This window comes from Micromonospora sp. WMMD558 (assembly GCF_049315255.1).
Classification (GTDB): domain Bacteria; phylum Actinomycetota; class Actinomycetes; order Mycobacteriales; family Micromonosporaceae; genus Micromonospora.
In genome coordinates this window covers 1920818-2032965 of the sequence record NZ_CP186061.1, presented here as the reverse complement: position 1 = coordinate 2032965, position 112148 = coordinate 1920818, and the positions used below count along the sequence as shown (strand labels likewise).

Annotated in this window: 111 protein-coding genes, 1 tRNA gene and 5 pseudogenes (2 of these 117 running past the window's edge); 43 read left to right on the top strand and 74 right to left on the bottom strand. The window is 73.6% G+C overall.

Annotated features, from left to right (window positions below):
- The 7 genes and pseudogenes from ACN26Y_RS09950 to ACN26Y_RS09920 all read left to right on the top strand — a co-directional run.
- Positions 1–1045, top strand: partial view of a nitrate- and nitrite sensing domain-containing protein gene (locus ACN26Y_RS09950; RefSeq protein ID WP_422734637.1) — the 3' end only. The gene continues 1685 nt to the left of window position 1, outside the view; the window shows 1045 of its 2730 coding nt (coding positions 1686–2730); its start codon lies beyond the left edge, outside the window; it ends in the stop codon at positions 1043–1045.
- A complete protein-coding gene (locus tag ACN26Y_RS09945) occupies positions 1042–1512 on the top strand; it encodes a roadblock/LC7 domain-containing protein (RefSeq protein WP_155330019.1) in 471 nt (156 codons plus the stop codon). Before ACN26Y_RS09950 ends, ACN26Y_RS09945 begins: the two co-directional genes overlap by 4 nt.
- Positions 1509–1985: a DUF742 domain-containing protein gene (locus tag ACN26Y_RS09940; protein WP_155330018.1), complete on the top strand. Its 477-nt coding sequence runs from the start codon at positions 1509–1511 to the stop codon at positions 1983–1985. Before ACN26Y_RS09945 ends, ACN26Y_RS09940 begins: the two co-directional genes overlap by 4 nt.
- Positions 1963–2721, top strand: a complete 759-nt coding sequence (locus ACN26Y_RS09935; protein WP_196255829.1) for a GTP-binding protein — start codon at positions 1963–1965, stop codon at positions 2719–2721. Before ACN26Y_RS09940 ends, ACN26Y_RS09935 begins: the two co-directional genes overlap by 23 nt.
- Positions 2722–2766: 45 nt before the next feature.
- Entirely contained in the window at positions 2767–3414 is a 648-nt protein-coding gene (locus tag ACN26Y_RS09930) for a hypothetical protein (protein ID WP_196255828.1), read from the top strand.
- Positions 3415–3490: 76 nt separating this feature from the next.
- Positions 3491–4084 (top strand): annotated as a pseudogene (locus ACN26Y_RS09925) (ATPase); the annotation flags it as partial.
- Positions 4085–4243: 159 nt separating this feature from the next.
- A pseudogene (locus tag ACN26Y_RS09920) lies at positions 4244–5809 on the top strand (AAA family ATPase); the annotation flags it as partial.
- 48 nt (positions 5810–5857) lie between these two features.
- On the opposite strand, the gene ACN26Y_RS09915 reads toward ACN26Y_RS09920, so the two are convergent.
- The 12 genes and pseudogenes from ACN26Y_RS09915 to ACN26Y_RS09860 all read right to left on the bottom strand — a co-directional run bounded on the left by ACN26Y_RS09915 (position 5858) and on the right by ACN26Y_RS09860 (position 13263).
- A complete protein-coding gene (locus ACN26Y_RS09915; protein ID WP_155330016.1) occupies positions 5858–6232 on the bottom strand; it encodes a gas vesicle protein K in 375 nt (124 codons plus the stop codon).
- Positions 6229–6567, bottom strand: coding sequence for a gas vesicle protein (locus tag ACN26Y_RS09910; protein WP_422734636.1), 339 nt, complete (start codon positions 6565–6567; stop codon positions 6229–6231). Before ACN26Y_RS09910 ends, ACN26Y_RS09915 begins: the two co-directional genes overlap by 4 nt.
- On the bottom strand, positions 6564–7391 hold the full coding sequence (locus ACN26Y_RS09905; protein ID WP_155330014.1) for a GvpL/GvpF family gas vesicle protein: 828 nt from the start codon (positions 7389–7391) through the stop codon (positions 6564–6566). The genes ACN26Y_RS09910 and ACN26Y_RS09905 overlap by 4 nt, the downstream gene beginning before the upstream one ends.
- A gap of 155 nt (positions 7392–7546) precedes the next feature.
- Positions 7547–7738: pseudogene (gvpJ, locus tag ACN26Y_RS09900) on the bottom strand (gas vesicle protein GvpJ); the annotation flags it as partial.
- Between the two features lie 10 nt (positions 7739–7748).
- Positions 7749–8093: a gas vesicle protein gene (locus ACN26Y_RS09895; protein WP_155330012.1), complete on the bottom strand. Its 345-nt coding sequence runs from the start codon at positions 8091–8093 to the stop codon at positions 7749–7751.
- 1 nt (position 8094) lies between these two features.
- Positions 8095–8439 carry a gas vesicle protein GvpG gene (locus tag ACN26Y_RS09890; RefSeq protein ID WP_155330011.1) on the bottom strand — a complete coding sequence of 115 codons (345 nt, stop codon included), beginning with the start codon at positions 8437–8439 and terminating at the stop codon, positions 8095–8097.
- 3 nt (positions 8440–8442) lie between these two features.
- On the bottom strand, positions 8443–9219 hold the full coding sequence (locus ACN26Y_RS09885; RefSeq protein ID WP_155330010.1) for a GvpL/GvpF family gas vesicle protein: 777 nt from the start codon (positions 9217–9219) through the stop codon (positions 8443–8445).
- Between the two features lie 205 nt (positions 9220–9424).
- Positions 9425–9646, bottom strand: a pseudogene (gvpJ, locus tag ACN26Y_RS09880) (gas vesicle protein GvpJ); the annotation flags it as partial.
- The gene (locus ACN26Y_RS09875; protein WP_422734635.1) at positions 9643–10905 is read right to left on the bottom strand and encodes an SRPBCC family protein; all 1263 of its coding nucleotides are present in this window, start codon (positions 10903–10905) and stop codon (positions 9643–9645) included. The pseudogene gvpJ (ACN26Y_RS09880) and the gene ACN26Y_RS09875, both read right to left, overlap by 4 nt.
- 2 nt (positions 10906–10907) lie before the next feature.
- Entirely contained in the window at positions 10908–11324 is a 417-nt protein-coding gene (locus tag ACN26Y_RS09870) for a hypothetical protein (protein ID WP_155330007.1), read from the bottom strand.
- 261 nt (positions 11325–11585) lie between these two features.
- On the bottom strand, positions 11586–12095 hold the full coding sequence (locus ACN26Y_RS09865) for a GNAT family N-acetyltransferase (protein WP_155330006.1): 510 nt from the start codon (positions 12093–12095) through the stop codon (positions 11586–11588).
- 103 nt (positions 12096–12198) lie between these two features.
- Entirely contained in the window at positions 12199–13263 is a 1065-nt protein-coding gene (locus ACN26Y_RS09860) for a hypothetical protein (protein WP_230688944.1), read from the bottom strand.
- A 227-nt stretch (positions 13264–13490) separates the two neighbouring features.
- Between ACN26Y_RS09860 and ACN26Y_RS09855 the strand changes: the two genes are divergently transcribed.
- Positions 13491–13706 (top strand): hypothetical protein, encoded by a 216-nt coding sequence (locus ACN26Y_RS09855; protein ID WP_155330005.1) that lies wholly within the window; start codon positions 13491–13493, stop codon positions 13704–13706.
- Between the two features lie 32 nt (positions 13707–13738).
- Here the strand turns inward: ACN26Y_RS09855 and ACN26Y_RS09850 are convergent, their stop codons facing one another.
- The 4 genes from ACN26Y_RS09850 to ACN26Y_RS09835 form a co-directional block, all read right to left on the bottom strand.
- Positions 13739–14173 (bottom strand): DUF3263 domain-containing protein, encoded by a 435-nt coding sequence (locus ACN26Y_RS09850; RefSeq protein ID WP_155330004.1) that lies wholly within the window; start codon positions 14171–14173, stop codon positions 13739–13741.
- A gap of 191 nt (positions 14174–14364) precedes the next feature.
- Positions 14365–15384, bottom strand: coding sequence for an ABC transporter permease subunit (locus ACN26Y_RS09845; protein WP_155330002.1), 1020 nt, complete (start codon positions 15382–15384; stop codon positions 14365–14367).
- Entirely contained in the window at positions 15381–16388 is a 1008-nt protein-coding gene (locus ACN26Y_RS09840) for an ATP-binding cassette domain-containing protein (protein ID WP_422734633.1), read from the bottom strand. Before ACN26Y_RS09840 ends, ACN26Y_RS09845 begins: the two co-directional genes overlap by 4 nt.
- A gap of 120 nt (positions 16389–16508) precedes the next feature.
- Positions 16509–17294 carry a DeoR/GlpR family DNA-binding transcription regulator gene (locus ACN26Y_RS09835; protein WP_155330000.1) on the bottom strand — a complete coding sequence of 262 codons (786 nt, stop codon included), beginning with the start codon at positions 17292–17294 and terminating at the stop codon, positions 16509–16511.
- Between the two features lie 191 nt (positions 17295–17485).
- Here ACN26Y_RS09835 and ACN26Y_RS09830 point away from each other — a divergent pair, with 191 nt between their 5' ends.
- The 3 genes from ACN26Y_RS09830 to nagA are packed head-to-tail and all read left to right on the top strand — an operon-like array spanning position 17486 to position 20453.
- Positions 17486–18415: an SIS domain-containing protein gene (locus tag ACN26Y_RS09830; RefSeq protein ID WP_422734632.1), complete on the top strand. Its 930-nt coding sequence runs from the start codon at positions 17486–17488 to the stop codon at positions 18413–18415.
- 41 nt (positions 18416–18456) lie between these two features.
- Positions 18457–19347 (top strand): ROK family protein, encoded by an 891-nt coding sequence (locus ACN26Y_RS09825; protein WP_230689044.1) that lies wholly within the window; start codon positions 18457–18459, stop codon positions 19345–19347.
- Positions 19344–20453, top strand: coding sequence for an N-acetylglucosamine-6-phosphate deacetylase (nagA, locus tag ACN26Y_RS09820; protein ID WP_155329997.1), 1110 nt, complete (start codon positions 19344–19346; stop codon positions 20451–20453). The genes ACN26Y_RS09825 and nagA overlap by 4 nt, the downstream gene beginning before the upstream one ends.
- A gap of 13 nt (positions 20454–20466) precedes the next feature.
- Here the strand turns inward: nagA and ACN26Y_RS09815 are convergent, their stop codons facing one another.
- Positions 20467–21678 carry a DUF4032 domain-containing protein gene (locus ACN26Y_RS09815; RefSeq protein WP_155329996.1) on the bottom strand — a complete coding sequence of 404 codons (1212 nt, stop codon included), beginning with the start codon at positions 21676–21678 and terminating at the stop codon, positions 20467–20469.
- Between the two features lie 113 nt (positions 21679–21791).
- Between ACN26Y_RS09815 and ACN26Y_RS09810 the strand changes: the two genes are divergently transcribed.
- Together ACN26Y_RS09810 and ACN26Y_RS09805 are read left to right on the top strand one after the other, a co-directional pair.
- Entirely contained in the window at positions 21792–22559 is a 768-nt protein-coding gene (locus ACN26Y_RS09810; RefSeq protein ID WP_422734631.1) for a phosphatase PAP2 family protein, read from the top strand.
- 11 nt (positions 22560–22570) lie between these two features.
- Entirely contained in the window at positions 22571–23794 is a 1224-nt protein-coding gene (locus tag ACN26Y_RS09805) for an APC family permease (protein ID WP_155329994.1), read from the top strand.
- A 3-nt stretch (positions 23795–23797) separates the two neighbouring features.
- Here the strand turns inward: ACN26Y_RS09805 and ACN26Y_RS09800 are convergent, their stop codons facing one another.
- Positions 23798–25594, bottom strand: a complete 1797-nt coding sequence (locus tag ACN26Y_RS09800; protein WP_155329993.1) for a potassium channel protein — start codon at positions 25592–25594, stop codon at positions 23798–23800.
- A gap of 77 nt (positions 25595–25671) precedes the next feature.
- On the opposite strand from ACN26Y_RS09800, the gene ACN26Y_RS09795 reads away from it, so the two are divergent.
- The 3 genes from ACN26Y_RS09795 to ACN26Y_RS09785 all read left to right on the top strand — a co-directional run bounded on the left by ACN26Y_RS09795 (position 25672) and on the right by ACN26Y_RS09785 (position 28509).
- Positions 25672–26154, top strand: coding sequence for an MSMEG_6728 family protein (locus ACN26Y_RS09795; RefSeq protein WP_155329992.1), 483 nt, complete (start codon positions 25672–25674; stop codon positions 26152–26154).
- 38 nt (positions 26155–26192) lie between these two features.
- The gene (locus ACN26Y_RS09790) at positions 26193–27740 is read left to right on the top strand and encodes an FAD-dependent oxidoreductase (protein ID WP_155329991.1); all 1548 of its coding nucleotides are present in this window, start codon (positions 26193–26195) and stop codon (positions 27738–27740) included.
- Between the two features lie 325 nt (positions 27741–28065).
- Complete coding sequence (locus tag ACN26Y_RS09785) at positions 28066–28509, top strand: HNH endonuclease (protein WP_155329990.1); 444 nt, start codon at positions 28066–28068, stop codon at positions 28507–28509.
- Positions 28510–28950: 441 nt separating this feature from the next.
- On the opposite strand, the gene ACN26Y_RS09780 is transcribed toward ACN26Y_RS09785, so the two are convergent.
- Positions 28951–29721 carry an enoyl-CoA hydratase/isomerase family protein gene (locus ACN26Y_RS09780; protein ID WP_155329989.1) on the bottom strand — a complete coding sequence of 257 codons (771 nt, stop codon included), beginning with the start codon at positions 29719–29721 and terminating at the stop codon, positions 28951–28953.
- Positions 29722–29937: 216 nt separating this feature from the next.
- Positions 29938–30822 carry a LysR family transcriptional regulator gene (locus ACN26Y_RS09775; protein WP_155329988.1) on the bottom strand — a complete coding sequence of 295 codons (885 nt, stop codon included), beginning with the start codon at positions 30820–30822 and terminating at the stop codon, positions 29938–29940.
- Between the two features lie 72 nt (positions 30823–30894).
- Between ACN26Y_RS09775 and ACN26Y_RS09770 the strand changes: the two genes are divergently transcribed.
- Entirely contained in the window at positions 30895–31557 is a 663-nt protein-coding gene (locus ACN26Y_RS09770; protein WP_422734629.1) for a type 1 glutamine amidotransferase domain-containing protein, read from the top strand.
- A gap of 107 nt (positions 31558–31664) precedes the next feature.
- Here ACN26Y_RS09770 and ACN26Y_RS09765 read toward each other — a convergent pair whose 3' ends face one another.
- Positions 31665–32078, bottom strand: a complete 414-nt coding sequence (locus tag ACN26Y_RS09765; protein ID WP_155329986.1) for an ASCH domain-containing protein — start codon at positions 32076–32078, stop codon at positions 31665–31667.
- Positions 32079–32108: 30 nt separating this feature from the next.
- Positions 32109–32726: a histidine phosphatase family protein gene (locus ACN26Y_RS09760; protein WP_155329985.1), complete on the bottom strand. Its 618-nt coding sequence runs from the start codon at positions 32724–32726 to the stop codon at positions 32109–32111.
- Positions 32727–32848: 122 nt separating this feature from the next.
- On the opposite strand from ACN26Y_RS09760, the gene ACN26Y_RS09755 reads away from it, so the two are divergent.
- Positions 32849–34144 carry an SdrD B-like domain-containing protein gene (locus tag ACN26Y_RS09755; RefSeq protein WP_422734628.1) on the top strand — a complete coding sequence of 432 codons (1296 nt, stop codon included), beginning with the start codon at positions 32849–32851 and terminating at the stop codon, positions 34142–34144.
- Positions 34145–34214: 70 nt separating this feature from the next.
- Here ACN26Y_RS09755 and ACN26Y_RS09750 read toward each other — a convergent pair whose 3' ends face one another.
- The 4 genes from ACN26Y_RS09750 to ACN26Y_RS09735 are packed head-to-tail and all read right to left on the bottom strand — an operon-like array spanning position 34215 to position 36021.
- Positions 34215–34634 carry a VOC family protein gene (locus ACN26Y_RS09750; protein ID WP_155329983.1) on the bottom strand — a complete coding sequence of 140 codons (420 nt, stop codon included), beginning with the start codon at positions 34632–34634 and terminating at the stop codon, positions 34215–34217.
- 35 nt (positions 34635–34669) lie between these two features.
- The gene (locus ACN26Y_RS09745; protein WP_155329982.1) at positions 34670–35074 is read right to left on the bottom strand and encodes a helix-turn-helix domain-containing protein; all 405 of its coding nucleotides are present in this window, start codon (positions 35072–35074) and stop codon (positions 34670–34672) included.
- A gap of 18 nt (positions 35075–35092) precedes the next feature.
- Positions 35093–35287 (bottom strand): DUF397 domain-containing protein, encoded by a 195-nt coding sequence (locus ACN26Y_RS09740; RefSeq protein WP_155329981.1) that lies wholly within the window; start codon positions 35285–35287, stop codon positions 35093–35095.
- Positions 35275–36021, bottom strand: a complete 747-nt coding sequence (locus ACN26Y_RS09735) for a DUF5753 domain-containing protein (RefSeq protein ID WP_155334016.1) — start codon at positions 36019–36021, stop codon at positions 35275–35277. Before ACN26Y_RS09735 ends, ACN26Y_RS09740 begins: the two co-directional genes overlap by 13 nt.
- Positions 36022–36224: 203 nt before the next feature.
- Between ACN26Y_RS09735 and ACN26Y_RS09730 the strand changes: the two genes are divergently transcribed.
- The 4 genes from ACN26Y_RS09730 (at position 36225) to ACN26Y_RS09715 (ending at position 38151) form a co-directional block, all read left to right on the top strand.
- Positions 36225–36437 (top strand): hypothetical protein, encoded by a 213-nt coding sequence (locus tag ACN26Y_RS09730; protein ID WP_155329980.1) that lies wholly within the window; start codon positions 36225–36227, stop codon positions 36435–36437.
- Positions 36437–36685 carry a flavin reductase gene (locus ACN26Y_RS09725; RefSeq protein ID WP_155329979.1) on the top strand — a complete coding sequence of 83 codons (249 nt, stop codon included), beginning with the start codon at positions 36437–36439 and terminating at the stop codon, positions 36683–36685. Before ACN26Y_RS09730 ends, ACN26Y_RS09725 begins: the two co-directional genes overlap by 1 nt.
- Positions 36686–36841: 156 nt before the next feature.
- Positions 36842–37294 (top strand): DUF1801 domain-containing protein, encoded by a 453-nt coding sequence (locus tag ACN26Y_RS09720; RefSeq protein WP_230688942.1) that lies wholly within the window; start codon positions 36842–36844, stop codon positions 37292–37294.
- Entirely contained in the window at positions 37294–38151 is an 858-nt protein-coding gene (locus tag ACN26Y_RS09715; RefSeq protein WP_155329977.1) for an alpha/beta fold hydrolase, read from the top strand. Before ACN26Y_RS09720 ends, ACN26Y_RS09715 begins: the two co-directional genes overlap by 1 nt.
- A 109-nt stretch (positions 38152–38260) precedes the next feature.
- Here ACN26Y_RS09715 and ACN26Y_RS09710 read toward each other — a convergent pair whose 3' ends face one another.
- Positions 38261–39406 carry an ice-binding family protein gene (locus ACN26Y_RS09710; protein WP_422734627.1) on the bottom strand — a complete coding sequence of 382 codons (1146 nt, stop codon included), beginning with the start codon at positions 39404–39406 and terminating at the stop codon, positions 38261–38263.
- Between the two features lie 642 nt (positions 39407–40048).
- On the opposite strand from ACN26Y_RS09710, the gene ACN26Y_RS09705 reads away from it, so the two are divergent.
- On the top strand, positions 40049–40351 hold the full coding sequence (locus tag ACN26Y_RS09705; RefSeq protein ID WP_155329975.1) for a hypothetical protein: 303 nt from the start codon (positions 40049–40051) through the stop codon (positions 40349–40351).
- Between the two features lie 127 nt (positions 40352–40478).
- On the opposite strand, the gene ACN26Y_RS09700 is transcribed toward ACN26Y_RS09705, so the two are convergent.
- Positions 40479–40555, bottom strand: a tRNA-Thr gene (locus tag ACN26Y_RS09700).
- A gap of 334 nt (positions 40556–40889) precedes the next feature.
- Between ACN26Y_RS09700 and ACN26Y_RS09695 the strand changes: the two genes are divergently transcribed.
- A complete protein-coding gene (locus ACN26Y_RS09695) occupies positions 40890–41981 on the top strand; it encodes an ABC transporter ATP-binding protein (protein ID WP_155329974.1) in 1092 nt (363 codons plus the stop codon).
- A gap of 61 nt (positions 41982–42042) precedes the next feature.
- Here ACN26Y_RS09695 and rlmB read toward each other — a convergent pair whose 3' ends face one another.
- Positions 42043–43164 carry a 23S rRNA (guanosine(2251)-2'-O)-methyltransferase RlmB gene (rlmB, locus tag ACN26Y_RS09690; protein WP_155329973.1) on the bottom strand — a complete coding sequence of 374 codons (1122 nt, stop codon included), beginning with the start codon at positions 43162–43164 and terminating at the stop codon, positions 42043–42045.
- Positions 43164–44579, bottom strand: coding sequence for a cysteine--tRNA ligase (cysS, locus tag ACN26Y_RS09685; protein WP_155329972.1), 1416 nt, complete (start codon positions 44577–44579; stop codon positions 43164–43166). The genes rlmB and cysS overlap by 1 nt, the downstream gene beginning before the upstream one ends.
- A 63-nt stretch (positions 44580–44642) precedes the next feature.
- On the opposite strand from cysS, the gene ACN26Y_RS09680 reads away from it, so the two are divergent.
- Both ACN26Y_RS09680 and ACN26Y_RS09675 read left to right on the top strand, forming a co-directional pair.
- Positions 44643–45410: an IclR family transcriptional regulator gene (locus tag ACN26Y_RS09680; protein WP_422734626.1), complete on the top strand. Its 768-nt coding sequence runs from the start codon at positions 44643–44645 to the stop codon at positions 45408–45410.
- Between the two features lie 199 nt (positions 45411–45609).
- Entirely contained in the window at positions 45610–46545 is a 936-nt protein-coding gene (locus ACN26Y_RS09675) for an endonuclease domain-containing protein (protein ID WP_155329971.1), read from the top strand.
- Between the two features lie 133 nt (positions 46546–46678).
- On the opposite strand, the gene ACN26Y_RS09670 is transcribed toward ACN26Y_RS09675, so the two are convergent.
- Both ACN26Y_RS09670 and ACN26Y_RS09665 read right to left on the bottom strand, forming a co-directional pair.
- Positions 46679–48367, bottom strand: coding sequence for a S8 family serine peptidase (locus ACN26Y_RS09670; RefSeq protein WP_155329970.1), 1689 nt, complete (start codon positions 48365–48367; stop codon positions 46679–46681).
- A 178-nt stretch (positions 48368–48545) separates the two neighbouring features.
- The gene (locus tag ACN26Y_RS09665) at positions 48546–49505 is read right to left on the bottom strand and encodes an EamA family transporter (protein ID WP_155329969.1); all 960 of its coding nucleotides are present in this window, start codon (positions 49503–49505) and stop codon (positions 48546–48548) included.
- Positions 49506–49592: 87 nt separating this feature from the next.
- Between ACN26Y_RS09665 and ACN26Y_RS09660 the strand changes: the two genes are divergently transcribed.
- Complete coding sequence (locus ACN26Y_RS09660; protein WP_155329968.1) at positions 49593–50138, top strand: CGNR zinc finger domain-containing protein; 546 nt, start codon at positions 49593–49595, stop codon at positions 50136–50138.
- A 36-nt stretch (positions 50139–50174) separates the two neighbouring features.
- Here the strand turns inward: ACN26Y_RS09660 and ACN26Y_RS09655 are convergent, their stop codons facing one another.
- The 8 genes and pseudogenes from ACN26Y_RS09655 to ACN26Y_RS09620 form a co-directional block, all read right to left on the bottom strand.
- Complete coding sequence (locus ACN26Y_RS09655; RefSeq protein ID WP_155329967.1) at positions 50175–50570, bottom strand: TIGR03618 family F420-dependent PPOX class oxidoreductase; 396 nt, start codon at positions 50568–50570, stop codon at positions 50175–50177.
- Positions 50567–50755 (bottom strand): DUF397 domain-containing protein, encoded by a 189-nt coding sequence (locus tag ACN26Y_RS09650; RefSeq protein ID WP_155329966.1) that lies wholly within the window; start codon positions 50753–50755, stop codon positions 50567–50569. The genes ACN26Y_RS09655 and ACN26Y_RS09650 overlap by 4 nt, the downstream gene beginning before the upstream one ends.
- A pseudogene (locus tag ACN26Y_RS09645) lies at positions 50746–51411 on the bottom strand (DUF5753 domain-containing protein); the annotation flags it as partial. The gene ACN26Y_RS09650 and the pseudogene ACN26Y_RS09645, both read right to left, overlap by 10 nt.
- Positions 51412–51762: 351 nt before the next feature.
- The gene (locus ACN26Y_RS09640) at positions 51763–53172 is read right to left on the bottom strand and encodes a class II fumarate hydratase (protein WP_196255893.1); all 1410 of its coding nucleotides are present in this window, start codon (positions 53170–53172) and stop codon (positions 51763–51765) included.
- A 45-nt stretch (positions 53173–53217) separates the two neighbouring features.
- Positions 53218–56184, bottom strand: coding sequence for a BTAD domain-containing putative transcriptional regulator (locus ACN26Y_RS09635; protein WP_422734625.1), 2967 nt, complete (start codon positions 56182–56184; stop codon positions 53218–53220).
- Positions 56185–56436: 252 nt separating this feature from the next.
- Positions 56437–58104 carry a fumarate hydratase gene (locus ACN26Y_RS09630; RefSeq protein WP_422734624.1) on the bottom strand — a complete coding sequence of 556 codons (1668 nt, stop codon included), beginning with the start codon at positions 58102–58104 and terminating at the stop codon, positions 56437–56439.
- Positions 58105–58231: 127 nt separating this feature from the next.
- Positions 58232–59665, bottom strand: coding sequence for a PQQ-binding-like beta-propeller repeat protein (locus ACN26Y_RS09625; RefSeq protein ID WP_155329961.1), 1434 nt, complete (start codon positions 59663–59665; stop codon positions 58232–58234).
- A 116-nt stretch (positions 59666–59781) separates the two neighbouring features.
- Positions 59782–60987: an MFS transporter gene (locus ACN26Y_RS09620; RefSeq protein WP_155329960.1), complete on the bottom strand. Its 1206-nt coding sequence runs from the start codon at positions 60985–60987 to the stop codon at positions 59782–59784.
- Between the two features lie 69 nt (positions 60988–61056).
- Here ACN26Y_RS09620 and ACN26Y_RS09615 point away from each other — a divergent pair, with 69 nt between their 5' ends.
- Positions 61057–62046 (top strand): ArsR/SmtB family transcription factor, encoded by a 990-nt coding sequence (locus ACN26Y_RS09615; protein WP_155329959.1) that lies wholly within the window; start codon positions 61057–61059, stop codon positions 62044–62046.
- A 35-nt stretch (positions 62047–62081) separates the two neighbouring features.
- Here ACN26Y_RS09615 and ACN26Y_RS09610 read toward each other — a convergent pair whose 3' ends face one another.
- Positions 62082–62582, bottom strand: coding sequence for an Lrp/AsnC family transcriptional regulator (locus tag ACN26Y_RS09610; RefSeq protein WP_155329958.1), 501 nt, complete (start codon positions 62580–62582; stop codon positions 62082–62084).
- A gap of 137 nt (positions 62583–62719) precedes the next feature.
- On the opposite strand from ACN26Y_RS09610, the gene hppD reads away from it, so the two are divergent.
- The 4 genes from hppD to hisC are packed head-to-tail and all read left to right on the top strand — an operon-like array spanning position 62720 to position 66701.
- The gene (gene hppD / locus ACN26Y_RS09605) at positions 62720–63925 is read left to right on the top strand and encodes a 4-hydroxyphenylpyruvate dioxygenase (RefSeq protein WP_155329957.1); all 1206 of its coding nucleotides are present in this window, start codon (positions 62720–62722) and stop codon (positions 63923–63925) included.
- A 10-nt stretch (positions 63926–63935) separates the two neighbouring features.
- A complete protein-coding gene (locus tag ACN26Y_RS09600; protein ID WP_230688941.1) occupies positions 63936–64655 on the top strand; it encodes an RDD family protein in 720 nt (239 codons plus the stop codon).
- Between the two features lie 22 nt (positions 64656–64677).
- Positions 64678–65601 carry an RDD family protein gene (locus ACN26Y_RS09595; protein WP_155329956.1) on the top strand — a complete coding sequence of 308 codons (924 nt, stop codon included), beginning with the start codon at positions 64678–64680 and terminating at the stop codon, positions 65599–65601.
- Entirely contained in the window at positions 65598–66701 is a 1104-nt protein-coding gene (gene hisC, locus ACN26Y_RS09590) for a histidinol-phosphate transaminase (protein WP_155329955.1), read from the top strand. The genes ACN26Y_RS09595 and hisC overlap by 4 nt, the downstream gene beginning before the upstream one ends.
- Before the next feature lie 63 nt (positions 66702–66764).
- On the opposite strand, the gene ACN26Y_RS09585 is transcribed toward hisC, so the two are convergent.
- The 8 genes from ACN26Y_RS09585 to ACN26Y_RS09550 form a co-directional block, all read right to left on the bottom strand.
- Positions 66765–67733 (bottom strand): hypothetical protein, encoded by a 969-nt coding sequence (locus tag ACN26Y_RS09585; RefSeq protein ID WP_230688940.1) that lies wholly within the window; start codon positions 67731–67733, stop codon positions 66765–66767.
- A gap of 130 nt (positions 67734–67863) precedes the next feature.
- Positions 67864–68406 carry a hypothetical protein gene (locus ACN26Y_RS09580; protein ID WP_155329953.1) on the bottom strand — a complete coding sequence of 181 codons (543 nt, stop codon included), beginning with the start codon at positions 68404–68406 and terminating at the stop codon, positions 67864–67866.
- Positions 68407–68464: 58 nt separating this feature from the next.
- Positions 68465–68998 (bottom strand): hypothetical protein, encoded by a 534-nt coding sequence (locus tag ACN26Y_RS09575; RefSeq protein WP_155329952.1) that lies wholly within the window; start codon positions 68996–68998, stop codon positions 68465–68467.
- 53 nt (positions 68999–69051) lie between these two features.
- Positions 69052–70305 carry a PQQ-binding-like beta-propeller repeat protein gene (locus ACN26Y_RS09570; RefSeq protein ID WP_155329951.1) on the bottom strand — a complete coding sequence of 418 codons (1254 nt, stop codon included), beginning with the start codon at positions 70303–70305 and terminating at the stop codon, positions 69052–69054.
- Positions 70306–70414: 109 nt separating this feature from the next.
- A complete protein-coding gene (locus tag ACN26Y_RS09565) occupies positions 70415–70882 on the bottom strand; it encodes an SRPBCC family protein (protein ID WP_155329950.1) in 468 nt (155 codons plus the stop codon).
- Positions 70883–70987: 105 nt separating this feature from the next.
- Positions 70988–71197 (bottom strand): DUF397 domain-containing protein, encoded by a 210-nt coding sequence (locus ACN26Y_RS09560; protein WP_155329949.1) that lies wholly within the window; start codon positions 71195–71197, stop codon positions 70988–70990.
- Between the two features lie 287 nt (positions 71198–71484).
- Positions 71485–72684, bottom strand: a complete 1200-nt coding sequence (gene fahA, locus ACN26Y_RS09555) for a fumarylacetoacetase (protein ID WP_155329948.1) — start codon at positions 72682–72684, stop codon at positions 71485–71487.
- A 76-nt stretch (positions 72685–72760) separates the two neighbouring features.
- On the bottom strand, positions 72761–73624 hold the full coding sequence (locus tag ACN26Y_RS09550) for a hypothetical protein (RefSeq protein WP_422734623.1): 864 nt from the start codon (positions 73622–73624) through the stop codon (positions 72761–72763).
- Positions 73625–73704: 80 nt separating this feature from the next.
- Here ACN26Y_RS09550 and ACN26Y_RS09545 point away from each other — a divergent pair, with 80 nt between their 5' ends.
- Complete coding sequence (locus ACN26Y_RS09545) at positions 73705–74871, top strand: homogentisate 1,2-dioxygenase (protein WP_155329946.1); 1167 nt, start codon at positions 73705–73707, stop codon at positions 74869–74871.
- A 62-nt stretch (positions 74872–74933) separates the two neighbouring features.
- On the opposite strand, the gene ACN26Y_RS09540 is transcribed toward ACN26Y_RS09545, so the two are convergent.
- Genes ACN26Y_RS09540 through ACN26Y_RS09525 form a run of 4 tightly spaced genes read right to left on the bottom strand, consistent with a single transcriptional unit; the run spans position 74934 to position 77727 of the window.
- Positions 74934–75959, bottom strand: coding sequence for a tetratricopeptide repeat protein (locus tag ACN26Y_RS09540; RefSeq protein WP_155329945.1), 1026 nt, complete (start codon positions 75957–75959; stop codon positions 74934–74936).
- 10 nt (positions 75960–75969) lie between these two features.
- On the bottom strand, positions 75970–76452 hold the full coding sequence (ispF, locus tag ACN26Y_RS09535) for a 2-C-methyl-D-erythritol 2,4-cyclodiphosphate synthase (protein ID WP_155329944.1): 483 nt from the start codon (positions 76450–76452) through the stop codon (positions 75970–75972).
- 37 nt (positions 76453–76489) lie between these two features.
- Positions 76490–77185, bottom strand: a complete 696-nt coding sequence (gene ispD / locus ACN26Y_RS09530; protein WP_155329943.1) for a 2-C-methyl-D-erythritol 4-phosphate cytidylyltransferase — start codon at positions 77183–77185, stop codon at positions 76490–76492.
- A gap of 56 nt (positions 77186–77241) precedes the next feature.
- A complete protein-coding gene (locus ACN26Y_RS09525) occupies positions 77242–77727 on the bottom strand; it encodes a CarD family transcriptional regulator (protein ID WP_012015454.1) in 486 nt (161 codons plus the stop codon).
- 328 nt (positions 77728–78055) lie between these two features.
- On the opposite strand from ACN26Y_RS09525, the gene ACN26Y_RS09520 reads away from it, so the two are divergent.
- On the top strand, positions 78056–78745 hold the full coding sequence (locus tag ACN26Y_RS09520) for a hypothetical protein (protein WP_422734622.1): 690 nt from the start codon (positions 78056–78058) through the stop codon (positions 78743–78745).
- Between the two features lie 45 nt (positions 78746–78790).
- On the opposite strand, the gene ACN26Y_RS09515 is transcribed toward ACN26Y_RS09520, so the two are convergent.
- The 4 genes from ACN26Y_RS09515 to ACN26Y_RS09500 are packed head-to-tail and all read right to left on the bottom strand — an operon-like array spanning position 78791 to position 82471.
- Positions 78791–79414, bottom strand: coding sequence for a hypothetical protein (locus tag ACN26Y_RS09515; protein WP_155329941.1), 624 nt, complete (start codon positions 79412–79414; stop codon positions 78791–78793).
- 25 nt (positions 79415–79439) lie between these two features.
- Positions 79440–80498 carry a type III polyketide synthase gene (locus ACN26Y_RS09510; protein ID WP_196255825.1) on the bottom strand — a complete coding sequence of 353 codons (1059 nt, stop codon included), beginning with the start codon at positions 80496–80498 and terminating at the stop codon, positions 79440–79442.
- 25 nt (positions 80499–80523) lie between these two features.
- A complete protein-coding gene (locus ACN26Y_RS09505) occupies positions 80524–81690 on the bottom strand; it encodes an acyl-CoA dehydrogenase family protein (RefSeq protein WP_422734621.1) in 1167 nt (388 codons plus the stop codon).
- 43 nt (positions 81691–81733) lie between these two features.
- On the bottom strand, positions 81734–82471 hold the full coding sequence (locus ACN26Y_RS09500) for a methyltransferase domain-containing protein (RefSeq protein WP_155329938.1): 738 nt from the start codon (positions 82469–82471) through the stop codon (positions 81734–81736).
- Between the two features lie 46 nt (positions 82472–82517).
- On the opposite strand from ACN26Y_RS09500, the gene ACN26Y_RS09495 reads away from it, so the two are divergent.
- From ACN26Y_RS09495 to disA, 4 genes are all read left to right on the top strand, one after another.
- Positions 82518–83378 (top strand): UbiA family prenyltransferase, encoded by an 861-nt coding sequence (locus tag ACN26Y_RS09495; RefSeq protein WP_155329937.1) that lies wholly within the window; start codon positions 82518–82520, stop codon positions 83376–83378.
- A 138-nt stretch (positions 83379–83516) separates the two neighbouring features.
- Entirely contained in the window at positions 83517–84248 is a 732-nt protein-coding gene (locus tag ACN26Y_RS09490) for a hypothetical protein (RefSeq protein WP_366603243.1), read from the top strand.
- A gap of 118 nt (positions 84249–84366) precedes the next feature.
- Complete coding sequence (gene radA, locus ACN26Y_RS09485) at positions 84367–85821, top strand: DNA repair protein RadA (RefSeq protein WP_155329935.1); 1455 nt, start codon at positions 84367–84369, stop codon at positions 85819–85821.
- A gap of 131 nt (positions 85822–85952) precedes the next feature.
- Entirely contained in the window at positions 85953–87131 is a 1179-nt protein-coding gene (gene disA / locus ACN26Y_RS09480; RefSeq protein WP_155329934.1) for a DNA integrity scanning diadenylate cyclase DisA, read from the top strand.
- 70 nt (positions 87132–87201) lie between these two features.
- On the opposite strand, the gene ACN26Y_RS09475 is transcribed toward disA, so the two are convergent.
- From ACN26Y_RS09475 to ACN26Y_RS09465, 3 genes are all read right to left on the bottom strand, one after another.
- On the bottom strand, positions 87202–87942 hold the full coding sequence (locus tag ACN26Y_RS09475; RefSeq protein ID WP_155329933.1) for a hypothetical protein: 741 nt from the start codon (positions 87940–87942) through the stop codon (positions 87202–87204).
- A gap of 137 nt (positions 87943–88079) precedes the next feature.
- Positions 88080–88643: a peptide deformylase gene (locus tag ACN26Y_RS09470; RefSeq protein WP_155329932.1), complete on the bottom strand. Its 564-nt coding sequence runs from the start codon at positions 88641–88643 to the stop codon at positions 88080–88082.
- Positions 88640–89152, bottom strand: a complete 513-nt coding sequence (locus ACN26Y_RS09465) for a glycine cleavage system protein R (RefSeq protein WP_155329931.1) — start codon at positions 89150–89152, stop codon at positions 88640–88642. The genes ACN26Y_RS09470 and ACN26Y_RS09465 overlap by 4 nt, the downstream gene beginning before the upstream one ends.
- 100 nt (positions 89153–89252) lie before the next feature.
- Here ACN26Y_RS09465 and ACN26Y_RS09460 point away from each other — a divergent pair, with 100 nt between their 5' ends.
- Positions 89253–90152: an A/G-specific adenine glycosylase gene (locus tag ACN26Y_RS09460; protein WP_155329930.1), complete on the top strand. Its 900-nt coding sequence runs from the start codon at positions 89253–89255 to the stop codon at positions 90150–90152.
- 160 nt (positions 90153–90312) lie between these two features.
- Here the strand turns inward: ACN26Y_RS09460 and ACN26Y_RS09455 are convergent, their stop codons facing one another.
- The 4 genes from ACN26Y_RS09455 to lysS all read right to left on the bottom strand — a co-directional run bounded on the left by ACN26Y_RS09455 (position 90313) and on the right by lysS (position 96611).
- Positions 90313–90966 carry a C39 family peptidase gene (locus ACN26Y_RS09455; RefSeq protein WP_422734619.1) on the bottom strand — a complete coding sequence of 218 codons (654 nt, stop codon included), beginning with the start codon at positions 90964–90966 and terminating at the stop codon, positions 90313–90315.
- A 640-nt stretch (positions 90967–91606) separates the two neighbouring features.
- Complete coding sequence (locus ACN26Y_RS09450; RefSeq protein ID WP_155329929.1) at positions 91607–94138, bottom strand: ATP-dependent Clp protease ATP-binding subunit; 2532 nt, start codon at positions 94136–94138, stop codon at positions 91607–91609.
- A 502-nt stretch (positions 94139–94640) separates the two neighbouring features.
- Positions 94641–94991 carry a histone-like nucleoid-structuring protein Lsr2 gene (locus ACN26Y_RS09445; protein ID WP_305070152.1) on the bottom strand — a complete coding sequence of 117 codons (351 nt, stop codon included), beginning with the start codon at positions 94989–94991 and terminating at the stop codon, positions 94641–94643.
- Positions 94992–95102: 111 nt separating this feature from the next.
- Complete coding sequence (lysS, locus tag ACN26Y_RS09440) at positions 95103–96611, bottom strand: lysine--tRNA ligase (RefSeq protein ID WP_155329927.1); 1509 nt, start codon at positions 96609–96611, stop codon at positions 95103–95105.
- 91 nt (positions 96612–96702) lie between these two features.
- Between lysS and ACN26Y_RS09435 the strand changes: the two genes are divergently transcribed.
- Positions 96703–97443: a class I SAM-dependent methyltransferase gene (locus ACN26Y_RS09435; protein WP_422734618.1), complete on the top strand. Its 741-nt coding sequence runs from the start codon at positions 96703–96705 to the stop codon at positions 97441–97443.
- Between the two features lie 66 nt (positions 97444–97509).
- On the opposite strand, the gene ACN26Y_RS09430 is transcribed toward ACN26Y_RS09435, so the two are convergent.
- Positions 97510–98268 (bottom strand): type III pantothenate kinase, encoded by a 759-nt coding sequence (locus ACN26Y_RS09430; protein WP_422734617.1) that lies wholly within the window; start codon positions 98266–98268, stop codon positions 97510–97512.
- Between the two features lie 119 nt (positions 98269–98387).
- Between ACN26Y_RS09430 and ACN26Y_RS09425 the strand changes: the two genes are divergently transcribed.
- Entirely contained in the window at positions 98388–99470 is a 1083-nt protein-coding gene (locus ACN26Y_RS09425; RefSeq protein WP_155329924.1) for a DUF5919 domain-containing protein, read from the top strand.
- Between the two features lie 3 nt (positions 99471–99473).
- Here the strand turns inward: ACN26Y_RS09425 and nadC are convergent, their stop codons facing one another.
- The 7 genes from nadC to ACN26Y_RS09390 all read right to left on the bottom strand — a co-directional run bounded on the left by nadC (position 99474) and on the right by ACN26Y_RS09390 (position 107036).
- On the bottom strand, positions 99474–100370 hold the full coding sequence (gene nadC / locus ACN26Y_RS09420; RefSeq protein WP_155329923.1) for a carboxylating nicotinate-nucleotide diphosphorylase: 897 nt from the start codon (positions 100368–100370) through the stop codon (positions 99474–99476).
- Between the two features lie 114 nt (positions 100371–100484).
- Positions 100485–102179, bottom strand: a complete 1695-nt coding sequence (locus ACN26Y_RS09415) for an L-aspartate oxidase (protein WP_422734616.1) — start codon at positions 102177–102179, stop codon at positions 100485–100487.
- 105 nt (positions 102180–102284) lie between these two features.
- Positions 102285–103175, bottom strand: a complete 891-nt coding sequence (locus tag ACN26Y_RS09410) for a septum formation family protein (RefSeq protein ID WP_422734615.1) — start codon at positions 103173–103175, stop codon at positions 102285–102287.
- Positions 103176–103356: 181 nt separating this feature from the next.
- Positions 103357–103788, bottom strand: coding sequence for an aspartate 1-decarboxylase (gene panD / locus ACN26Y_RS09405; protein ID WP_155329920.1), 432 nt, complete (start codon positions 103786–103788; stop codon positions 103357–103359).
- Between the two features lie 28 nt (positions 103789–103816).
- Positions 103817–104665 carry a pantoate--beta-alanine ligase gene (gene panC, locus ACN26Y_RS09400; RefSeq protein WP_155329919.1) on the bottom strand — a complete coding sequence of 283 codons (849 nt, stop codon included), beginning with the start codon at positions 104663–104665 and terminating at the stop codon, positions 103817–103819.
- On the bottom strand, positions 104662–105603 hold the full coding sequence (locus tag ACN26Y_RS09395; RefSeq protein ID WP_155329918.1) for a Rossmann-like and DUF2520 domain-containing protein: 942 nt from the start codon (positions 105601–105603) through the stop codon (positions 104662–104664). Before ACN26Y_RS09395 ends, panC begins: the two co-directional genes overlap by 4 nt.
- Positions 105604–105770: 167 nt before the next feature.
- Positions 105771–107036, bottom strand: coding sequence for a phytase (locus ACN26Y_RS09390; RefSeq protein WP_155329917.1), 1266 nt, complete (start codon positions 107034–107036; stop codon positions 105771–105773).
- A gap of 54 nt (positions 107037–107090) precedes the next feature.
- Here ACN26Y_RS09390 and ACN26Y_RS09385 point away from each other — a divergent pair, with 54 nt between their 5' ends.
- Together ACN26Y_RS09385 and ACN26Y_RS09380 are read left to right on the top strand one after the other, a co-directional pair.
- Entirely contained in the window at positions 107091–108176 is a 1086-nt protein-coding gene (locus tag ACN26Y_RS09385) for an SAM-dependent methyltransferase (protein ID WP_155329916.1), read from the top strand.
- The gene (locus ACN26Y_RS09380; RefSeq protein ID WP_196255824.1) at positions 108173–109339 is read left to right on the top strand and encodes an NADH-quinone oxidoreductase subunit D; all 1167 of its coding nucleotides are present in this window, start codon (positions 108173–108175) and stop codon (positions 109337–109339) included. Before ACN26Y_RS09385 ends, ACN26Y_RS09380 begins: the two co-directional genes overlap by 4 nt.
- Before the next feature lie 27 nt (positions 109340–109366).
- On the opposite strand, the gene ACN26Y_RS09375 is transcribed toward ACN26Y_RS09380, so the two are convergent.
- Together ACN26Y_RS09375 and ACN26Y_RS09370 are read right to left on the bottom strand one after the other, a co-directional pair.
- A complete protein-coding gene (locus tag ACN26Y_RS09375) occupies positions 109367–111091 on the bottom strand; it encodes a hypothetical protein (RefSeq protein ID WP_422734614.1) in 1725 nt (574 codons plus the stop codon).
- A gap of 154 nt (positions 111092–111245) precedes the next feature.
- On the bottom strand, positions 111246–112148 hold the 3' portion of the coding sequence (locus ACN26Y_RS09370; protein ID WP_155329914.1) for a glycine betaine ABC transporter substrate-binding protein. Its footprint extends 102 nt past the window's final position; 903 of the gene's 1005 nt are visible here — the last part of the coding sequence; the start codon falls outside the window, past its right edge; it ends in the stop codon at positions 111246–111248.

Here is a 112148-nt window from a genome sequence, read left to right as displayed (position 1 = left end):
GCTGGCCCGGCGCGAACGGCTGGACCTCGCCCCCACCGAGGTGCTCGGGCTCTTCGTCGTGGGCCGGCTGGCCCGGCGGCACGGCTGGGCGGTCCGCCTCGCGGCGACCGCCGGCGGCGGCGTCACCGCCCAGTTGGAGATCCCGCCGGCCTCCCTGGTGCTCCGGCGGGACCGGGCCGGTGCCACGGTGGCGCGGGCGACCGTGCCGGACCGGGACCGGCGCTCCCCCGCCGCTCCCGCCCTGCCGTCCCGGGGCGCGGTGGCCGCCCTCGCCGGCCCGCCGCCGCCGTCCGGCTTCGACCCGGCACTGCTCAGCCGGGCCACCCGGACGATGACGGCGGGCCCTTCCTGGGACGCGTTCACCGTCCCGGAGACGCACCCGCCCACCGCAGCCGGGCCGTCCACCGCGGGCACGACGCCCGCCGCCGACCCGACGGCGGTGGCCGGCCCGACCGCGGCAGCACCTCCGACGGCGGCGGGCACCCCGACGACGGCGAACGGCCCGACGGCGTACCTGGAGATCACCGCGCCCGGGAGCACCGTCGACGGGCTGCCCCGCCGACCGGTCCCCGCGGGGCCGGGCGCTCCCCCGCCCGGCCCCGCGGTCACACCCACAGTTCCGACCGGTACGACCGGATTCCCGGCACCTCTCGTGCCGGGAATCCGGCAGCGGGTGCCGGGGGCGAGCCTGCCGCCGGCCGGGCCCCGGGTCGGGCCGGTCGACGCCACCGGCGCGGACCCGGCCGCCGCCCGGGACCTCGTCGAAGCCGTCGAGGCCGGCGTACGCCGGGCTGAGCTGGCCGGAACCGTTTCACCGCCCGCCTACGACGGGTCCGCAGCCGACCCGGCACCCGGACGGCCCCGGCTCACGCGGCGGGTGCCCGGCGCGAACCTGCCCGCCGCCGCGTCCCGCCCGTCGACCGACCAGGGCCCCGGTGACCCGGCCGAGGTCCGCGACCGCATCACCGAGTTCGAGGCGGGCGTCGCCCGCGCTCTGCGTGAAGTCAGTCCAGACCGCTTCGACGAAGAGGGATCATCACGGTGACCAGCCCCTTCCTGCACGACAACGTCGACCAGCCGACCCACCCGGGGACGGACCTCAGCCCGGAGGCCCGCACCTTCAACTGGCTGCTGGACTCCTTCACCTCCAGCACAGCGGGGGTCCTGGAGGCGATCGCGGTCTCCTCGGACGGACTGTTGATGGCCATGTCCGCGATCAAGGACCGGTCCAACGCCGAACGGCTCGCCGCCGTGGTCTCCGGCATGACCAGCCTCGCCGGCGGAGCCGCGAGCTGGTACGCCCTCGGCGGGCTGAACCGGGTGGTCGTCGACATGGCCGAGGGCTACCTGTTGATCAGCGCCATCAGCAGCGGTTCGGTGCTCGGCGTCGTCGCCGACCGGTCGGCGAACCTGGGCACCGTCGCGTACGAGATGACGCTCTTCGCCGGTCGCGCCGGTGGCGCGCTCACCCCCCGCCTGATCGCCGAACTGAAGAACTCCGTCCAGCAGTGATCCCCGACGTCGCCGGCGAGGAACCGGACCCCGTGGTCCGGATCCGCCCCTACCTGCGGGCAGCCGCCCCGGCCGGTGAGCCGGCGGCGGTGCCCGTACCGGCGGCGACCGCCGAGCCGGAACCGGACGATCCGTCGGGTCCCCGCCCGTTCGTGCTCACGGCGGGGCGGGTGACCGGCGGGGATCCGGCGATCGGGCTGGAGACCCAGGTGACCGCCCGGCCGGTCACGGACCGGACGTCTCCGGTCGCCCGGCTGGCACCGGAGCACCAGGCGATCGTCGCGCTCTGCGGCTCGCCGATCTCGGTGGCGGAGATCTCCGCCCGGACCCGGATGCACTTCGGTGTGGCCCGGGTCCTGGTCGGTGACCTGCGTGCCGCCGGCCACCTCGACGTGCACGTCAACGCCGACGACGACGCCCTCGACCCCGACATCATCCTGCGAGTGATTGATGGACTCCGTGCGATCTCCTGACTGGCCGGTCACCCCGCTGGACGGGCTCGCCGCGAACAGCGCCGCCGCCCGGTACGGCGGCCCGTCGGCGACACACCCGCCCGCCGCCCGGGGGGTGGCCGCGCCGGTTCCACCGCCGTACCGGCCGCCGGTGGAACCCGGTGCGGCCGCCCCGCCCGACGCGGCGCCCCGGGTCGCACCGCCGGTCCCGGTGAAGATCCTCATCGCCGGCGGGTTCGGTGTCGGCAAGACCACCACGGTGGGCTCGATCTCCGAGATCGCCCCGCTGACGACCGAGGCGGAGATGACCAGCGCCGCGATCGGTGTCGACGACCCCGGCGGGCGCTCCGGGAAGACGACGACCACCGTGGCCATGGACTTCGGCTGCGTCACGATCGACCGCAGTCTCAAGCTGTACCTGTTCGGCACGCCGGGCCAGGCGCGGTTCGGGTTCATGTGGGACGACCTGGCCCACGGCGCGCTCGGCGCGCTCGTCGTCGTGGACAGCAGCCGCCTGGACGACTGCCATCCGGCGATCGACTTCTTCGAACGGGCCGGGCTGCCCTTCGTGGTCGGCGTCAACGCGTTCGACGGGCGGGTGGCGCACGACCTCGCCGCGATCCGGTGGGCGCTGGCCGTCGGGGACCACGTGCCGCTGGTGCGGTTCGACGCCCGGGACCGGCTTTCGGTGCGGGACGCCCTGCTCGTCGTCCTGGACCGGGCGCTGGACCGGGCCAACCGGGCGAGGGGGAGCTGAACCGACGGGCGGTCAGGCCCGTTTCCACGATGAGGGGTGGTCGTGATGAGGGGTGGACTGGACGAGACACTGGCCCGGCTGGCCCGGCGCGAGGAAGCGCTGCGGCGGCGGGGCGCCGACCCGGGGGCGGAGGGGGACACCGGCCGGCTGCCCGACGCGGAGGCGGGCCGCCGGGAGGTTGCGCGCGGCGACACCGGGAGCGGCGCCGGCGAGCGGAGGGACGCCGGGCGCGGTGATCCCGGCCGGAACGCCGGACCGGGGTGGTCGAGCCACCGGGACGCGGGGGTACGGCGGGGCGAGGCGCCCGCCCCCGACCAGCCGGCGGCGTGGTGGGCGGACCCGACCGGCTGGTCGGCCGGCCAGCACCGGGCCGAGACACCCGATCCGGACCCGGTCGAGGAGGTCGCCGAGGCGGTTCGCCGGATCGTCGCCCGGCACCCGGATCTGGCGGTCACGCTGCGGGTGGAGCACGGCGGTGCGGCGTACCCGCTGCGGGTGGCCTGGTCGGACGGGAACGTGACGGTCGGCGCGGAGCCCGCGGTCGAGCCCCCTCCGGCGTGGCCGCTGTCGGCGCGGACCGAGCCGGACCGGTCGTCCGGGGCGGCCGGCGTGCGACCCGACCCGGCGGCCCGGCTCGCCGAACTGATCCGCCGCGACCCGTCGCTGCTGACCGACCTCGACCCGGGGCGCTAGCGGGAGGCCCGTGGGCGCTTCCACCGCGGTACGCGCCGGCAGGGCACATTTCCCCGCACCGGCTAGGGTTCGGCTGGTGGGGGAATCGGAGCTCACCCTGACCGCCAGCCTGCGGCCGGCCGCGCTGGACGCCCGACGCGGCATCGTGCGGCTGCACCCGGAGGCGCTCACCGCGCTCGGGTTGCGCCCCGGTGACCCGGTCCGGCTCACCGGCCGGCGGGTGACCGCCGGCATCGTCGCGGCGGCCGAGCGGGGTGCCGGCCCGGGGCTCCTCCACGCCGACGACCTGATGCTGGGCAACCTCGGCGTACGCGACGGGAGCCAGGTGAGCGTCCGCCCGACGCCGGTCACCGCCGCGCACCGGGTGGTGCTGGCCGGTCCGGCACCGGTGGTCGCGGCGGTCTCCCCGGAGATGCTCCGGCTCGCGCTGCTCGGCAAGGTGGTCACCGCCGGGGACGACGTGTCGCTCCTCCCGCAGGACGTGCTGCCCGACGCCTCGGTGCGCAGCCTCGTCGAGGCGGCCCGCGACAGCCTGTCCAACCGGGTGGGGTACGCCTGGACCAGCACGCTGCTCACGGTCGTCACCGCCGAGCCGGAGACGGCCGCACTGGTCACCATGGACACGCTGGTCGCTTGGGAGCACGGCGCGGCCACCCACGGCTCCGCGACCATCCCGACCACCGTTGCCCGCGACCACGATCCGCGCACTTCCCGGGAGGGAGTGGCCTCCCCCGCTCCGGACGCCACTCTGTCCGGGACAGCGCGCGGCGCGACCACGGCGGGCGGCGCGGACGCGACCCGGGCGGCCGCAGGGGCGGAGGTTGCCGCGGAGGCGCCGTCGGTGGACGAGTTGCCCGGGTTACGGGCGCAGGCCGAGGAGTTGGGCGAGCTGCTCGACCTCGGCTTCCACCACCGCGAGGTGCTCCGGCGGCTCGGCACCACGGTGTCCCTCGGAGTGCTGGTCGACGGCCCGGCCGGCTCCGGGAAGTCGGCGCTGGTACGTGCGGTCGCCGCCCGGGTGCGGGCGCGGGTGCGGCCGCTCTGGGGGCCCGAGCTGGCCGCGCTGACCAACGCGGCGGCGGCCGAGCGGCTGCGCGCCGCCGCCGCCGACGTACGGGCGGACGGCCCGGCGGTGCTGCTGGTCACCGACGTCGAGGCGCTCGCGCCGGCCGACGCGCCCGGCCCGGTGGCCACCGTGTTCCGGCAGGTCGTCGCCGAGACCGTCGCGGCCGGCGCGGCGGTGGTGTGCACGACCGGCCGCCCCGAGGCCGTCGACCCGGCCCTGCGCGCTCCGGACCTGCTCTCCCTGCGGATCGGCGTGCCGCTGCCGGACGCCGCTCTCCGCCGGGAGCAGTTGAGCGTGCTGACCCGTCAGGTGCCGCTCGCCGAGGACGTCCGGCTCGACGAGGTCGCCGCGCGCACTCCCGGATTCGTCGCCGCGGACCTGGCCGCGCTGGTGCGCGAGGCCGGCGTGCGGGCGGCGCTGCGGCAGAAGGCGGTGGACCGCCCGACGGTGGCGATGGGCGACTTCGTCGCCGCGCTGGAGGTGGTCCGCCCGACCACGATGGCGGCGTCCACGCTGGAACTGGCGTCGGTCACCCTCGACGACGTGGGCGACCTGGTCGAGGTCAAGCAGACGTTGACCGAGTCGGTGCTGTGGCCGCTGACGTATCCGGACACGTTCGCACGGCTCGGCGTGCAGCCGCCGCGCGGGGTGCTGCTCTACGGGCCGCCGGGGTGCGGCAAGACCTACCTGGTGACCGCGCTGGCCGGTACGGGCCGGGCGAACGTGCTGTCGGTCAAGGGCGCGGAGCTGCTGTCGAAGTGGGTGGGCGAGAGCGAGCGCGCCGTCCGCGAACTGTTCCGCCGCGCCCGGGAGGCCGCGCCGACGCTGGTCTTCCTCGACGAGGTGGATGCGCTCGCGCCGGTACGCGGTCAGGCCACCGACGGCGGCACGACCGACCGCGTGGTGGCCGCCCTGCTCACCGAGTTGGACGGCGTGGAGGCGCTGCGCAACGTGGTGGTGGTCGGTGCGACCAACCGGCCCGACCTGGTGGACCCGGCCCTGCTGCGCCCCGGCCGGCTGGAGCGGCTGGTCTACGTTCCGCCACCGGACGGGCCGGCCCGGGCGGCGATCCTGCGTGCCGCGTCCCGGACCGTGCCGCTCGCACCCGACGTGGACCTCGCCGCGCTCGCCGAGGAACTGGACGGCTTCTCCGCGGCGGACTGCGCGGCGCTGGTCCGGGAGGCGGCGCTGGCCGCGATGCGGGAGTCGCTGGCCGCGGCCACGGTCACGGCGGCCCACGTGGCGACCGCCCGGTCCCGCGTCCGCCCCTCGCTGGACCCGGCCCAGGTCGCCTGGCTGGCCGGGTACGCCGAGAAGCACGCTGGTTGATCCGGCGAGGGACCGATCCGGGCTGCCGCCGTACCGAGCGGCCGGCCCTCAATCGGTGGGCAGGAGCGGGCCCAGGGGGCCGAGGTCCAGGTTGAGGTCCTCCGGGGCGAGCCCGAAGTACGTCCGCAGCTCCGCCATCTGCTCCTCCAGGGCCATCAGCGTCGTGCCGATGCGTTCGACCTGTTCCTCGGTCAGGTCACCGAGGTCGACGCGGCGCAGCGCCTGCCGCTCCATGAGCTGACGCAGCAACTCGATCACGGTGAGCACGAGGCTGGCCAGCCCTCGCTCGACGGAGTCCTGGTCCACGGCCAGCCGTCGGTCCAGCGGTCTCGCCCGCGGTGCCCGCCACGACGGCCCGTCCTGGGCCGCGGCCGGCCCGTGCACCGCCGCCGCCAGCTCGGCCGCCTCGTTCCGCTCGGTCATGTCACCTCCCCGGAGAGCACCGCCGATCCACCGGCCGGCCCGGCCGGTCCGTCACCCGCCACGCCGAACTCTCCGGGCGGCAACGCCGATCCGCCCGGCGGCACGGCGGTCTCCCGGACGGCCAGCGCGTCGTCGGGCGGCGCCGCGAGGGCGCCGACTGACGCGACCAGGGCGCGCAGTGAGATGCGGACGAGTTCGACGTCGGCGATCGCGATCGTGATGTCGCCGCTGATCACCACCCCGGTGGCGAGCACCCGGTCGAGCAGGTCGACCAGGGCCACCGGCCGGTACCCGAGCGGCCCGTCCGCGCTGTTCGGTGCGAGCTGCGTGGTCACGCCGGCACCCCGTCCGCCGCCGGGCCGTCGGCGGCCGACACGTCCGCGGGACCGGTGCCGTCCACGAAGGAGTACGCGGGCCACGGACCGGTCAGTTCCAGCCGCAGCTCCGGATGCCGGTCGCCCAGCTCACCGACCAGCGCGGTGAAGCCGGGCAGGCCGGCCGTGTCGACCAGGTACGCCCCGTTGAGCACCATCGGGGTGGGCGCGCCGGACAGCCGGCGGTCCTGCGGCGGATGCCGCCGGGCGGCGATCGCCTGGCCGGCCAGGGCGTCGTGGACGGCGGCCGCTGCGGCAGCCGCCACCCGCTGCCCCTCCTCCCGCGCGGTGAGCTGGGCGCGACGCCGGCGCAGGTACGCCGCCCCGGCACCCCCCGACTCGGGCGCGGCGGTCGGGGCCGGCGCCGCACCGGGCACGACGTACCCCTTGACGCCCCACTCCTCGCGGCCGGCGAGCCGGTCCAGGACCGCGGCCAACTCGGCCCGGCGGGCGGTGAGCAGCCCGGCGACCCGCTCGTCGTCGTGGTAGACGGTGGCGAGCCGGGCCGGCACGACGGGGCCGGTGCGGGCCAGTGCCGCCACCACCCCGTGGTGGGTCCGCGCCGCCCGTTCCAGCCACGCCAGGTCCTCCAGGTTGCGGCGCAGCGGCTCCTCGCCGTACTCGGTCAGGGGTGCGGCACTCACGACGGCGGCCAGACCGGCGGCCCGCACCGCGCGCACCGGCGTGCCGGCCATGCCGGCCATCGCGGCGAGCGTCTCCGGCGGGACGTCCCGGACCACGCCGTGCAGCCAGTCGGCGGTGGTCACCTCGGCCGTCGCGCTCATTGCCACTCCTCCCTCGCCGCGGCGCGCCGGGCCACGCGCGGCCGGCGCTCGGCCTCCACCTCCTCGGGGTCCCGGGGCCCGGGTTCGACCGGCGGTCTGGCCCGCGAGCTGAGCCACGGGTCGTGCTCCCACCAGTCGATGCCGATCTGGCGAGCGGTGTCGACGGAGGCGATGACCAGGCGCAGCTTGAGCGTCAGCAGCTCGATGTCGAGCAGGCTCACCCGGATGTCACCGGCGATGACGATGCCCCGGTCGAGGACGCGCTCCAGGATGTCGCCGAGGTTCGCCGGCTCGTGCCCGGCGGGCAGGACCTGCCCGGAGTTCTGCACCACCGAGGGTTGCCGCATCGTGCTCATCTCAGCTCCCGTCCCCCTTGCCGCGCTGGTAGCGGCGCGTTCGCCGGTAGCCCAGCAGGCTGCCCGTCATGTCCAGCTCCACCTCGTAGAGGCCGAGCAGGTCGGTCGAGGCCGGGATGCGGTGGTCCTCGACCACCTCCACGCCGACCAGCCAGCCGTCGTCGGTGGGCTCGATCGCGGTGATCCCGAGGGGGTCCTTGCCGGTCAGCGACACGATCTGCCGCAGCCCCTCCCGGGCCGCCTCGGCGGCGGACACCTCCTCGTACTCCTCCTCGGTGTGGCGGTCGTCGCCCCGGTCGGGTCGGCGCTCCGGGGCGCGGTCGGCGCGGGTCCGTCCTGGTGCCATCTCATCTCCCTCGCCCGCGGTCCTGGCCGGCCCGGCGTGCGGGTGGCCGTCCGGCTGCCCGCCGTCGACCCGCCGGTGGCGGCCGCCGGCCGGCGGCCGGGGGTGCGCCCCCGCCGCCGGCCGCCGTTCCGGTCAGCCGGTCCAGAACCTGCTGCTGTTCCCGGTCCCGCTCCTCCGGCGTGATCTCGCCGGCCTCCGCCGCGCGGTCCAGTTCCTCCAGCTCACGCCGGATGTTGACCGGGTTGTACTGCTGCGACTCCGCCTCCCGGGCGATCACCTTGACGACCGCCGTCAGCCCCCGCACGGGGGCGTACGGCAGGGTCAGCAGCGCCCAGAGGATGTCCACCGGTCACCCCACCAACTGGTGTGCGCTGACGAAGTCGTACGGGGCGAGCGGGCCGAGCAGCCGCATCCGGATCAGACCCCGCCGCTGCTCGGCGACGTCCTCCAGCTCCCGGACGAAGTTCTCCTCGTCCTCGGCCTCGATCAGGAAGGCGACGTTCACCGCGTCCAGTTCGTGGCTCGGAGCCCGGGGTGCGGTCAGCACCGCGTACGGGGTGAGGGCCTCGACCAGCTCGCGGTTGGCCGCCTCCCGGCGCAGCTCCACCGCCTGGCTGATCATCTCGCCGAGCCGGATCCGCTGCTCTCGGGTCTCGGCCTCCGGCCGACCGCGCACCTGCGTGGCGAGGTCGGCGGCCCGCCGGTCGGCGGCCAGGATCTCGCTGAGCACCTCCTGCTCGTCGAAGCGGCCGTGCACCGTGTACTGGAGCCGGTCCTCGAACTCGTCGAGCGCGGCGGCGAACCGGTCGTGGTGCGCCTCCAGCAGGTCCTGCACCGCGTCCGGCCCGGTCACCACGGTGCCGAACCGCACCGGCAGCACGGGGGCCACCGCCGCCGTCCCGTCCAGCAGCCTCTCGTACGCGGTCAGGTCGGCCGGCCGGCCGATCGGTTCTTCCAGCGCCACCTCGCTGACCAGTGCCGCCAGGTCGCCGTGCCGCACCACGTCGACGTCGCCCGGCGGGTCGCCGACCCCCTGCGCGTCGGGGGTCGGCTCCACGTCGGACGGCACGATGCCGTAGATGAACAGCCCGGTCTCGCCGGTCGGCTGCACGTTCTGCTCGCTCATCTCACCGCTCCTCGTCCCGCCGCCGGGGTCGCTCCCGCTCCCGCTCCGACCCGCGGTCGGTGAGGGAGTCCACGACCGCGCCGCTGATCTCCTTGGCGGCCTTGCCGAGCCCACCGACGGCCTTGCCCTTGGTGACCGCACCGGAGGCGCCCTCCACCAGGTCGGGCAGCCCCTTCTGTCCTTCGGGGACGATGCTCAGCCGGTCGACCGCCTCGGCGAACCGCAGGTACGTCTCGATGCTGGCGATCACGATCCGGGCGTTGATCTCCAGGAGTTGAATGCCGACCACGGCGACCGACACCTGGGCGTCGATCACGACGCCCTTGTCCAGCACCGTCTCCACGACGTCGGCGAGACTCCCGCCACCGCCGCCGCGCTCCAGTGCCGCGCCCGGCTGACCGCCGGTAGCGGTGGTCGCCACGGTCATTCGTCACGCTCCTCTCGCCGGCGGCGTACCACCGGCCGTCGGGGGGTTTCGGGGGTACGGCGGACCGGGCGGGGCCGCTCCGGGGCCTGCTCGCGCGGCTGGGATCGGCGGGCCCGTTCCGGCTGTCGGCGGCGCGGTGGGGGCGCCTCCTCCTCGGGTTCGGCTTCTTCCTCGTACCCTTCGTCGTAGTCCTGGCCCTCGTCGTAGGACTCGTACTCGTCCTCCTCAGGAGGGCGGCGACGGACGGGCGGGCGACGCCGGCCGCGTGCGGCGGGCCGCCGCTCCTCGCGGGGCTCCTCCTCGACCTCCTCCTCGGCTTCCTCCTCCGGCTCCGGCTCGGGCCGGCGGCGTGCCGCTCGCCCGCCGCCGCGCTGCTCCTGCTGCTCGCGGTCGACCTGCTCCTGTTCCTCGCGCTGTTCCTGTTCCTCGCGCAGGGCCGTCTCGTGGTCCTTGACCACCTGCGAGTCCTCGATCTCGCCGCGCCAGCCTTCGACCGCATCCGGGTCCAGCACGGTCTGCGTCATGACGTGCCGGACGAAGTGCTTGAGCTCCAGGCGGACGCGCCGTCCCTGGGCCCGCCACAGGTTGCCGGTGTGTTCGAAGAGGCCCTGCGGGTGGTACTCGAGCACCACCAGGATCCGGGTCAGCTCGGGTGCGACCTCGTGGAAGCTGACCGTGCCGTCCACCGAGCCCTTCTCACCCTTGGAGCGCCAGTGGATCAGGCGGTCCGGGAGCTGCCGGACGATGGTCGACTCCCAGGTGCGGTGCGACCAGAAGACCTGGGCCTTCCAGGTCATCTTCTCGTCGGAGTCGTTCTCGGCCTGCTCCACCTTCTTCATGAAGCTGGGGAAGTCGGCGAACTGGGTCCACTGGTTGTACGCGACCCGGACCGGCACCCCGACCTCGACCGTCTCGACGATGTTGGTGACCTTCAGCTTCTTGCCGCCACCCCTGCCGCCCTTACCGCCGCCGAAGGCCGACATGAGCTTCTCCTTACCGCCGGCAATCCCGGCCTGAACCATCGCCTTCATCGGTGAGTTGCCCTCGGCGAGCTTCTGCGCGCCGGTCGCGGCGGCGATCAGCCCCGGGCCGCCGCCCTGCCTGGCGTACTCGCTCAGCCGTCCGGTGGCACCGGTGATCCGCTCGGTCACCACCTGCACGGCGCGTTCACCGATCGCGCTCGCCAGGTTCCGTACCTCGCCACCGAGCTGGGTCCGGACCTTGTCCGCCAGCCCGCCGGGGTTCGTGGTCGCGGCCATGCTCACCGCCCCCGCTCGCCGTCGTCGGCGCCGGTGTCGTCAGCCGACCGGCCGGTACCGCCCGACTGCTCCTCGTCCGACGGCTGGTCCGCGCTCGACTCGGCGGCCCCGCCCTTGCGGCGCAGCGCGTCGGCCGAGCCGCGCAGCTTGCCGCTGAGCGCGTCGATGCCACTGCCCGCGGCGGCGGTCGCCGCCGCCTTGCCGGCGGTGGCGAGCGGCCCACCGAGCTTGCCGAGGTTGGCCAGCTGAGGTGACGACTGCAGCAGGTTCTGGCCGACCTTCAGCAGCCCGCCGGAGTTGTGGCTGGCCCGCCCGGCGGCGACCGCGGCCGCCAGGACGAGGGCCTTCCGCATCTTGCGGCGGCGCCCGAGCAGGTAGCCGACGCCCACCGCCAGACCGATTCGTGCTCCGCTGTTCATCAGTTCTCCTTCGCTCCCCGGAGCGGAGACACCTGATCGACGGCGGACCGAGAGGAGCCACCGGGGAGAAGCACGTGGGGCCCGCGATCAGGTGCCCGTTGAGCGGACCCGGCGGGCAGTACCCCGAGGCAGATTCGCAAAACCTATTTGCGGGCGGACCGAGCGACGCCTTCCCAAGCAATCAGAATCGCGGGCGAAATCCTCACAAAAAGGACTTCCGCACCGCGATGAGCAGGGAATACGCGATCGGGAGGAGAATTCTCAGAGAGCCGGAGGTGTCGAGTCGAGGCAGATTTCGGCGCGCATTCGAGCACCGTCGGAGCGCAATTTCGCGCCGCATTTGGAAAGCACGGACAACGCCCCGGAATTGTCCCGGGTGGTGGTGGCGACGACCTGCCGCATACCGGCGGCGGCCGCCTCGTTGAGCAGTTCCCGCAACGCGGCCGGCCCGATGCCCTGGCCGCGCGCCGAGCGCCCGAGCCACAGGCCGGTCTCGACCGTGCCCGGCTCGTCACAGCCCGTCATACGGATCATCCCGACGACCTCGCCGCCCGCCAGGATCGCGTACATCTGGGTGCGGGTGGGGCCGTCCAGCCCGCCGAAGCTCGCCCGGTGGAACTCGCGGAACGCCTCCCGGCGCGCGTGCGACCAGCCCGCCGGCGCCTCGACCGGCGGCATGACGTCGGCCGGCTCCGCCTCCGCAGCCGCTACGGAGAGCAACGACTCCAGGTTGCGTTCGCTCACCGGCTCCAATCGCACCGCACTCGCCACGTGCCGCAGTCTGCCGGGCTTACCGGCCCGAGTCCACCCCGTTGGAGCCCGACTGGCGGTCCGGTCGCAGGTATCGGCCGGTCGGCCCCCATCGTGTTCCTCCTCACGCTCCGTCGCCGAACTCGCAGAGCACGGCTGAGGCGTCGTCGGCGGCCTTGTGCCGGCGGAGGCGGTCCGGCAGGTCCCGCTCGGCCGCCCGTACCCGGTCGATCAGCGCCGCCGGCCCCTCGGCGGTGACCAGGTCCAGCAGACCGGTCCAGTCGAACAGGCCGAAGTGCTCCACCGCCGCGGAAGCCCCGTCGCTGAGCAGCGCCGCGCGGCGCAGCCCGTCCGGCCCGCCGAGCGGCAGAGTTCCGGCCAGCGCGTGGTACGCGGCGTCCGGGTCCGACGCCGCCACCCAGTAGCCGTGCGTCCGGTTCATCCGTTCCCGCTGCACCCCGACGGCGTGCCGGAACCGGGTGGTCCGGTCGGCGTCGTCCGGGAGTCCCGCCGCGGTGGCCCGCAGGTCCGCCAGCGCGGTGTGCAGGCGGTCGTCGGTCACCACGCGCACCTGGCCGCCGACGTCCAGCACCAGCGGGCTGTCGCAGAGCACCAGCCAGTCGACCTGGTCGCCGCCGTCCCGCAGCAGGCACACCGTGCTCGAAGGGGTCCCCGGATGATCGAGGTCGCACTGGTCGCCGTGGTCGGCCCGCACCGCCAGGATCGCCGCGGCGAGGTTGCTCATCAGCGTCGCCGCCGGGCGGGCCGCCTCGGCCAGCCCGATCCGGGCCGCGAGGTGCCGGACGTACCAGGAGGGGCCGTGCACGCAGCCGGTGTCGAAGCCCTCCGGGACGGTGGCGCCGTCGAGGACGCCGACGAGCGGCCCGAACCGGAACACGACGTCCTCGTTGACCGGCCGGTCGGGGGACGGTGCCGACGCCGACCGCACCCGCATCGTCCGGGGGACGGCGGACCGGCGCGGGTCGTCGACCGCCTCCGGGGCCCGGCTCCCCACCCGGGGGTCGGCCGGGTCGCGGACCCGGCTCTCGCCGGTGCCGAGGTCCCGGACCGTGTACGGGGCGTTCACCACCCACTCGTGCGGCTGCGGCCCGGTCGCCGTCGCTGGTGCCGGCGCGGTCGGCCGGCCCGCCGGACCCGACCGTCGCCTGCCTGGGTCCGTCCCACCCATGCCCCGCTCCCTCCTCGGCCACCCCGGCCCGTCCCGGCCCGGCCCGTGCCGGTACGACGACCTCGCCTACCCGCACCGAGGGCCGGCATGCCGCCGCCGGGCGGGCCCGGACCGCCTTCCGTCAACCCGGCGCTCCGCCGGCAGGACGGACGGTAACGTCGGCATCGGTCGGCCTCGAGGGCCGGCGGCGGCGCCAGCCGCCCGTCCGCGACGTGGGGGGATCGCAGATGTTGCAGCAACTGCACGAGGCCGGCCTTCGGGCGGAGCACGCGTACCTGGCCGGCTTCGCGAGCATCGGCCTGTCGTTCACGAGCTGGTTCCTCTCCAAGCACCTGGAGAAGGCGGGTGTGGCCCGGGCCGACCGCTGGGGAATTTTCATCGGCGAGTGGGCACCGACGTTCTTCGCCATCGGCAACGGCCTACGCACGTACGAGAAGGGCTGACGACCACACCGGGCCCGGCAGGGCGCCGAGGCTCAGCGGCGGCGGTTGCGGGCACGGGAGGAGCGCAGCCGGCGCAGCCGGCCGATCAGCACCGGGTCGGCGGCCAGCGCGGCCGGCTTGTCGAGCAGCGCGTTCAACAGCTGGTAGTAGCGGGTCGCGGAGAGGCCGAACCGGTCGCGGATGGCCTGTTCCTTGGCCCCCGCGTGGCGCCACCACTGCTGCTCGAAGTCGAGGATGCCCCGCTCGCGTTCGGTCAGACCGTCCGCCGTCCCGGTGGCCGGAACCGCGTCGCCGTCGCCGCCGGCATCCGGCGGGACCGGCTCGGGGTCGGACGGGACCGCCTCCACGTCCGGCGCGGGCCGGGGCGGCGGTACGGCGGCCCGCGCGCGGGTGTCGCCGGCCGCCCGCCCGCCGGTCGGGCCGTCTCCGGACGGCTCGGCGGCGGTCGGGACGGCGTCCGGCGGCATGGCACTCCTCGCGAGGGCGGTCGGCGCGGCGACGCCGACCCGGGGAGCCCCAAGCCTAGTGGGACTCCCTACCGGCCGCACGGGTCGACCCGCGACGTCCGGGCCGGTCGTCGCGGGTCGTGGCCGAACGCCGCGGGAACGTCGACGCCGGCCGTGGAAGGCCCCGGTGTGGGGCCTTCCACGGCCGGCCGTCAGGAGATGTCCCGCCGGCGCATCGTCCAGAGCGCAGCGCCGAGGATCAGCACGAGGGAGACACCGAGCAGCAGGGACGAGTGCTGCCACGTGATGTCGAGCGTCTCCGGCTTGCACTCCCCGAAGTAGGTGGCCTGGCAGGCCTCCCAGTTCTTCAGGGTGACCTTCTTCTGCATCCACGCCGCCACGTAGGTGGGCAGCAACCACGCCTCGGCGAAGCGGATCCCGGCCAGCGCGAGCAGGATGGCGACGCCGAACTGCCCGACGACGATCACCCCGATCGCCCCGCCCAGGGCCATCGCCGTGTGCCGGCCGAGCGAGGCCACGGCGAAGCCGACCGTGGCGCCGACCAACGCGAGCACCACGCCGCGCAGCCCGGTCAGGGCGAACGACTGCCACACGCCAGAGGTCATCTTCTCGGTGGTGCCGCGTAGCGTCGCGACGATCCAGAAGCTGCCGAACCAGAGCGCCGTGGTGGTCACGGCCAACGCGAGCAGGCCGGTGAGCAGCGCCGCCAGCTTGGTCAGGAGTACGGTGAGCCGCTTCGGCCGCCACAGCAGCAGGTTCATCATGCCGCCGGTGCTCCACTCGGCCCCGACGAAGGACGCGCCGACCACGAACCCGACCAGTGCCAGGATCGCCGCGAGCGGCAGCAGGGTGAAGCCGAAGTTCTCCCGGAAGTCGAAGGTGGACGGGAGGAACCACTCCGCCTCGATCGACTCGCGCGGCGGCGCGGTGATCACCGAGCAGTCGTCCGGGAACCGGCCGTCGTTGGTCGCCGTCCCACTCGACTTCGCCGCCTCGCAGGCGGCCCGCTCCTGCTCCGCCCAGCGCGTCCGCTCCTGGTACTGCGCTTCGGCGGTGGCCTCGGCATTGGCCCGCGCCGTGGCGTCGATCTTCTCGTTGGTGAGGAACACCCCGACGACCACGGCGGCGAGCACCAGCAGGCCGAGCACGGTCATCCAGCGGGTGAAGCGCCGCTTCAGCAGCCGGCGCAGCTCCGTACGGTAGAGACTCACGCGCTCCACCCTCCCGTGGTGGGCTGGTCCGCCGCACCGACCTTCGTGGACTGGTCGACCTGCCGGTGCTGGCCGGGGACCGGCGCGGTGGCGGTCAGGTCGAGGAAGACGCTCTCCAGGTCGGCGGCGACCTGGGTCAGTTCGCTGACGTAGAGGCCCTGCTCAGCGAGGAGCCGGGTCACCGTGGCGGGCTTGTCCAGCCCGGTGAGCATCAGGTGGTCCGGCTCGGTGGCGGTGACCCGGATTCCCGCCCGGGTCAGCGTCTCGGCGGCGGCCGGCAGGTCGGTGACGGCCTCGACGCGGACGCGGACGGCGCCGGACGAGTGGCGGGCGAGCACCTCGTCGACGGGGCCGAAGGCGACCCGGCGGCCGAGCGAGATGATCGTGACCGAGTCGCAGATCAGCTGGATCTCGCCGAGGATGTGGCTGGAGAGCACGACGGTCATGCCGGACTCGGCCAGGTTGCGCATGAGCGTACGCATCTCGCGGATGCCGCCCGGGTCGAGGCCGTTGGCCGGCTCGTCGAGGATCAGCAGCTTCGGGTTCTTCAGCAGGGCGGAGGCGACCGCGAGCCGCTGCTTCATGCCGAGCGAGTAGGTCTTCACCCGCTCGCCGGCCCGGTCGCGCAGCCCCACCAGCTCCAGCACCTCGTCGATGCGGTGGGCCGGCACGTCACCGGCGCTGGCGAGCAGGGACAGCGTGTCGCGGGCGGTGAAGTGCGGGAAGAACTGGGGGCTCTCCACGATCGCGCCGACGTGGCCGGCGACCGCCGGCAGGGCCGCGGGCACCTCCTGGCCGAGGATCGCCATCCGGCCGCCGTCGGGCCGGATCAGGCCGAGCAGGGTACGAAGGGTGGTCGTCTTCCCCGATCCGTTCGGCCCGAGGAAGCCGTGCACCTGGCCCGCCTCGACCCGCATGTCGAAGCCGTCCAGCGCGTTGCGGGTACCGCGCCGGCGACTCTTGTAGGTCTTCCGTAGACCTTCGATTTCCAGGACAGCTGGCAAGCTGCACCTCCCCCGTTGGGTGTGGGCGACGAGCGACACCATACTCGGTATACACATCGGCGCAATACCCGGTATGCATCGGTGCACCGGATCGCTACCGACAGTGATTCAACGACCGGGTCAGGCGCAGATGACGTGCACCCCGGCGGCCCGGAAGGCGTCGACCACCTCGGGGGACGCCCCGGAGTCGGTGACGAGCGTCTCCACCCGGTCGACCGCGCAGATCCGGGCGAAGGCGTGACCGCCCAGCTTGGACGAGTCCGCGATGATGACGACCCGCTTGGCCCGCGCCACCATCAGGTTGTTCATCGCCGCCTCGCCCTCGTGGTGGGCGGCGGCGCCGAGCTGCGGGTCGATCGCGTCGACGCCGAGCAGGGCGACGTCCAGCGTGACCTCGCGCAGCAGCGCCCCGCCCAGCGGGCCGACCAGCTCGAAGGACTTCGGCCGCACCACGCCGCCGGCCACCACCACCTTCATCCGCGAGCGGACCAGCAGCTCGTTGGCGATGTTCAGGGCGTTGGTCACGACGGTGAGCTGGGCGCCCTCCGCGCTGGTGTTCAGGTCCGGCCGGACGGCCAGGGCACGGGCCACCTCGGTGCTGGTGGTCCCGCCGTTGAGGCCGACCACGGTGCCCGGCGACACCAGGGCCGCGGCGGCCGCGCCGATCCGCTGCTTCTCCGCCGAGTGCTTGGCGGTCTTGTAGCGCAGCGGGAGGTCGTACGAGACCCCGTTGGCGACCGCGCCGCCCCGCGTACGCGTGATCATCTGCTGCTGGGCGAGCTGGTCGAAGTCGCGCCGGATGGTGGCCTGGGAGACGTCCAGCCGCTCGGCGGCCTCCTCGACGCTGACCCGGCCGCTGTCGGTCAGCATTTCGAGCAGGGCGTTCCATCTGGCGTACCGGTCCACCCCAGGCCCTCCAGTTACTGCGCGGTCGGTGATTGATTGCGTGCACACTAGTGCGCGAAACTACGCGGAGGCAAAAGTTCCCTCTGCTCGATCCCGCGCACGGTTGCCACGGCCACCCGGGTTCGCGCAGAATAACGCGCGAAAGACGGCCCTAACGAGCCGTATTGCGCACCGCTCCCTGGAGAGTTCTCATGTCGTACGTCGACGCGGAGATCGCGAGCCAGCCCGACTGCTGGCGGGAGGCGGCGCGACTGGCCGCCACCGCCACCGAGCACCTGCCGCGCCCCGGTGAGCGGGTCGCCGTCGTCGGCTGCGGCACGTCGTGGTTCATGGCGATGGCGTACGCGGCCCGCCGCGAGCACGCCGGCCAGGGCGAGACCGACGCCTTCCAGGCCAGCGAGTTCCCCGTCGCCCGGCGGTACGACCGTGTCGTCGCGATCACCCGCTCCGGCACCACCACCGAGGTCACCGACCTGCTCGCCGGGCTGCGCGGGGTGCTGCCCACCACCGTCCTGGTCGGCGACCCCACCTCGCCCGCCGTCGAGGTGGCCGACGCCACGGTGCCGCTGCCCTTCGCCGACGAGCGCTCCGTGGTGCAGACACGGTTCGCCACGACCGCGCTGGCCCTGCTCCGGGCCCACCTCGGCGACAACATCGGCGCGCTCTCCGCCGACGCCGAGGTCGCCGTCCGCGCACCGCTGCCGATCGACCCGGCCCGGATCGAGCAGGTCACCTTCCTGGGGCGGGGGTGGACCGTCGGCCTGGCCCACGAGGCCGCGCTGAAGTGCCGCGAGGCGGCCACCTTCTGGGCCGAGGCGTACCCGGCCATGGACTACCGGCACGGCCCGATCTCGATCGCCGCCCCGGGCCGGCTGGTCTGGGCGTTCGGCGACCTGCCGGACGGGCTCGCGGAGGACGTGGCGGCCACCGGAGCCGCGTTCGTGCACAGCCGCACCCACGGCTGCCGCAGCGTGATCGGCAACTGGGCCGCCGGCCGGACGCCGCTGGACCCGATGGCCGACCTGATCCTGGCGCAGCGCTTCGCGGTCACCGTCGCCGCCACCCGGGGTCTCGACCCGGACGCCCCCCGGCACCTCAGCCGCTCCGTGGTTCTCGCGTGACCGACCAGGTCGTCGTCGCGCTCGACGTCGGCGGCACCGGGATGAAGTGCGCCCTGGTCCGCCCGGACGGCACGGTCGAACACAGCGAGCGGCACCCGACGGACGCCGCGCGGGGGCCGGCCGCGGTCGTCGAGACGATCCTCGACGTCGCCGACGCCCTCGCCGGCAAGGCCCGCCTGGACGGGCTCACCCCGATCGCGCTCGGCGTCGCCGTCCCGGGCGTCGTCGACGAGGGGCGGGGTGTCGCCGTGTGGTCGGCGAACGTCGGCTTCCGGGACGTACCCCTGCGGGAGCTGGCCGAGGCCCGGCTCGGACTGCCGGCGGCGCTCGGCCACGACGTCCGCGCCGGCGGCCTCGCCGAGGCCCGGCTCGGTGCCGGCCGGGGCGCCCGGCACAACCTCTTCGTCGCGATCGGCACCGGCATCGCCGCCGCCCACGTCGTCGACGGGTCGGCCGCCACCGGCGCGCACGGCGCCGCCGGGGAGATCGGCCACATCCTGGTACGCCCCCGCGGCCCGCTCTGCGGCTGCGGCCGGGCCGGCTGCCTGGAGGCGGTCTCGTCGGCGTCGGCGGTGGCCCGCCGGTACGCGGAGCTGACCGACCCGGTGGCCACCGCTCCGACCGTGACCGCGGCGGAGGTCGCGGCGCTGGCCGCCGCCGGTGACCCGCCGGCCCGTCAGGCCTGGTCGGAGGCGGTCGAGGCGCTCGCCGACGGCCTCGCCACCGGTCAGGCACTCTTCGACGTCGAGACGATCGTGCTGGGCGGTGGCCTCGCGCAGGCCGGCGCGCAACTGCTCGAGCCGCTGCGGGCCGCGCTGCACGACCGGATGACGTTCCACCGCGAGCCACGGCTGGTCGCGGCGGCCCTCGGTGACGAGGCCGGCTGTCTCGGCGCCGCCCTGCTCGCCCTCGACACTCTGGAGAAGCGATGACCGTACGGGTGACCGGCAAGGTGGTGACCCCGAACGGGGTCGTCCGGCAGGGCTGCGTGGAGATCAACGGCGAGCGGATCACGGCCGTCGCCGAGTACCCGTCGGTGCGCGACGGGCACTGGATCCTGCCCGGCTTCGTGGACATGCACACCCACGGCGGGGGCGGGCACACCTTCACCACCGGCGAGGCCGACGAGGCACGCGAGGCCGCCGCGTTCCACCTGCGGCACGGCACCACCACGCTGCTCGCCAGCCTGGTGAGTTCACCCTTCGAGCTGATGCGCTCCGCCACCACCGCGTACCGGCCGCTGGTCGCCGCGGGGGTGCTCGCGGGAGTCCACTTCGAGGGCCCCTACTTGTCGGCGGCCCGCTGCGGCGCGCAGAACCCGGAGTACCTGCGCGACCCGTCGACGGAGGAGCTCGGCGAGCTGATCGAGCTGGGCGGCGGCGCGGTCCGGATGGTCACGCTCGCCCCCGAACGGGACGGCGCGCTGGAGGCGGTCAAGCTGCTCACCGCGCACGGCGTGGTCGCCGCCGTCGGGCACACCGACGCCACGTACGACCAGACCCGCGCCGCCGTCGCGGCCGGCGCGAGCGTCGCCACCCACCTGTTCAACGGGATGCGTCCGGTGCACCACCGCGAGCCCGGGCCGGTGGTGGCGCTGCTGGACGCCTCGAACGTCGTGTGCGAGCTGGTCGCGGACGGGGTGCACCTGCACGACGGCATGCTGGCGTTCGCGACCGCCACGGCCGGTCCCGAGCGGGCCGCGCTGATCACCGACGCGATGGCCGCCGCCGGCATGCCCGACGGCGAGTACGAGCTGGGCGGCCAGTCGGTCACGGTCGCCGACGGGGTGGCCCGGCTGGCGCGGGACGGCGCGATCGCCGGCAGCACCCTGACCATGGACGCCGCCCTGCGGCACGCGGTCGCCGCCGGCATCCAGATCGCGGACGCGGCCCGGATGGTGGCCACCACCCCCGCCCGGGCGATCGGTCTCGGCGACCGGCTGGGGGCGCTCCAGACGGGGCTGCGCGCCGACCTGGTGGTGCTCGACGACGACCTGAACGTGGTCCGGGTGATGCGCGCCGGCGCCTGGCTGGACTGAGCCCGCCCCGGCGTCAGCGGGGGGCGGGGATCTCCAGGCCGAGGACGGCCTGCTCGTCGGGGCGGTGCACCAGGACGTCAGACAGGTACGACTGCACCGCCGGGGCCATCCCCACGTCCCGGCCGGCCTGCTCGGAGAGCAGCCACTTGTGCTCGATGATCTGGGCGAAGATCTCCTGCGGCTCCAGCTTCCGGCGCAGGTGCGCGGGCACCGCCCGGACCACCGGCTCGAAGACCTCGGTCAGCCAGCGGTGCGCCGCCTGCTGCTCGTCGGTCAGGTCGCTCTCCGCCCGGTACGCGTCCAGGTCGTTGAGCAGCCGGCGGGCCTGGTTCTCCTCGGCGTCCAGCCCGGTCAGGCGGAGCAGCCGCCGGGTGTGGTAGCCGGCGTCGACCACCTTCGGCCGCACCAGGTAGCGCCCGCCGTCGATGGTCGACACCGTGATCTCGGCGACGTCGAAGCCCATCTCGTTGAGCCGGCGGATGCGGCCCTCGATGTCGTGCCGGGCCTCACGCTCGACCTGCTGCTCGTAGGTGATCTCGTGCCAGAGGCGCTCGTAGCGCTGCACGACCTCCTCGCAGACCACCTCGGGGTCGATCGACTCGTGCAGCAGCCCGGCGGCCTGGAGGTCCAGTGCCTCGCCGAAGATGTTCACCCGGGCGATCTCCAGGTCCTCCCCGCGCTGCCCCTTCGAGAGCGAGCTGCGCAGGGCCCCGGTCTCCGCGTCCACCAGGTACGCGGCGAAGGCACCCGCGTCCCGGCGGAACAGCGTGTTGGACAGCGAACAGTCGCCCCAGAAGAAACCGGTCAGGTGCATTCGCACCAGCAGGGCGGCCAGCGCGTCCAGCAGGCGCTGCATCGTCTCCGGACGCAGCGTGTGCGAGAACAGCGCCCGGTACGGCAGGGAGAACTGGAGGTGCCGGGTGATCAGCACCGGGTCGAGGGGTGCCCCGTCGTCGGTCTGCCGGTCGGCGACGATCGCCACCGCCTCCACCGACGGGAAGTCGATCCGCTCCAGGGCCCGCAGCAGGTCGTACTCCCGCTCGGCGACCCGCTCGCCGGTCTCCTTGACCGCGTACACGTACCCGCCGAGCCGGACGAAGCGGACGACGTGCCGGGAGATGCCCTGCGGCAGCGCCACCAGGTGTTGCGCAGGCCACTCCGCCAGCGGCGTCGACCACGGAAGGTCGAGCAGCGCCGGGTCGACGAGGGCCGAGGTGATCCGCACGGCGTCAAGTCTGACGCGTACCCCCGCCGGAGCGCTTCCCCACGTGGCCGGGCGCACAGCCGCCCCCGGGACCGCGCGGGTCGGCCGCCGCCCGGGGCCGGTAGCGTGACGGCGTGCGGGAGACCACGACGGTACGGCGCGAGCCGCGGCTCCGGCCGGTCCGCCCGGCCGGGTGGTGGTTCGACGCGGTGCTGCTCGCCGGTCTCGTGACGCTGACCGCCGCGCTCGCCGCGGGCCACCTCTTCGGCCTGGACCGGGCGGTCGCCGACTGGTCCGACGCGCACCGCCCGACGGTCGCCTACTGGGTCGCGCGGATCCTCAACTACCTCGGGCAGGGCACCCCGCTGACGCTGATCGCCGCCGGGCTGGGCGCCCTGCTGGCCGTCCGCCTGCGGTCGGTCCGCCCGCTGCTGCCGCCGGTGGCCGGGTTCGCCGCCACCTACCTGACCATCGGGCCGCTCAAGGTGTGGACGGCCCGGCCCGCGCCCAGCGCCAGCACGCAGGAGCCGTTCCTGCCGCCGGAGCGGACGCTGCCTCTCTTCCAGGACGACCTGCCGCTGCGCTTCGCCCAGTCGTACCCGTCCGGGCACGCCGCCAACGCGATCGTCTGGTACTCGGTGATCGCCCTGCTGCTCGCACCGCTGCTGCGCAGCTACGGCCGGGCCATGCCGACCCGACTGGTGACCGTGGTCCGGTTCGTCCCGCCCCTCGTGGTGCTCTGCACGACGACGTACCTGGGCTGGCACTGGCTGACCGACTCGGTGGCCGGGCTCCTGCTCGGCCTGCTCCTGGACCGGCTGCTGCACCGGGTGCCCTGGGACGACGTTCCGCTGCCCGGAGCGGTCGACCGCTGGAACCGGCCGTTCACCTCGTACCCGTAGGGTCGCCGCTCGTGGAGCGACTGGCACGCCGGCTCGGCGTACGCGACGCGGTGGTCATCGGCCTCGGCTCGATGCTCGGCGCGGGTGTCTTCGTGGTGTTCGCCCCCGCCGCCGCGGCGGCCGGCGGTGTCGGCCTGCTGGTGGCGCTGGCGCTCGCCGGCTTCGTCGCGTTCTGCAACGCGACCAGCTCGGCGCGGCTCGCCGCCCGGTACCCCGAGTCCGGCGGCACCTACGTGTACGGCCGGGAACGCCTCGGCCCGTTCGCCGGCTTCCTGGCCGGCTGGGGGTTCGTGGTTGGCAAGACGGCGAGCTGCGCGGCGATGGCGCTGACCGTCGGGGCGTACCTCTGGCCGGGCCAGGCCCGGCTCGTCGCCGTCGCCGCCGTCGTGGCCGTGACCGCCGTGAACCTGCGCGGCGTCGCGAAGACCGCGACGGCCACCCGGATCCTCGTGGTGGTCGTGCTGGCGGTGCTGACCCTCGTCGCGGTGGCCGGCGCGACCGGCGTGTCCCTCGACCGGATCGCCGACCCCGGCGGCTCCGCCCGGGGTGTGCTCACCGCGGCGGGCCTGCTGTTCTTCGCCTTCGCCGGGTACGCGCGCGTCGCCACCCTCGGCGAGGAGGTCCGCGATCCGGAGCGGACGATCCCCCGGGCGGTGCCGCTGGCGCTCGGTCTGGTGCTGGTCGGCTACCTGGTGCTGGCCGTGATCGCCCTCGGCGTCCTCGGGCCGGACCGGCTGGCGGGCTCCGCCGCGCCCCTGGCGGACGTGGTGACCGCTGCCGGGCTGCCCGGCCTCGCCTGGGTGGTCCGCGCCGGGGCGACCGTCGCGGTCACCGGGGTGCTGCTCTCCCTGCTCGCCGGGGTCGGCCGCACCACCCTCGCGATGGCCCGCCGCCGTGACCTGCCCGGCGCGTTGGACGCGGTCCACCCGGTCCACCGGGTGCCGCACCGGGCCGAACTGGCCGTCGCCGCCGTCGTCGTCGTGATCGTCGTCCTCGGTGACGTCCGCGACGCGATCGGCTTCTCCAGCGTCACCGTGCTGGTCTACTACGCGATCACCAACGCGGCGGCGCTGACGCTGGGCCGGGAGCCGGAACGGAAGCTGCCGGTGCGGGCGCTGGCCGTGGCGGGGCTGGCCGGGTGCCTGCTGCTCGCGGTCAACCTGCCGCTGTCGAGCGTGCTCGCCGGCTTCGGCGTCCTCGCCCTCGGCGCCCTCTGGTACGCCGTCCGCCGCTGACCCTCACTCCTCCGCCTCCCGCGGGGTCGGGGTGCCGGCCGGGGCCGGCGGCGGGGGCTCCGGTGGACCGGCTGCGCGGAGCAGAGCGTTCAGCCCGGCCCGCCGGGCCACCACGGTCAGCCGGTCACCGGCGACGATCACCAGACGCCGGTCGGGCGACCAGTCGTACCGCTGGCCGGCGCGGGCGTGCGCGAGCAGCCGTACGCTCTCCACCCGCCCCACCGCGCCGAGGGGACGCCCGTCCAGGGCCGACCCGGCGGCCACCGAGACGTCGGTGACCAGGAGGGCGTGCCGGCCCACGGAGATCGTGGCGATCACGGCGCGGTCGAGCAGCGCGGCGACGAACGAGGGCGCCGCGAGGTAGGACACGCTGCGGGAGACGCCGATGCCGAAGGCCCGCTGGATGCGCTCGGCGAAGTGCCCGTCGAACAGGCGCAGCACGACCTGCACCTCGTCGTTGAGGGCGCGGGCGTTCAGCGCGGCCCGGAGGTTGGCTCCGTCGTCGGTGGAGACCACGACCAGGGCCTGGCAGGTGCCGACCGAGGCGGCGCGCAGCGTCTCCTCCGTCGCGGCGTCCCCCACCACCAGCGGCACACCGAGCCGCCGGGCCAGGCCGGCGCCGCGGGCGTCGGGGTTCTTGTCGATGGCGACCACCTCGACCCCGAAGTCGTTGAGCTGGGCCATCACCCGCATGCCGATGTTGCCCAGGCCGACCACGACGACGTGGCCGGAGCGCTCGGGCAGGATCCGCCCGGAGTGCAGCGCCAGCCGGGCGTTGACGATGCCGTCGACCACCACCGCCGTGATCAGCGGGATCAGCGCCAGCCCGGCGAGGTTGAGCACCACCTGGAGGACCTGTTCGCCGACCGGCTTGCCCGCGTCGGGGTCCTGCCCGCTGAGGGTGGTGACCAGGGTCAGGTAGAGCGCCTGCCCCAAGCCGACGTGGGCGGTGCCCGCGTAGAGGCCGCCGAGTACGACGATCACCGCCAGCAGCACCAGCACCGCGATGCCGATCTTGCGGGTGGCGAAGCTGCGGACCGCCCGCAGCAGCATGGCGATCGGCCGGCGCCGGCGCCGCGCCCGCCGCAGCCGGCGCGCCGCCACCTCGGTGCCCGGTGGGGCGCCGGTCGCCTCGGCGAGCACCACGTCGGCCGTGCGCTCGTCGGCGGGGAGTACCCGAACCTCCTGCGGGTCGTTCGTGTCGGCCACCCCGCACACGACGTCCTGGGGGCGTACGTCGTCGCGGCGGGCCACGTAGAGGGTGCGCCCGCCGTGCCGGAAGTGGGTGGGCGCGACCTCGCCGAGGGCGGCGGCCACGAAGGCCGGGGCGGCCATCGACGCGTCGGAGAGCACCGCCGAGTCGGGGAAGATCTGCCGTACGCCGTTGGCCAGGCCCGTGTTGAACATGCGCACCACCAGCCGTAGCCGGGGCTCCACCTCCTGCGCGCACAGGGCGGCGTGCATGTTGCCGACGTCGTCCTGGTGCAGCAGCGCCAGCCCGTCGGCCCCGACCAGGCCGGCCCGGCGGAACGTCACCTCGTCCAGCCGGTCGGCCCGGATGACCTCGACGCCCTCGATGTCCCGCCCGTCGGGGCTGTCGGTGCGCCGCCGCTCGGGGACGACCAGGGTGACCCGGATCCGGGCGGTCTGCAGCTCGGTGGCGAGCAGGGCCTTCACCACCCAGTACGCCAGGGCGTCGTGCCCGCAGATGACGTAGTGCGCGCGGGGGTCGCCGTTGCCCCGGAACCGACGGCCGGCCCGCCGCGCACGATCGAGCAGGGGCTCCGCCATGTGCCGCATCGTAGTCAGCCGACAGCAGCGTGCGCAGCCCCGCGATCATGACGAATGTCCGACTTCACGGCGGGTAGAGCACCGGCATGCAGACATTCCTCCCGTATCCGGACTTCGTGGCGAGCGCCCGGGTGCTGGACCAGAAGCGACTCGGCAAGCAGCGCGTCGAGACCATCCAGGTGCTGCGGGGCCTCACCCGGCCGACGTACGGCTGGCGCAACCACCCGGCGGTGAAAATGTGGGCCGGGTACGAGGAGGCGCTGACCCGGTACGGGCTGGACATGTGCGCGGTCTGGTCCGAGCCCGGCCGGGCGGACACCTGCGCCGCCACGATGACGACCGACCTCGCCGACGCGTGCGGCATCACCCGCATCCGCAGCCAGGACGAGCTGGCGGAGGCCGGCGAACTGCCGCCCTGGCTGGGCCGCGAGGACTTGCACCTCAGCCACCGCTCGTCCCTGCTGCGCAAGGACCCCGGGCACTACCGCCCGATCTTCGGCGACGACGTCCCCCCCGACCTCGAGTACGTCTGGCCCCCCTCCGACCGCGAGCGCCGCTGCCTGAGGTGAAAGGGCCCCTTCCTTTCACTTCGGGCAGAATTGGGCGCATGGCGGTGTCGCAAGTGGTCGGCCGGCTCATCGGCGTACGCCGGCACCTGGTCGACCCCGGCGGCGGTGGCGCGCCCCGCGTGCCGCACCCGGTCCCGGCCGTCGTGGTCGGCGGCGGGATCGCCGGCATGTCGGCGGCCGTGGTGCTCGCCGAGCGCGGCGTGCCGGTCACCGTGCTGGAGGCGGCCCCCACCCTCGGCGGCCGGCTCGGCGCCTGGCCGGAGTCCCTGCCCGACGGCAGCCAGATGAACGAGCACGGGTTCCACGCGTTCTTCCGGCAGTACTACAACTGGCGGTCGATCCTCCGCCGGATCGACCCGGCGCTGGGCTTCCTCAAACCGATCCCCGGCTACCCGGTCCTCTCCGCCGACTGGCCCACGGAGGAGTTCGGCCGGCTCCCGCCCGCTCCCCCGGCGAACCTGCTCACCCTCCTGGTGCGCAGCCCCAGCCTGCGCCTCGCCGACCTGCGCCGGATGGATCGGGACGCCGCGCTGCCGCTGCTCACCTACGATCCGGTGCGCACGTACGCCGACTTCGACGACACCACCGCCGACGAGTTGCTCACCTCGCTCAAGCTGCCGGACCGGGCGCGGGCGATGCTCTTCGAGGTCTTCTCCCATTCGTTCTTCAACCACGAGGCGGAGATGTCGGCCGCCGAGATGATCGCGCAGTTCCACTTCTACCTGCTCGGCAACCCTGAGGGGCTCGCGTTCGACTGCCCCGACGAGGACTACGCCACCGCCATCTGGCAGCCGCTGGCCCGCCACGTCGAGAAGCACGGTGGCCGGATCGTCACCGGCACCGCGGCCACCGGGCTGCACCGCGACGCCGCCGGCTGGCGGGTGGAGACCACCGGCGGGGCGTACGACGCCCGCCACGTCGTGCTCGCTCTCGACCCGCCGGCACTCGCCGCGCTGGTCGCGGCCTCCCCGGCGCTCGTCGAGGCCGCTCCCGAGCTGGTGGCGCGGATGCCCGTCTTCGGCCGGCCCGGTCCGCCGTACGCGGTGGCGCGCTACTGGTGCGACGGGGACGTGGATCCGGGGCGGGCGGTGTTCAGCGGCGTGTCCCGGCGGGCCACCCTGGACTCGGTGACGCTCTACCACCGGTTGGAGAACGAGTCCCGCCGCTGGGCCGTACGCACCGGCGGGTCAGTGGTGGAGCTGCACGCGTACGCCTGCGATCCGGGCGTGCCCGCCGGGGAGTTGGCGGAGCGGATGTGGGCCGAGCTGGGCACGTTGTGGCCGGAGGCTTCCCGGCTGCGGATCCGCGAGTTGCGGGCCCGCGTCGAGGCGCAGGCACCGGCCTTCGTTCCGGGGAGCAACGGGTGGCGGCCGGGCGTCCGCACCGACGCCGACGGTCTCTTTCTGGCCGGTGACGGGATCCGCACGGAGTTCCCGAGCGCCCTGATGGAGCGGTCCGCGGCGACCGGGGTCGTCGCGGCGAACCACATCCTGCGGGCCGTGGGCGGGGCGGCGGAGCCGGTCCACTCGATCCGCCCGCGCGGCCTCCTGGCCCGCCACACCCCGCAACCACCCCGTCGATCATGAGGTTGGCGGGTGAGTTGATCTCCAAATCACCCGCCAACTTCATGATCGACACGCATGGGGGGCGGGGATGAGATCGAAATGCGTTGCCGGGGTCACCGGCCACCCCTACCGTGATCGCGCAAGGTCAACCACCGCCGCGGGAGCTGTTCATGTCGATGCCGCACGTCAGCCGTGTGCCGTCGGTGCCGCCCGGCGACGGTTGCCGTGCCGGTGGAGGTGGCCGGCCCGACTGACGCGTACCCACGTCGAGCCGCCCCGTCCGCCGCAGCAGGACCGGGCGGCTCCCGTCGTCCGGGGGGACCGCCAGTCAGGGAGGGAGACGCCGGTGAACGCCGTCCTCGTCGTCAACGCCGACCTCGGCCCGCTGCACCGGGTCACCGTCCAGCACGCGATCCGGATGCTCTGCCGCCGGGTCGCCGAGATCCACGAGGCCGAGCCGGATCGGGTGATCGGGGTGTTCCCGGTTCCCCGGGTGGTACGGCTCGTCCGGTACGTGGTGACCCGCTGGCGGTTCAGCGCCGGCCCCGCCTGGTCCCGGGCCGGGGTGCTGCGGCGGGACGGCCGGTGCTGCGCGTACTGCGGCGGCCCGGCCGGCACCATCGACCACATCCTGCCCCGCTCGCGTGGCGGCCGGAACACGTGGCGGAACACGACCGCCGCCTGCTACGAGTGCAACCAGCGCAAGGGTGACCGGACGCCCGCCGAGGCGCGCATGCCGCTGCGGCGCGAGCCGGTGACCCCGACGTGGGCGTCGCTCGCGGGGCGGTGACGAACCGGCCGGCGGGGTACGGGGGGCCGCGTCGGGAGGCTACGACCTCGGCGCGGCGCCCGCCGGCCCCCTCCGGTGGCCGACCGGGTCGTCTGGTCCGGGCCGGCCATCGGAGGGTCCTCCCGCACCCGGGTCACCGGCCGACCGTTGGCGCACCGGGCGGTGACGACGCTGCGGCTGCCGGTGGACACCAGCTCGACCCGCACCTCCCGCGCCGGACCGGGCTCGTACTCCCCGAGCTGGTGGCCGGCTGCCGGTGCGACGTCCACGACCACTGCCGTCTTCTTGTCGCAGCTCACCGAGACGGTGCCGCCGCGCGCCGCGACCCCGGCCGGGGACGGGCCCTGCGTCGGGGACGGGCCCCCGATCGACGGGGTGCCCGTCGCACCGGTGGGTGTCGGGCCGGTGTCCGGCACGGTGGTGGCGGACGCCGTGACGCGGTCAGGCGACCGGCGGTGTCCAGGTGAAACGGGCCGGGCGGCGTTCGTTGGCGGCGGCCACGCCCTCGCGGGCCTCGCCGCTGGCCCGGACCTGCCCGTGCCACCAGGCGATCCGGTCGGCGTCCGCGCGGCCGTCGACGATCTCCTTGGCGGCGGCGACGGTGAGCTGCGACCGCGCCGCCACCGCGGCGGTGATCTCGTCCACCCGGGCGGTCAGCCGGTCGGCGGGCAGCACCTCGTCGACCAGGCCGATCCGCAGCGCCCGGTCGGTGTCGATCAGCTCCGACGTGAAGAGCAGGTGCTTCGCGGCGGACGGCCCGACCAGCCGGGCCAGCCGCCGGGTGGTGGGCGCCGGGTAGACCAGGCCCAGCCGCGCCGGCGGTACGCCGAACCGCGCGTCGTCGGCGGTGATCCGCAGGTCGCAGGCGACGGCGAGCTGGCACCCGCCACCCACGCAGGCGCCCCGGATCGCGGCGACGGTCGGCTTGGCGAAGGCGGCCAGCCGCTCTTCGGCCTCGACGGCGATGCTCGCGTCACCGGCGTCGAGCAGTTCGTCGAGGTCGCCGAGGTCCGCCCCGGCGCAGAAGGTGCCGTCCGCGCCGGTGAGCACCAGGGTCCGCACGGCCGGGTCGGCCTCCAGGCTGTCCAGCAGCACCGGAAGCTGCCGCCACATCGCCGCGGTCATCGCGTTGCGCCGGGCCGGGTTGTGGATCACCACCGTCGCCACCGCGCCGGTCACCTCGACGAGGAGTTCCGCGTCCGCCACCGCCACTCTCCCTCCGCCCGCCCGGGTCACCACCGGCCCGGTGCGGCGACCATATCGGCGCGGACTCCGCCCCGGGCGCGGCGGGTGGCGGCCGTCACGCAGACCTCGCCCGGCCCGGCCATCCGGTGTGATCCACCCCGTGTCCCCGGCATGGCGGTAACCCGGCCGAGTTGATCGCGCAATGCCGCCGGCATGGAGTGGATCACGCTGGACGCGCCCACCTCACCAGCCGGCGGCCGCCGCCAGCAGCGTCCGGCGTACCGCCTGGACCTCGCGCCGGCCGGCCGCCTGGGGGCGGGTGGCGAGGAAGAGCGTGTTGAGCGGGGGCACGGCCGGTCGCAGCAGCGCCACCAGCTCGCCGGAGGCCAGGTGCCGGTCGCACAGGTACGTCGGCAGCACGCTCGCCCCGGCACCCGCCACCACCGCGCCGAGCACCGCCCGCAGGTCGGCCACCACCAGGTCGGGCGTCCGGGTCAGCCGGGTGTCGAAGACCGTACGCCACCAGCGGCGCAGGATCGGCGCCTCCTCGGCGTACGCGGCCAGCGGCACCTCCCGCAGCGCGGACGGGGTGACCGGGGTCGGCAGCCGGTCCCGCCAGGCCGGGGCGGCGACCAGCGCGAACTCCTCGTCGTACAGCGGCTCGGTGGTCAGCCCGCGCCGGCGCGGGCGGACGCTGGTCACCGCGAGGTCGAGCCGGGCGGCGGCGAGGTCGTCGGCCAGCCGCTCGGGCAGGCCGGCGGTGACCCGCAGTTCCAGCCCGTCGGCGACCAGCCCCGCGAGCGCCGGCAGGACCCGCTCGGCGAGGAACTCGGCCGGCCCGCCGAGGAAGACCGTCCGGGGGTACGGCTCGGCCGGGTCCTCGGCCAGCACCTCGTCGAGCCGGTCCAGGGGCTCGGCGACCCGTCTCGCCAGCTCGTCCCCGGCGGCCGTCGGGGCCACTCCCCGGGGCCGGCGGTCGAAGAGCGGCCGGCCCACGGCCTCCTCCAGCGCCCGGAGCTGCGCGGTGACGGTCGGCTGGGCGAGCCCGAGCAGGTGCGCCGCGCCGGTGACCGACCCGGTGCGGTGGACGGCGAGGAAGCTGCGGAGCAGGTCGAGCGAGACCTTCACATCAGGAAACCTATCGCAGTGGCACCCTTCGGCTATTGGTCAGCTATGGATCGGCGCGCCAGCATGGTCGGCATGACTCGTGCACTCATCGCCCTGACCAGTCACCGCCAGCTCGGGAACACCGGCCGGGACACCGGCTTCTACGTCGGTGAGGCCGCCGAACCGTGGGAGGTGTTCCGGGCCGCCGGATGGGACGTCGACCTCGTCTCCGTGGCCGGCGGTCAGCCGCCGGTGGACGGCCACGACCCGGACGACGCCACCCAGAACGCCTTCCTCGCCACCGCCGGCGTCGAGAACACGCCGAAGGCGGCCGAAGTCGACCCGACCGGGTACGACGTCATCATGTTCGCGGGCGGCCACGGCACCATGTGGGACTTCCCGAACGACCCGGACCTGGCCCGGATCGCCGCCTCGATCTACGAGCGCGGCGGTGTCGTCGCGGCGGTCTGCCACGGGCCCAGCGCCCTGGTGAACCTGCGCCTCTCGGACGGCTCCCACCTGGTGGCGGGCAAGCGGGTGGCCGGCTTCACCAACGAGGAGGAGGCCGCCGTCGGGCTGACCGACGAGGTGCCGTTCCTGCTCGCCGACAAGCTCACCGAGGCCGGCGCCACGCACGTACCCGCCCCGAACTGGAACGAGCAGGTCATCGTCGACGGCCGCCTGGTGACCGGCCAGAACCCGCAGTCCGCCCGCGCGCTGGCCGAAGCGGTGGTGACGGCCGTCCAGGCGGGCTGACGCGCGTCCCGTGGGTCCTCCATGGGCGCACTTTCCCGGAAAGAGCGGCCATTCCGTCCGCGAAGGCCGCACTTTCCGGGAAGGTGCGGCGTCGACTCCGTCAGGTGTCAGAGCCGTTCGACCACCCGGAACCGCTCGGCCACCGCGAGGGTGTCATCGTCGACGGTGAAGTCCGGGTCGCCGAGGAAGTCACGGAACTCCGCGCCGTGCCAGAACTCCTCGTGCCCGGTCCGCCAGTCGGCGACCGTCTCGAACCCCTCGCCCTCGTCCCGCGCGTGCGCGAGGTCGACGTCGCCGAGGCGCAGCACCCGCACGTCGGTCAGTTCGATCACCGCCACCGGACGGTCGGCCGAGTCAACGACGACGGAGCGACCACCGGCCACGGGCAGCGGCTCGCCGTCGTGCTCGTACCCGATCAGCAGCCCCGTCGTGGTGGTCTTCGCGCCGGACAGGATCGCGGCGACCAGCCGGTCCCGCAGCGGGCCGGGGAAGGCGAACTCGGCCTTGGGCAGTTCGGACATGGGCGGGACGTTAGCGGTGCCGACGCCCCGTCACACCCGGTATTCCGGCGGCAGCCCGGTGCCCCGCAGCTCGGGCGGCAGGTGCGCCACGTCGTTGAAGGCGACCAGCCGGGGCGGCAATCCGTCGACGTAGCGGATGGCGGTCAGCCCGCAGTGCTGCGGGTTCAGCCCGAGCCAGCGCGGGGCGGGGGCGTCCAGGGCCTCCCGGACCAGCCAGGCGATCAGGAACGCGTGGGTGACCACCAGTTCGCGGACGTCCCCCTCGACCGGCGGCCGGGCGAACCGCCGCACGGCCGCCGCCGTCACCCGCGGCCCGTCGGCCCGCTCGGCGGGCGGGAAGCCGTCCAGGAAACGGGCGTACGACGGCGGCAGCCCGGCCGGGTCGGTGTCGTGCGGCAGGTGGTCCCCGGCGAGGTCGGTGACGTGCACCGGCACCCCGGGCAGGGCCGCGGCGACCAGCCCGCCCGTCTCGGCGGCCCGGGGCAGCGGGCCGTGGTGAACGGCGTCGAGGGACGCCTCCCGCAGCCGCTCGCCGAGCAGCGACGCCTGCCGCCGGCCCCGCACGGACAGCCCCGAGGCCGCCGACTCTCCGCTCGGTGGGTGGTCCGGCTCCCCGTGCCGGGTCAGGAACAACAGTCGACTCGGCACCTGATCACTCCTCAACCCGCGAGCCGCCGCTTCGCCCTCACCGTCCTATGTAACCGATCGAACGAGTGCGACGCCGTACGAGCGGACGCAGTGTGCGATCCGTTCGGATACGGAAGGATGACATGCACCGGAGAACGATCAACAACCGCTGGGCCCGAGCGGCCGCAGCAACGCTGGCCGCCCTCGTCGCGGTCGGCGTCACGCCGGCCACCCCGGCGACCGCTGCGCCGAAGCGGGCCGACCTCAGGGCCACCGTGACCGCCGAGCCGACCGAGGTCCCCGTCGAGGGCGGCTGGACGACCATGACCGTCGAGGTCCGCAACGTCGGCACCGGCACGGCCAACGACGTGTCGCTCACCATCTCCCGTCCCGCCGGCGTCCTCCCCGGCAGCGGCGGGGAGAACCCGTCCCCGCCCGGCTGGAACTGCACCTATGGCGAACCGGTCTGGACCTGCTCGTACGGCTCACTGGCGGCCGGCGAGGTGACCGCGCCGTCGTTGCGGCTGGGCGTCTACGTCCCTCCGGGTGGCACCGACGAGTCGGTGGTGGTCGGTGCGGTGGCGACCACCACCAGCAAGGAGGAGGTGCTCACCAACAACAGCGGCTCCGTCACCTACCGGCACGTCGCGCCGGACCTGACCGTCAGCATGGTCGCCAAGCCGACTTCGGTGATCGTCGGCGGCCAGGTCACGTACTGGATCGAGGCCCACAACAGCGGGGCCGCCACCGACGGCGTCCATGTCGAGCTGCCCGTCCCGGCCGGCATGCGCGGCGTCACGGGCAACGGCCCGTACGGCTGGGACTGCTCCCTCGGCACGGACACCGTCACGGGCGTCACGTCGTACGGCTGCGCCTACTCGCTCGGCCTGGCCACGGGTGCCACCTCGGAGCCGCTGACCATCACGATGGCGGTCGAGCAGCTCGCCCCGGGCGACGCTCCGGTGGCGACGGCGACGGTCAAGTCCTCCTCGACGACCGAGGAGAACACGGCGAACAACGAGGCCAGCGCCACCGTCACGGTCGTCGAGCCCGGCATCCTGCGCGGCCTGGTCTGGACGGACCACGACCGGGACGGCATCCGCGAGGCCGGCGAGACCGGTGCCGACTGGGCGGTCGAGGGGATGACGGTCCTCCGGCAGGACCCAGCCGACGGCGATCCGCTCGAGCACCCGGTCACGGTGAGCCCGGACGGCACCTGGCAGCTCCCGGTGAAGCCCGGGCGGTACGTTGTCCAGGCCGCCGTCGATCCGTACTACACGCGCTCCTTCAGCCCGCCGAACGTGGGTGACGACGCGACGGACTCCGACGTCGTGCCCCTGACGGATCCGGGGAGCTACTACCTCTTCGCCGGGAGCGTCGTGATCGATGTGGCGGCAGGCACGGAGACCGTGGTCGACGTGGGCGTCGTGACGTCCTGACCGGTTCGGGTGCCGGGGCCGCGACGGGTGTCTCCGCCGTGGCCCCGGTCCGGGGCCGGCGTCCGGCTCCTCAGCCCCGGGGAAACATCTGACCGATCCGGATCTTGTTGCCGAACGGGTCGCGGATGCCGAAGTCGATGCCGTACGGCCGCTCCATCGGCTCGTCGGTGATGTCGACGCCCTTGGCGACCAGGTCCTCGTACGTCTTGTGGGCGTCGTCGGTGGTCATGAAGAGGAAGCCACCCGCCGCGCCCTTGGTGAGCAGCTCGCGGACCTGCTCGGCGGTGGCCGGGTCGAGGTTCGGTGGGCCGGGCCGCTCCAGCAGGATCTCGCGCTGCGGGTCGCCGGGCACGTTGACCGTCAGCCAGCGCATGAAGCCGAGGTCCTGGTCCGTGTTGACCTCCAGGCCGAGCTTGCCGACGTAGAAGTCGAGCGCCTCGTCCTGGTCGAGGACGTAGATCTGGGAGCGGGAAATCGCGTTCATCGTCATGCCGGGAACGCTAGTGGTCGCCCCTGACCTGCTGCTTATCCAAAACTGCTGGGCCGGGTCCAGGCCTTGGTGAAGCAGCTCGGCACCGGCGCGGCCGGCGCCGTCCGCCGCTTGCGGAAGTCGGTGGGCGACTCGCCGACGATCTGCCGGAACGTCCGGCTGAACGTGCCGAGGCTGCTGAAGCCGACGGCGTAGCAGATGTCCGTCACGCCCTGCGCGGTGTTCAGGAGCAGGTCCATGGCCCGCTCCACCCGCCGGCGCTGCAGGTAGCGGTGCGGGGTCTCGCCGAACGTCGCCCGGAAGGTCCGGATGAAGTGCGCCTCGGAGACGTACGCGATCTTCGCGAGGGCGGGGATGTCGAGTGGGTCCGCGTACGCCCGGTCCATGGCGTCGCGGGCGCGCAGCATCGCCCGGTTGGTCTCCTCGGTGGCCCTGCTCACGTGCTCGTCGGGGCCGGCTCAGGCACGTTCGGCGACCTGGACGACGAAGGCCCGCCAGGCGGCTGGCGTGAACGCCAGGGTGCCGCCGTCGCGGTCCTTCGTGTCGCGCACGAGAACGACGCCGGGCAGGTTGTCGGCGACCTCGACGCACGCGCCGCCGTTCGAACTGCTACGGGTGCTGGTACGCCATCGCGCGCGGGTCAGGTCAGCCATGTTCGTGCTCGCAGAAAGTCGATGGACTGGTCTCGCGGAAGTGCAACGGACCTCACGGTATCCCAGACAGCCCAGAGGGCGGCAACGTCGTTTGTGATGCGCCCGGCCGCTTGGTCATCGAGGTAGCCGACCTCTTCACCGTCCGCCGTCGTGGCGATGATGAACGGGCCGGCCTGACCCGGGTGCAGCCCTGCCGTGAACGGCACCACGTGCACCATGACGTTCGGCCGCTCGGCCATCGCCACGAGATGATCGAGCTGCGGGTGCATGATCTCGGCGGGGCCCCGGCGCAACGCCGCTTCATCGATCACGCACACCGTCAACGGCGGCCGGGGACGGTCGAGCACCGCAGCCTGCCTCCGGAGCCGGGACTCGACATACACCTCCGCATCGGCGTTGAGTGGACCGCTGGCGAGAACGGCTCGGGCATATGCCTCGGTCTGGAGAAGTCCTGGTAGAACGGCGTGCTCGTACCAGCGCAGCCCGGTGGCCTCGCGCTCGATGTCTGTCCAGGGCCGGAACCAGGCCGGCTCGCGGCGCTTCAACGCGTCCGGCCACAGCTCCAGGACGTCCTTCCCGAGGATCGATGCCACCTGGGCGCGGTGCCGGGTCTGCGGGATCCGTCCGTGGGTCACCCAACGTTGTGCGGTCTTCGGGTCCACTCCAACCTGTGCGGCCAGACTCTCGGCCGTCTCCCCTGCCTCCGTCATGGCGACCATCACCAACCGGTTCATCCCCTGGCGGCCCTCCTTCATCCCGAACGTCCCGAGCACATCCTGCAACGCTGTGTATCCGGTCGGCAACAGCGTGCAGGGTTCTTTGTGGACGGCGCGGCCGGTGGAGGTACCCGAAGCCCGGCGGTCGCGTCCAGTCGCGGGGCCGTCCCGGCAGGACGGGTGGGGCGGCCCCTCCAACGGTCGAGGGAGGCGGCAGGCTCGTGAGTCTTGCGGATTACGACGCGGCCCGCGTACTCGGAAAGATCTGCGGTGCGGTCGACGGCGCGGGACGCTGGCGCGCGACCTGCAATCTCGTCCCCGGGCACGACGGCCCGCACGAGTGCTGGAAGGGCGCCGGGACGGTCGTGTTCCGGGCCTGGCCCTTCCCCGTGCCGGCGGCCCTGCCGTGGGCCCGCGACGAGGCCCGGCCCTGATGCCGCGCCGCCCCGAGCACGTGCCGTCCCGGCCGACCTGGCGGTGCGTCGCCTGCGGGATCGCCTGGCCGTGCTCGCCGGCGAAGCTACGGCTCCTCGGTGAGTACCGCCATGACCGGGCCGCCCTGCTGATCTACCTCGCCACCCTTCAGGTCGAGGCGGCCGAACAGCTCGCCGCGCTCGACCACGACGTCCCGCCGGCCCGCCTCACGGAACGCTTCACCGGCTGGGCCCGAGCCCGGGACTGACCGCTTGGAGATCTTGGAGGAATCGGGCCCCTCCAGGGGTCGGATTCTTCCAAGATCGGTGGGCCGCGCACCGCCGCCGGTGCTCCCTGACCGGCTGCCGTCGCTGCTGCGGACGAATCCGGGCGGATGTCGTACCGGCGTGGCAGCATCGCCGTCGTGGCCACATCGAAGCAGCCGGTGACCGTGCCGACCGACGCCAGTGTCGACGAGTTCCTCGCGGCGGTTCCCGACGAGCGCCGGCGGGCCGACGCGCTCCGCCTGTGCGGGATCCTGCGCGACATCACCGGTGAGCCGCCGGTGATGTGGGGGCCGAGCATCGTCGGCTTCGGGAGCTACCGCTACACCTACGGAAGCGGGCGCACGGGTGACTGGCCGCTGGTCGGCTTCTCGCCGCGCAGGCAGCAGCTCGTCGTCTACCTGGTCGGCGGCTACGAGGAGCGTTACCCGGCGCTGCTCACCCGGCTCGGTCCGCACAAGACCGGCAAGGGTTGCCTCTACCTCAAGCGGCTCGACAACGTCGACGAGGGCGCGCTACGTGAGCTCGTCGAGCGCACCGTACGCGTCCACAAGGGCGTCGACCGGGCGTCCCACGACAGGAAGGGCGACTGATGCCGCACACCCTCGACGTGCCCGGCGCCGTCCTGCACTACGACGTCCGCGAGGCCGAGGCGACCAGCGAGCCGATCCTGTTGATGATCGGGTCACCGATGGCGGCCAGCGGCTTCGCCAGCCTGGCGGAGCACTTCGGCGACCGCACGGTGGTGACGTACGACCCGCGCGGGATCGGCCGGAGCGAGCGGACGGACGACGGCGCCGAGTCGACGCCCGAACAGCACGCCGACGACCTGCACCGGCTGATCGACGCGCTCGGCCGTGGACCGGTCGACATCTTCGCCAGCAGCGGCGGCGCGGTGAACGCGCTCGCGCTGGTGGCCCGGCACCCGGAGCAGGTGCGCACCCTGGTGGCACACGAGCCGCCCGCCGCCCAGGTGCTGCCCGACCGGGAGGAGGCGCTGGCGGCGGTCGTGCACATCCGCCGGACGTACGACCGGGAGGGCTTCGGCCCGGCGATGGCGAAGTTCATCGCGGTCGTCAGCCATCGGGGCCCGCTCCCGGCGGGGTTCGCCGAGCGGCCCGCGCCGTCCCCGGCCGACCTCGGACTGCCGAGTGAGGACGACGGCACCCGCGGCGACCCCATGTTCGGCCAGAACATCATGACCTGCACGCACTACGAGCCCGACTTCGACGCCCTGCGGGCGGCACCGACCCGCATCGTGGTGGGTGTCGGCGCCGCGTCCGCGGGCGAGCTGGCCCACCGGGCGGGGCTGGCCGTCGCCGAGCGGCTCGGCACCACGGCGGTCACCTTCCCCAGCCACCACGCCGGCTTCATGAGCGGCGAGTTCGGCATGCAGGGCGACCCGGACGCGTTCGCCGTCACCCTGCGCCAGGTCCTCACCGCCACCTGACGCCTGCCGCCCACGGCAGCCGCGACGCCCGTACCCCTCGGGGGTACGCGCAGAAACGTCCGCCGTGGCCGGAGCGGCGCCCGCTGGGACGCCGCTCCGGTCGGGCGGATCACCCGTTGTCAGTGCCCGCCGCCTCCGGCGGGACCTCTGTCCCCGGTGCCCCCGGGACCGTCAGGTCCGGCCCGGGCGCGGCGGTCTCCGGCTCCGTCTCGTCCGGCTCCGGGGTCGTCGGGCTCGGCGTGGTCGGGCTCGGCGTCGTGCCGGTCGGGCTCGGCGTCGTCGGGCTCGGCGTGGTCGGGCTCGGCGTCGTGCCGGTCGGGCTCGGCGTCGTCGGGCTCGGCGTCGTCGGGCTCGGCGTCGTGCCGGTCGGGCTCGGCGTCGGCGACGTCGGGCTCGGCGTGGTCCGGGTCGGGCGCGGCGTCGTCGGGCTCGGGCTCGGCGACGTCGGGCTCACGGTCGGCGCCGGCGTCGGGCTGGTCGGGCTCGGCGCCCGGGTCGGCGCCGCCGGCGCCGCACAGTCGGACCGGTCGACCGCGTTGGTGTCCAGCGTGACCGCACCGTCACGGCTCAGGGCCCCGCCCTGCTCGATCTTCGCGGCGGATTCGAGCGTGACCGCGTTGACGGCCATGATCCGGCCGACGAAGGACGTGTTGGTGCCCAGGTTGGCGGAGTCGCCGACCGTCCAGAAGATGTTGCAGGCCGGTCCGGGAGAGTTGACCACCCGCACGTCGCTGTTCTGCGCGGTGGTCAGGCCGGAGTCCACCTGGATGATGAAGACCGCGCCGGCGTTGCCCTGCGCGTCCAGCGTGAGCGTGCCGTCCAGATTCGCGTCCGCCGACGCCCGGTACACCCCCGGAGTGAGCGTCTGGCCGTCGAGCTGCGGCCCGACCGTCCGGCTCGACGGTCGTCCCGCCGCATCCTCGTACGCGGTGGTCAGGTCGGACTGCGCCCGTTCCGCCGCGGCGTTGCCCGCGTTCACCTGCCCGTTCACCACGCCCGGCGGGAATCCGGTCACCTCCGTGCCCGGGTGCACCCCGAGGTCCCCGTTGACGACGGTGTCCCCGCTGTTCGTCACCGAACCGTCGGCGAGGACCGCGTAGGTGCCCGCCGTCCTCAGGTCGACCGGCGCGTCGGCCGCGGTGGCGGTCGCCGCAGGCGTTGGGGCCAGTCCGGCGAAGACCAGACTCGACCCCAGGAAGGCCGACCGGGCAAAGCGAAGTCCCGTGCCGGCGTTGCGTGCGAAGTCGCTTGTCATGGCTGGCATCCGTTCGCTGTGACGGTGATGGCATCCGAACCGTCCGCGTCGCGGCGGCCGGTCCGCGCTACCGCCTCCCCGCCGACCTCGCCGGCAAACCTGCGGCACCGGGCCCGGGAGCCGCTGGACGCCCCTCGCCGCCCGGCAAACGGGACGACCGGGAACAGCCGGGCACACCGCCGGAAGCCCCGCTGCCCGGGCCCCCGACGACGCCACGGTCGCCCACTGCACCCACCTGCGGCACCGAGAGATCGGCGACCTCTGACAACCCGAGGTATCCGTTTGGACGACTGCTGTACTGGATCTTGATAGGTACTCTGCCCGTGCGGCGCCTAAGGCTCTCCTTCCGGGTTCTCTTGCTGACACTTGAGGAAAGTCGCGGAGGCCCTCGGCGCGTCGGGGGCCTCTTCCACCTTTGACGTGGCGGTGGGCTTCCAGTCCAGTTGCGACAAGGCCAGCGATCGCCCGTGCCTACGAGGGAGCCCCATGACGACCTATCGGCGTCGTAGGCATTGGAGGCGTGGCCACTGGGTCAATGAACACCGCGTCACTCGCTCCCGCTCCACCGCACGCTCACGGCCGAACCCCGCGCCGAACCTTTCGGGCGCAGCGGGTTGTCTGTGGCTTGTCGGGGTCATCCTGGTGATCCCGTTCGTCGGCATGTACTGGATCGTCAAGGCGTACATCAAGTGGCCAGCCGCGCGGGTCGTCCTCCTCACCATCATGTGTATCGGCACCGTGACAGCGGTCGTGGCCGCAGCGTCGCATGATGCTGAAATGTGGCGGGCCGCAGCAGTCTACGCGCTGATCAGTGCGCTCATGGGCTGGCACGTGTGGCACACGTTTGGTCGTCGCCGAGGGAATGCGGAGGGCGTGGCGACCATCGAAGCGCCCCAGGTTCGCGGCCTGGACGGTGGGCCGCCGACTCCGGGACCCACGGCTTAGGCCGGTCCGCCGGCCCCACGCCTCGGTACGTCGTGGCGGCCACGGCGGGTCTTCGGCGCGGTCATGAGGGCGGTTGCTGCCAACCGGCCCTCGCCCACGAAAGCCCGCTGCGAGTTGCTGGTGGAATTGGAGCCCCCGGCCGGGATCGAACCGGCGACATCTCGCTTACAAGGCGAGTGCTCTGGCCAGCTGAGCTACAGGGGCGCGTGGTGCCGTGGTCAGCATAGCGACTGACGTCCGGATTTCCCGTGCGCCAGGCGTCCCGAGCACGGGAAACGTCAACATGCCGACCCGACCCGGCCGCAGTCTGCGTCGATTGGTGCCGCACCGTGCCCGAGTGACCGGTATGCGTATGCCGTCGGTCTCCCCCGCGGCTTCCTCACCTTGGCACCGCAGAAAAAGGCGATTACCGTGCAGTGACACGGTCGACACCTCGACAGACGGGGTGTTGGCCGTTGGCCGGTACCCGCAGGGTGCCGGTCGCTCCTTCACTCGGATCGTCCGGCACGTTCCTGCCGGTGAAAGGAAGCATCCCCCCATGGCTACGGTCACCTACAGCAAGGCGTCCCGGATCTACCCGGGCACCGAGCGGCCCGCCGTCAACCAGCTCGACCTGGAGATCGGCGACGGCGAGTTCCTGGTCCTGGTCGGCCCCTCCGGTTGCGGCAAGTCCACCAGCCTGCGCATGCTCGCCGGCCTCGAGGACGTCGACCAGGGCTCGATCTACATCGACGACCGGGACGTCACGCACCTGCCGCCGAAGGCCCGCGACATCGCGATGGTCTTCCAGAACTACGCCCTCTACCCGCACATGACGGTGTACGAGAACATGGCGTTCGCGCTCAAGCTGCGCAAGACCTCGAAGTCGGAGATCGACCGGCGGGTCAAGGAGGCGGCGGCGCTGCTCCAGCTGGAGGACTTCCTCAGCCGCAAGCCGAAGGCGCTCTCCGGCGGCCAGCGCCAGCGGGTGGCCATGGGCCGGGCGATCGTCCGCGAGCCGCAGGTCTTCCTCATGGACGAGCCCCTGTCGAACCTCGACGCCAAGCTGCGGGTCCAGACCCGTACGCAGATCGCGTCGCTCCAGGCCAAGCTCGGCGTCACCACCGTCTACGTCACCCACGACCAGGTCGAGGCCATGACCATGGGTCACCGGGTGGCCGTCCTGCTCGACGGTGAGCTGCAGCAGGTCGACACCCCGCGGGCGCTCTACGACACCCCGGCGAACGTCTTCGTCGCCGGCTTCATGGGCTCCCCGGCCATGAACATCAAGACGGTGCCGCTGAACGACAAGGGCGCCGAGTTCGCCGAGATGTACGTCCCGCTCACCCGCGAGCAGGTCGAGGCGGCCCGCGCCGAGGGTGGCGACGGCAAGGTGACCGTGGGCTTCCGCCCGGAGGACTGCGACCTGGTCAGCCCCACCGAGGGCGGCATGCCGGTGGTCGTCGAGCTGGTCGAGGACCTGGGCTCGGACGCCAACGTCTACGGCCACGCCGCGCTGGGTGGCGCCAACGAGCGCTTCGTCGTCCGCACCGACCGGCGCAGCATGCCGAACATGGGTGACACCGTGTTCGTCAAGCCGCGTACCGGCCGCAGCCACGTCTTCCACGCGAAGACCGGCGTCCGGATCTGACGTACGAGAAAAGGGGCGGCCCGCTTCGGCGGACCGCCCCTTTCGTGTGTCTACGGAACCGTCAGCCTTCGACGGCCCGGCGGCGCGCCACCTCGGCGAGGGTCACGGCCGCGGCGACGCTGGCGTTGAGCGACTCCACGTCGGAGATCATCGGGATGCTGACGGTCAGGTCGCAGGTCTCGCCGACCAGCCGGGACAGCCCGCGCCCCTCGGAACCGACCACCACCACGAGCGGGCCGACGGCGGCTTCCAGGTCGTACAGGTCGGTCTCGCCGTCGGCGTCCAGGCCGACCACGATGAAGCCGGCCTCCTTGCAGGCCTTCAGCGACCGGGTCAGGTTGGTCACCTGGGCGACGGGGACGCGCGCGGCCGCGCCGGCGCTGGTCCGCCAGGCGGTCGCGGTGATCCCGGCGGCCCGCCGCTCGGGTACGAACACACCCTGCGCGCCGAACGCGGCGGCGGACCGGATCACGGCGCCCAGATTGCGTGGGTCGGTGACCCCGTCCAGCGCGACCAGCAGCGGCGCGGCCTGCTCCAGGGCGGCGGCCATCAGGTCCTCGAAGGGCTCGTACGCGAACGGCGGCACCTGCAGCCCGACGCCCTGGTGCAGCACGCCGCCGGTCATCCGGTCCAGCTCGGCGCGGCTGACCTCGAGGAGCGCGATGCCCCGGTCGGCGGCGGTGCGGACGATCTCGTTGACCCGGTCGTCGATGTCGATACCCTGCGCCACGTACAGGGCGGTCGCCGGCACGTTCGCCCGCAGCGACTCCAGCACCGGGTTGCGGCCGACCAGCAGCTCCGGCGCGTCCTTCGCCGGGTTGGCCTTGCGGCCCGGGGCGACCCGGGGGCCGCCGCGGCCGGCCGGCCGGCCCTTCCCGCCGCCCTTGCCGGCGGGTACCCCCCGGCCACCGCCCCTGCCCCAGGTGGTGTCCTTCGTGCCGGGCTGGCCGATCTTGGGGGCGCGCCCCTCCTCGGTGGCGGCCCGGCGTTCCTTCTCCTGCTTCCAGGCGGTGCGCTGGGGCAGCTTCTCGGTGCCCGAGTACGCCTTGTGCCACGGCCGCTCGTCGGCGGGCAGGGTGCGACCCCGCCCGGCGAGGGCGTCCCGACCCTTGCCGCCGGAGCCCTTCGTGGCGCCCTTCTTCGGCGTCAGTCGCCGGCCACGGCGCTGCGAGTTGCCGGCCATCAGTCCTGCTCTCCAATAGTCCAACGGGGGCCCTGGGGGGTGTCCTCGACCACCACGCCGGCCTGCTTGAGCTGGTCGCGTACCGCGTCGGCGGCGGCCCAGTCCTTCCGGCTGCGCGCCTGCGCGCGCTGCTCGAGGGCCAGGGCCACCAGGGAGTCCACCACGGCGCGCAGGTCCTCCGCGCCGCCGCCACCGGTCCACGCCGGGTCCAGGGGGTCGACACCGAGGATATCCAGCATGGCGCGCACCTGGCCGAGTGCGGTGCGCACGGTCACATCGTCGCCACCGGTCAGGGCGGTGTTGCCGTCCCGGACCACCTCGTGCACCACGGCGAGCGCGGCCGACGTGTTGAGGTCGTCGTCCATGGCGGCGGCGAAGGCGGCCGGCACCTCGCCGAGCGACCCCGCGCCCACCCGCTCGGCGGCCCGCTGGACGAAGCCCTCGACACGCCGGTACGCGACGGCCGCCTCGCGCAGCGCGTCCTCCGAGTAGTCGATGGCCGACCGGTAGTGCGCGGCGGCGTAGTAGTAGCGCAGCTCCACCGGGCGGACCCCGAGCGAGTCCACGTACGTCAGGTCGAGCGTGTTGCCCAGCGACTTGCCCATCTTCGCGCCGCCGATGTTGAGCAGGCCGTGGTGCACCCAGAACCGCGCGAACGACAGCCCGGCCGCCTGCGACTGGGCGAGCTCGTTCTCGTGGTGCGGGAACGTCAGGTCCAACCCGCCGCCGTGGATGTCGAACTCGGCGCCCAGGTAGCGCCAGCACATCGCCGAGCACTCGATGTGCCAGCCGGGCCGGCCCCGTCCCCACGGCGACGGCCAGTACGCGTCCGCCGGCTCCTCCGGCTTGGCGCCCTTCCACAGGGCGAAATCGCGCGGGTCGCGCTTGCCCCGGTCGGGCGCGTCGCCGGCGGACTGCATGTCGTCCGGGGACTGGTTGGACAGCGCCCCGTACGCCGGCCAGGAGCACACGTCGAAGTAGACGTCGCCGGAGCCGTCGGTGGCCGGGTAGGCGTGCCCGGTGTCGATGAGCTTCGCGATCAGCTCGTGCATCTCCGGGATGTGCCCGGTCGCCCGCGGCTCGTACGTCGGGGGCAGCACGTTCAGCGCCCGGTACGCGGCGGCGAGCTTCAACTCGTTGGCGTACGCGATCGACCAGAACGGCCGGCCCTGCTCCTGCGCCTTCACGAGGATCTTGTCGTCGATGTCGGTGAGGTTCCGGACGAACCGGACCTCCAGACCGTGCGCGAGCAGCCACCGGCGCAGCACGTCGTAGTTCACGCCGGAGCGAAGGTGCCCGATGTGCGGCGGCGCCTGGAGGGTGAGACCACACAGGTAGACCCCCACCTTGCCGGCTTCCCGCGGGACGAAGTCCCGCACCGATCGGGTGGCGGTGTCATACAGGCGTAGCGTCACCGTACAAGGGTATCCGTCCCCGCTTTTCCGGGTCGCCCGGAGCCGGGTCGTACGCTGCTGGTCGTGGACACCACCGCCCGACCCGGCAGCGACCCGACGGCCCGGGACCCCGAGCTGCCGCCCGGCACCGGCCAGGCGACCGGCGCGCCGCCGGCCCGGGTGGCTCCGGCGGCCGGTGGACGCGGTGGGACCGAGGTGCGCGGGGGTGAGAGCGCACAGACCCTGGACCGCGGGCTGCGGCTGCTGCACCTGGTCGCCGACGCGCCCGGTGGGCTGACCGTCACGGAGGCGGCGAACCGGCTGGCCATCGGCCGCGCGGCCGTCTACCGGCTGGTCGCGCCGCTGACCGCGCACGGGATGCTGCGCCGCGACGCCGACGGCCGGCTGCGGCTCGGGGCCGGTGTGCTGCACCTCGCCCGGCGGGCCCAGCCGCTGCTGGCCGAGGGGGCGCTGCCCGCGCTGCGCCGGCTCGCCGAGCAGGCCGGCGCGACCGCCCACCTGACCGTGGTCGAGGGCGGCGAGGGCGTCGCGCTGGCCGTGGTGGAGCCGAGCTGGACGGCGTTCCACGTGGCGTACCGGACCGGGGCACGGCATCCGCTGGAACGCGGGGCCGCGGGCCGGGCCATCCTCGCCGGCCGGTCGGGCGCCGCCGGCCCGGTGAGCACCGCAGGGGAGTTGCAGTCCGGGGCGTACGGGGTGGCGGCGCCGGTGCTGGGCGTACCCGGCCTGGAGGCGAGCGTCGGCGTGGTGTCGTTGGCAGCCCTGGACACCGAGACGGTCGGCGCGCAGGTGCTCGCGGCGGCCACCGCCGTCGCCGCCGCCCTCCGCTGACCCTTGATCCACTCGACGTCATTGAGGTCGGGGTTTCCGAGTCACTGCGACAGCCCGACCTCCAGGATGACGAGTTGATCTCGCCTGTACCACACCTGACCGGCCGCATCACGGTTTGTCCACAGGCGACGGCGGGGACGGGGCCGGCAGTTGTCCACAGGTCTGTCCCCACACCACCGGACGCCGCACGCTGGTCGGCATGCCACCTCGACCGCATCGGCCCGCCACCCTCGCCTGGCAGGTGTTCCGTGGCTCGGACGCCGTCCGTCGACGGCTGCTCACCGAGCATCAGCTCCGGAGCTCGGCCTGGGTCCGCCTCCGCCACGACGTGTACGCCGACGCGCGGCTGGAGCGGGATCACGCGTTGGCGTGCCGCGCCGCCGCGCTGCGCCTGCCGGACGGCGCGCTGTTCGCCGGCCCCTCGGCCGCGTACCTGCACGGCGTCGAACACGCGGCCACCTTCGCCGACGATGTCCACGTGCTCGTCCCCCAGTCCCGCCGGGTCGGCGCGCAGAAGGGCATCCGGCTGCACGTCGCCGGGGCGGACGATCATCCCTCCGGGCCGGGGCGCGAAGGCAATCCGGCCTCTTCGCCGACGTCCGACGGCGGCTGCGCTCGAACGGGGCCCACCCAGGCCGCGTGGGAGACCGCTGTCTGGCTGGAACCGGTCCGGGCGGTCAGCATCCTCGACGCGCTGCTCCGACAGGGCCTGACCACGCGGTCGGCGCTGCTGGCGGAGGCGGGTCTACGCGGGGGCCGGCCCGGCGGGAAGCGGGCCCGCTGGGTGTTCGATCTCGCCGACCCGGGTGCACAGTCACCACCCGAGTCGCACCTACGGGTGCGGATGGCCCTGGCGGGCCTGCCCCGACCGGTCGCCCAGCATCCGGTCCGCCTGCCGACCGGCCGCGTCCTCCATCCCGACCTCGCGTGGCCGGAGTACCGGGTGGCGGTCGAGTACGACGGCCACTGGCACCACGACCGGGAGCGGCTCCACCTCGACCGCCAGCGGCTCAACCAGCTCGTGACATCTGGTTGGCTGGTGCTGCACGTGACCAGTCGTCGCCTGTATCAGGAGTTCCCAAAGATCGCCGCCGAGGTGCGCGCCGCGCTCACCTCGCGCGGTTGGCGTCCTTGATCGACTCGACTTCCATGAAGTCGCGGTATCCACCACGCACCGATGGCCCGACTTCCATGAACCGGAGTCGATCAGAGCCGGAGGGCCCGGCCGACCGCGACGGTCGACCGGGCCCCCAGGGTCGATCTGGCCCTTACGGGCGGGCGTTCGGCTTGAGCGGGCTGGTCACCGCCGCGTACGCGTCGATGATCCCGTACCCGTAGAAGCCGTTGAAGTTGAGCCCACCGGCGCAGTACGCGTCGAAGGTCTCGTCGCGGCCCTCGTTGCGGTACTGCTGGAGCCGCGGCTCCGGGCAGGCGTGCTCGGCGGCCGTGCGGTACAGGTGCTGCTCGACCAGGTCCGGGTTCATGCCGTAGCCGGCCCGACCCTGCTGCTTGCCGTACCTGCTGACGATCAGCGCGGCCACGCCCGAGGCGTGCGGCGCGGCCATCGAGGTGCCCTGCAGGTACGTGTAGTACCCGCACTCACCGTTGCGCTTGCACTCCTTGAACACGAACGTCGCGGCCTCCGGCACGACGTTGCCGTCCTCGTCGACCGAGCCCTCCTCCTGGAGCACCTTCTTCGGGTACGTGGAGAGGATCATGTTGGCGTCGGTCCGGAAGGTGTCGGTGCCGAAGCCGTCTCGGAACCAGCCACCCGGCGCGGCCACGCTGATCTGCTCCGTACCGTAGTTGGAGAAGTCGGACTTCTTGCCCGACGGACCGAGCGCGGAGACACCGATGACGTGCGGGCCCTCCGCCGGGAGGTCCCAGCAGCTGTCGTTGTCGATCGGCCGCGGGTACGGCGGGGTGTCGCCGTAGTCCGGGCTGGAGGTGTCGACCCGCGGGTCGCCGAGGTCCTCGTGGTTGTTGCCGAGGGCGCCGACCAGCGTGACGCCCCGGTTGTGGGCGTAGTTCAGCGCCCGCTTCATCGCTTCGATGATGGCGCGCTGCTCGGCCTGGTCCTCGGGCGAGTCGGCCGGGTTGGCGGTGCAGTTGTAGAGCCACGGGTCGACGTAGAACGACATGTTGACCACGTCGAGGCCGGCCTTGCCGGCGTGCAGCAGAGACTTGACCACCGGCTCCAGGAAGAAGTAGCCGGAGTCCTGGCCACCCTTCAGCTCGACCAGGGAGACCTTCGGCGCGACGCCGGAGAGGCCGAAGCCGTTGGCGGCGGCGCCGATGGTGCCCGCCACGTGCGTGCCGTGGCCGCCGTCGTCGGTGCCGACCGGGTCGACGCAGCTCGCGACCTCGCACTCACCGTCCACGTCGACAATGTCGGGGGCGAAGTTGCGGGACAGCTTCCAGTCGAAGTTCGGCGCGATGTCCGGGTGGCTGGCGTCGACGCCGGTGTCCAGGACGCCGACGGTGACGCGCCGGTCGCCCGGCTCGACCTTGCGGGCCTTGTCGGCCCGGATCATGTCCAGACCCCACAGCTTCTCGTCCAGCGGGTCCATCCGCGCCGACCGGCGCTCGCCGGAGCCCTTGGCGGCCGCGGCGGCCAGCAGGTGCTCCTGCTCGACCCGGTCGACCTTGGGCTTGCGACCGATGGCCTTCTGCTCGGCGGCACCGATCAGGGCCGAGGCGGCCGTGGCGCGGGCCGCGAAGTCAGCCCGGTCGCTGGTGACCTGGAACATGCCGACGTCGTCGGTCCGGGACACCACCGTGCCCCCGGCCGCCCGGATCGCGGCGATGGCCGCGTCAGCGGTGACGCCGTTCTCGGAGACGACGGTGAATGTGCGGGTGTTGGCGGGTGCGGCACCCGCCGGCACCCCCAGCCCGGTCACCGTCAGTGCCAGGGCCGTTGCGGTAGCGACGGCACCAGCGGTGAAACGCTTGCTCACATCGGATCCTCTCGTTGAGGGACGTGGCAGCCATCACACAACACCGGAACGCTTTACGCCAGACACCTACCCCATTACGCCCGACAGATCGTCTTCGTCCCTAAGACGGCCCGAGACGCCGGGCAGGTCCGTCAAAGTGGACACTTCGGCGCGCCCCGGCGCCCACCGTTCCCAGCCGTCAGCGGCCGGCGGCCAGCGCGGGCTCCGGCTCGCCCGCCGCCGGGGTGTCGCGAGGCTCGTCGAGGCGTACCAGGGCCACTCCGGCGACGATCAACCCGCCGCCGAGCAGTTGTACCAGGGTCGGCAGCTCGTCCAGCACCAGCCAGGCGATCAGCACCGCGAACATCACCTCGGTCAGGCCGACGAAGGACGCCAGCCGGGCGCCGAGGATGCGCGCCGCGGCGATCCCGGAGAGGTACGCGATCACCGCCGCCACCAGCACCAGCCCCGCCACCGGCAGGAGCCAGCTCGCGCGCTGCCCGGCGAAGTCGACGTCGCCGAAGGTCGCCCGCAGCGGCAGCACGCCGACCAGTCCGAGGAGCAGCAGCACGGCCGCCCCGACGGCCATCCCGCCGGAGGCCATGACCACCGACGGCAGGTTCGCGTCGACCCGCCCGGCGAGCACGAAGTAGCCGGCCAGCCCGATCGCCGCGCCGAGCCCCCAGAGCACGCCCACCGGGTCGAGGCGGCCGGCGCCGGTCAGGTCGAGCACGAGCGCGAGCCCGGCCAGGGCCGCGGCCGAGCCGGCGACGGTCAGCCGGCGCGGGCGTTGCCCGTGGGCCAGCCACATCCAGCCGACGACGACCACGATGCCCAGGTACTCCAGCATCAGCGCGACGCCGACCGGCAGGTACCGCACGGCGTTGAAGAAGCACACCTGGGCGAGGGCGACACCGAGCAGCCCAAAGACGCCGATCGACGCGACATTGCGGCGGAGCACCGGCCAGCGTCCGCGCAGCGCCAGCACCGCCGGCAACGCCACGACCAGGGCGGCCAGGCCGACGCGGGCTACCACCACGGCCTCCGCCGACCAGCCGGCGTTGATCAACGACCGCGCGAACGTGCCGGAGGTGGCGAACGTCAGCGCGGAGAACACGGCCAGGGCGAGGCCGGCACCGCCGACGGATGGTTGGCGCATCGGGACTCTCCTTGGCGATCCGGTGGTGTCACGGGCAAACTATGCCTACGCCAATGACGCTAGGCCGGCACCCTGACAGGAGTCAAGTTGCTTTTTGCCCATGACACCGAGTGTTCGCTCATCGCCGCCGCCGCACTGGTCAACACCGGCGGCAGCGACGGCGAGGGCCTGCCGGACGTGGCCGCCCTGGACGAGTTCTTCGTCGCCCACGCGTACAGCGGACGGCACGAGCACACCGACGCGGAGCTGGAGGCCGTCCGCGGGCTGCGCCCCCGGCTGCGCCGGCTCTGGCACGCCGACACCGACGAGATCGTGGCGATCGTCAACGGGCTGCTCCGGGAGAACGACGCCCTGCCGCAGCTCATCACGCACGACAACGAGCCGTACCACCTGCACGCCGTGCCCCGCGACGCGCCTCTCGCCGTCCGGATGGCGGTGGAGGCGGCGATGGCGATGGCCGACCTCGTCCGCAGCGGCGAGCTGAGCCGGCTACGGATCTGCGACCACCCCGACTGCGACAACGTCCTGGTCGACCTGTCGAAGAACCGGTCCCGCCGCTTCTGCGACGCCGGCTGCGGCAACCGCGCCGCCGTCACCGCCTACCGCGCCCGCAAGGCCGCCGGAAAGAGGTGACCGATCGGAAGCTTTGGAGCTGATGTCGTCAATGCATCAACGCGCCGAGCCGGTCAACAGCCACCGGGACACCGCGATCCGCAACAGCACGTACCGGCCGTCCGGCCCGTCGACCGAGACGTCCCAGCCGTCGTACCGATTCCGGAACGCCGTCACCACATCGGCCGGGAACGGCGTCCGCACCACCGTTGCCGTCCCCTCCGCCACGACCGGCGAATCGCCGTCCGGCAGTGCCAGCGACACCCGTGGGTCGGCGAGCACGTTGCGGACCTTGCGGTTCCGCTCGGCCGTACCGACCCACCACTCACCGTCCCGGTACAGGAACCACACCGGCGTCAGGTGCGGCGACCCGTCCGCCCGCAACGTGCAGAGCCACACGACCCGTTCGCGGGCCAGCCGGGCGAGGACGTCCGCGCCGGGCGCGCCGGTCACCTCCGCTGCGGCAACGCCGCCACGAAGACCCGCCAGTTGTACGCTCCGAAGCACAGCACCGCCCCCGCCGGATCCTTGCTGTCCCGCACCCCCACCAGCCCCGGCAGATTCGTCGCCACCTCGACACAGTCGTTGGACTGGCCGCTTCGACTGCTCTTGCGCCACCGGGCGCCGCTCAACTCCACGCCTTGGCCACTTCCTTCATCAGGTCGATTGACCGCGCGGGTGTGCACGCCTCGCCGAGGCTAACCTCCCACACCTGCCGCAGGAACGAGAGATCCTGGGGTCGATCCAGCTCCTGCCCTCCGATGTGGCTGCTGAGGAAGGCCACGTCACTGCCGTCGACCGAGGTCACCAAGATGAACGGCCCACTCAGGCCGGGATACTCCGTGGCCGAGCGAGGAACGACGTGCGGTCGGACCCGGGGATGCTCGGCGGCGACCTGCGCGAGGTGTAGCAACTGCTCGGCCATGGTCTTGCGCTCCCCCACGCGCCGACGCAGGGCAGCCTCGTCGACGATCGCCACCAGGTAGGGCGCGTTTCGCCTGACAGGATCTTCGGCATCGAGGAGGCCGCCCGCCTCGAAGACGGCTCTCGCATAACCCTCAGTCTGAAGTAGGCCAGGAACGTACAACGGTTCAAACCATCGCAGCCGGGCAGCTTGGGCAATGATCGCTTTCGCGCCACGCTGCCAGGCCTGAGTGCGGTCGAGGCTGACCAGGTCGCTCAGCATGCGGCCGAAGAGGCCGCCGGTGTCGAGGGCTTTGTCGAACTGTTCCAGGTACTTGCCGGTGGGCGGCTGTTGGCCCAACTCGACGGCGCTGACCATCGACGCCGAGTAGTGAAACACTTCCGACCGTAGTGGTGTCCACAGCAGAGTGTGAAGAGCGGCGCGGCCGGCCCAGTCCCCGAGACGGCCGCGCCGCGCGGGACCGCCCGTTCCCCCGGCCGGGCGGTCCCGCCGCGCCGGGGTGATGTCGTGAACGAGTCAGCTCCAAAGGAGGGCACCACCATGCCCGGCCCCACCCGCGAGGACCCCCCGACCCGGCCGCCCACGCCAGCCCGCCAGGTGCCGCCCCGACAACCGCCGGCCGGGCGTCCGCACCCGCCGCTGCCACCGATCTGGCTGTGCCGGGCCGGCGCGGCGCCGTGGCCGTGCGCGACGGCCCGGCTCACGCTGGCCGGAGGACGGCTAGGGATGGGTCATCCGGAGCAGGTCGAGCGCCTCCTCCAACTGCGTCTCGGTGAGCTTGCCGGAGTCGACGTGCCCCCGGGCGATCACCACCTCCTTGATGGAGATCTGCTTGGCCAGCGCCTCCTTGGCGATCGAGGCGGCCTCGTCGTACCCGAGGTGGCGGTTGAGCGGGGTCACGATCGACGGCGAGCCTTCCGCGTACGCCAGGCAGACCTCGGCGTCCGCGACCAGGCCGACCACGCAGCGGTCGGCGAACAGGCGGCTCGACGCGGCCAACAGCTTGATCGACTCCAGGATGTTGCGGGCCATGACCGGGAGCATGACGTTCAGCTCGAAGTCGCCCTGGGAGCCGGCGAAGGCGACGGTGGCGTCGTTGCCGATCACCTGGGCGCAGACCTGGCGGACGGCCTCGCAGACAACCGGGTTGACCTTGCCGGGCATGATCGACGACCCGGGCTGGAGGTCCGGGATGCGCAGCTCGCGCAGGCCGGCGCGGGGACCGGAGCCCATCCAGCGGATGTCGTTGGCCATCTTGTACAGGCCGACCGCGACCGTGCGGAGCTGCCCCGAGGTCTCCACGAGGGCGTCCCGCGCGCCCTGCGCCTCGAAGTGGTTGCGCGCCTCCGACAGCGGCAGGCCGGTCGAGGCGCGCAGCTTCTCGATCACCCGGGCGGCGAAGCCGAGCGGGGTGTTGATGCCGGTGCCCACGGCGGTGCCGCCCAGCGGCAGCTCGGCGAGGCGGGGCAACGCCGACTCCAGCCGCTCGATGCCGTAGCGGACCTGCGCGGCGTACCCGCCGAACTCCTGGCCGAGAGTGACCGGCGTGGCGTCCATCAGGTGGGTACGGCCCGCCTTCACCACGGTCTCGAACTCGACCGCCTTGCCCTCCAGCGCCTCGGCCAGATGCCGGAGCGAGGGGAGCAGATCCTCCACCACGAACTGGGTGGCGGCCAGGTGGATCGACGTCGGGAAGACGTCGTTGCTGGACTGCGAGGCGTTGACGTCGTCGTTGGGGTGCACGTCCCGGCCCAGCTCCCGGCTGGCCAGGGTGGCGATCACCTCGTTGGCGTTCATGTTGGAGGACGTGCCGGAGCCGGTCTGGAAGACGTCCACCGGAAACTGGTCGTCGTACCCACCGGCGGCCACGTGCGCGGCGGCGGCCACGATCGCGGCGGCCACGTTCGCGTCGATCACCCCCAGCTCGCCGTTGACCTCAGCCGCGGCCCCCTTCACCTGCGCCAGGGCCTTGATCTGAGCCGGCTCGATCCCCCGGCCGGAGATCGGGAAATTCTGCACCGCACGCTGGGTCTGCGCCCGCCACAGCGCCTCGGCGGGCACCTCCACCTCGCCCATCGAGTCGCGTTCGATCCGGTAACCCGTCGCCTCTGGAGTCGTCACGCGTACCATCCTGCCGCGCACCGCCACGGCGTGCAGATGTTCGCGCCGAGCGACTCAGCCCAGCTCGCCGAGCAGCCGCTCCACCTCGTGCCGCTCCGGCACGTCGATCTGCTGGAACAGGGCGAGCGCCCGCGTCCAGTGCACGCGGGCGGCGACCGGGTCGTCCGTCCGGAGGCAGCGGGCGATCCCGTCCAGCGCCCGCGCCTGCTCGTAGCGATTGCCGATCCTGGCCGCGTCACTCAGCACCCGGCGGAACAGATCCAGCGCGCTGGTGACGTCCCCCTGCTCCAGGATCGCCCGCGCGAGCAGGTTGCGCGACGCGCACTGCGCGATCCGGTCGCCTGAGTCGATCATCGCGGTCAGCGCCTCCCGGTGCAGTGCCGCTGCCGCCTCCGGCCGGCCCGCCCCGCGCTCCATCGCACCCAGTTCGTTGAGCGCCTCGCCCTCCCCGTACCGGTTGCCGAACCGGCGCTTCAGGACCAGCGCCGTCCGCAGCAACCGTCGGGCCGGCTCGACGTCCCCCATCCGGTGGCGGATCACCCCGATGTGCCCGATCGCCCGCGACACGTGCCTCAGGTCGTGTATCTGACGCGAGTTCAGCAGGTGCTGCCGGCTGGCCCGCAACGCCTCGTCGTAGCGTCCCCAGTTGAGCAGGGCGTCAGCCAGGTTGTTGAGCAGGTTGGCGGATTCGGCGGACGCACCGAACTGCCGGGTCAGGCCGAGCGCCTCGTCGAAGCACTCCTTGCTCTGCCGGTAGTCACCGTTCGCGGCGTGCAGACTGCCCAGGTTCCACAGGCTGACTCGCACCTGATGCACCAAACCGAGTCGGCGCCGCAGGTCAAGCGCCATCTCGATGAGCCGAATGGCCTCCGGAATGCGCGCTAGCCGGTAGTAGGCCGACGACAGGTAGTTGAGCATGACGGACACGGCGTCGTCGTCGCCCAGCCGCTGAGCGGCGCGCAGGCCGGCGCTGTGCGTCTCGACCAGGTCGTCCAGGTGGCCCCGCTCGAAGTTCGCGCCCCACGTCGCGCGGGCCAGTTGCCAGCAGTGCCGGCGGAACCCGTCCTCCTCGGCCAGCCGGACCAGGGCGGTCAGCACCGCCCGGTTCTCGTCGTACCAACCCGCCCACTGCGCCGCGGCAGCCACCAGGTCCGGTCGCGGCGGTGGCGGCAGGGCGAACAACCCTCGGCCGCTGCTCGTCTCGATCTGCGCGCTGACGGTGTCGGCGACGTACAGGTGATGGTCGAGCAGACGTTCCAGGGCGGCCCGCCGTTCCGGTTCGGCGAGGAGCCGCCGGGCGTACTCGCGGACCAGGTCGTGCAGGCGGAACCGGCCGGGCTCGGGTTCGTCGACCAGGTGCGCGTCGACGAGTTCGTCGAGCAGGGCCTGCGCGTCGGGCAGCGGCAGGTCGGTCAGGGCGGCGGCGACCGAATTGTCGAACCGGATCCCCGGGTGCAGGCCGAGCAACCGGAAAAGGCGCTGCGCTGCCGGGGGCACCTGGGCGTACGACAGGGCGAACGCGTCCCCGACCGAGCGCTGCCCGGCGACGAGCTCGGCGAGCGGATCGCGGGCGCCGGCCAGCCGGTCGACGAGGTCGGCGATCCGCCACCCCGGTCGGTGGGCCAGCCGGGCGCCGGCGAGCCGGATGGCCAGGGGCAGGTACCCGCAGCGACGTGCCACCTCGGCGGCGGCCTCCGGTTCGGCCGCGACCCGGTCCGCACCCGCCACCCGGCCCAGCAGCTCGACGGCCTCGTCCAGGTCGAGCACCGGCAGCGAGGAGGGACGCCCCTCGTCCAGCCCCACCAGTCGGCGCCGGCTGGTGACCAGCGTCAGGCAGCCGGGTCCGGTGGGAAGCAGGGGCGCGACCTGGTCGGCGCTCGCGGCGTTGTCCAGCAGCACCAGCGCCCGGCGCCCGGACAGCTCGGTGCGCCACAGCGTGAGCCGGTCGTCCAGGTGCACCGGGATGCGCTCGGGCGGCACGCCCAGCTGCCGCAGCAGGGTGGCCAGCGCAGCGGTGGGCGACAGTGGCGTGCGCTCGCTGTGGCCGTGCAGGTCGATGAAGAGCTGCGCGTCGGGGTAGCGGCCGGCGATCCGGTTCGCCAGGTGCACAGCGAGGGTGGTCTTGCCGCTGCCCGCCATCCCGTCGATCACCGGGATCCGGGTGCCGTCCTGCTCGATCTCCTTCAGCAGGCGGGCGATGGTGTCCTGGCGGCCGGTGAAGTCGTCGATCGCCCGGGGCAGGGCCCGAACCGAGGTGACCGTCGTCCGCTGGGTGGTGGTCATGGCGAGGTCGCCCGCGAGCACCCGCTGGTGCAGCTCCTGCAACGCCGCGCCGGGATCGATGCCCAGCTCCTCGGCGTACAACCGGCGGCCCTCCCGGTAGACGGCGAGCGCGTCGGCCTGCCGTCCGACCGCGGAGAGAGCGAGCATCAGGTGACCGCGCAACCGCTCCCGCAGGGGGTGCCGTTCCACTGTCTCCGCGAGTTCGTCGAGCAGGTCGGCCGCGTGGCCGAGCCGCAGCTCGACATCCACGCACTCCTCCAGCGCGGTCAGCCGCTGCTCGTCCAGGGCCTGGGCCCGGCGGCGCACGCTCCGGCTGGTGATTCCGTTCAGCGCCGGGCCACGCCAGAGGGCGAGCCCGGCGCGGAAGCGGCGGCGGGCGTCCGCGAGCTGGCCGGCGGCGACGGCCGACCGGGCGGCGTCGACCTCCCGGGCGAACACCTCCGCGTCGAGGTCACCGTCCGCCGTGCGTACGCCGTAGCCCACCGGGTCGGTGACGATGGCCTCCGGTGGCAGCCCGAGCGCGACGAGGCGCTGCCGCAGGCGGGACACGCAGGTCTGCAACTGGGCTCGCGCGGTGGCCGGTGGCCGGTCCTCCCAGACCGCGTCGACCAGGTCGTCCACCGGCACGATCCGGCCGGCCCGCAGCAGCAGCATGGCGAGGACGGTCCGGTCCCGACCCGCGGTGACGGTGGCATCGCCACCACCGACCCGCAAGGGTCCCAGGATCCCGAACCGCATCTACCGCCCCCGCCGTCGAATCCAGGCAACTTCCAGCAGCGTAGCCCGGTGGTGACAGCTCGCCACACGCCGGTGATAGCGATGTGAGAGCGGATCGACAGGGCGGAGGTCGAGACTCGATCCGGGTTGCCGGATGCGGCATCCGACGGGGGCGGTGCGCCCGCCCGGTCCCCAGACGGACGGGCGCACCGGCGTCGGAGACGCCGACGGCCGTACTCCGCGAGGGGGAACGGCCGACGCGTACGCGGAACCTCAGCGGCGGCCGACGGTGAGGACCGGCTTGGTGACCTCGGCGAAGAAGTCGTTGCCCTTGTCGTCCACGACGATGAACGCCGGGAAGTCCTCCACCTCGATCTTCCAGACCGCCTCCATGCCCAGCTCGGGGTACTCCAGGACCTCGACGTGCTTGATGCAGTCCTGCGCGAGCCGGGCAGCCGGGCCGCCGATCGAGCCGAGGTAGAAGCCGCCGTGCTGGTGACAGGAGCGGGTGACCTGGGCGGAGCGGTTGCCCTTGGCCAGCATCACCATCGAGCCGCCGGCCGCCTGGAACTTCTCCACGTACGCGTCCATCCGGCCGGCGGTCGTCGGGCCGAACGAGCCGGAGGCGTACCCCTCGGGGGTCTTGGCCGGGCCGGCGTAGTAGACGGCGTGGTCGCGCAGGTACGACGGCATCTGCTCACCGGCGTCCAGCCGCTCGGCGATCTTCGCGTGGGCGATGTCCCGGGCGACGACCAGGGGGCCGCTCAGCGACAGGCGGGTCTTCACCGGGTACTTGGAGAGCTCGGCGCGGATCTCGTCCATCGGCCGGTTGAGGTCGACCCGGACGACCTCGGAGGTGTCCAGCTGCGCGTCGGTGACGTCGGGCAGGTAGCGGGCCGGGTCGGTTTCGAGTCGTTCCAGCCACACGCCCGACGGGGTGATCTTCGCGACCGCCTGCCGGTCCGCCGAGCAGGAGACGGCGATCGCCACCGGGCAGGACGCCCCGTGGCGGGGCAGCCGGACCACCCGTACGTCGTGGCAGAAGTACCGCCCGCCGAACTGCGCGCCGATGCCGAAGTTGCGGGTCAGCTCCAGCACCTCCGCCTCCAGTTCCAGGTCACGGAAGCCGTGCCCGGTGAGCGAGCCGGAGGTGGGCAGCGCGTCCAGGTACTTCGCGGAGGCGTACTTGGCGGTCTTCAACGCGTACTCGGCGCTGGTGCCGCCGATGACGATGGCCAGGTGGTACGGCGGGCACGCCGCCGTGCCGATCAGCCGCAGCTTCTCCTCCAGGAACTGCATCATCCGCGTCGGGTTCAGCAGGGCCTTGGTCTCCTGGTAGAGGTACGACTTGTTGGCCGAGCCGCCGCCCTTGGCCATGAAGAGGAACTTGTACGCGTCCGGGTGCCCGTCCGGGTCCTCGGCGTAGATCTCCACCTGGGCCGGCAGGTTGCTGCCGGTGTTGCGCTCCTCCCACATGGTCAGCGGGGCGAGCTGCGAGTACCGCAGGTTCAGTCGGGTGTACGCCTGCCACACGCCGCGGGAGATGGCCTCGGCGTCGGCGCCGTCGGTGAGGACGTGCCGGCCGCGCTTGCCCATGACGATCGCGGTGCCGGTGTCCTGGCACATCGGGAGCACGCCGCCGGCCGCGATGTTGGCGTTGCGCAGCAGGTCCAACGCGACGAACCGGTCGTTCGGGGAGGCCATCGGGTCGTCGATGATCGACCGGAGCTGCGCCAGGTGCGCGGGGCGCAGGAAGTGCGCGATGTCGTGCATCGCCTCGGCGGTCAGCGCGGTCAGCGCGGCCGGCTCCACGGTGAGGAACCGGCGGCCTCCGGGCCCGTCGACGACGTCGACGCCCTCGTCGGTGACCAGGCGGTACTCCGTCTGGTCGGGACCGGTCGGCAGCAGGGGGGCGTACGAGAAGGCGGCGGCACTGCTCATGAGCGGAAAGCCTAGGGCAGGAGGGTCGATCAGTCCCACCCGCCGGGTGGGTCCTGGGACGCCGCTCTCATCGGCGCCGGTCGGACCGGGCGGAGGCGCCGGAGCGGCCGCCGCCGTGGGACCACGGTCAGCTGCCCGGGTCGGGGCACAGCTCCCGCTTCGGCCCGCAGCTGTCCTCGGGCGCCGGCACGTCACCGGTCCCGGCGGGGCCCGGCCGCGGCCCGTCACCGCCGGCCGGCGGCGGGGCGACCGCGGCACCGCCGAAGCGGACGTACCCGATCTCCCGGCCCTCACCGATGATCATGCCGGTGGGGCCGACGGCGAGCGCGTTCGCGGCCGTCCGCAGGGTCGCCAGCTCCGCACCGGTACGCGGGTCGAGCGCCACCAGCCGGGACGGCTTGTCCTCGGCGAGCACCGCCGCGTACGGGGTGAGCGCGGCCCCCGCCTTCGCGCCGGTGGGACGGCTCCACCGGATCCGGCCGGTGCCGAGTTCCCGGGCGGAGACGGAGCGCTTGTCGGCGGCGCGGACCAGGGCGTACCGGTCGTCGACGGCGACGATCTTCTCACCGGGGGCGGTGACGAGCAGCAGCCGGCCGTCGTACCCGTCGAGGACCGCCTCCCGGCCGTCCGGCGCCACCCCGAGGAGGACGTTGCGCGCGCCCTGCGGGTCCTCCCGCTGGGCGCACCCGGCGGCGTCGGCGGTCCGCAGGTTGACGCCGGCACGCTGCCACGCCTCCTGGCCGGTGGTCGGGTCCCGGCCGGAGATGGTGAAGAAGCAGGTGCCGTCCTGGGACCGGGCGGTGATCCGCAGCAGCCGGCCGCCGACCACCGACAGCCGTTCCTCGCGGCCCGGCTCGACGTCGGTGAGGACCCGCCCGGTGGCGGTGTCCAGCACGTGCACCCGGTTGTCGACCGGGAGACCGAGCAGCGGGGGCACCGGTTCCGGCCCGGCCGCCTCCTCGTCGATCCGGACGGCGTCGAGCCGGCGGGTGTCGAGCAGCGCCGGGTTGTCACCGAGCAGGCCGCTGCGGACGCCGGGCACGAACGCCGTCCACAGCGGAGCCGTGCCGCGCGGGTCCCAGGCGCTGAGTGTGCAGTCGGTCGGTTCGACGCAGCGGGCGTCGAGCAGCAGGTTGCGCCACGTCCAGACGGCCACGGCGTCGTCGTCCCGCCGCCGGGTGACGCCGGTGGTGGGGTCGAGTACCTCGTACCCCTTGACCAGGAGCTTGCCCACGACGACGACGGCGTCCCGGTCGCCGCCGGCCACCGCCGCCCAGTCGGCCTTGCGCTCCCAGAGCTGGGTGCCGTCGCTGAGCCGGCGTGCCTCTACCCGGGTGCGCTGCTCGACCACGACGGTGTCCCCGGCGAAGGTGACGCTGCGCGGCGTGCCGCCGATCCGGTGCTGCCAGACCACGTCGGGCTCGGAGATCGGCTCGCTGCGGTCGACCCAGTCCCAGATGCCGGGGAACGGGTTCCACACCCCGGTCGACGCGAGGACGACGACGGTGATCAGCCCGAGCAGCAGCCAGCCACGTACGCCGAGGCCGCTCCCCTTCGCCACCGCCCCAACCTAGCCACCACCCCCCACAAACGCCCCCCGGCACGCCGTTGGATGGAAGGAAGGGCCCCTTATTAACGCCTGATGCAGAGGAAGGGCCCCTTTTTAACACCTCAGGCTCACGGCCGCGGCGGCGTCAGCACCCGCCACAGCGCCAGCGTCGCCACCAGCGACGCCACCCCGGCCAGCGCCATCACCGTGCCCGGCGCCAGCACCTCGCTGAGCGCACCGCCAGCCGCCGCCGCGAGCCCCTGCACCGCCATCAAACCGGTGCTGACCAGTCCGAACGCCTGCCCGCGCCGCTCCTGTGGCACCGCGTGCAGGAACCGGCGGGCCAGGCCGAGCTGGTACGCGAAGCCCGCGGTGGCCACCGCGAAGAGCGCCGCCGCCGGCCACATCGCCGGTCGGGCCACGAACGCCAGCATGGGTACGCCGAGCAGGAGCGCGAGCCACGGCGTCCACGCCTCCCGGCGGGCCGGCGCGACGAACCGCCCCACCAGCAGGTCCCCGACGAGCATCCCGAACGCGGCTGCCATCAGCAGCAGGCCCGCACTGGCGTCGACGCCGAGGCCGGCGGCGTACGGCACGGCGACGCCCTCCGCCCCGACCAGCACCGAGCCGGGCAGCCACTGCGCCAGCAGCAGGCCCCGGACGCGCCGGTCGGCGAGCAACGCCCGGTTGACCCGCCAGGTCTCCCGCACCGCGTTTCCGCCGTCCGGTCGCGCCCGAGGTGGGCGTCGTGCCAGCCCGACGCGGACGAGCAGGGCGGACAGCCCGCAGGTGGCGGCGGTCAGCCAGAGCGCGCCGTACGGGCCGACCAGGCCGAGCAGCAGCCCGCCGAGGGCGAACCCGGCCACCTGCGTGCCGCCGGCCGCCACGGTGAGCAGGGACCGCCCGAGGACGTACGCGTCGCCGTGCAGCACCTCCGGCAGCAGCGCGGTCCGCGCGGCGCTGCTGACCGGGCCGAACAGGCCGACGACCGCGACCAGCCCGAGCATGGCCCCCGGGGAGAGCACGCCGAGGGCGAGCACCACCACCACGGCGAGCCGGAGCAGGTCGTACCCGACGATCAGCGCGCGCGGCGGCCAGCGGTCGGCCAGCGCGAGCAGGAACACCCCGCCGAACGCGTGCGGCAGGAACCCGGTCACGTACGCCAGCGCGGCGAGCAGCCCCGAGCCGGTGCGCTCGTAGACCAGCACGGACAGGGCGAGCATCTTCACCGTCTCGCCGATCAGGAACACGCCGAAGCTGCCGAAGAGCACCCGGAACTCGGCGACGGCGAAAACGTCCCGGTAGGTGGCGGGACGGGTTTCGGTCAGGGTCACCCGGTCAGCGTGCCGGCTCGCCGAAACCCCCTCTATCCTTTCGCTGCTGGGCGAAACAAGGAGGTGACGGTGCGGATCGAGGTCACTCCCGCCGACGTCGCGGCCAGTCGGTTCGCGATCTCGCCCCTCGGTGAGGCGATGTTCGCGCTCCGGCTCTGCGCCGGGCAGAACACCGCCCCCGGCCTGGCTCCCTGGGTGGCCCGGGTGCGGCCGGCGTACGAGCGACTGCGGCGGCAACAGCCGGCGGTGGGGGCGCTGCTGGCGCTGCTGCGCCGGGGCGGGTACAACGCGGACTTCATCCACCCGCCGCCGGACGGCACCGGCCGGGACTTCGCCGACGAACTGGCGGTGGTCCGCGCGACGCCACTGGCGCAGGCCCGCGAGGAACTGGCCTGCAATCTCGCCGGGCACCGCACCCCACCGGCGTACGCCCGCCGGATCTACGACTCTCCGGACGTGGTGGACCGCCTCGCGGTCGGCATCGAGGCGGCCTGGACGACCCTGGTGGAGCCGGACTGGCCGCGCCTGCGGGCCGTCCTGGAACGGGACCTGCTGCACCGGGCCGGGCGCCTCCTGGCGTACGGCTGGGGGTCGGCGGTCGCGGGCCTGGACCCCCGGCTGCGGTGGGTGCCCGGCGGGGCGGTCGGGTACATCGAGGTGGCCGACCGCGATCCGGAGACGTACACGCTGGCCGGGCAGGGGCTGCTCCTCGTCCCCACCGTGTTCGGCATGATGATCAACTACGTCCAGCAGCCCTGGCCGTTCGCCATCGTCTACCGGGCCTCCGGGGTCGCCGAGCTCCTCGGGCCACCCGACCCGACCCGCCCCGACGAGGCGCTGGACCGGTTGGTCGGCCGGGCCCGGGCGACGATCCTGCGGGCGTTGGCTGTACCCGCGACCACGAGCCAGCTCGTCGCTCAGCTCAACCTGAGCCTCGGCGGGGCGGGCGACCACCTGTCGGTGCTCCGCGAGTCCGGCCTGGTGACGCGTACCCGAACCGGCCGCGCCGTCCTCTACCGACGCACCCCGCTGGGCGACGCCCTGGCCGCTACGCCCTGAGGCGTTAACAAGGGACCCTTCTACTACCGGAGGCGTTAACAGGGGGCCCTTCCTTGCACCGCGGAGCGGACCAGGGGGAGGACGCGGTACGGGATCTGTTCGGCCAGGGCGATGATCGTTGATGCCCGCCTTATGCCCTCGTACGAGACGATCTGGTCGATCACCCGCTGGAGGTCGGCGTTGGACCGGGCCACGATGCGGCAGAGCAGGTCACCGGTGCCGGTGATGGTGTGCGCCTCCAGCACCTCCGGGATCGCCGCCAGGTGGGCGGTGACCGGGTCGTGGCCGTGCCGCTGGCTGATCTCCAGAGTGACGAAGCTGGTCACCCCGAACCCGATGGCGGCCGGCGACACGTCCGGCCCGAAACCGCCGATCACCCCCCGCTCGACCAGCTTGTCGAGGCGGGCCTGCACGGTGCCCCGGGCCACGCCGAGGCGGCGGGAACACTCCAGCACGCCGATCCGGGGTTCCTCGGCGAGCAGTTCGATCAACCGCGAGTCGAGCCCGTCGAGCTGGACATCCTGACCAGTGTTCACGGGTCAGGACTCTACTCCTTGTGCAACCTGACCAGCCAGAACCGGGACAGTTGCCCAGTGAGCCCGCGCACGGCGATATTCGCGGGAAGAGCACAGCGTCGGCCCGCGCGGCCGGCCGGTACGCGAGGGAGGCAACCATGACCCAGGCGATCGACCGACCCCAGTCGACCGAGGAGGTCGACGTCGACCGTTTGGTCGGCGCCGTCGACCACGACATCAGCCACGACCCGTTCCCGGTCAAGGGGCTCGACCACGTCCACTTCCTGGTGGGCAACGCCAAGCAGGCCGCCCACTACTACTCCACCGCGTTCGGCATGACCTGCGTGGCGTACCGGGGGCCGGAGCAGGGCTACCGCGACCGCGCCCAGTACGTGCTGACCAGCGGCTCGGCCCGGTTCGTGCTGACCGGCGCGGTCCACCCGGACGCCGAGGGCGCCGACCACGTGGCGAAGCACAGCGACGGCGTCTCCGACATCGCCCTGGAGGTGCCGGACGTCGACGCCGCGTACGCGCACGCCACCGCGCAGGGCGCGACCGGCCTGGTCGAGCCGCACGACGTCAGCGACGAGCACGGCACCGTCCGGATGGCGGCGATCGCCGCGTACGGCGACACCCGGCACACCCTGGTCGACCGGTCCCGCTACAGCGGCCCGTTCCTGCCCGGCTTCGTGGCGCGCGGCCCGATCGTGGACCGGCAGCCGATGATCGACGCCGGCATCCAGCCGAAGCGGTTCTTCCAGGCGGTCGACCACGTCGTCGGCAACGTCGAGCTGGGCCGGATGGACGAGTGGGTCGAGTTCTACAAGCGCGTCATGGGCTTCACCAACATGGCGGAGTTCGTCGGTGACGACATCGCCACCGACTACTCGGCGCTGATGAGCAAGGTCGTCGCCAACGGCACCCGCAAGGTGAAGTTCCCGCTGAACGAGCCGGCGGTCGCCCGTAAGAAGTCGCAGATCGACGAGTACCTGGAGTTCTACCAGGGCCCCGGTGCCCAGCACATCGCCGTGGCCACCAACGACATCCTGGCCAGCGTCGACGCGATGCGCGCGGCGGGCGTCGAGTTCCTGGAGACGCCGGACTCGTACTACGACGACCCGGAGCTGCGCGCCCGCATCGGTGAGGTGCGGGTGCCGATCGAGGAGCTGAAGGCCCGCAAGATCCTGGTCGACCGCGACGAGGACGGCTACCTGCTCCAGATCTTCACCAAGCCGGTGCAGGACCGCCCGACGGTGTTCTTCGAGCTGATCGAGCGGCACGGCTCCCTGGGCTTCGGCAAGGGCAACTTCAAGGCGCTCTTCGAGGCCATCGAGCGGGAGCAGGAGAAGCGCGGCAACCTGTAACACTGTCCGCGTGACGCAGCCTCCGTCGTACCCGATGCCGCCGGCCGGTGGGCCCCCGCCCGCCGCCGGCGGCTCGCTGCCGCCCGCCGGTCCCCCGGGGTACGCGGTGCCACCCCAGTGGGCGCCCGTCGCGCCACCCGGCTGGCCCGCGCCCCCGGGGTACGCCGGACCGCCCGGGCCGGTGCCGCCGCCTCCGGCGCTCGCCCCGAACGGGCTCCCGCTCGCGAGCTTCCCCGATCGACTGGTGGCGTGGCTGGTCGACGCAGCGCTGGCGACGGTCGTCGCGCTGGTGTTCTTCCTCCCGGTCTACCTGGTCCTCTGGTTGCGGATGTTCCGGGAGATGACGCGGACCAACCCGGACGGGACACCGGTCGAGCCGGACCCGCGCGTGCTCTTCCAGGATTTCCTGCTGCCGCTGCTGCTGGCCTACGTCGGGCTGTTCGTCCTGGTGATCGCCCTGTACTGGCTGTACCACGTGGAGTACCTGCTGCGGCGTGACGGCCAGACGTTCGGCAAGAAGATCATGAAGCTACGAGTCGTCCCGCTGGATCCGGCCCGGCCGCTGACCCGGCGCACGGTCGGCCGGCGCTGGCTGGTGCAGTACCTCGCCGGCACCCTGGTCCCCGGTCTCAGCTACGTCGACGGGTTCTGGCAGCTGTGGGACAAGCCCTGGCAGCAATGCCTCCACGACAAGTTCGCGGAAACCGTCGTCGTTAAGGTTGCCGAGTGAGTGAGCGCAACGAGGCGGCCCGGTGAGCGTCGCACCCGGCTGGTACGTGGACCCCGCCGACCCGGACACCCGGCGGTACTGGGACGGCGAGGGCTGGGTCGGCGCGCCCATCCCGGTCGACGCCACCCCGCCGGAGGGTCCCCCGCCGGCCGAACCCGCCGGCACGCCGCCGGCGCCCGCCCCCGGACCGGTCTCCCCGGCCCCCGGCCACCCGCCCGCCGGGCACGTCGGCCCGGCCGGGCCCGTGGCCGGTCCGCCGCCGCACCCCGGCGGCTGGCCGCCGCACGCCGCCCCACCGGGGTACGCCGTGCCGCCCGGCTGGCCGCCCGGTGCCTGGCCGGGGCGGCCGCCGGAGCCCCGCCCGCACGGACTTCCGCTGGCCGGGTACGGGGCGCGACTGGTCGCCCGGCTGATCGACTTCGCCGTCGTGTTCGCGCTCAACGCCGCCGTCAACGGCTGGTTCGTCTGGCGCCTGGCGCAGGAGTTCCGGCCCACCTTCGCCGAGTGGTGGCGGCGCGTGGAGCGCGGGGAGATGACGTCCGAGCCGCTGCCCCAGCCCGGCGCGCAGGCGGAGTCGCTGCTGGTGGTCATCCTGCTGATCGCCACGGCGCTGTGGCTCGCGTACGAGGTGCCGCCGATGGCCGCCGGCGGGCAGACGCCGGGCAAGCGGCTGGTGGGCATCAAGGCCGTGCCGCTCGCCGCCGACCAGCCGCTCGGGGTGGGCCGGGCGCTACGTCGGTGGAACACGCTGGGGCTGCCCACGCTGCTGTGGTACTGCTGCGGCCTGGGCCTGCTGCTCCAGCTCCTCGACGCGGTCTCTCCGCTCTTCGACCACCCGATGCGGCAGGCCCTGCACGACAAGCGGGCGCAGACCGTGGTGGTCCAGCTTCCCCGTACCTCCGCCCCGAAGAACGACCGCACCACACCCCCGGGAGACACCCCATGACCGACACTGGACGTCCCCAGCCGGCGCCGCGGCTGACCCGCGCCGACCTGGACGCGCTGCCCAACTACGTACCGGGCCGCAGCCCGGCCGACCTGGCCCGGGAGCTGGGCCTGCCGGAGGCGATCAAGCTGGCCAGCAACGAGGTGCCGTACGGCCCGCTGCCCGGTGTCGTGCAGGCGGTCGCGGAGGCCGCCGCCGGGGTGCACCGCTACCCGGACATGGGCGTGGTGGCGCTGCGCCAGGCCCTGGCCGAGCGGTACGGGGTGGACCCGGACCGGATCGCCACGGGCTGCGGGTCGGTGGCGCTCGCCGAGCACCTGGTGCGGGCCACCTGCCTGCCCGGTGACGAACTGCTCTACGCGTGGCGCTCGTTCGAGGCGTACCCGATCATCGCGGCGACCAGCGGCGCGACCAGCGTACGCGTCCTCAACGACGCCGGGCACGGGCACGACCTGCCGGCGATGGCCGCGGCGGTGACCGACCGGACCCGGATGATCCTCGTCTGCAACCCGAACAACCCCACCGGTACGGCGGTGCGCAGGGCCGAGCTGGACCGGTTCCTCGACGCGGTGCCGGACGACGTGCTGGTGGTCATCGACGAGGCGTACCGGGAGTTCGTCACCGACCCGGAGGTGCCGGACGGCCTCAGCTACGCCGACCGGCCGAACGTGGCGGTGCTGCGGACGCTCTCCAAGGCGTGGGGGCTGGCCGGTCTGCGGATCGGGTTCCTGGTCGCCCAGCCCGACGTGGCGGCGGCGGTCCGCAAGGTCGTCACGCCCTTCTCGACCAGCATGGCCGCCCAGGCGGGCGCGCTCGCGGCGCTGGCCCAGGCCGACGAGGTGGAGCGCCGCTGCGCCCTGGTGGTGGCCGAGCGGGGCAGGGTCACCGAAGCGCTGCGCAAGCTCGTCCCGGACGTGCCGGACAGCCAGGCCAACTTCGTCTGGCTGCCGCTCGGCGACCGGGCCGTGGAGTTCGGCAAGGCGTGCGAGTCGCGCGGCGTGATCGTCCGGCCGTTCCCCGGCGACGGGGTGCGGGTCACCATCGGCACGCCGGCCGAGAACGACGCCTTCCTGGCTGCGGCGGAGTCGGCGCTCGGCTGACGCCCCGAGGTACAGGTACCGGGCCGGTCCGCCATCCCCCTGCGGACCGGCCCGGACGTCTTCTCAGGCGGCCGGCACGGTGGGCCGGAACCGGGTCCGCCGCCGGTACGCGTACACCGCGAACAGCGCGAGCAGCAGGCCGGACGTGACCAGGCCGCCGGTCAGGACCTCGTCGGACCGGTCGGCGGCGACGCTGACCGTCGCCGGAGCCGCCCCGAAGGTGACCGTTCCGGTGACGGAGCGGCGGGTCCAGCCGCTGGCGAGGTCGAGCTTCGCCGACCACGGCCCGTCGGGGAGGCGCCGGTCCAGGACCACGCGGACCGTGGCGCTGCCGCCCAGGGGCAGGGTCTTCGCCTCGGCCTTCACCGGGCCGGCCGACAGCCCGCCCGGCCCGTCCGTGAGCCACAGGTCGCCGGCCAGGTCGAGCGCCCGTCTGCCGGTGTTGCGCACCTCGGCGGTGACCACCGGGGTGCCGTCCGCCTCCCGACTGCCGGTGAGCGGACCCACCTCGAAGCCGGAGGGCGGCTCCCCGCCGGGGCCGACGGACAGGTAGACGCGGATGCCGGCCCGGCCGATCTGCCGCACATTGCGGTCGCCCGCACCGGAGACCTCCGCCCAGACCACCGCGTACCGCTCGCCGGCCTCGGCGTTGCGCGGCACGGTGATGGTGACCAGCGCCTCGATCTCCTGGTCGGGCGCGAGCGTCTTCTGGTCGGGCTCGACCCGGATCCAGCTGCTCAACTCGTTCTCGGTGCGGTCCGGGGCGAAGACGAAGCCCGTCGCCGTGACCTCCGCGGCGGCGGCGTAGAGGGCGATCGGCCGGTCGATGTCCGACGAGTTCTTCACGGCGACGCGGCGATTGATCGTGGTGCCCGGCTTCACGTGGTCGACGATGTACCTGTGCGCCCGGGTGTCGTCGCGCCGGTTGACGGGTGCATCGAGGAGCCGGATCCCGACCGACGCCGACGGGCCGCTGGGGCTCGGCGTGCCGGTGGGCTGTGGCGCCCCGGAGCGACCGGCGGTCGCCGGCACGTCGGCCTCCCGCGGCGCGGGCTCGGCCCCGGCCCGGATCAGCGAGGCTGCCGCAGCGGTTGGTGTGACCAAAGCCGGCGCCCCGGCCGTGACCAGGACGGTCACCGCCAGGGCGAGGGCGCGGGCCGGGTCATGCCACCGAATGGGTGATCACCCCCGAGTAGGTGCCGCCGACCGCGGTGTTCGGGACGGCGATCCGGATGTCCGGAGCCCAGGTGGCGGAGTTGTTGCCGCTGCCGGAGGTCTTGGCGAAGGCGGTCCGGGGGACGCTGAGGGTCACCGCGTCGGCCTGGCTGGGCTGGCCCGGGACGAAGATGCCGGTGCCGCTGGTGGCGAGTGCCGGGCCGGACCAGTACTCCACGAGGCCGGGCACGATCGTCTCCTCGGGAGTGCCGGAACCGGTGGTGAAGGAGCTGGCCGAGACCGTGGCGGTCCAGGTGGCGGTCAGGGCCGCCCGCTCGTCGGTGACCGTGACGTTGCCGAGTTCGCCGGTGATGCTGTTGCCGGCGAAGACCGAGCCGAGGTTCACGGCGGCGGGGACGGTGATGTTCAGGTCGGCGGTGGCGACCGTGAAGGTGACGATCGTGTCGCCGGACGGCGCGGCCGCGGCGGGGCTCGCCAGGGCCACCACGGCGGCCGCGGCGGCGGTCAGGGTCAGAAGTGGCTTCCTCATGAGCGTTACGCTAGGTCCCCGAAACTCTCATAACGGCATGATTCGGACAAATCACTCTTCAGGCGACAGAGTGGGTGATGGTTCCGCGATAGGTGCCGGCGACGATCCCGGCGGGGATCGCGATCCGGACCGTCGGCGACCAGCGCACCTGGTTGTTGCCGTTGCCGGAGGTCTTGCGGAACGCCTGCCGGGTCACGTCCAGCGTCACCGCCTGCGCCTGGGTGGGCTGGCCGGGCACCACGGTGCCGCCGCCGGTACTGCGGGTCGCCGGGCCGGACCAGTAGGAGATCCGGTCGCGGGTGATGGTGCGCTGCGGGCCACCGGCGCCGGTGACGAAGACGGTGGCGGAGACGGTGGCGACCCAGGTGTTGGGGTTGACCGGCCCGCGCGCGTCCCGCACCTCCACCACGCCGAGCGAGCCGGTGAGCGCCCCCCCGGCCAGGCCGGAACCGAGATCGACGGCGGCCGGGACGGTGATGTCCACGCCGACGGTGAGCGCGGACCGGACTGTTCGGGGCGCGGAAGCGGCCGCCACCGGCACTGCGGCGCCGAGGACCAGGATCGCGCCCGACAGGGCAGTCAGGAGACGCACAGTGGGACTATAGGTAACTTATGTCCGTTTTGTCGAGCCGGGCGCGGCGACAGTCACGTCGCGGCGAGCAGCACCGGTTCGGAGGTGAAGAAGTAGCGCTGATCGTCCGCCTCCGGGTCGACCGGTTCGCGGAGCCGCTCCACCGCCACGAAGCCGTCCACCGCGTACGCGGCCCCCGGCGCCCACGACGTTCCGTCCGATCCGGCGGTGAGCGTGAACCACGAGCGCTGCGACCCGGTGGCCGCGTCCAGCGTCCGCAAGCCGTTGGCGTCGGTCACCAGGTGCACCCGGTCCGGCTCGACGGCGAGCACCCGCGCCCCGCCGACGTCCCGCCGCCACCGCTCGGCACCCGTCCGCGCATCGCGGCCGACGAGGCTGCCGCCGACCGTCCCGATCGCGGTGTCACCGGCGAGCACACTGTCCGCCCGGTCCAGGGCGGGTGCGGCCGTCGGCTCGCCGTCGCCGAACAGCCACCCGCGGGCCGCGCCGTCGCCCGACCCGGCGTCCGTGCGCAGGCCGGCACAGCCGGACCGGCCCGTACGGCAGCCCAGCGGCGTGGCGACCAGCGCGTCCCCCGCGCCCGCCGGGCGCCACCGGCGGCCCACCGTGCCGGTGCCCGCGTCCCGGAACTCGACCGTCGCCGGTCCCTCGCACCGGTCGACACTCACGAGCCGGCCCCCCGCCGTGGTGCCGACCGCGTCGTGGCAGCCGGAACCGACCCCGGCGTCCCAGCGGCGCCGCCCGTCGGTCAGGTCGACGGCGGTCAACGCGTCACCACCGGCGGCCACCACCACCGACCCGCCACCGGGGACCGCGGCGACGAAGAGGCCCTCCGGGTTCCACACCCTCGCCGACCCGGTCCGCCGCACCGCCGGCATCCGCGCCGGAGCCGGCCCCTCCGCCCGCCAGGCGACCCGGCCGGTCCGCGCGTCCAGGGCCACGAGCAGGCCGTCCGACCAGCGGCTCACCACCGTGCTCCCGCTCGCCACCACCCCGGCCAGTTCGGCGGGCCAGCGGCGGTACGACCAGTACGGGGTGGTCCGGTAGCGGTGGTCGACCGGGCGGTCAGCGTAGACCTGGCGCTGTGCCGCGTACACCCGGAGCCGGCCGTCGACGACCAGCGGGGCCACCGGCAGCCGGGCGACCACCCGCGGGTCCGGGTTCGGGGCCTCCGGGTACACGTCCCGCGCCGGTGTGCTGACCTCGGCCGGGGCGAGCACCCGCCAGACGGTGGCCGCGACCGCGACGGCGACCAGCAGGACCGCCGCCACGAGGACGACCCGTCGCCGGCCCTTCGGGAACCCCATGCGCACCTCCGCCCGGCACCCTACCCAGCGCGACGCGCCCGGCAACTGTGAGGTTGCACGGGCCGGCCCGGGATCGCGGGCCCGCGTGGGAGATCCCGCGGCTCGGGGCTCAGGCGGCCTCGCTCGTGGCGCCGGTGGCGGCGGCGAGGTCGGCGAGGTCCCGGCGCAGGGCGCCCTCGACCGCCCGGGCGGCCAGCCCGCCGAGGAGAAGTGCCACGACCCGCCCGTAAGGCGCGGTGGGGACCGCCTCCTGCGTGACGGTGACCTGCGTGCACCCGCGACCGCGCCGGCGGACCGGGCGCAACGTCCAGGTGACCCGGTAGTCGACCCCCGCACCGGGTGAGCTGAGCACCAGCCGTCGCGGCGGCTCCATGGCGATCACCACGAACTCCTCGATCAGGGCGGACCCGTCGGGTCGCGACCGGATCTCCCGCCAGGTGGTGCCGGGGCCGAACCCGCCCGCGGTCAGCACCTCGACGCCTCGGGTGGCCCGGGTGCGGACGGTCAGGTCGGTGAGCAGGCGCCAGACATCAACGGCGTGCGCCTCGATGGACCGGGTCACCGACACAGTCGACATGCCACCTCCCGCGGCGTCGACGGTACGCCGGGTGAACGCGGAACGGGGCCCCTCGGGTGGAATTTCCGTCCCGGGAGGCCCCTCGCGGCGCGCGGCTGTGGACGGTCAGGAGTGGAACTGTCCCGCCTGGATCGCCCGCACGAACGCCGTCCACCCCGGGGGACTCACCGCCAGCGTGGGGCCGGACCTGTCCTTCGAGTCGCGTACGGCCACCACGCCGAGCGCGTCGACGAGGTTGTCGGCCACCTCCACGCAGAGGCCCTGGTCGTTCGAGCGGCTACTGGTACGCCAGACCGCGCCCGCGAGATCGTTCATCCTCACCCTCCTGTCGTCGGACGCCAGCCGACAGCCGGGCCGGGACCGACGGGGGAGGATCGGGCCCGGCCCGGCGCGGCACAGCGACGGAATCCGGTCGATCAAACGCGGGAGGTGCGGGTGTCCATCGGACGATCTGTGCGACGACGCGTCCCATCGGCGGGACCCGACGGACGGGGCGTACGTCAGGATGATCGGGCGGGCGACGGTCGGCTGCGCCCGGTGTCCGGGTGTCGGAGCCGGGCCGGGCGGACGGGCCGGCCCGGCGCGCCGGGAGGGTGGCCGGGTCAGTGCGCCGGGAGGATGGTTCCGGTCACCTCGCCGAACGCGACGGTCGTACCGTCCGGGCCGGGCGCGGTGGCGGTGATGGTGACCGTGTCCCCGTCCTCCAGGAAGGTCCGGGTCTCCCCGCCGCCCACCTTCACCGGCTCCGTCCCGCCCCACGTCAGCTCCAGGAACGAACCGACCTGGTGCCGCTCGGGACCGGAGACCGTGCCGGAGGCGTACAGGTCGCCGGTGCGCAGCGACGCCCCGTTGACGGTCAGGTGGGCCAGTTGCTGGGCCGGGGTCCAGTACATCGTGGCGAACGGCGGCTCACTGACGCGCTCGCCGTTCCACTCGACGGTGAGGCTCAGGTCCAGGCCCAGGTGCGGCTCGTCGCGCAGGTAGTCGGCCACCGGCGGGTCCTGGTCCGGTGCCGGGACGAACGCGGCGCCGAGCGCCTCCAGCGGGGTCACCCAGGCCGAGACCGAGGTGGCGAAGGACTTGCCGAGGAACGGGCCGAGCGGCTGGTACTCCCAGGCCTGGATGTCCCGGGCGGACCAGTCGTTGACCAGTACCACGCCGAAGACGTGGTCGGCGAAGTCGCGGGCGGCGACCGGCCGGCCCAGCGGGCTCGGCACGCCGACCACGAAGCCGACCTCCGCCTCGATGTCGAGGCGGACCGAAGGACCGGTGACGGGGCCCTGCGGGGTGGCGCGCTGACCCTGCGGCCGCACCACCGGCGTGCCGGAGACGACGACCGTGCCGGCCCGGCCGTGGTACCCGATCGGCAGGTGCTTCCAGTTCGGCAGCAGCGGCGGCTGGCCGGGCCGGAAGATCTGGCCCACGTTCGCGGCGTGGTGCTCGGACGAGTAGAAGTCGACGTAGTCCGCCACCTCGAACGGCAGCAGCAGCTCGACCTCGGCCAGCGGGACCAGCAGCGGCTCGACCGCCGCCCGGTGGGCCGGGTCGGTCAGCAGGTCGGTGATCCGCTGCCGGACCGCCGTCCACTGGGGACGGCCGAGCGCCAGGAACTCGTTCAGGCGGGGGCGGCCCAGCGCCCCGGCGGCGAGCACCAGGCCGGCCGCCTCCGCGCCGCCGAGGTCCAGCACGAGTTCCCCGATGCGTACGCCCACCCGCGGCTCGCGGTCGGCCGTGCGGAACACCCCGTACGGCAGGTTGTGCACCCCGTACGGGGAACCCTCGACACCCGTCACCCAACTCATGCCGGCCCTCCGCTTCGCTCCGTGCCGTCATGAGGCACCACGGCCCTGCACTGATGATTCGCTCGCTGACGCTCGCTCATGCTTGAACGCCCCCGTTCACCAGCCCCAGCCGGATCAGATCGGTCAGTGGTTCCAGGATGCTGCACGAGCCGTACCCGACCCACAGCGGACGCGCCGCGTGCAGGGCGCCTTCGATCGGCTGGAGCAGCGGCCGGGGGTCGGTCGCCGCGAGCAGCTCGGCGACCCGCTCCACCCCGGCGCCCCCGGCGGCGGCGAGCGTGGCGGCCAGCACGTTGGCGAAGCCGTGGTGGGTGAAGCCGGTCTCCGGCTCCAGGTGCCGCACCGCGTGGTGCAGGCCGGCGGTGAGCTTGAACGGCAGCTCCCGTTCCCGGCACGCGCAGATCACGGCGGCCAGTTCGGCGGGCGTCGGGAAGAGCTCGGCGGCGAGGCCGCCGGTGCGGAACTTCGCCGCCACCGGTGCGCCGGCGGCACGGGCGTCGACGAGCGCGTCCAGGGCGCCCATCAGCCCGAACGTCAGCGGGATCTCGGCGTAGACGGCGGTGACCTCGCACCGGTCGGCCAGCTTCAGCAACTCGGTCAGACCGGGCAACGGGTCCTCGCCCCGCTTGGCCACGGCGACCTCGATCTGGCGGGCGGTGACGCCGGGCGGCAGCGCCGCCAGCGTCGCGGGCAGGCCGTCCAGCCCGGTGTCGCCGATCAGCCCGACGACCAGATCCTCCGCCAGGTCGACCAGCGGGTGCAGCTCGCGCCCGGTCACCGCGGAGGCGGGCACGAGCAACGGGCCGACCAGGTCGGTGTACCAGGAGGTGCGGTGGCGCCGGTGCGCGGTGACGGCCTCGGGCAGCGGGGCGCTGCCGGGCGGGAACACCGCGGCGTCGTCGACGAGGCCGGCCAGGAGCCGGGGCAGCTGCGTTGACACGAGACAACAATGTACGGGACGCTACAAGAAGCGGACAACAGCGTCCGATAATCGGACGCCCATCGGCCCCGGGAGGCGAGATGCCGTACTACCGCCGCGTCGGCGACGTGCCGCGCAAGCGCCACACCCAGTTCCGTCAGCCCGACGGGAGCCTCTACGCGGAGGAGCTGATGGGCCAGGAGGGCTTCTCCTCCGACTCGTCCCTGCTCTACCACCGGCACGCGCCGACCGCGATCGTCGCCGCCGAGGAGTTCACCCCGCCGGCGTTCACCCGCACGCCGAACCTCCCGCTGAAGCCCCGCCACCTGCGCACCCACAAGCTCGACGCCACCGGTGCCGACCCGGTCCTCGGCCGGCAGTACCTGCTCGCCAACGACGACGTGCGGATCGCGTACGTGCTGACCGACCGGCCGTCCCCGCTGTTCCGCGACGCCACCGGCGACCACTGCCTGTACGTCGAGTCCGGCACGCTGCGCGTCGAGTCGACGTTCGGCGTGCTCGACGCGGCCGCCGGCGACTACGTGATCATCCCGACGTCGACCATCCACCGGCTCGTCCCGACCGGTTCGGAGCCGACCCGGCTGCTCACCATCGAGGCGGCCGGCCACATCGGCCCCCCGAAGCGCTACCTGTCCGTACGCGGCCAGTTCCTGGAGCACTCGCCGTACTGCGAGCGGGACGTCCGCGGACCGGACGCGCCGCTGCTGGTCGACGGCACCGACGTGGAGGTGCTGGTCCGCCACCGTCGGGGATGGACCCGGTACGTCTACGCGAACCACCCGTTCGACGTGGTCGGCTGGGACGGGCACATGTACCCGTGGGCGTTCTCGATCCACGACTTCGAGCCGATCACCGGCCGGATCCACCAGCCGCCGCCGGTGCACCAGACCTTCCAGGGGCCCAACTTCGTGATCTGCTCGTTCGTGCCGCGCAAGGTCGACTACCACCCCGACGCGATTCCGGTGCCCTACAACCACCACAACGTCGACTCCGACGAGATGCTCTTCTACACCGGGGGCAACTACGAGGCGCGGCGCGGCTCCGGCATCGAGCAGGGCTCGATCTCGCTGCACCCGTCCGGCTTCACGCACGGGCCGCAGCCCGGCGCCGCCGAACGCTCGATCGGCGTGGACTTCTTCGACGAGCTGGCCGTCATGGTCGACACGTTCCGCCCGCTCGACCTGTGCGACGCGGCCACCACCTGCGAGGACGGCGCCTACGCCTGGACCTGGGCCCGCCGGGGGTAGCGGCGCTCTGGTTGTGGCTCAGCTGCGCAGCGCTCGTCGACGGGATGCAGCTCGACGTCGGGTCACCTGGTGACGGGACGGGCGAGGACCGTGAGCTCCGCTACGGTTGCCACGGCGATCGCCAGGACCAGCGGCCACGGCGTGCCCACCAGCGCGTAGAGCAGGATCAGCACCGGCGCGGCGGCGGCCGCGTACACGGCCAGGGCCAGGGTGCGGTCGGAGCGCAGCAGGCCGGGCAGGATGGTCCGGGCCAGGCCGGGCAGCTTCGCCGCGTACCGCCAGACCAGCAGCGCCCCGCCGAGCGCCGCGAACACCGCCGCGACGCGCGACGTCCCGTCGCTGCCCACCGCGAGGCAGGCGAGCAGCACGGCCGCGATCATCGACCAGCCGGCGCCGAAGACGACGAGCTGGCGCAGGCCGACGGAGATCGTCCGGCCCGAGTCGATCCGGCCCGGGCTGATCGCGGCGGCCTCCGCGAGGTGTTCCAGCGCCTCGCTCCAGCGACGCTGCTCCAGCCGCAGCACGCCGATGTCGTGCCGCGCCTCGGCGAGCTGAGGGTCGAGCCGCAGCGCCTCGGCGTACGCCCGCTCGGCCAGGTCGTACATCTGCATGTTGGCGGCGACCAGGCCGAGGACGAGGTGGGCCTCCGGTTCCTCGGGGGCCAGCTCCACCCCTCGCCAGGCCGCGTTCAGCGCCGGCTGGCCGTTGCGGGAGCCGGCCAGGATGGCGGCCGCGCTGCGCTGGGCGTACGCGTCGTCCGGGCCGAGCGCGAGGATCCGGTCGGCGGTCCGGGCCGCCTCCGCGTACTCCTCCAGGTCGGCGAGCGCCATCGCCCGGGCGACCAGGGCGGGCACCCAGTCGGGGGCCGCGGCGACGGCACCGTCGGCGGCGGTACGCGCGTCGACGGGCCGACCGGCGGCGAGGTGCACCCGGGACAGGGCGGTCAGCACCGCGGCGTTGGCGGGTTCGAGGGCGACCGCGTAGCCCAGCTCGGCGGCAGCCTCGTCGTACCGGCCCAGCTCGGCGAGGAGCTGGGCCCGCTGGAGGTAGCCGTCGGCGGCGGAACGGTCGGAGGTGTCGCTGGACATCGCGGCGAGCCTAGGCGGCCGGAGCCTCGTACACCAGGGCCACCGCGATGCCGGTCAGGCCCTCGCCGCGGCCGGGGAAGCCGAGCCCGTCGGTGGTGGCGGCGGAGACGCTGACCGGCGCGCCCACCGCCTCCGACAGCACCCGCTGCGCCTCGTCCCGGCGCGGTCCGATCTTCGGACGGTTCCCGATCACCTGCACCGAGACGTTCCCGATCGCGAACCCGGCCGACCGCACCCGGCGGGCGCTCTCGGTGAGCAGTGCCACGCCGGAGGCGCCCGCCCACTCGGGCTGCCCGACCCCGAAGTTCGAGCCGAGGTCGCCGAGGCCGGCGGCGGAGAGCAGCGCGTTGCACGCGGCGTGCGCGACCACGTCGGCGTCCGAGTGCCCGGCCAGGCCGTCCTGGTCGGGCCAGTGCAGGCCGGCCACCCAGCAGGGCCGGCCGGCCTCGAAGGCGTGCACGTCCGTGCCGATGGCCACCCGCGGAACGATCATGACCCCGAGGGTACGCGGGGTCTCGCCGACATCGACGTCACGCCCCGGTGGCCAGCAGGTGCTCGGCCAGGGCCAGGTCGAACGGGCGGGTGATCTTCAGCGCGTACTCCGAGCCGGGGACGCACACCACCGGGACGCCCAGCTTCTCGACCAGGCCCGCGTCGTCGGTCAGCGGGTCGGTGGCGGCGGCGTGCGCGGTGGCCAGCACCGCCCGGCGGAACCCCTGTGGGGTCTGCACCGCACGCAGGGCGGCGCGGTCGACCGTGCCGAGGACCAGTTCACCGGCCCCGACCTCCTTGATCGTGTCGACGACCGGCAGCACGGGAATGACCGCGTCGTGACCGGCCCGGACCGCCGCCGCGACCGACTCCACCAGGTCGGGCGGGGTCAGCGCGCGGGCGGCGTCGTGCACCAGGACGATCTCCGGCCCGGCGGGCACCGCGGCGAGCGCGGCGGCGACCGACGCCTGCCGTTCGGCACCCCCGGGGACCACGGTCACCGGTGCCACCGGGGCCAGGAGCTCGCGGACCACGTCGAGCTCGCCGGCCGGTGCCGCCACCACCACCGTGTGCACGGAGGCCGCGGCGGCCAGCCGGCGGACCGCGTGCACCAGCAGGGGCTCGCCACCCAGCAGGCGCAGTGCCTTCGGCCGGCCCGGGCCCAGGCGTACCCCGGCACCGGCCGCAGGCACGAGGACCGCGACGTCACCGCGCGGATTGAGCTGCGCGGTCACGTCGCGGTCCTCGGTGGTTTCTTCGCTGCGGATCGGGTAGGACGATGGGGTGCGGATCAGGCCTCGGTCAGCACCTTGTCGAGCAGCGTCTCGGCCTCGTCCTTGGTGCTCTTCTCGGCCAGCGCGACCTCGCCGACGAGGATGTCGCGGGCCTTGGCGAGCATGCGCTTCTCGCCCGCGGACAGCCCCCGCTCCCGCTCCCGGCGCCACAGGTCGCGGACGACCTCGGCCACCTTCAGCGGGTTACCGGAGGCCAGCTTCTCCAGATTCGCCTTGTAACGCCGCGACCAGTTGGTCGGCTCCTCGGTGTGCGGAGCCCGGAGAACGTCGAAGACCTTTCCGAGGCCCTCTTCGCCGACCACCTCGCGCACACCCACGATCTCGGCGTTCTCAGCGGGCACCCGGACCGTGAGGTCACCCTGCGCGACCCTCAGGACGAGGTACTGCTTCTCCTCGCCCTTGATGACCCGAGTCTCGATTGCCTCGATGAGTGCGGCCCCGTGGTGGGGGTAAACAACGGTCTCGCCGACACTGAAAACCATAGGTTCGAAACCCCTTTCGCTGTGTCTAGGGTAACACGCTCAGACACCGATGTCTCACCGCTGTCCTGACCGTTGGCGCAGCTCAGGGGCCCTGTGAGAGGTATTTCTTCAGCTTGACAGGCCGCCAGACCGAAGAATCGAACACACTCCGTGACGACCATGTGACGTCCCGGTACGGGTGACGGAAACCCGGGATCAAGGGCGATGCGCTCACCCTCATGATATCCCGCTGCGCGGGTACGCGCCCAGGTGTAGCGGCATGAGGCCCGGTGGGGGACGCTGGAGAGGAGCCCGCCGCAGGCTCACCGAGACAACTCCAGGGGGTCCGATGGGCAAGCCCGACGCAGACGGCCCCGGACTGCCCGACCTGCCGCCGGAGTGGGGCCGGGTGGTCGTACCGGACGACGCCTCGGCACTGGCCGCCGAGGCGGAGGAGGTCCGCCGGGAGCTGCGCCGGCAGGCGCAGGGCCACGCGCGCCGGCCGGTACCGCCGCTCGCGGTGCCCCTGCTCGTGCTCCTGGTGGCCGTGTTCACCACGGTGGCCGGTCTGGTCGCCGTCACCTGGCCCCGCTCCCCCCGCGCGACGCCGTCGGTGTCGGCACCGGCCCCGTACGGGCCGCCCGCCGGGCTGACCGGGCGTCCGCTGCCCGCGCTCGACCTGGTCGACGACGGGCGGCCGGTGCCGCTGCGCGGGCTGCTGCCCGCGGTCATCGTCCTGGTCGACGGGTGCGCCTGCGGCCACGAGATGGCCGGCGCCGCCTCCGTCGCGCCACCCGAGGTCACCGTGGTAACCGTAGACGCCGACCCGGCCGTCCGGGTCCCTTCTCCGCCCACCGGCACGACGGTCCGCACGCTCGCCGACCCGGCCGGCGGGCTCCGCGCCTTCCTGCACCTGCCGGCCCGCACCGGGGTGGCCACCGCGCTGCTGGTGGACCGCTCGGGGACCCTGGTCAAGGTGGTCCCCGAGGTCCGGTCGACCGAGGACTACCAGCCCGAACTGGCCGGCCTGGCCCGCTGATCCCGAGGACTGCCAGCCGGAGCGGCCGGCCCGGCCCGCTGGCCCTCAGGAGAGCGCGACCAGCTGCGCCTCCACCCGCACCGGCTGCTCGTTGACCGTCGAGAGGGAGATCTGCACCGGACCGCCCACCCCGGTCACCTCCGTCGCGGTGGTGACCGGGCCGCCGCAGCCGCTGGTCAGCGGCCCGGCGTAGCGCGCGCCGTCGATGACGATCAGCAGCTCCCCGGGGCCGGTGCAGCGGAACTGCAACAGGTACCGGTCGCCGTCCCGGGCGTACGACCGACGGATCAGGCCGTTGTCCGGGGTGATCGTGGCGCGACCGCGCCAGACGACGTCGGCGGACGGCAGCGGGTCGTCGACGCGCTCGACCACGGTGCCGGGCGTCGGACGGGGCCACCCCGGCGGGGCCAGCCGGCCGGTTGCCGGGTCGGCGACCGGCAGGGGGATCCCGGTACGCGGGTCGAGGATCACCGAGCGGCCGGGCGGCCCGGCGGCCGTCCGGGAGCCGTCGCCGGCGGCCGTCGCGGCGAGCGCCGGAGCACGTGCCGTCCACCAGGCGCCGCCGGCCGCCAGCAGCGCCAGCGCCGCCACCGCGAGAACGGCGCCCCGCAGCCGGTACCCGGGATCCGCACGCGTCGCCCGCGACCGGGCCGCCGCACCGGCGTCCATGCGCCGAGCGTAGCGACCGTCGGTCCTAGACGTGCTGTTCGAGGAGCGCCGCGTACAGGGTGAGGCCCGGGCCGAACGCCAGCATCACCACCCGCCGGGGCGGTACGGCGGCCTGGCGCAACCGGTCCAGGATCAGCAGCACCGTGGGCGAGGAGCAGTTGCCGTGCGTGTCCAGCGTGGCCCGGGAGGCGACCATCGCGTCCGGCGACAGGGCGAGTTCCCGCTCCACCACGTTGAGGATGCGCGGGCCGCCCGGGTGGACCGCCCAGCCGTCCACCCCGGACCGGGCCGTGCCGTGCCGGGCGAGCAGGTCGTCGACCAGCCCACGGACGTGCGCGGACAGCACCTGCGGCACCTTCGGCGACAGGCCCATCCGGAATCCGGTGTCGGTGACGTCCCACGTCATGTGGTCGGCCGTCGACGTGTCGGTGACCGACGTGACCTCGCGCAGCGCGTACCCCGGGCCGCCCGGCACGACCACGACGGCGACGGCGGCGTCCGAGAAGAGCGCGTGCGAGACGATCTGCTGGGTGTCCACCCGGGCCGTGGAGGGCTGGATGTGCAGGCTGGTCAGCTCGGCGCAGAGCAGAAGCGCGGGCCGGCCCCGGGCGGTCACGAAGTCGCTCGCCGCGCCGAGCCCGGGCAGCGCGGCGTAGCAGCCCATGTGACCGACGAACATCCGCTGGGTGCCGGGGGCCATGCCCAGGTCCCGGGCGAGCAGGATGTCCAGCCCGGGGGTGGCGTACCCGGTGCAGGAACAGACCACGAAGAGCCCGACGTCGTGGGCGGCCAGCCCGGCGGCGGTCAGCGCCCGACCCACCGCCTCCTTGCCGAGCGGCAGAGCCTCCACCTGGTAGCGGCGCATGCGCCGCTCGGTCGGCCAGTCGGAGACGTCCTCCAGCAGCGGGTTGACCGCGGCCTGCCGCCGGCTGACGCCCGAGTTCGCGAAGATGCGCTGGGCGAGCGCCCGGGTGGTGCCGGAGAAGTGCTTCGAGAAGAAGCCGTCCCACAGCTCGGCCTGGTCGGCCGACGGCGGGTGTGCCGTACCGATACCCGCGATCACTGGCACGGCCACGATGCCCACCTCTCGTCGTGATTTCCCTGCACGTTCACCAACGAGGGGCCGACCCGTCACGGTCCGGGTCGCCGCCCAGCGCCGCGATGCCGAGCCAGTCCGCGCAGACGTCGGACGTCGCGGGATGCAGCGAGCCGCAGCGCGCGTCCCGGTACAGCCGCTCCAGCGGATACCCCCGGCGGGTGGCCGACGTCCCGGCCGCCTCCAGCACCGAGGCCGCCACGTCGGCGGCCGTGGTGCCGGCCAGCAGCTTGGCCCGCCACACCCAGCGGTTGGTCTCCGCGTCGCCGGGTGCCTCGTCGACGCGGCGGGCCGCCTCGGCGACCACCAGGTCGGCCGCCGCGACCGCCGCGTCGGCCCGGCCCAGCCGGGCCCGGACCGCCGGCAGGCCGGCGAGGTTGCGGGCGTTCAGGTGTTCGGCGGCAGCGTCGACCGCCGCGCGGGCGACCCCCACGTACACAGCGGCGTAGCTCGCGACCAGCCAGTGCGGCATCAGCTGCGCGACGACCAGGGCCAGCCCCTCCACGCCGCCGAGCAACCGGTCGGCCGGGACCGTGACGTCCAGGTGCAGGTCGTGCGAGGAGGTGGCCCGCATACCGAGCGAATCCCACGTCTCCTCGACGGTCAGCCCGTCGCCGGCCGGCACCAGGAACTGGGAGACCACCGACGGGTCCGCGGCGCTGCGGGCCGCCACCAGGTAGCCGTCGGCGTGCCCGGCCCCCGAGCAGAACGTCTTGCCGCCCTTGATGCGCCAACCCCCGTCGGCCGGCTCGTAGACGGTGCTGAGCTGCGAGAGCCGGGCGCCCGCGCCGCGCTCGCTCATCGCGACCGCGTACCAGGCGCCCTCGGCCGCCGCGCGCAGCAGCCGGTCCCGCGCCGCCAGCGCCTCCTCGGGCACGCCGAGCGCCTCGGCCAGTTCCTCGGTGACCGCGCCCAGCGCGCCGGTGACCGAGGCGTGCATGTTGAACACCAGGGCGGTCGCGCCGTTGCCCCGTGCCAGTTCGGTGGCGACGGCCGCGTACTCGGCGAAGGTGGCGCCGAGGCCGCCCAGCTCGCGGGGGACCATCAGGCCGAACAGGCCCGCCCCCCGCAGGTCCCGGAAGTCGTCGACCGGGAACGAGCCGTCCCGGTCGTGCCCGGCCGCCCGGGCGGCGAACCGCGGCGCCAACCGTCGGGCCGCCTCCACAGCCTGCAGCGTCATGCAACCCCCTTCTCCGCGTACCTGTACCCCCGCGCCGATGCCGCTATCCCCTTCGGACCCCCCGGCCCTGGTAGAGGACGGCGGTCGACCAGGTCGGCACGATGCGCGGCGCCGGTCCCTGCGCGCCGGCGGCGCCGCGCACCCGCCGGGCCAGCCAGGCGAGCAGCCCGGTCAGCTGCGGCCGGACGCCACGCAGCCGCAGCTCCACGCCGTGCCGGGCGCACTCGGCGACCAGCGCGCGGGCGTCCACGAACAAGCGTGGGTCGTGGATGCCGCGGGGCACGGTGGGCAGCCGCTCGCCGATGTGGACGGCGATCAGCCGGCTCACCGCGGTGTCGTTCAGGGTGTCCAGGACGAGCAGGCCACCGGGCCGGAGCAGCCGGCAGGCCTCGGCCACCGCCCGCCGCCAGTCGGGCACGTGCTCCAGCAGCTCGCCCGCGGCGACGACGTCGGCGCAGCCGTCGGCGAGCGGGACGGCGGCGGCGTCGCCGTTGACGACGGTCACGCCGTGCGCCGCCGCCTGTTCCAGCGCCGAGAAGGTCAGGTCCACACCGACGTGCCGGTAACCCTTGCCCGCCAGGTGCGGGGCGAGCAGCCCGGCGCCGCAGCCGAGATCGACCAGGAGAGCACCCGGGCGGGACGCCGCCGGCACGAGAGCGGCGCGGGCCTCGGCCAGCCAGTGCAGCATCGCGAACACGCCGTCCGGCCGCCACCACTCGCCGGCCAGGTCGTCGTACTGGCGCGGATCATTGCGCGGCAGGGTACGGCCCGCGTCTCGCATGGACACGAGCGTGGCACGACTGCCCGGTAACGACCAGACTTCCCTCATGTCGTCGAGGGTGCTAGAGCGTGTCGCGCGGGTCGGGACGCTGGTCAGGGCCAGCCATCCCGAGCCGGCCGCCGCGGTCACCACGGTCGCCGGCCTGCTCGCCTGGGGGGTCGGGCACCGGCCGGCCGGCGTCCTCGCCGTCGTGCTGACGGTCGCCGCCAGCCAACTGGCCGTCGGCTGGGCCAACGACGCGCTCGACGCGGAGCGGGACGCCGCGGTGGGGCGTACCGACAAGCCGGTCGCCGCCGGCGCGGTGAGCCGGCGCGCCACGGCCCGGGCCGCCGCGGTGGCCGCGCTCGCCACGCCGGTGCTCGCGCTGGCGACGAACCCCACCGCCGCGCTGGTGGCCACCGCCGGCCTGGTCTCCGCGCTGCTCTACGACTGGCCGCTGAAGTCCTCGCCGCTGTCGGTGCTGCCCTACGCGGTCTCGTTCGGGTCGCTGCCGGCCTTCGTCGTGCTCGCGCTGCCCGGCGCGCCCGCGCCGCCGGTCTGGCTGGTCGCCGCCGCGGCACTGCTCGGCGCGGGCGCGCACTTCGCCAACGTGCTGCCCGACCTCACCGACGACGCCCGCACCGGCGTGCGCGGGCTGCCGCACCGGCTCGGACCCGCCGGCAGCCGGGCCGCCGCCGCCGGGCTGCTGCTCGCCGCGACCGCGACGCTGGTCCTCGGGCCGCCCGGGCCGCCGTCGGCGGTCGGGCTCGCCGCGGTGGCCGCCGCCGTCGTGGTGCCGCCGGTGACGTGGTACGGCGGACGGACGGCCGCCCGGGCCGGTGGCCGCCCGGTGGCGGCCTTCCGGGCGGTGATGGTGATCGCCCTCATCGACGTCGTCCTGCTGGTCACCAGCGGTCGGGTGGTCTGACGATCCCCCCGCCAGGTGGCATCCCCGGGTCGGCGTGCGGCCCTCGATCAGCCCCAACTACCCTGGAGCGCGGTCTGCGCGGGCATGGCCACCGTGCCCGGCGTGCGGCCGGGCGGGATCGTGACGAGGAGGACCGACGTGACGCGCTCGATCAGGGGTTCCCGGCGGGCGGCCCTGCTGCTGTCCGGGCTGGCCGCGACGACCGGACTGCTGCTGTCCGGGTGCGGCGCGGGCCAGATCGCCGAGACCGCCATCAAGGAGCCGTCGATCCAGGGTGTCAATCTTGAGGCCGCCAACGGCGAGTACGCCGTCCGCGGCCTGCTGGTCGCCTTCCCGGGCGTGGACGGCTACGAGGCCGGCGACAACGCGATCCTCAACGTGGTGATCTACAACGACTCGCCGGATCCGGTCACCGTGACCGTCACGACCGAGAGCGCCCGCGAGGTCGTCATCACCGGCGCCGCCGCGGCGGCCCAGGCCACCGCCTCGCCCTCGGTGATTCCGTCCGCCGTCCCGTCGGGCACGCCGTCGCCGGAGGAGGGGTCGCCGAGCCCGGACGCCAGCCCGTCGCCCACCGCGGCGCCGGCCGGCCGGCCGGCCCGGATCGAGATCCCGCCGTTGAGCTACGTGCAGCTCAACACCGAGGGTGAGCAGGTTCTCCAGCTGATCGGCCTGGACGAGTCGCTGCGCTCCGGCCAGAACGTCTTCGTGACCTTCGACTTCGGCAACGGCGTCACGATCAACGGGCCGGCCCCGGTCGCCGTGCCGCTCACCCCGGCCGCGCCCCCGTCGCCGATCATCGAGCGCGAGGGCGGCTACGAGGGCCACGAAGAGGGCGGCCACGGCGGCGAGGGCGGCAACGGGCACTGACCCCGTCATCGGGCCGGCGGCAGGCCGGCCCGGTCGTGCAGCCACGAACACCGCCGGCGTTGGTGAACACCACCACGCCGGCGGTGTTTTCGTCGTACGCGGGGGCTAACGTCCCGGTGTGACCACCTCACGATCCACCTCCCCGCGCGCCGGGGCGACGGGCGGGCGCGGCCGTGCCGGCGCACGCGAGCCCCGCCCGGCGTACGAGTGCGACGCCTGCGGCCACCAGCCACCCAAGTGGGTCGGGCGCTGCCCGGAGTGCGGCGAGTGGGGCTCGGTGGTCGAGTGCACCCTCACCGGCCCGACCGTCTCCGGCCGGGTGGTGAGCTCCCGGATGCCGGCCGAGCCGGCCCGGCCCATCGCCACCATCAGCGCGGCGCCGGCCCGGGCCCGGCCCACCGGCGTCAGCGAGCTCGACCGGGTGCTCGGCGGCGGTCTGGTCCCCGGCGCCGTGGTGCTGCTCGCCGGGGAGCCCGGCGTCGGCAAGTCCACGCTGCTGCTCGACGTGGCCCAGCAGTGGGCGGCCGGCGGCGGCAGCCCTTCGCTGGTGGTCAGCGGTGAGGAGTCGGTCAGCCAGGTCCGGCTGCGGGCCGAGCGCATGGGCACGCTGCACGACCAGCTCTACCTTGCCGCCGAGAGCGACCTCGCGGCGGTCCTCGGCCACCTCGACGCGGTCAAGCCGGGCCTGCTGGTGCTCGACTCGGTGCAGACCATCTCCACCACCGGCACCGAGGGCGTGCCGGGCGGGGTGACCCAGGTCCGCGCCGTCACCGCGGCGCTGGTCGCGGTCGCGAAGGAGCGCGGCATCGCCACCGTGCTGGTGGGCCACGTCACCAAGGACGGCCAGGTCGCCGGCCCCCGCGTGCTGGAGCATCTGGTCGACGTGGTGCTGCACTTCGAGGGCGACAAGCACTCGTCGCTGCGCATGGTGCGCGGCGTGAAGAACCGGTTCGGCGCGGCCGACGAGGTCGGCTGCTTCGAGATGCACGAGGGCGGCATCAGCAGCCTCGCCGACCCGTCCGGGCTGTTCCTGACCCGCTACTCGGAGCCGGTGCCGGGCACCTGCGTGACGGTGGCGATGGAGGGGCGGCGGGCCCTGGTCACCGAGGTGCAGGCGTTGATCGGGGCGACGGTGGCGGGCTCGCCGAGGCGTACGGTCTCGGGGCTCGACTCGGCCCGGCTCGCCATGGTGCTGGCCGTCCTCCAGCGACGCACCGAGCGGCTGACCCTGCACGACCGGGAGGTCTTCGCGGCGACCGTCGGCGGCATCCGGGTGGTCGAGCCCGCCGCCGACCTGGCCGTCGCCCTGGCCGTCGCCTCCGGCGGGCTGAACCTGGCCATCGCCCCGCACCTGGTGGCGATCGGCGAGGTCGGGCTCACCGGCGAGGTACGGCGGGTCGGCGCGGTGCCGCGCCGGCTGGCCGAGGCGGCCCGGCTCGGTTTCCGTCTGGCGCTCGTGCCGCCCGGCTGCGGTCCGGACAGCACGGGCGTCCGGGCCGAGCAGATGCGCGTGATCGAGGTCACCGATGTCCGGGCGGCCCTCCAGGCCGTCGCGCGGGCGTCCGCGGAGTGACCGGGGCGGGCACCGAGGGCGATACCGGGCCGACCCGGGCAGGCCGGGCGGTCGGGGCGGAGACCGGCATCGTGACACATCACAGTAACCACGACAGCACCCACCGCAGGGCAGTCCGTAGACTGTTGCCCGTGCCGATCGACCGCGACACCACCAAGCCTGCCGGCGCGACCCCCCACGCCCGCACCGGCGCCGTGGGTTCGCCCGCCCGTCCGATCAGCGTCAACGTGACCGGCGGCGCCGCCGCCGGCGACCCGCTGCGCGCCAACCTCGCCCTGATGGCGCCGGGCACCGCCCTGCGCGACGGTCTGGAGCGGATCCTGCGCGGCCGCACCGGCGCCCTGATCGTCCTCGGGTACGACAAGGTCGTCGAGAGCCTGTGCACCGGCGGCTTCCCGCTCGACGTGGAGTTCTCCGCCACCCGGGTCCGGGAGCTGTGCAAGATGGACGGCGCGGTGGTGCTCTCCAGCGACGGCACCCGGATCGTCCGGGCGGCGGTGCACCTGATGCCCGACCCGTCCATCCCCACCGAGGAGTCCGGCACCCGCCACCGCACGGCCGAGCGGGTGGCCCGCCAGACCGGGTACCCGGTCATCTCGGTGAGCCAGTCCATGCGGATCATCAGCCTCTACGTCAACGGCCAGCGGCACGTGCTGGACGACTCGGCCGCGATCCTCTCCCGGGCCAACCAGGCCCTCGCCACCCTCGAGCGGTACAAGCTGCGCCTGGACGAGGTCTCCGGCACGCTCTCCGCGCTGGAGATCGAGGATCTGGTGACGGTCCGGGACGCGGTCGCCGTCGTGCAGCGGCTGGAGATGGTCCGCCGGATCGCCGACGAGATCGCCGGCTACGTGGTCGAGCTCGGCACCGACGGCCGGCTCCTCGCCCTCCAGCTCGACGAGCTGATGGCGGGCGTCGACGCGGACAGAACGCTGGTCATCCGGGACTACCTGCCCGCCGGGCGCAAGTCCCGCACCCTCGACGAGGCGCTGGTCGAGCTCGACCTGCTCAGCGCCACCGAGCTGATCGACCTGGTCGCGGTCGCCAAGGCGATCGGCTACCCGGCCGCCTCCGACGCGCTGGACGCCGCCGTCAGCCCCCGGGGTTTCCGGCTGCTGGCCAAGGTGCCACGGCTGCCGGTGGCGATCGTCGACCGGCTGGTGCTGCACTTCGGCAGCCTTCAGCGACTGCTCGGCGCCACCGTGGAGGACCTGCAGGCCGTCGACGGCGTCGGGGACGCCCGGGCCCGGGGCGTCCGGGAGGGGCTCTCCCGGCTCGCCGAGGCCTCGATCCTGGAGCGCTACGTCTGACCGGCTGACCCGCTGGCGGACGGCGCCCGGGCCGAGGGTGGCCTACCCGCCCTGGCGTCGGCACACCCGCTCAGCTGGTGATGGTGAGCCGCACCGGCTCGCTGAGCTTGGTGCCGACCCGCGCGAAGACCTGGTAGGTGCCGGCCGGCGGGTGCGGGCCGGCGGCCACGCCGTCGGCGCAGCGGGTGGTGTCCCGGCCGTTCCAGCCCAGTTGGTAGGAGCGCTCGAAGTTCGGTGTGAACGACTGGACGTCCGAACCCCGGCCGGTGCCGCAGGTGTCCGAGGACCAGATCTTCTCGGCGCCCGACTTGATGAACAGCTCCTGCACGTCGGCGCCGACGTCCCGGCTGCAGGTGCGGTTCGAACTGTTCCTGATCTTCAGTTGCAGGTCCACCGTCGCGCCCCGCACCGCGGTCGCCGGCCGCGCGACAGCGGTCACGGCGATCTCGGCGTCGGTGCAGCTGCCGTCGTCGACGACGGGGTTGACCGGGACCGGGCCGTTGGTGGTGGTCGCGCCGGACGACGGGTTCGCGCCCGTCGGGTCGGCGCCGCCCGCGTCGCCTGAGCCGCCGGTCGGCGATGGCGTGCCGGTCCGCGGGGTGAGCACCGAACCGGTGGGACCGGGTGTCGCACCCGGCGAGCCCGCCTCCGACGTCGGCTGCGCGCCGCTCCCGCCCGACCGGCCGGAGCTGTCGCCCGAGCGGCTGCACGAGTAGAGCAGAACAATCAGGAGAAGGAGCACCGCTCCAAGTACGACGGCACGACGCCGCCAGTACACGGCGGGGGGAAGGGGGCCGACCGTCAGACGCATGATGCCCCCACGGTAGCGGCGCAGGACACCGCTCGCCGCCGCGACGCGCCGAGCCGTGGACAGCTCATGGGAGCGACACTCCAATCAGGACAGTGGGCGCCGCCGACCGTGGTCCGTCCGCGACGCGCGGTGCACCGTCAGAGGTAGACCTTGCGTTGGTAGATCGCGTGCGCCCCGGCCACCCGGTCGAGGAACAGCAGGCCGGCGCAGTGGTCGATCTCGTGCTGGACCGCCCGCGCCTCGAACGCGTCGGTGACCAGCCGGACGACCTTGCCGGTCCCCGGCAGCGCGCCCTCCACCACCAGCCGGCCGGCACGCTTCACGTCGCCGGTCAGGTCGGGCACGGACATGCACCCCTCCCGGCCGACCTTCCAGCGGCTGGCCTCCACCACCGTGGCGTTGCAGAGCACGAAGGTGCCGTGCACGGTGGCGGCCTTCGGGTGGCCGGTGACGTCCACCGCGAAGACCTGGGCACCGACCCCGATCTGCGGGGCGGCCAGGCCGACGCAGCCCGGCGACACCCGCATGGTGGCCACCAGGTCGGCCGCGAGGCGTACGGTCTCCTCGGCGGTCGGATCCACCTCGCCGCCGGGCCGGCTCAGCACGGTGGCCGGCGCGGACACCACCGGCCGCACCTCCCCCGGCGCGCCCAGGTCGTCGGGCGTCCAGTCACCCAGGCCCGCGTACTCCTCGCCGTTCACAGCACGTCCGGATCGGCCGGCCGGAGGGTGACGTCGACACCCAGGTCGGCGGCGGTCGACGCCAGCCGGGCGCCCACCTTCTCGGCCGTGCCCGGCGGCAGGTCGACCTCGGCGACGACGACGTAGAGCGACCCGGCCAGCCGGGTGCTCAGGTCGGTGACGTTGCCGCCGGCGTTGGCGAGCACCCGAGTCATCGCCGCGACGATGCCCATCCGGTCCGCGCCGTGCACCGCCATCACGTACGGCTCACCGGTCCGCGCCGACTCGCCGTCCGGCGTGACCGCTCGTACGGTCGCGAGGAGCTGACCGTCGCCGGCGAGCGGCGCCAGCGCGGCCTCGACGTCGGCGGCGGCCGGACCCACGCAGATCAGGGTCATGGCGAAGTGCCCCCGCAGCCGGGTCATCGTGCTGTCGGTGAGGTTCGCGCCGAGCCGGGCGAGAACCTCGGCGACGTCGGCAACGATGCCCGGCCGGTCCCGGCCGATGACGGTGATCGCGAGCTCGTTCATCCCGGCATTCTCCCCGACCGGCGGTACGGCCCGGCGGGGACCCGGTGCGGGTCGCCCAGTCAGCGGGACGGCGGCCGGGGCGTGAGATCATCGGCGAGCGATGACTGAGCCGACTTTCGCCCACCTGGTCAGCGGTTGGTACACCCGCAACGCCCGGGACCTGCCGTGGCGCCGGCCCGACGTCGGCGCGTGGGCGATCCTGGTCAGCGAGGTGATGCTCCAGCAGACCCCGGTCGTCCGGGTGGTGCCCGCGTGGGAGGCCTGGCTGGCGCGCTGGCCCGAGCCGGCGGACCTGGCCGCGGACACCCCGGCGGAGGCGATCCGCATGTGGGGGCGCCTCGGCTACCCGCGCCGGGCGGTCCGGCTGCGCGAGTGCGCGGTGGCGATCGTCGAGCGGCACGGCGGGCGGGTACCGGACCGGTTGGAGCAGTTGCTGGCGCTGCCGGGCGTCGGCACGTACACCGCGCGGGCGGTGGCGGCGTTCGCGTACGGGCAGCGGCACCCGGTCGTGGACACCAACGTGCGGCGCGTGGTGTGCCGGGCGGTCGCCGGTGAGCCGGACGCCGGCCCGACCACCCGCCCCGCCGACCTGGTCGCCACTGAGGAACTGCTCCCCGCGGAGCCGGCCGCCGCCGCGCTGGCCAGCGCCGCGTTCATGGAGCTGGGGGCGGTGGTCTGCACCGCCCGGTCGCCGCGCTGCGCGGTCTGCCCGGTCGAGTCGGTCTGTGCCTGGCGCGCCTCCGGGCAGGAGACCCCCGCCGGGCCCACCCGCCGGCCGCAGCGGTACGCCGGCACCGACCGCCAGGTACGCGGACTGCTGCTCGGCGTGCTCCGCGAGGCGACCGCGCCGGTTCCCCGGCAGCGCCTGGACCAGGTCTGGGCCGACGACGTGCAGCGGTCGCGGGCTCTGGCCGGGCTGGTGGAGGACGGTCTCGTCGAGCCGCTCGGGGAAGCGTCCTTCCGCCTGACCGGCGACGGCCCCCCGATCCCCGTTCCCTGACGCGCGGGCCCGACCGGCGGTGCGAGCAACTTCGGGGAAGTTGCTGCCTCGACCCGCCTCGAGGGGACAACTTCGCCGAACTTGTCCCCTGCCCGCTCAGGTTGTCGAGACACACGAAGGGCCGACCCGTTCGGGTCGGCCCTTCGTGTGTGTGGTTGGGTCAGGAGGTGGCGTAGCCGCGGGTGGCGATCCAGTCGGCCAGGGCCTCGGTGGTCATCCAGTACGAGGCGGTGTCCGGGTTGGCCGAGTCGGCGATCTTCACCTGCTCGCCGCCGTCGCGGTAGCCCACCACGCTGATGTAGTGGCCGCCCTCGAAGGAGTGCACCCCACCGCCGGTGTCGATGGCGGTACCGGCGATGTTGGCCACCAGCGCCCGACCGTCGTCGACGCTACGGATCACATCGTCACGCAGCTTGTCGGTCTGCTCGGCGTCGGCCTTACGGCCGGAGATCTCGACACTGCGGTAGACATCGCGGCCGGTCTCCTTGTTCAGCACCGGCGTGATGTCGTTGATCGAGTCGGTGCCGGCCTCGGTGGTGCCCATCCGCTCGGCCATGTCGTGCTGATCGATGTCCTTGCCCTGCACCGACAGGGCGTTACGGGCCGCCGCCGGACCGCAGTAGAAGAACGTGTCCTGCGCCTCGTAGCGCACGTCCAGCTCACGCTTCTTCTCACCCTTGCGCTCGGCCTGCACGCCGGGCTTGTCCGCCACCGGAGCGGCGAACGCGGTGCTGATCGGACCGGCAACAGCGCCACCGGTGAACGCCAGACCCGCAACGGTCACAACGGTGCTCCGCAGAAGATTGCTACGCATGATGATCAAACCCTTTCGATCGGGGGAAACACGACCAGCCACAACGGGGGGATGCCGGCACGTGTCAGAAAGGTGTGGACCAACCCGGCAGGGGGCGCTCAGGGGGTCCGACAGGATCAACCCGGCCTGCTGCTCGGGCGACCAGGGGATGTAACCAACCCGAGCCCCAGGCCATTCCGGCCACCGCCAACCCCAATGCGGGGCGGCTCCAGGAACCCCGGCCAGGCACCCGAGGCGCCCTGCGGTCACGGCATGTACAACGACCCGACCCACCCCCCGATTCCGCCACCCGGGTGGCCCAGACCACGGCACAGAAGGCCTCAGACCGGACAGGCGCGCCCAGCACCGCCCAACCCGAACCGGACATCCCGCCCAACGTGACCCTGCACAGCCGGTGGGGACGCGAAACCCTGACAGACCTAGGAAATGGCCCCCGGAGGGGCCGAACCTTCCAGGGCCCTTCGAAGCGACGACCTGCCGGCGTGCCGCACCACAGTCCGCGCTCACGCGAGGTGGGCGGCGCCCAACGACGACCGACGCGATGCTGTCGCGGGTCAGCCGGGCTGGTGACGGACGCAGACAGGGCGACGGCCCGGTGGCGGGTGCCACCGGGCCGTCGCCCGTCGTGCGGTATGTGCCCTTACTCGTCCGCGCCTGCGGTGGCCGCGCCACCGAGGTCGGCCGGGACGGCGTCCGGCACCTCGACCGGCTTGTCCGCACCGCGGAAGACGAGCTTGGACTTGTCGATGTTGTTCGGGTCGCCCTCGCAGTCCACCACGACGATCTGACCCGGGGTCAGCTCGTTGAAGAGGATCCGCTCGGACAGGTTGTCCTCGATGTCGCGCTGGATCGTGCGACGCAGCGGACGCGCACCGAGCACGGGGTCGAAGCCCTTGGTCGCCAGGTACTTCTTGGCGCTCTCGGTCAGCTCGAGACCCATGTCCTTGTTCCTCAGCTGGGTCTCGATGCGGGAGATCATGATGTCGACGATCGACAGGATCTCCTGCTGACGCAGCTGGTGGAAGACGATGGTGTCGTCGATCCGGTTGAGGAACTCGGGCCGGAAGTGCTGCTTGAGCTCGTCGTTGACCTTCTGCTTCATCCGGTCGTAGTTCGACTCGGAGTCCTCAGAGGCCTGGAAGCCCAGCGACACCGCCTTGGCGACGTCCCGCGTGCCGAGGTTGGTGGTCAGGATGATGACCGTGTTCTTGAAGTCCACGATCCGGCCCTGCCCGTCGGTGAGCCGACCGTCCTCCAGGATCTGGAGCAGCGTGTTGAACACGTCCGGGTGGGCCTTCTCGATCTCGTCGAAGAGGACCACCGAGAACGGCCGACGCCGCACCTTCTCGGTCAGCTGCCCGCCCTCGTCGTAGCCGACGTAGCCGGGAGGGGCACCCACCAGCCGGGAGACCGTGTACCGGTCGTGGAACTCGGACATGTCCAGCTGGATCAGCGCGTCCTCGCTGCCGAAGAGGAACTCGGCGAGCGCCTTGGACAGCTCGGTCTTACCCACGCCGGACGGGCCGGCGAAGATGAACGAGCCGGAGGGGCGCTTCGGGTCCTTCAGGCCGGCCCGGGTACGCCGGATGGCCTTCGAGACCGCCTTGACCGCGTCCTCCTGGCCGATGACGCGCTTGTGCAGCTCGTCCTCCATGCGCAGCAGGCGCGAGGTCTCCTCCTCGGTCAGCTTGTAGACCGGGATGCCGGTCCAGTTGCCGAGCACCTCGGCGATCTGCTCGTCGTCGACCTCGCTGACGACGTCCAGGTCACCGGCCTTCCACTCCTTCTCCCGCTGCGCCTTCTGACCGAGGAGCTGCTTCTCCTTGTCACGCAGCTGGGCGGCGCGCTCGAAGTCCTGCGCGTCGATCGCGGACTCCTTGTCGCGGCGCACCTGGGCGATCCGCTCGTCGAAGTCGCGCAGGTCTGGCGGCGCGGTCATCCGGCGGATCCGCATCCGGGCACCGGCCTCGTCGATCAGGTCGATCGCCTTGTCCGGCAGGAAGCGGTCGGAGATGTACCGGTCGGCCAGCGTGGCGGCGGCCACCAGCGCGGCGTCGGTGATGCTCACCCGGTGGTGCGCCTCGTAGCGGTCACGCAGGCCCTTGAGGATCTCGATGGTGTGTGCCAGCGACGGCTCACCCACCTGGATCGGCTGGAAGCGGCGCTCGAGAGCGGCGTCCTTCTCCAGGTGCTTGCGGTACTCGTCGAGGGTGGTCGCGCCGATGGTCTGCAGCTCGCCACGGGCCAGCATCGGCTTGAGGATGCTCGCCGCGTCGATCGCGCCCTCGGCGGCACCCGCGCCGACCAGGGTGTGGATCTCGTCGATGAAGAGGATGATGTCGCCCCGGGTGCGGATCTCCTTGAGCACCTTCTTGAGGCGCTCCTCGAAGTCACCGCGGTAACGGGAACCGGCGACCAGCGCACCGAGGTCGAGCGTGTAGAGCTGCTTGTCCTTCAGCGTCTCGGGCACCTCGCCCTTGATGATCTTCTGGGACAGCCCCTCGACCACGGCGGTCTTGCCGACGCCGGGCTCACCGATCAGGACCGGGTTGTTCTTGGTACGGCGGGAGAGCACCTGCATGACCCGCTCAATTTCCTTCTCGCGCCCGATGACCGGGTCGAGCTTGCCCTCGCGGGCGGCCTGGGTCAGGTTACGGCCGAACTGGTCCAGCACCAGGCTGGTCGACGGCGCGGCCTCACCCGGCGCGGCACCGGCCGCCGCGGGCTCCTTGCCCTGGTAGCCGGAGAGCAGCTGGATCACCTGCTGACGGACCCGGTTGAGGTCGGCACCCAGCTTGACCAGCACCTGGGCGGCGACGCCCTCGCCCTCACGGATCAGACCGAGCAGGATGTGCTCCGTGCCGATGTAGTTGTGGCCGAGCTGCAGCGCCTCGCGCAGCGACAGCTCCAGCACCTTCTTGGCCCGCGGCGTGAACGGGATGTGCCCGCTCGGTGCCTGCTGGCCCTGGCCGATGATCTCCTCGACCTGCTGACGGACGCCCTCGAGGGAGATGCCGAGGCTCTCCAGGGCCTTTGCCGCGACACCCTCACCCTCGTGGATCAGGCCCAGCAGGATGTGCTCCGTACCGATGTAGTTGTGGTTGAGCATCCGGGCCTCTTCCTGGGCCAGGACGACAACCCGTCGCGCTCGGTCGGTGAACCGCTCGAACATGCCCTCGTGCTCCTCACGTGCCGTGCGCCTTGATGGTCTAGATCTTGGCGGGGCCGGTGCGCGGACGTCCGGGACGGGCGTCCGTGCCTCATTACTCTATCGCCGCGGACCGACTCAGCTGAGGTCGTGTGCCCCCGTCAAATGCCGCGTACGCGTCGTTTTGCACAACCGTCCGCGCTCAGAAGGTGTTCCGGTAGCCCGGCCTCTACGCGCAGAGCGAAATTCGGCGACCTCCCGGACACCGCCAGCGAGGTGTGCGGGGCGCCTCGCGACCCGGACCCGGGCCGCCGGGACTCGTCCACAGGCTGTGGACAGAATCTCCACCGGCTGTGGACAACGCCCGCCCGTCCGGGTTTCTTCCCACCGACCGGCCCGAGCCCCGACACCGGCGCCGGCCCCGCCGGCCGGGCGCCGCCCGCGAACCCGGGCGTCCGGCGGGGCCGGAACACGGCGACGCCGGCCCGGAGCGGTGCTCCGGACCGGCGTCGAGGCCGCGCGCTGCTCAGTGGCCGGCGCGGGCGTGGTACTCGTCGACGATCTCCTGGGGGATGCGGCCCCGGTCGGAGATGTCCTTGCCGGCCTTCTTGGCCCAGGCACGGATCGCCCTGTTCTGCTCGCGGTCGGCGGTCGCGCCGCCCCGGCCCCGGGCGGCCCGGCCACCCACGACCACGCCACCCCGGCCCACCTTCGTGCCGTGGGCGATGTACGGAGCGAATACGTCCCGCAATTTCTCGGCGTTGGCGCTCGACAGGTCGATCTCGTACTGAACGCCGTCCAGCGCGAACTTGACGGTCTCGTCAGCGTCCCCGCCGTCCAGGTCATCGACCAGCTTATGAATGATCTGCTTGGCCACGTCCCACATTCCTTTCGAGCAGGGTGCACCTGCGAACTCGCAGGCAACAATAACCCGTAAGGCGCGCGGTGCGTCAATAGGATGCGCTAAAGAGTCGAAGAAGTCGACCGCTCACTCGGGGCGGACCAGCGGGAACAGGATGGTTTCCCGAATTCCCTGGCCGGTCAGCGACATGAGTAGCCGGTCGATTCCCATTCCCATGCCGCCGGCCGGCGGCATTCCGTACTCCATCGCCCGGAGAAAGTCCTCGTCGAGCCGCATGGCCTCGTCGTCACCGCGCGCGGCGAGCTGCGCCTGGGCCACCAGGCGCTCCCGCTGCACCACCGGGTCCACCAGCTCGGAGTACCCCGTGCCGAGCTCGAAACCGAGCACGTAGAGGTCCCACTTCTCGGTCAGGCCCGGCTCACTGCGGTGCGCCCGGACCAGCGGACTGGTCTCCTCCGGGTAGTCGCGTACGAAGGTGGGCTGGATCAGGCCGGGCACGACCAGTTCCTCGAACAGTTCCTCGGCGAGCTTGCCCGGACCCCACTTCGGGTCGACCGCCAGGCCGACCTTGTCGGCGTACTCGACCAGGCGCGTCCGCTCGGTGCGGACCGTGACCTCTTCGCCGAGCGCTTCGGAAAGGGACCCGAAGAGCGTCACCGAACGCCACTCACCGCCGAGGTCGAACTCGCGGCCGTCCGCGTGGGTCACCACGGTCGAGCCACTGACCGCGATCGCCGCCCGCTGGACGAGATAGCGAGTCAGCTCGGCGATCGTGTCGTAGTTGCCGTACGCCTCGTAGGCCTCCAGCATCGCGAACTCGGGCGAGTGCGAGGAGTCGATGCCCTCATTACGGAAGTTGCGGTTGATCTCGAAGACCCGGTCGACACCGCCCACGAGCGCGCGCTTGAGAAACAGTTCCGGCGCGATTCGCAGATACAGATCGGTGTCGAGCGCATTGCTGTGGGTGACGAATGGGCGGGCGGCCGCACCACCGTGCAGCAACTGGAGCATCGGGGTCTCCACCTCGAGGTAGCCCCGACCGTGCAGCGAGTCGCGCAGGCTGCGGACGGCGGTCGCCCGGGTACGCACCATCTGGCGCGCCTGCGGACGGACGATGAGGTCGACGTAGCGCTGCCGGACCCGGGCCTCCTCGCTCAGCGGCTTGTGCGCCACCGGCAGCGGGCGCAGCGCCTTGGCGGTGGTCGCCCACTCCTCCGCCAGGACCGACAGCTCGCCGCGCCGGCTGGTGATCACCTCACCGGTCACCCCGACCTGGTCGCCGAGGTCCACCAGGCGCTTCCAGTCCTCCAGCCGCTGCGCGCCGACCCGGTCCAGGGAGAGCATCGCCTGCAACTCGGTGCCGTCGCCGTCCCGGAGGGTGGCGAAGCAGAGCTTGCCGGTGTTGCGGATGAAGATCACCCGCCCGGTGACCGAGACGCGGTCCCCGGTGGCCGTGTCGGTGGGCAGGTCGGCGTACTTCTGCCGGATCGCCGCCAGGGTGCTGGTACGCGGGTAGCCGAGCGGGTACGGCTCGACGCCCTCGGCGAGCATCCGGTCCCGCTTCTCCCGGCGGACCTTCATCTGCTCGGGAAGGTCGTCGGCGGGGTCCACTGGTACGGCGTTCTGCTCGGTCACGGCACGCTTCCTCAGAAGGAGAATTCGGGCGGGTTCAGGCCCCGAGCGTACTCAAGGGTCCGCACGGTGGTTACGGGATAACCTGCCCGCCATGACCGACCCCACTCAGGCGCTCTCGTTCGGCGCCGCAGCCGCCGAATACGACCGGTACCGGCCCCGCTATCCGCAGGCCGCACTGCGCTGGGCGCTGGACGGCCTCGCTGCGCCCGCCCGGACGGTCGACCTGGGCGCCGGCACCGGCATCCTCGCCCGCGGCCTGCTCGCCCTCGGCCACGAGGTGACCGCCGTCGAACCCGACCCGGGGATGCGGGCGCAGTTCGCGGCGACCACGCCGGGCGCGCCGGCGCTGGCCGGCAGCGCGGAGTCAGTCCCGCTCCCCGACGGGTACGCCGACGCGGTGCTGGTCGGGCAGGCGTACCACTGGTTCGACCGGGAGCGGGCGCACTCGGAGATCGCCCGGGTGCTGCGGCCGGGCGGGGTCTTCGCCCCGGTGTGGAACCTCCGGGACGACCGGGTCGGGTGGGTGAACGACATGAACCGCATCGCCGAGATCGGTGGGACGGTGGACCGCCTGCTCGGTGACGTCACCGACTTCGGACCCGACCTCGACCGGCCGGAGTGGGCCGAGTTCACCCACGTCACCGAGCTGACGCCAGAGGACCTGCTCGGCATGGTGGGCACGCGCTCGTACCACCTCACGGCCACGCCGGAACGGCGCCGCCAGATCGACCGGGAGCTGCGCGCTCTCCTCGACACCCATCCGGAACTGGCCGGGCGCGAGACGATCGTGTTGCCCTACCGGACGCTGGTCTTCCGCGCGCGACGGCGCTGAGCCCGCAGGTGTGAGAAGGGGCCCCTTCTCTACCGCAGGCGTTAACCAGGGGCCCTTCCTTGCACCTCAGACGTTGCGGTCGTAGACCATTCGCAGGCCGATCAGGGTGATCATCGGCTCGTGGTGGGTGATCGTCCGGCACTCGTTGATCACCAGCGAGGCCAGGCCGCCCGTGGCGATCACCGCCTTCACCTCGCCCAGCTCCTCGCTCATCCGCTCGACGATCCGGTCCACCTGTCCGGCGAAGCCGAAGTAGAGGCCGGCCTGGAGGCACTCGACCGTGTTCTTCCCGATCACCGAGCGCGGCCGGGTCGCCTCGACCTTTCGCAGCTGCGCGGCGCGGGCGGCGAGGGCGTCGAAGGAGATCTCGATGCCGGGCGCGAACGCGCCGCCCAGGAACTCCCCCCGGGCGCTGACCACGTCGAAGTTGGTGGTGGTGCCGAAGTCCACGACGATCGACGGCCCGCCGTAGAGGGTGTGGGCGGCCAGGGTGTTGACCACCCGGTCGGCACCCACCTCCTTGGGGTTGTCGATGGCGAGCTGCACGCCTGTGCGCACCCCCGGCTCGACGATCACGTGCGGCAGGTCGGCGTAGTAGCGGTCGAGCATCGTCCGCAGCGAGCGCAGTGCGGCGGGCACGGTCGAACAGGCGGCCACCCCGGTGATCTCGACGGCGTCGCCGGCCAGCAGGCCACGGAACATCAGGCCCAACTCGTCGGCCGTCGACCGCGCATCGGTCTTGATCCGCCACGAATGCACCAGCTTGTCACCGTCGAACGTCGCCAGCACGGTGTTGGTGTTTCCGATGTCGATGCAGAGCAGCACGCTCGCAGCCTAGACAACGCCGATATCGGCAGAGCGCGCAGCGGCCGGTGAACCGTATCCTGGTCCACATCGCGACATGAACATCGGTCTATCCACGGTGCGCCGGACGGGGAGCGGACATGTCGGGGATGTGGTGGATCCGCGGGCGCAACGCGTTGCACCGGCGCCGCCGGCACGTGCTCGTCCTCGCCGCCCTGGCCGGCGGGGCACTCTGGATGATCGTCCAGGCCTGGCGGTCCGGGCAGACCTTCCGGGGCGACCTCTACCTGAACGTCGGCGCCGCACTGATCATGACCCTGCTGACGTACGTGGTGCTGAACCCGCTCTTCCGGGAACTCCAGACCGCCAGCATCATCGAGCACCCCCGCCTCGACCGGGACGCCCTGATCGAGCGGGTGGCCCAGTCCCGGGAGACGGTGGCGATCCTGGAGACGTGGACCAGCATGCTGGAGGGCCCGTACGCGGCCCGGTTCTCCCACGCGCTGCGGTGCGCCCTCGCCAACGGCGCCACCGTACGGATGCTGCTGCTCGACCCGGACTCGCCGGCGGTCCGGCTGCGGGGGGCGGAGCTGCGCCGGCGCGACGCCTCGGTGGCGATCCTCAACAACATCTGGCACCTGGCCCGGCTGCGGGAGGACCTGCCGGAGTCCAGTCGGGCGCGCCTGCAGGTACGGGTCTACAACGCCGCGCCGTCGGTGCAGATGTACCGCTGGGACGGCAAGGCGTTCATCTCGTTCTTCCCGGTCCGGGGCAGCACCTTCGACACCCAGCAGATCGAGGCGTACGTCTCCACGCCACTCGGGGAGTTCGTGGCCGACCGGTTCACCGAGCTGTGGGAGACCGCCCCGGTCCAGGATCTCGAGTCCTGCCTGACGCTGCGGCTTTGCCTGCGCCAGGCCGGGCGGGAGTTGGAGACGTGCGAGGCGCTCTACGTCCGGGTCGACGGCGACTGGTACATCGCCGGGCGGGACCTGGTCCGCAACGTCGCCCGCCACGGCCTGGGCGGGCTGACCGTCGTGCTGGACCGGCCCGAGGCCGCCGGTGAGGTGTTCGACCTCGGGGAGGCCGACGAACTGGCCCCCGAGGTGTACCGCCGGGTGGTCGAGCTGTTCCGCGCCAAGTACGGCCTCGACGGCCGGCACGACACCGAGAACCGGGTGATCTTCAACTTGGTGGACCCGCGGCTGACCCGCGCCGCGTGACGGTCACTCCGTCCGCAGGTCCAGGGCGATGTCCAGGATGGGCGAGGAGTGGGTGAGCGCGCCCACCGACAGGAAGTCCACGCCGGTGGCCGCGTACTCGGCCGCCACGCCCAGGGTCAGCCCGCCGGTCGCCTCCAGCTGGGCCCGGTTCCCGACCGCGCACACCACCTCGCGCAGCATCTCCGGTCGCATGTTGTCGAGCAGCAGGAAGTCCGCCCCGGCCTCCACCGCCTGGATCGCCTCGGCGACCGTGTCGACCTCCACCTGCACCGGCACGTCCGGGAACGCCTCGCGGACCCGCCGGAACGCCGCCGCGACCCCGCCCGCCGCCAGCTTGTGGTTGTCCTTGACCATCGCGACGTCGTGCAGGCCCATCCGCTTGTTGGTGCCACCGCCGGCGCGGACCGCGTACTTCTCCAGCACCCGCAGCCCCGGCGTCGTCTTGCGGGTGTCGAGCACCATCGCCTTCGTGCCCGCCACCGCGTCCGCCCAGGCGCGGGTGTGGGTGGCCACCCCGGACATCCGGGAGAGCAGGTTGAGCGCGGTGCGCTCGGCGGTGAGCAGCAGCCGGGTCGGGCCGGTCACCGTCGCCAGCACGTCGCCGCGGGCCACCCGCTGCCCGTCGTGGGCCACCAGGGACACCCGCACCGTACGCTCGGCCCCGGTCACCTCGCCGACCAGCTCGAACACGGCGGCGGCCACCGGCAGACCGGCCACCACCCCGTCGGCGCGGGCCACCACGTCGGCCGTGTCGGTCTGGGTGTCGGGAATGGTGGCGACGCTGGTGACGTCGAGGAAGTCCGGGCCCAGGTCCTCGACGAGCGCGTCGGTCACCACCCGGCGTACCCGCTCCAGGTCCAGGCCGGCGTCGCGCAACGCGCGCTCGGTCTCCTCGGTCATCGTGCCTCCTTCGTTCGCGACCGCGGGGCTCGCGGGACCGGGTCACTCCTCGCGCTCACGGTGCCTCCTTCGTTCGCGACTGCGGGGCTCGCAAGACCGGCTCACTCCTCGCGCTCACGGTGCCTCCTGCCACTCCCGCGTCAGCCGGCCCTGCGCCCCGATCGAGCCGACCAGGTGGCCGCGCCACCGCTCGTCGGCGACCGGGAAGTCCTCCCGCCAGTGGCAGCCCCGGGTCTCCTCGCGGGCGTACGCGGCGGCCACCAGCGTCGACGCCACGGTGAGCAGGTTGGTGGCCTCCCAGTCCGGGGTGCGCGGCGTACCCCGGCCGTCGCCCAGAGCGCCCACCGTGGCGGCCGTGTCGGCCAGCGTCGCGGCGGACCGCAGCACCCCGGCGCCCCGGGTCATCGCCCGTTGCAGGGCCGGCGTGCCGGTGGCGGGCAGCACCCACCCCGCACCGCCGGTCCAGGCACCGGTGCCCGCCGGCTTCGCCTGCTCCGGCAGGCCGGTCGCCAGGTCGTCGGCGATCCGCCGGGAGAACACCAGGCCCTCCAGCAGGGAGTTGCTGGCCAGGCGGTTCGCGCCGTGCACGCCCGTGCAGGCGACCTCGCCGCAGGCGTACAGGCCGGGGATCGAGGTGCGGCCGTGCAGGTCGGTGCGGACGCCGCCGGACGCGTAGTGGGCGGCGGGGGCGACCGGGATCAGGTCGGTCGCCGGGTCGACGCCGATGGCCCGGCAGGAGGCCACGATCGTGGGGAACCGCCGGGCGAGGAACTCACCGCCGAGGTGCCGGGCGTCGAGGAAGACGTGGTCCGCGCCGGTGGCGAGCAGCACCCGATGGATGCCCTTGGCGACCACGTCCCGGGGAGCCAGCTCGGCCAGCTCGTGCTGCCCGACCATGAACCGCTTGCCGTCGCCGTCCACCAGGTACGCGCCCTCGCCGCGCAGCGCCTCGGAGACCAGCGGCTGCTGGGCGTGCCCGGCGCCGGGCGTACGGGCGTGCTCCGGGACGATGAGCGCGGTGGGGTGGAACTGGACGAACTCCACGTCGGTGACGGCGGCGCCGGCCCGCAGCGCGAGCGCCACCCCGTCGCCGGTGGAGACCGCCGGGTTGGTGGTGGCCGCGAAGATCTGCCCCATCCCGCCGGTGGCGAGCACCACGGCGCGGGCCAGGATCGCGCCGACGCCGTCCTCGCTGCCCTCGCCGAGCACGTGCAGCGTGACGCCGCAGGCCGGGCCGAGCCCGTCCGGGCCGTCACCGGGAGCCCGGAGCAGGTCCAGTACCAGGGCGTGCTCGACCAGCCGGATCCACGGGTCCCGGCGGACGGCGGCGTGCAGCGCCCGCTGCACCTCGGCCCCGGTGGCGTCGCCGCCGGCGTGCACGATGCGGTCCGCCCGGTGCCCGCCCTCGCGGGTCAGCATCAGCGAGCCGTCCGGGTTGCGGTCGAACTCGGCGCCGATCCGGATGAGCTCCCGGAGGCGGGTCGGCCCCTCCTCGACCAGGACGCGGACCGCCGCCGGGTCACAGAGCCCGACGCCGGCTATCTCGGTGTCCGAGGCGTGCGCCGCCGGGGTGTCGTGGGGATCGAGCACCGCCGCGATGCCGCCCTGCGCCCAGCGCGTGGAGCCCTCCTCGATGTCGACCTTGGTGACCACCGTGACGTGCAGGCCGGCCTCCCGCAGGTGCAGCGCGGCGGTCAGCCCGGCGACGCCGGAGCCGACGACGACCACGTCGGTCGTCTCCACCCAGCCGGGCGCGGGGGCGGCCAGCAGGCGGGGCAGGGCCGGCAGGTCGACGGTCGGTAGCTCCATGCCCCCAGTCAACCCGAAGGTGCCTCACCCGGGGCGGCGGGGGCGGGACGAGTGGTTTGGGCTACGCCGTGCCCGGGGCGGTCGGTGCGCGCCGGACGCCCCGCCTCACCGTGTCCGGACCGGCAACCCGCTCGGGCCGGCGCCCTTGAGCGAGCCGGTCACCGCGCGGTCGCTGAGCCACAGGTAGCACCGCACTCCCCGGTCACCGACCCGCCACCGGCCCGCCCCGGGCGGGCGGACCACCACGTCGGCGCGGAACCGCAGCGTCAGGTCGTCGGGTACGCCCACGTACCGGGCGATCGTGCTGCGGCAACCCGCGTAGAGGGGCGCCCAGTCGGCGTCCCGTGCCGGGTACGGCCGGTCCGGTGCCTGCCACACCCCCACGAACTCGGCGTCATGGCGGGTGCCGCACTCCACCGGGAGCAACGTCTCGACACCCCCGCCGCGGTCCCGCCGGCTCTGCTGGCAGCCGAGCCGCACCGGCGACGGGGCGGCCAGCGCGCCGCGGAGACTGCCGGTGCGGGTGACCACGGTGGCGGCGGCCTCGGTCGTGGTCACCTCGGCCAGGTCGCACCGGTACCAGCGGGAGCCGGACGTCCAGCCGGCGGCCGACGGCACCGCCACGGACAGCCGCAGCCGGCCGGCACGCCAGTCGTCGCCCACGTACGCCGTGGCGCGGGTGTCGCAGTCGGCGAACACGCCCCGGACGTCGGTCGAGCCGCCGGTCGGCGGGGCGCTCTGGCCGGCGGGGAACGCTCCGACGTGCACGGCCTCGACGCGGTGTGGCGCCGAGCAGTCGACCGGGTCGTACGCCGCCAGCGTCACCACGTCGGCGACGTCGGCGTGGCAGACCCCGCTCTCCGGCGTGAAGGGACCGGCCGCCGGGAGCGCCCGCCAGTCGTCGGTCAGGTCACCGTCACCGGGATCCGCGCAGCCACCCAGCAGCGCTCCCACGGCAAGAGCCGCGACTACGCCGCGCCCCACCCGGTGCCCCACGCCGCCTCCCCAGCCGACGCCCCAACGGGACGGTCCGACCAGAGTAACCGTGAATGACGCTCCGGTGACAGACGGCGTGTGCGCCCCGAACCCCGCGATCCTGCGGCTGGCGCCCGGACAAAGCGGCCACAAAGCCCCGTAAGGGGACCGAGCCTGCGAGATCGCGGGGAACGGACGCGGGTCAGGAGACGGTGGCAGCGGCCAGGGGGTTCGGCATCGGGTCGCCGGCCGTTCCAGGGGCGGCCGTCGTCGGATCGGTGTTCAGGTCGACGATCCGGTTGTCGGCGTCCACGTGTACGACGCGAGGCTGGTAGGTGCGGGCCTCGGCGTCGTCCATCTGCCCGTACGAGATGAGGATGACCAGGTCACCCGGGTGCACCAGGTGGGCCGCGGCGCCATTGATGCCGATCACGCCGCTGCCCCGCTCACCCGGGATCACGTACGTCTCCAGCCGGGCGCCGTTGGTGATGTCCACGATCGCCACCTGCTCGCCGGGCAGCAGGTCGGCCGCGTCGAGCAGGTCCTGGTCCACCGTCACCGACCCGACGTAGTGCAGGTCGGCCTGGGTCACCGTGGCCCGGTGGATCTTCGACTTGAGCATGGTGCGCAGCATCGGAGCGACCTTTCGAGATGTGGTGGGGTCAGGAGGGCGCGGCGAGGTGGACGGGCGCGTTGTCGATCAGGCGGGTGGTGCCGACCCAGGCGGCGACGAGCAGCCGCGCCGGACCGGCCACCGGCCCCGGCTCCAGATCCGGGTCGGTGAGCACCAGGTAGTCCAGCTGCGCGCCCGGCGTACCCGAGCCGAAGGCGGCGTGCGCGGCGGCCAGGACCGCCCCCGCGTCCGCGCCCGCGTCGGCGGCCTCGGCCCCCGCGCGCAGCGCCGCCGACAGGCTCGACGCGGCCCCGCGCTCGGCCGGCGACAGGTAGCGGTTGCGGCTGGACAACGCCAGCCCGTCCGCTTCCCGGACCGTCGGCACCCCGACGATCTCGACGGGCACGTCCAGGTCGCGGACCATCCGGCGGACCAGCGTCAGCTGCTGGTAGTCCTTCTCGCCGAAGAAGGCCAGGTCCGGGCGGGTGAGCTGGAGCAGCTTCAGCACCACGGTGAGCACCCCGTGGAAGAAGCCGGGCCGGCTCTGCCCCTCCAACTCCTCGCCGAGCTGGCCCGGGTTGACCCGGACCCGGGGCTGGCCCTCCGGGTACATGTCCGCAACGGCGGGCGCGAAGACCACGTCCGCGCCGGCCCGGCGGCAGATCTCCAGGTCCGCGTCGAGCGTCCGCGGGTACCGGTCGAAGTCCTCGTTCGGGCCGAACTGGAGCGGGTTCACGAAGATCGTGACGATCACGCTGTCGGCCCGCTCGCGGGCGGCCCGCAGCAGCGTCTCGTGCCCGGAGTGCAGGGCACCCATGGTCATGACGACGCCGACGGTGCCCTCGAGCCCGGCACGCGCCGCCGCCAGTTCGGCGCGGGTGTGCACCAGCACGGTCACGCGGCCACCTCCCGGTCCCTCCCACTCAGCACGTCCAGCAGCGGCTCCGCGTCCACCGGGCGCAGCCGTCCCGCCGCGATCGCCCGGTCCGCGGTCCGTCGTGCCAACGCCAGATAGGGGGCCACGGATTCCGGCGCGGTCGCCGCGAGCCGGGCCAGGTGCCGCTCGACCGTGCCGGCGTCGCCCCGGGAGACCGGGCCGGTCAGCGCGTCGTCGCCGAGGCGCAGCGCGTTCTCCAGGGCCGCTCGCAGCAGCGGGGCGAGCACCTTCTCGGGCTGCCCCACACCGGCGTCGCGCAGCCGGTCGGCCGCCTCGTTGACGAGGGTCACCAGATGGTTGGCGCCGTGCGCCAGCGCCGCGTGGTAGAGCGGCCGGTCCGCCTCGCCGATCCACTCCGGTACCCCGCCGAGGTCGGCGACCAGCCGGGCGGCGAGCGGGCGCAGCTCCGCCGGGGCGGTCACCCCGTACGAGATGCCGGCCAGGCGGGTCAGGTCGTCCGGCGTACCGGTGAAGGTCATCGCGGGGTGCAGGGCCAGCGGGCGGGCGCCAACCTCGGCGGCCGGGGCCAGCACGGCCAGCCCGTGCGCGCCGGAGGTGTGCGCGACCACCTGGCCGGGGCGCAGCGCGCCACTGCGGGCGAGCCCGGCGACCACGCCGGCGAGCGCGTCGTCCGGCACCGCGAGCAGCAGGAGGTCGGTGGCGGCCCGGGCCACCGAGGTGGCCGAGCGGCGCGGGATCGAGGGGAGCAGCAGCGCCAGCCGGGCGCGGGACGCGCCGGACACCGCGGCGGCGGCCACCACCCGGTGGCCGGCGGCGGCGAGGGCGGCTCCCAGGACGGCACCGACCCGGCCGGCGCCGATGACACCGACGGTCAGGAAACGGGGAGCGGGCGCGTCGACCGGCCGTGCGGCGGGACGCGGGCGCAGCGGAGCGCTCATCGTGACGATCCAGTCCTCGAGAAGGGGTACCGGTCGACCGCAAGTATGCGCCGCAGCGACGGAGCTGAAACAAGACTGTGTGAAAACGTTCACCGGTGGTGCCAGGGACCATGACACAGGCCCTGGGCCCCGCACCGCGCCCGGCGGCCGGCACGGGGCCCCTGCTCTCACCTCAGGAAGCCGGCGTCCAGGAACTTGAAGTTGGTGTCGGCTCGGGCCTCGCCGTCCTGACCCGGCGTCTCCGGGATGTTCCGCCCGTCGTGCACGACCAGCAGGCCGCCCGGGAAGCCGGGCAGCGGCGTCGCGACGGCCGCGGCGCCGTCGCACTCCTGCGCGCCGTCCACCCGGCCGTCGACCACGGCGAAGTGGCCCGTCGGGCGGTTGGTACGCCGGTCGTACGTGTAGAAGGTGTCGTCGCCCTGGCTGGACACCACCAGGGTGCCGGTGCGGCGGCCCGTCGGGTAGATCGTCAGCCCCTCCACGTCCTGGGCGATCCGGCCGCCGAAGCCCGGGTCGGCCGCGCGGTCGGTGACGCAGTCCTCCTCCTCCGGGTCGTAGCTCGCCGGGACCCCGAACTCGCGGACCCGCTCGACCGGCACGACCGGGCCGGCGAACCGGCCGCCGACCAGCCGGGTCCGCCACAGGCCGACCTTCTCCTGGGCCAGGTACACCACGCCGGTGGCCGGGTCGACCACCGTCCCCTCCACCTGGGGGCCGTCACCCGGATCGGTGCACGGCGACCAGGAACTGCCGTCCGGGAGGGTGAACGTCGACGGCAGCGTCATCCGGTCCACCGGCCGGTAGGTGACCCGCCCGGCCCGTTCCACCAGCCGGAACACCCCCACCTCCGGGGTGCTGCGCCGGCTCACCACCGCGTACACGCCGCCGTCCCGGTCGGTGAACGTGCCCAGCCCGTACGCGGTCCGCTGGGTGTTGACCTCGGCCTGGTCGCGACTGAAGGCGTACGGCACATCCGGTGCGGTGACGTCGACCAGCCGCCGGGTCGCCGGGTCGATCCGGTAGAACCGCAGCTGGTCACGCCCCCGATCGGTCACCACCGCCAGGTCGACCGCGCGGCGACCGAGCCGGAAGCCGGGCACCAGGTCCACGTTGTTGAACCGGCCCGCCTCGTCCTCCGGGCCGGGGGCCGGCGGGGTCGGGATCGACTGCCGCTCCCGCGCCCGCAGGTCGTACACGCGCAGGCCGCCGTTCTTCGCGGTCGCCACGACCAGGCTGCCGGCGCGGTCGGTCGGGTGCACCCAGATCGCCGGGTCGTCGGCGTCCGCGTCACCGCCGGCCGCGTCGTCGAAGAGCGAGGGGGTCTCGATCACCGCCCGCACCGGCCGGGGCCCGTCGGCCGGCGCGGCGCCGGCCGGGACGCCGGCCAACAGGAGGGGTACGACCGCCAGGGCGGGGATCACCAGTCGTCTCATACCGGCTGACCGTAGGGTCGGGACGGTGACGGCCCCTGAACGAGGGATGAACTGATGTCGATCCGCTGGCGGGACGCGATGGACCGGGCGCTCTACGGCCCGGGCGGCTTCTTCGTCTCCGGCTCCGGCCCGGCCGACCACTTCCGCACCAGCGTGCACGCCTCGCCGACGTTCGCCTCGGCCCTGCTGCGCCTGATCAACCAGGTCGACGCGGCCCTCGGTCATCCCCCGGTGCTCGACGTCGTCGACGTCGGGGCGGGCCGCGGTGAACTCGTGCGTTCCCTCGCGGCGTCGGTCACGGCCGAGGTTTCCGCGCCGGTTCCGCTGGCCCAGCGGGTACGGTTCACCGCCGTCGAACTCGCCCCGCGCCCCGCGGACCTGCCCACGCGGATCAGGTGGGTGGACGAGATGCCCTCCGGGATCACCGGGGTGCTCCTGGCCACCGAATGGCTCGACAACGTCCCCCTGGACCTGGCGGTGCCCGCCTCAGACGGTTGGCACTACCTCCTGGTGGACCCCACCACCGGCGAGGAGACCCTGGGTGACCCGGTGCGCCCTGAAGACGCCAACTGGCTGACCACCTGGTGGCCCCTCCGCACCCCCGCACCGTTGATCAAAAAGTTTTCGGCATCGAGCGACCTCGGATCGGACGAAAACCTCTTGATCAACGGGGTTGGGGGGCGGGCCGAGATCGGCCGGAGCAGGGATGAGGCGTGGGGGGAGGTGCTGCGCCACGTCGACCGGGGACTGGCCGTGGCGGTGGACTACGGGCACCTGCGGGACGGGCGGCCCGTCGACGGCACGCTGACCGGGTACCGGGGTGGGCGGCAGGTTCGTCCGGTGCCCGACGGGTCGTGTGATGTCACCGCGCACGTCGCCATGGACTCGGTCGCCTCCACCGGTGAGCGGGTCGCGCGGTGTGCGTACTTCCTGGTTTCGCAGCGGGAGGCGCTGCGGGCGCTCGGGGCCGACGGCGCCCGCCCGGCGCTGAGCCTGGCCGTCGGCGACCCCACGGGGTACGTGCGGGCGCTGGCCGCCGCGTCGGCGGTGGCCGAGCTGACCGACCCGGCCGGCCTCGGCGGGCACTGGTGGCTGCTGCAACCGGTCGGCGTCACCCTCGACCCGCTCGTGGCACGATGACGGGCATGACCACGGACGCCGACCTCCGCGAACTGACCGTCGGCACCGGCGCCGGCGGGGAGCAGCTCGGCACCGACATGGTGCTCAACATCGGGCCGCAGCACCCCTCGACGCACGGAGTGCTCCGGCTGCGGCTGGTGCTCGACGGCGAACGCGTGGTGAGCGCCGAGGCGATCGTCGGGTACATGCACCGGGGCGCGGAGAAGCTGTTCGAGGTCCGCGACTACCGGCAGATCATCGTGCTGGCGAACCGGCACGACTGGCTGTCGGCCTTCTCGAACGAGCTGGGCGTGGTGCTGGCCGTCGAACGGATGATGGGCATGGAGGTGCCGGAGCGGGCCACTTGGCTGCGGATGGCGCTCGCCGAGCTGAACCGGGTGCTCAACCACCTGATGTTCCTCGGGTCGTACCCGCTGGAGATCGGCGCGATCACGCCGATGTTCTACGCGTTCCGGGAACGGGAGACCCTCCAGGCGGTGATGGAGGAGGTCTCCGGCGGGCGGGTCCACTACATGTACAACCGGGTCGGCGGGCTCAAGGAGGAGGTGCCGGCCGGCTGGACCGGCCGGGCCCGGGCCGCCGTCGGCGAGGTACGGCGACGGATGCCGGACATCGACCACCTGATCCGGCGCAACGAGATCTTCCTGGCCCGCACCGTCGGTGTGGGCGTGCTGTCCGCGGCGGACGCCGCCGCGTTCGGCGCGTCCGGGCCGGTCGCGCGGGCCTCCGGGCTCGACCTGGACCTGCGGCGCGACGAGCCGTACCTGGCGTACGACCAGCTCGACGTGCCGGTGGTGACGAAGACGGCCGGTGACTGCCACGCCCGCTTCGAGGTGCTGCTCGACCAGGTGTACGCGTCACTCGACCTCGCCGAGCAGTGCCTGGACCGGGTGGACCGGCTCACCGGCCCGGTGAACACGCGGCTGCCGAAGGTGCTCAAGGCGCCCGAGGGGCACACCTACGCCTGGACCGAGAACCCGCTCGGCATCAACGGCTACTACCTGGTGTCGCGCGGTGAGAAGACGCCGTGGCGGCTCAAGCTGCGCACCGCCTCGTACGCCAACGTGCAGGCGCTGGCCACGCTGCTGCCCGGCTGCCTGGTCCCGGACCTGATCGCCATCCTCGGCTCGATGTTCTTCGTGGTCGGCGACATCGACAAGTAGCCGGGCCGGGGCGCCTTTCGTCCGCCGTCAGCGCCAGTGGTCCGTCGGGCGGGGGCCGCCCGCACGGTGCCCGTCGTCCTGGTGCGGGTAACCGTAGCGGCCGGGTTCAGGCGCCCGTTCAGGTTCCGGCTGCCGCTGCCGGGGAACCCGCCACTCGTCCGGCACCGGCACGCCACCGGCCGGCAGCGCCGCCCGGCCCTCCGGCTCGGCCCACGAGCCCCGCCACGCGTCCGCACGGTCCCGTCCCGGCTCGTCCCGGCGGACCGACGCCCACCGGTCCGCCACCCGGAACTCGGTACCCGTCTGGTCGGCGAGCACCTCGGCCCGCCGCTCGCCCATCCGCAGCTCTCGTCCCCGGTCGTCCTCGCGGACGGCTGCCCACCGGTCCCCGGCCTTGGCCTGCGACCAGTACTCGCCGTCCTCGCCTGCACCGTCCGGCCCGGTCGCCCGGCCCCGGCCGTACGCCTCGGCGGACGTGTCCCAGGACTGCTCCCCACCCCAGCCGCGGTCGTCGCGCTGCTCCGACCAGCCGCGATCGTCCCACTGCTGGCCCGGTCGGGCGGGCTCGTCGCGCTCGTCCCACCCACGCTCGTCGTGCTCGCTCCACCCGTGCTCGTCGCGCCGGCCGCGCTCGTCGTGGCCCGACCACGACCGGTCGTCCGATTGGCCGGACCAGGACCGGTCCTCACCGTCCCCGGCCCGCGACCGCTCCTCCGGGCCCGGCGACCAGCGACCGGCGTACCCGCCGTACCGGTTGCCGGTCTCGCCGAGCACCGGGCCGCCGCCGTCCACGATGGTGTGCCGGGTCGTGACGTGCACCGTCTCGGTGTGCCGCACCACGCCCATCGACCGGTGGCCGGGCTGGCCGTCGTCCGCCGGCCAGGGGCCGTAGCCCGCCCGCTCGGTGCCGTAGCCGGTGCCTGAACGCTCTCCGCCGTAGGTGGTGCCGCCGGCGCTGCGCTCACCGCCGCCGTACGTGCCGCCCGAACGGTCACCGCCGCCGTAGGTGCCACCGGCGCTGCGGTCTCCCCCGCCGTACGTGCCGCCCGAACGCTCACCGCCGTAGGTGCCACCGGTGCTGCGGTCGTGGACGCCCGTCTCGGGACGGTCACCGCCGTACCCGCCGGCCGAACCGGTGCCCGGACGGTCGGCGGGGGCCGTTCGATCGCTGCCGTACACGCCGGCCGACCCGGTGGCCGGCCGGTCACCGGCGTATTCGCCGGCCGAGCCCGCCGCCGGGCGGTGGTGCGGGTGCGGGTCGGCGCGCCGGCCCGCGTACTCGCCGTCGCGCTCGGAGCCACCCCAGCCCGGCTCCTCGGCCGGCTCGTCGACGGCACCCACCCGGGCGCGGCCCGCGCTGCCCGCATCGGCCGACCCGGCGAGGGCCGCGGTGCCGGCGTCGAGACGCCGGCGCAGGGCGCCGACCGCCTCCTGGGCCCGGTGGGCCTGGTCGAGGGCCTGGTTGCCGCGCTGGGCGGTGGCCACGATCTCCCCGCGCAGCTCCCGCCGCAGCGCCTCGATCTCTTCGCGCAGTTCCTCGCTGCCCGCACCGCCGTCGGCCCGCATCGCGATCGACAGCCCGATCAGCACCACGGCCAGGATGGCCAGGACGGCTGCGAACCGTAGCGGGCCGTTACCGTCCGCTACGAGAAGGATCAACGCCGCCACGGGCGCGAGGGCCACACCGACCCAGAAGAGCACCGTCAGCAGCGACGGATTACGCGTGTCCGTGGTGTCGGCCGGGGCGGGCATGGCTGTGCAGCCTACCGAGAGTTGCGTCACGTGGGAACGGCCGAAAGCGCCTTCCGACCTGGTTACCCATTAGTAGATTCGCAGGTGAGGCAGGCCGGCGACCGGTGCCGCGCGGCGATCGGTGGCCGGCCCGTGTCATGCCGAGGGTGGGCGGTCAGCCGGCGGCGAGCGCCCCGTCGGAGGAGAGGACGAGGCCGACGCTGGCGGCCCCGGTCTTCAGGGCGTTCTTCGTCTGCGGGCCGGCGGCGTCGAGGGAGCTGAACGACCCGGCCTTGAAGTTGTAGACCTGCACCAGCCCGGCCTGGCACTTGGGTCGCTGCGGGCACTCCGGCGGGCCGGCCAGCACCGTGGCCTGGCCGGAGCACTTCTCGGCGAGGTCGGAGAGGGTGCGCACCGCGTACTTGTCGGCGAAGGCGCGGGTGACTGCGAACGCGTTCTGGTCCTGCGCGGACGACGGCGTGCCGAACACCAGCCCAACCTTGTCGCCGGCGGCCTTCAACGCGGCGACCGTCTTGTCCAGATCCGGCGAGGAGACCGGCGGGGCGTCCTTCCCGTTGGCCTTGGTGTTGAGGAACTCCGCCATGGTGGCCGCGTACTCCGGAACGACCTGGATCTCGCCCTTCCGCAGCGCCGGCTCGTACAGCTCCCGACTACCGATCTGCTGCACCGTCACCTGGTAGCCGGCCGCCGTCAGCGTGATCTTGTAGAGCTCGGCGAGGGTCTGGCTCTCGCTGAAGTTGGCGGCGCCGACCACGACCCGGCCGCCGGGGCCCTTCGCGATGCCGGCGGTCACGTTGTTGGCGGTGGCGAACTCGCCCGCGGCGACCGCCGGCGTCTTGCGGTCGACGTCGACGACCTTGTTGAGCTGGATCAGCTTCGGCGTGTCCAGCGCCGCGGAGACCTTGTCCAGCGCGGCGATGAGCTGCGGCGTCGCGACGTCGGCGTTGACCGCGGGGATGATGTTGTCGGTGTTCTGGAGCTTCTTGTCGTCCTCGAGGACGACAAGCTGGTCACCGGCGACCGGGGCGCAGCCGGCCCCCGAGGCGGCCTGCTCGGG

Coding starts and splice junctions, on each gene's coding strand:
- ACN26Y_RS09855 (WP_155330005.1), top strand. CDS start 13,491: ATGTTGCAGCAACTGCACGAGGCCGGCCTTCGGGCGGAGCACGCGTAC.
- ACN26Y_RS09495 (WP_155329937.1), top strand. CDS start 82,518: ATGTCGTCGAGGGTGCTAGAGCGTGTCGCGCGGGTCGGGACGCTGGTC.
- ACN26Y_RS09640 (WP_196255893.1), bottom strand. CDS start 53,172: ATGGTACGCGTGACGACTCCAGAGGCGACGGGTTACCGGATCGAACGC.
- ACN26Y_RS09795 (WP_155329992.1), top strand. CDS start 25,672: ATGCAGACATTCCTCCCGTATCCGGACTTCGTGGCGAGCGCCCGGGTG.
- ACN26Y_RS09830 (WP_422734632.1), top strand. CDS start 17,486: ATGTCGTACGTCGACGCGGAGATCGCGAGCCAGCCCGACTGCTGGCGG.
- ACN26Y_RS09735 (WP_155334016.1), bottom strand. CDS start 36,021: ATGAACCGGTTGGTGATGGTCGCCATGACGGAGGCAGGGGAGACGGCC.
- ACN26Y_RS09570 (WP_155329951.1), bottom strand. CDS start 70,305: ATGGGGTTCCCGAAGGGCCGGCGACGGGTCGTCCTCGTGGCGGCGGTC.
- ACN26Y_RS09560 (WP_155329949.1), bottom strand. CDS start 71,197: ATGAACGATCTCGCGGGCGCGGTCTGGCGTACCAGTAGCCGCTCGAAC.
- nadC (WP_155329923.1), bottom strand. CDS start 100,370: ATGACCGAGGAGACCGAGCGCGCGTTGCGCGACGCCGGCCTGGACCTG.
- ACN26Y_RS09695 (WP_155329974.1), top strand. CDS start 40,890: ATGGCTACGGTCACCTACAGCAAGGCGTCCCGGATCTACCCGGGCACC.
- ACN26Y_RS09930 (WP_196255828.1), top strand. CDS start 2,767: ATGAGGGGTGGACTGGACGAGACACTGGCCCGGCTGGCCCGGCGCGAG.
- ACN26Y_RS09905 (WP_155330014.1), bottom strand. CDS start 7,391: ATGAGCGCGACGGCCGAGGTGACCACCGCCGACTGGCTGCACGGCGTG.
- ACN26Y_RS09475 (WP_155329933.1), bottom strand. CDS start 87,942: ATGCGTCTGACGGTCGGCCCCCTTCCCCCCGCCGTGTACTGGCGGCGT.
- ACN26Y_RS09390 (WP_155329917.1), bottom strand. CDS start 107,036: ATGAGACGACTGGTGATCCCCGCCCTGGCGGTCGTACCCCTCCTGTTG.
- ACN26Y_RS09395 (WP_155329918.1), bottom strand. CDS start 105,603: ATGAGCGCTCCGCTGCGCCCGCGTCCCGCCGCACGGCCGGTCGACGCG.
- ACN26Y_RS09885 (WP_155330010.1), bottom strand. CDS start 9,219: ATGAGCGAGCAGAACGTGCAGCCGACCGGCGAGACCGGGCTGTTCATC.
- ACN26Y_RS09875 (WP_422734635.1), bottom strand. CDS start 10,905: ATGGCCGCGACCACGAACCCCGGCGGGCTGGCGGACAAGGTCCGGACC.
- ACN26Y_RS09715 (WP_155329977.1), top strand. CDS start 37,294: ATGCCGCACACCCTCGACGTGCCCGGCGCCGTCCTGCACTACGACGTC.
- ACN26Y_RS09635 (WP_422734625.1), bottom strand. CDS start 56,184: ATGCGGTTCGGGATCCTGGGACCCTTGCGGGTCGGTGGTGGCGATGCC.
- ACN26Y_RS09540 (WP_155329945.1), bottom strand. CDS start 75,959: ATGTCCAGCGACACCTCCGACCGTTCCGCCGCCGACGGCTACCTCCAG.
- ACN26Y_RS09525 (WP_012015454.1), bottom strand. CDS start 77,727: ATGGTTTTCAGTGTCGGCGAGACCGTTGTTTACCCCCACCACGGGGCC.
- ACN26Y_RS09385 (WP_155329916.1), top strand. CDS start 107,091: ATGTCGATCCGCTGGCGGGACGCGATGGACCGGGCGCTCTACGGCCCG.
- ACN26Y_RS09545 (WP_155329946.1), top strand. CDS start 73,705: ATGCCGTACTACCGCCGCGTCGGCGACGTGCCGCGCAAGCGCCACACC.
- ACN26Y_RS09860 (WP_230688944.1), bottom strand. CDS start 13,263: ATGGGTGGGACGGACCCAGGCAGGCGACGGTCGGGTCCGGCGGGCCGG.
- ACN26Y_RS09465 (WP_155329931.1), bottom strand. CDS start 89,152: ATGAACGAGCTCGCGATCACCGTCATCGGCCGGGACCGGCCGGGCATC.
- ACN26Y_RS09790 (WP_155329991.1), top strand. CDS start 26,193: ATGGCGGTGTCGCAAGTGGTCGGCCGGCTCATCGGCGTACGCCGGCAC.
- fahA (WP_155329948.1), bottom strand. CDS start 72,684: ATGAGTTGGGTGACGGGTGTCGAGGGTTCCCCGTACGGGGTGCACAAC.
- ACN26Y_RS09520 (WP_422734622.1), top strand. CDS start 78,056: ATGGGCAAGCCCGACGCAGACGGCCCCGGACTGCCCGACCTGCCGCCG.
- ACN26Y_RS09460 (WP_155329930.1), top strand. CDS start 89,253: ATGACTGAGCCGACTTTCGCCCACCTGGTCAGCGGTTGGTACACCCGC.
- ACN26Y_RS09500 (WP_155329938.1), bottom strand. CDS start 82,471: ATGCGAGACGCGGGCCGTACCCTGCCGCGCAATGATCCGCGCCAGTAC.
- hppD (WP_155329957.1), top strand. CDS start 62,720: ATGACCCAGGCGATCGACCGACCCCAGTCGACCGAGGAGGTCGACGTC.
- ACN26Y_RS09565 (WP_155329950.1), bottom strand. CDS start 70,882: ATGTCGACTGTGTCGGTGACCCGGTCCATCGAGGCGCACGCCGTTGAT.
- ACN26Y_RS09825 (WP_230689044.1), top strand. CDS start 18,457: ATGAAGTGCGCCCTGGTCCGCCCGGACGGCACGGTCGAACACAGCGAG.
- ACN26Y_RS09675 (WP_155329971.1), top strand. CDS start 45,610: ATGCCACCTCGACCGCATCGGCCCGCCACCCTCGCCTGGCAGGTGTTC.
- panD (WP_155329920.1), bottom strand. CDS start 103,788: ATGCTGCGCACCATGCTCAAGTCGAAGATCCACCGGGCCACGGTGACC.
- ACN26Y_RS09935 (WP_196255829.1), top strand. CDS start 1,963: ATGGACTCCGTGCGATCTCCTGACTGGCCGGTCACCCCGCTGGACGGG.
- hisC (WP_155329955.1), top strand. CDS start 65,598: ATGACCGACACTGGACGTCCCCAGCCGGCGCCGCGGCTGACCCGCGCC.
- ACN26Y_RS09740 (WP_155329981.1), bottom strand. CDS start 35,287: ATGGCTGACCTGACCCGCGCGCGATGGCGTACCAGCACCCGTAGCAGT.
- nagA (WP_155329997.1), top strand. CDS start 19,344: ATGACCGTACGGGTGACCGGCAAGGTGGTGACCCCGAACGGGGTCGTC.
- ACN26Y_RS09455 (WP_422734619.1), bottom strand. CDS start 90,966: ATGCGTAGCAATCTTCTGCGGAGCACCGTTGTGACCGTTGCGGGTCTG.
- ACN26Y_RS09800 (WP_155329993.1), bottom strand. CDS start 25,594: ATGCGGCACATGGCGGAGCCCCTGCTCGATCGTGCGCGGCGGGCCGGC.
- ACN26Y_RS09375 (WP_422734614.1), bottom strand. CDS start 111,091: ATGCCCGCCCCGGCCGACACCACGGACACGCGTAATCCGTCGCTGCTG.
- ACN26Y_RS09915 (WP_155330016.1), bottom strand. CDS start 6,232: ATGACCGAGCGGAACGAGGCGGCCGAGCTGGCGGCGGCGGTGCACGGG.
- ACN26Y_RS09725 (WP_155329979.1), top strand. CDS start 36,437: ATGCCGCGCCGCCCCGAGCACGTGCCGTCCCGGCCGACCTGGCGGTGC.
- ACN26Y_RS09630 (WP_422734624.1), bottom strand. CDS start 58,104: ATGAGCAGTGCCGCCGCCTTCTCGTACGCCCCCCTGCTGCCGACCGGT.
- ispF (WP_155329944.1), bottom strand. CDS start 76,452: ATGATCGTTCCGCGGGTGGCCATCGGCACGGACGTGCACGCCTTCGAG.
- ACN26Y_RS09435 (WP_422734618.1), top strand. CDS start 96,703: ATGACCGACCCCACTCAGGCGCTCTCGTTCGGCGCCGCAGCCGCCGAA.
- ACN26Y_RS09895 (WP_155330012.1), bottom strand. CDS start 8,093: ATGGCACCAGGACGGACCCGCGCCGACCGCGCCCCGGAGCGCCGACCC.
- ACN26Y_RS09870 (WP_155330007.1), bottom strand. CDS start 11,324: ATGAACAGCGGAGCACGAATCGGTCTGGCGGTGGGCGTCGGCTACCTG.
- ACN26Y_RS09515 (WP_155329941.1), bottom strand. CDS start 79,414: ATGGACGCCGGTGCGGCGGCCCGGTCGCGGGCGACGCGTGCGGATCCC.
- ACN26Y_RS09415 (WP_422734616.1), bottom strand. CDS start 102,179: ATGGAGCTACCGACCGTCGACCTGCCGGCCCTGCCCCGCCTGCTGGCC.
- ACN26Y_RS09450 (WP_155329929.1), bottom strand. CDS start 94,138: ATGTTCGAGCGGTTCACCGACCGAGCGCGACGGGTTGTCGTCCTGGCC.
- ACN26Y_RS09770 (WP_422734629.1), top strand. CDS start 30,895: ATGACTCGTGCACTCATCGCCCTGACCAGTCACCGCCAGCTCGGGAAC.
- ACN26Y_RS09755 (WP_422734628.1), top strand. CDS start 32,849: ATGCACCGGAGAACGATCAACAACCGCTGGGCCCGAGCGGCCGCAGCA.
- ACN26Y_RS09665 (WP_155329969.1), bottom strand. CDS start 49,505: ATGCGCCAACCATCCGTCGGCGGTGCCGGCCTCGCCCTGGCCGTGTTC.
- ACN26Y_RS09380 (WP_196255824.1), top strand. CDS start 108,173: ATGACGGGCATGACCACGGACGCCGACCTCCGCGAACTGACCGTCGGC.
- ACN26Y_RS09710 (WP_422734627.1), bottom strand. CDS start 39,406: ATGACAAGCGACTTCGCACGCAACGCCGGCACGGGACTTCGCTTTGCC.
- ACN26Y_RS09505 (WP_422734621.1), bottom strand. CDS start 81,690: ATGACGCTGCAGGCTGTGGAGGCGGCCCGACGGTTGGCGCCGCGGTTC.
- ACN26Y_RS09765 (WP_155329986.1), bottom strand. CDS start 32,078: ATGTCCGAACTGCCCAAGGCCGAGTTCGCCTTCCCCGGCCCGCTGCGG.
- ACN26Y_RS09750 (WP_155329983.1), bottom strand. CDS start 34,634: ATGACGATGAACGCGATTTCCCGCTCCCAGATCTACGTCCTCGACCAG.
- ACN26Y_RS09425 (WP_155329924.1), top strand. CDS start 98,388: ATGTCGGGGATGTGGTGGATCCGCGGGCGCAACGCGTTGCACCGGCGC.
- rlmB (WP_155329973.1), bottom strand. CDS start 43,164: ATGGCCGGCAACTCGCAGCGCCGTGGCCGGCGACTGACGCCGAAGAAG.
- ACN26Y_RS09580 (WP_155329953.1), bottom strand. CDS start 68,406: ATGAGGAAGCCACTTCTGACCCTGACCGCCGCCGCGGCCGCCGTGGTG.
- ACN26Y_RS09850 (WP_155330004.1), bottom strand. CDS start 14,173: ATGCCGCCGGACGCCGTCCCGACCGCCGCCGAGCCGTCCGGAGACGGC.